111 protein-coding genes, 1 pseudogene and 1 riboswitch (2 of these 113 only partly in view) are annotated in these 111,799 nt (G+C 71.2%); of the genes and pseudogenes, 46 read left to right on the forward strand and 66 right to left on the reverse strand.

Translation table 11 applies throughout. The features are described 5' to 3' along the window. Both AC0680_RS12065 and AC0680_RS12070 read left to right on the forward strand, forming a co-directional pair. A protein-coding gene (locus AC0680_RS12065; RefSeq protein WP_478627238.1) for a gas vesicle protein K crosses the window boundary here: on the forward strand, positions 1-6 show its 3' portion. It extends 315 nt beyond the left edge of the window; the window shows 6 of its 321 coding nt (coding positions 316-321); its start codon lies beyond the left edge, outside the window; its stop codon occupies positions 4-6. Between the two features lie 83 nt (positions 7-89). Next, positions 90-260 (forward strand): hydrophobic protein, encoded by a 171-nt coding sequence (locus tag AC0680_RS12070; RefSeq protein WP_360944446.1) that lies wholly within the window; start codon positions 90-92, stop codon positions 258-260. A gap of 193 nt (positions 261-453) precedes the next feature. Here AC0680_RS12070 and AC0680_RS12075 read toward each other — a convergent pair whose 3' ends face one another. Then, entirely contained in the window at positions 454-1,380 is a 927-nt protein-coding gene (locus tag AC0680_RS12075; RefSeq protein WP_478627240.1) for an MBL fold metallo-hydrolase, read from the reverse strand. A gap of 82 nt (positions 1,381-1,462) precedes the next feature. Here AC0680_RS12075 and AC0680_RS12080 point away from each other — a divergent pair. From AC0680_RS12080 to AC0680_RS12105, 6 genes and pseudogenes are all read left to right on the forward strand, one after another. Continuing rightward, a pseudogene (locus AC0680_RS12080) lies at positions 1,463-2,318 on the forward strand (LysR family transcriptional regulator). Between the two features lie 300 nt (positions 2,319-2,618). Further along, a complete protein-coding gene (locus AC0680_RS12085; protein WP_478627243.1) occupies positions 2,619-2,870 on the forward strand; it encodes a hypothetical protein in 252 nt (83 codons plus the stop codon). Between the two features lie 212 nt (positions 2,871-3,082). Then, on the forward strand, positions 3,083-4,288 hold the full coding sequence (locus AC0680_RS12090) for an AI-2E family transporter (protein WP_478627244.1): 1,206 nt from the start codon (positions 3,083-3,085) through the stop codon (positions 4,286-4,288). 141 nt (positions 4,289-4,429) lie between these two features. Beyond that, positions 4,430-5,035, forward strand: a complete 606-nt coding sequence (locus AC0680_RS12095; RefSeq protein ID WP_478627246.1) for a lipoprotein — start codon at positions 4,430-4,432, stop codon at positions 5,033-5,035. A gap of 74 nt (positions 5,036-5,109) precedes the next feature. Next, positions 5,110-5,952: an alpha/beta fold hydrolase gene (locus AC0680_RS12100; RefSeq protein WP_478627248.1), complete on the forward strand. Its 843-nt coding sequence runs from the start codon at positions 5,110-5,112 to the stop codon at positions 5,950-5,952. A gap of 227 nt (positions 5,953-6,179) precedes the next feature. Continuing rightward, on the forward strand, positions 6,180-7,064 hold the full coding sequence (locus tag AC0680_RS12105; RefSeq protein ID WP_478627250.1) for a Rieske (2Fe-2S) protein: 885 nt from the start codon (positions 6,180-6,182) through the stop codon (positions 7,062-7,064). A gap of 36 nt (positions 7,065-7,100) precedes the next feature. On the opposite strand, the gene AC0680_RS12110 is transcribed toward AC0680_RS12105, so the two are convergent. After that, entirely contained in the window at positions 7,101-8,057 is a 957-nt protein-coding gene (locus AC0680_RS12110) for a TIGR03557 family F420-dependent LLM class oxidoreductase (RefSeq protein ID WP_478627253.1), read from the reverse strand. Between the two features lie 186 nt (positions 8,058-8,243). Beyond that, a complete protein-coding gene (locus tag AC0680_RS12115) occupies positions 8,244-8,804 on the reverse strand; it encodes a hemerythrin domain-containing protein (RefSeq protein ID WP_478627255.1) in 561 nt (186 codons plus the stop codon). Positions 8,805-9,170: 366 nt separating this feature from the next. On the opposite strand from AC0680_RS12115, the gene AC0680_RS12120 reads away from it, so the two are divergent. Both AC0680_RS12120 and AC0680_RS12125 read left to right on the forward strand, forming a co-directional pair. Beyond that, positions 9,171-9,701, forward strand: coding sequence for a hypothetical protein (locus AC0680_RS12120; RefSeq protein WP_478627258.1), 531 nt, complete (start codon positions 9,171-9,173; stop codon positions 9,699-9,701). 412 nt (positions 9,702-10,113) lie between these two features. Next, positions 10,114-11,298 (forward strand): zinc-dependent alcohol dehydrogenase, encoded by a 1,185-nt coding sequence (locus AC0680_RS12125; RefSeq protein ID WP_478627260.1) that lies wholly within the window; start codon positions 10,114-10,116, stop codon positions 11,296-11,298. A 73-nt stretch (positions 11,299-11,371) separates the two neighbouring features. On the opposite strand, the gene AC0680_RS12130 is transcribed toward AC0680_RS12125, so the two are convergent. The 5 genes from AC0680_RS12130 to AC0680_RS12150 form a co-directional block, all read right to left on the reverse strand. Further along, positions 11,372-11,698, reverse strand: a complete 327-nt coding sequence (locus AC0680_RS12130; protein WP_478627262.1) for a plasmid stabilization protein — start codon at positions 11,696-11,698, stop codon at positions 11,372-11,374. Between the two features lie 167 nt (positions 11,699-11,865). Continuing rightward, positions 11,866-12,405, reverse strand: coding sequence for a cysteine hydrolase family protein (locus AC0680_RS12135; protein ID WP_478627265.1), 540 nt, complete (start codon positions 12,403-12,405; stop codon positions 11,866-11,868). 304 nt (positions 12,406-12,709) lie between these two features. After that, positions 12,710-14,509 (reverse strand): thiamine pyrophosphate-requiring protein, encoded by a 1,800-nt coding sequence (locus tag AC0680_RS12140; protein ID WP_478627267.1) that lies wholly within the window; start codon positions 14,507-14,509, stop codon positions 12,710-12,712. A gap of 205 nt (positions 14,510-14,714) precedes the next feature. Continuing rightward, on the reverse strand, positions 14,715-15,263 hold the full coding sequence (locus AC0680_RS12145) for a type 1 glutamine amidotransferase domain-containing protein (protein WP_478627269.1): 549 nt from the start codon (positions 15,261-15,263) through the stop codon (positions 14,715-14,717). A 308-nt stretch (positions 15,264-15,571) separates the two neighbouring features. Next, complete coding sequence (locus AC0680_RS12150; protein ID WP_478627272.1) at positions 15,572-17,008, reverse strand: amidase; 1,437 nt, start codon at positions 17,006-17,008, stop codon at positions 15,572-15,574. Between the two features lie 93 nt (positions 17,009-17,101). Here AC0680_RS12150 and AC0680_RS12155 point away from each other — a divergent pair, with 93 nt between their 5' ends. After that, the gene (locus AC0680_RS12155; protein ID WP_478627274.1) at positions 17,102-17,770 is read left to right on the forward strand and encodes a TetR/AcrR family transcriptional regulator; all 669 of its coding nucleotides are present in this window, start codon (positions 17,102-17,104) and stop codon (positions 17,768-17,770) included. A gap of 67 nt (positions 17,771-17,837) precedes the next feature. Here the strand turns inward: AC0680_RS12155 and AC0680_RS12160 are convergent, their stop codons facing one another. After that, positions 17,838-18,602, reverse strand: a complete 765-nt coding sequence (locus tag AC0680_RS12160) for an NAD(P)-binding domain-containing protein (RefSeq protein ID WP_478627277.1) — start codon at positions 18,600-18,602, stop codon at positions 17,838-17,840. A 243-nt stretch (positions 18,603-18,845) separates the two neighbouring features. Between AC0680_RS12160 and AC0680_RS12165 the strand changes: the two genes are divergently transcribed. After that, positions 18,846-19,463, forward strand: coding sequence for a YdcF family protein (locus AC0680_RS12165; protein ID WP_478627278.1), 618 nt, complete (start codon positions 18,846-18,848; stop codon positions 19,461-19,463). Between the two features lie 7 nt (positions 19,464-19,470). Here AC0680_RS12165 and AC0680_RS12170 read toward each other — a convergent pair whose 3' ends face one another. From AC0680_RS12170 to glpK, 3 genes are all read right to left on the reverse strand, one after another. Next, positions 19,471-19,977: an ATP-binding protein gene (locus AC0680_RS12170; protein ID WP_478627280.1), complete on the reverse strand. Its 507-nt coding sequence runs from the start codon at positions 19,975-19,977 to the stop codon at positions 19,471-19,473. Positions 19,978-20,125: 148 nt separating this feature from the next. Then, positions 20,126-20,803: a TerB family tellurite resistance protein gene (locus AC0680_RS12175; protein WP_478627283.1), complete on the reverse strand. Its 678-nt coding sequence runs from the start codon at positions 20,801-20,803 to the stop codon at positions 20,126-20,128. Between the two features lie 63 nt (positions 20,804-20,866). Continuing rightward, complete coding sequence (gene glpK, locus AC0680_RS12180) at positions 20,867-22,390, reverse strand: glycerol kinase GlpK (protein ID WP_478627285.1); 1,524 nt, start codon at positions 22,388-22,390, stop codon at positions 20,867-20,869. A 329-nt stretch (positions 22,391-22,719) separates the two neighbouring features. Here glpK and AC0680_RS12185 point away from each other — a divergent pair, with 329 nt between their 5' ends. Beyond that, on the forward strand, positions 22,720-23,046 hold the full coding sequence (locus AC0680_RS12185; protein WP_478627287.1) for a hypothetical protein: 327 nt from the start codon (positions 22,720-22,722) through the stop codon (positions 23,044-23,046). A gap of 92 nt (positions 23,047-23,138) precedes the next feature. On the opposite strand, the gene AC0680_RS12190 is transcribed toward AC0680_RS12185, so the two are convergent. The 3 genes from AC0680_RS12190 to AC0680_RS12200 form a co-directional block, all read right to left on the reverse strand. Further along, complete coding sequence (locus AC0680_RS12190) at positions 23,139-25,526, reverse strand: hypothetical protein (RefSeq protein WP_478627289.1); 2,388 nt, start codon at positions 25,524-25,526, stop codon at positions 23,139-23,141. Between the two features lie 381 nt (positions 25,527-25,907). Next, positions 25,908-26,207 carry a hypothetical protein gene (locus AC0680_RS12195; RefSeq protein WP_478627292.1) on the reverse strand — a complete coding sequence of 100 codons (300 nt, stop codon included), beginning with the start codon at positions 26,205-26,207 and terminating at the stop codon, positions 25,908-25,910. A gap of 35 nt (positions 26,208-26,242) precedes the next feature. After that, positions 26,243-26,695, reverse strand: coding sequence for a YbhB/YbcL family Raf kinase inhibitor-like protein (locus tag AC0680_RS12200; protein ID WP_478627295.1), 453 nt, complete (start codon positions 26,693-26,695; stop codon positions 26,243-26,245). Positions 26,696-26,817: 122 nt separating this feature from the next. On the opposite strand from AC0680_RS12200, the gene AC0680_RS12205 reads away from it, so the two are divergent. Then, positions 26,818-27,351, forward strand: a complete 534-nt coding sequence (locus tag AC0680_RS12205) for an NTPase (RefSeq protein WP_478627298.1) — start codon at positions 26,818-26,820, stop codon at positions 27,349-27,351. A gap of 84 nt (positions 27,352-27,435) precedes the next feature. Here the strand turns inward: AC0680_RS12205 and AC0680_RS12210 are convergent, their stop codons facing one another. From AC0680_RS12210 to AC0680_RS12220, 3 genes are all read right to left on the reverse strand, one after another. After that, positions 27,436-27,993 (reverse strand): DinB family protein, encoded by a 558-nt coding sequence (locus tag AC0680_RS12210; protein WP_478627301.1) that lies wholly within the window; start codon positions 27,991-27,993, stop codon positions 27,436-27,438. A 48-nt stretch (positions 27,994-28,041) separates the two neighbouring features. Continuing rightward, positions 28,042-29,319, reverse strand: coding sequence for an MFS transporter (locus AC0680_RS12215; RefSeq protein ID WP_478627304.1), 1,278 nt, complete (start codon positions 29,317-29,319; stop codon positions 28,042-28,044). A 137-nt stretch (positions 29,320-29,456) separates the two neighbouring features. Next, positions 29,457-30,227 (reverse strand): DUF817 domain-containing protein, encoded by a 771-nt coding sequence (locus AC0680_RS12220; protein ID WP_478627306.1) that lies wholly within the window; start codon positions 30,225-30,227, stop codon positions 29,457-29,459. 454 nt (positions 30,228-30,681) lie between these two features. Here AC0680_RS12220 and aceA point away from each other — a divergent pair, with 454 nt between their 5' ends. The 5 genes from aceA (at position 30,682) to AC0680_RS12245 (ending at position 38,871) form a co-directional block, all read left to right on the forward strand. Next, complete coding sequence (aceA, locus tag AC0680_RS12225; protein WP_478627308.1) at positions 30,682-31,965, forward strand: isocitrate lyase; 1,284 nt, start codon at positions 30,682-30,684, stop codon at positions 31,963-31,965. 115 nt (positions 31,966-32,080) lie between these two features. Further along, positions 32,081-33,679, forward strand: a complete 1,599-nt coding sequence (aceB, locus tag AC0680_RS12230) for a malate synthase A (RefSeq protein ID WP_478627310.1) — start codon at positions 32,081-32,083, stop codon at positions 33,677-33,679. Then, positions 33,676-34,545 (forward strand): 3-hydroxybutyryl-CoA dehydrogenase, encoded by an 870-nt coding sequence (locus AC0680_RS12235; RefSeq protein WP_478627311.1) that lies wholly within the window; start codon positions 33,676-33,678, stop codon positions 34,543-34,545. Before aceB ends, AC0680_RS12235 begins: the two co-directional genes overlap by 4 nt. A 193-nt stretch (positions 34,546-34,738) precedes the next feature. Next, a riboswitch (cobalamin riboswitch) is annotated at positions 34,739-34,960 on the forward strand. A gap of 165 nt (positions 34,961-35,125) precedes the next feature. Next, positions 35,126-37,444, forward strand: a complete 2,319-nt coding sequence (gene metE, locus AC0680_RS12240) for a 5-methyltetrahydropteroyltriglutamate--homocysteine S-methyltransferase (protein WP_478627313.1) — start codon at positions 35,126-35,128, stop codon at positions 37,442-37,444. 182 nt (positions 37,445-37,626) lie between these two features. After that, the gene (locus tag AC0680_RS12245) at positions 37,627-38,871 is read left to right on the forward strand and encodes a hypothetical protein (protein ID WP_478627316.1); all 1,245 of its coding nucleotides are present in this window, start codon (positions 37,627-37,629) and stop codon (positions 38,869-38,871) included. A 17-nt stretch (positions 38,872-38,888) separates the two neighbouring features. Here the strand turns inward: AC0680_RS12245 and AC0680_RS12250 are convergent, their stop codons facing one another. Then, the gene (locus AC0680_RS12250; protein WP_478627317.1) at positions 38,889-39,908 is read right to left on the reverse strand and encodes an LPXTG cell wall anchor domain-containing protein; all 1,020 of its coding nucleotides are present in this window, start codon (positions 39,906-39,908) and stop codon (positions 38,889-38,891) included. Positions 39,909-40,463: 555 nt separating this feature from the next. Between AC0680_RS12250 and AC0680_RS12255 the strand changes: the two genes are divergently transcribed. Beyond that, positions 40,464-40,763 (forward strand): cupredoxin domain-containing protein, encoded by a 300-nt coding sequence (locus AC0680_RS12255; RefSeq protein WP_478627319.1) that lies wholly within the window; start codon positions 40,464-40,466, stop codon positions 40,761-40,763. Positions 40,764-41,020: 257 nt separating this feature from the next. Here AC0680_RS12255 and AC0680_RS12260 read toward each other — a convergent pair whose 3' ends face one another. Genes AC0680_RS12260 through AC0680_RS12275 form a run of 4 tightly spaced genes read right to left on the reverse strand, consistent with a single transcriptional unit; the run spans position 41,021 to position 45,891 of the window. Continuing rightward, positions 41,021-42,661: a glycoside hydrolase family 13 protein gene (locus tag AC0680_RS12260; RefSeq protein WP_478627321.1), complete on the reverse strand. Its 1,641-nt coding sequence runs from the start codon at positions 42,659-42,661 to the stop codon at positions 41,021-41,023. Between the two features lie 60 nt (positions 42,662-42,721). Beyond that, positions 42,722-43,555, reverse strand: coding sequence for a carbohydrate ABC transporter permease (locus AC0680_RS12265; RefSeq protein WP_478627323.1), 834 nt, complete (start codon positions 43,553-43,555; stop codon positions 42,722-42,724). Further along, positions 43,552-44,568 carry a carbohydrate ABC transporter permease gene (locus AC0680_RS12270; protein ID WP_478627325.1) on the reverse strand — a complete coding sequence of 339 codons (1,017 nt, stop codon included), beginning with the start codon at positions 44,566-44,568 and terminating at the stop codon, positions 43,552-43,554. Before AC0680_RS12270 ends, AC0680_RS12265 begins: the two co-directional genes overlap by 4 nt. Before the next feature lie 18 nt (positions 44,569-44,586). Beyond that, entirely contained in the window at positions 44,587-45,891 is a 1,305-nt protein-coding gene (locus AC0680_RS12275) for an ABC transporter substrate-binding protein (RefSeq protein ID WP_478627327.1), read from the reverse strand. A gap of 436 nt (positions 45,892-46,327) precedes the next feature. On the opposite strand from AC0680_RS12275, the gene AC0680_RS12280 reads away from it, so the two are divergent. Continuing rightward, positions 46,328-47,392, forward strand: coding sequence for a LacI family DNA-binding transcriptional regulator (locus tag AC0680_RS12280; RefSeq protein ID WP_478627329.1), 1,065 nt, complete (start codon positions 46,328-46,330; stop codon positions 47,390-47,392). An 87-nt stretch (positions 47,393-47,479) separates the two neighbouring features. Here AC0680_RS12280 and AC0680_RS12285 read toward each other — a convergent pair whose 3' ends face one another. After that, positions 47,480-48,142 (reverse strand): TetR/AcrR family transcriptional regulator, encoded by a 663-nt coding sequence (locus tag AC0680_RS12285; RefSeq protein WP_478627330.1) that lies wholly within the window; start codon positions 48,140-48,142, stop codon positions 47,480-47,482. Next, positions 48,139-48,570, reverse strand: coding sequence for a hypothetical protein (locus tag AC0680_RS12290; protein ID WP_478627332.1), 432 nt, complete (start codon positions 48,568-48,570; stop codon positions 48,139-48,141). Before AC0680_RS12290 ends, AC0680_RS12285 begins: the two co-directional genes overlap by 4 nt. Before the next feature lie 246 nt (positions 48,571-48,816). Between AC0680_RS12290 and AC0680_RS12295 the strand changes: the two genes are divergently transcribed. From AC0680_RS12295 to AC0680_RS12305, 3 genes are read left to right on the forward strand one after another with little or no spacing between them, the layout of a single operon-like run. Beyond that, a complete protein-coding gene (locus AC0680_RS12295; RefSeq protein ID WP_478627335.1) occupies positions 48,817-49,176 on the forward strand; it encodes a hypothetical protein in 360 nt (119 codons plus the stop codon). A 7-nt stretch (positions 49,177-49,183) separates the two neighbouring features. Further along, positions 49,184-50,521 carry an MFS transporter gene (locus tag AC0680_RS12300; RefSeq protein WP_478627337.1) on the forward strand — a complete coding sequence of 446 codons (1,338 nt, stop codon included), beginning with the start codon at positions 49,184-49,186 and terminating at the stop codon, positions 50,519-50,521. Continuing rightward, complete coding sequence (locus tag AC0680_RS12305; RefSeq protein WP_478627339.1) at positions 50,518-51,375, forward strand: tetratricopeptide repeat protein; 858 nt, start codon at positions 50,518-50,520, stop codon at positions 51,373-51,375. The genes AC0680_RS12300 and AC0680_RS12305 overlap by 4 nt, the downstream gene beginning before the upstream one ends. Before the next feature lie 53 nt (positions 51,376-51,428). Here the strand turns inward: AC0680_RS12305 and AC0680_RS12310 are convergent, their stop codons facing one another. From AC0680_RS12310 to AC0680_RS12350, 9 genes are all read right to left on the reverse strand, one after another. Continuing rightward, positions 51,429-52,310, reverse strand: coding sequence for an NmrA family NAD(P)-binding protein (locus tag AC0680_RS12310; RefSeq protein WP_478627340.1), 882 nt, complete (start codon positions 52,308-52,310; stop codon positions 51,429-51,431). A gap of 175 nt (positions 52,311-52,485) precedes the next feature. Continuing rightward, complete coding sequence (locus AC0680_RS12315; protein ID WP_384426405.1) at positions 52,486-52,641, reverse strand: DUF6131 family protein; 156 nt, start codon at positions 52,639-52,641, stop codon at positions 52,486-52,488. Positions 52,642-52,756: 115 nt separating this feature from the next. Next, positions 52,757-53,809 (reverse strand): cation diffusion facilitator family transporter, encoded by a 1,053-nt coding sequence (locus AC0680_RS12320; RefSeq protein ID WP_478627343.1) that lies wholly within the window; start codon positions 53,807-53,809, stop codon positions 52,757-52,759. A gap of 121 nt (positions 53,810-53,930) precedes the next feature. Continuing rightward, positions 53,931-55,736 carry a complex I subunit 5 family protein gene (locus tag AC0680_RS12325; RefSeq protein ID WP_478627344.1) on the reverse strand — a complete coding sequence of 602 codons (1,806 nt, stop codon included), beginning with the start codon at positions 55,734-55,736 and terminating at the stop codon, positions 53,931-53,933. After that, entirely contained in the window at positions 55,733-56,080 is a 348-nt protein-coding gene (locus AC0680_RS12330; RefSeq protein ID WP_478627347.1) for a sodium:proton antiporter, read from the reverse strand. Before AC0680_RS12330 ends, AC0680_RS12325 begins: the two co-directional genes overlap by 4 nt. After that, positions 56,077-56,835, reverse strand: a complete 759-nt coding sequence (locus AC0680_RS12335; protein WP_478627349.1) for an MnhB domain-containing protein — start codon at positions 56,833-56,835, stop codon at positions 56,077-56,079. The genes AC0680_RS12330 and AC0680_RS12335 overlap by 4 nt, the downstream gene beginning before the upstream one ends. Further along, positions 56,832-57,101: a hydrogenase subunit MbhD domain-containing protein gene (locus AC0680_RS12340; protein WP_384426397.1), complete on the reverse strand. Its 270-nt coding sequence runs from the start codon at positions 57,099-57,101 to the stop codon at positions 56,832-56,834. The genes AC0680_RS12335 and AC0680_RS12340 overlap by 4 nt, the downstream gene beginning before the upstream one ends. Further along, on the reverse strand, positions 57,094-57,582 hold the full coding sequence (locus AC0680_RS12345) for a monovalent cation/H+ antiporter complex subunit F (protein WP_478627351.1): 489 nt from the start codon (positions 57,580-57,582) through the stop codon (positions 57,094-57,096). The genes AC0680_RS12340 and AC0680_RS12345 overlap by 8 nt, the downstream gene beginning before the upstream one ends. Then, positions 57,579-57,755 carry a hypothetical protein gene (locus AC0680_RS12350; protein WP_384426393.1) on the reverse strand — a complete coding sequence of 59 codons (177 nt, stop codon included), beginning with the start codon at positions 57,753-57,755 and terminating at the stop codon, positions 57,579-57,581. Before AC0680_RS12350 ends, AC0680_RS12345 begins: the two co-directional genes overlap by 4 nt. A gap of 375 nt (positions 57,756-58,130) precedes the next feature. On the opposite strand from AC0680_RS12350, the gene AC0680_RS12355 reads away from it, so the two are divergent. The 9 genes from AC0680_RS12355 (at position 58,131) to AC0680_RS12395 (ending at position 62,290) form a co-directional block, all read left to right on the forward strand. Beyond that, the gene (locus AC0680_RS12355; RefSeq protein ID WP_478627352.1) at positions 58,131-58,544 is read left to right on the forward strand and encodes a gas vesicle protein GvpO; all 414 of its coding nucleotides are present in this window, start codon (positions 58,131-58,133) and stop codon (positions 58,542-58,544) included. Positions 58,545-58,634: 90 nt separating this feature from the next. Next, positions 58,635-59,117, forward strand: coding sequence for a gas vesicle structural protein GvpA (locus AC0680_RS12360; RefSeq protein ID WP_478627354.1), 483 nt, complete (start codon positions 58,635-58,637; stop codon positions 59,115-59,117). Between the two features lie 3 nt (positions 59,118-59,120). Then, positions 59,121-59,834 carry a GvpL/GvpF family gas vesicle protein gene (locus tag AC0680_RS12365; RefSeq protein WP_478627356.1) on the forward strand — a complete coding sequence of 238 codons (714 nt, stop codon included), beginning with the start codon at positions 59,121-59,123 and terminating at the stop codon, positions 59,832-59,834. A 9-nt stretch (positions 59,835-59,843) separates the two neighbouring features. Continuing rightward, complete coding sequence (locus tag AC0680_RS12370) at positions 59,844-60,125, forward strand: gas vesicle protein GvpG (RefSeq protein WP_478627357.1); 282 nt, start codon at positions 59,844-59,846, stop codon at positions 60,123-60,125. Next, positions 60,118-60,570, forward strand: coding sequence for a gas vesicle protein (locus AC0680_RS12375; protein ID WP_478627359.1), 453 nt, complete (start codon positions 60,118-60,120; stop codon positions 60,568-60,570). The genes AC0680_RS12370 and AC0680_RS12375 overlap by 8 nt, the downstream gene beginning before the upstream one ends. After that, the gene (locus AC0680_RS12380; protein ID WP_478627361.1) at positions 60,567-61,376 is read left to right on the forward strand and encodes a GvpL/GvpF family gas vesicle protein; all 810 of its coding nucleotides are present in this window, start codon (positions 60,567-60,569) and stop codon (positions 61,374-61,376) included. The genes AC0680_RS12375 and AC0680_RS12380 overlap by 4 nt, the downstream gene beginning before the upstream one ends. Further along, positions 61,373-61,645 (forward strand): gas vesicle protein, encoded by a 273-nt coding sequence (locus tag AC0680_RS12385; protein ID WP_478627363.1) that lies wholly within the window; start codon positions 61,373-61,375, stop codon positions 61,643-61,645. Before AC0680_RS12380 ends, AC0680_RS12385 begins: the two co-directional genes overlap by 4 nt. After that, positions 61,635-62,048 (forward strand): gas vesicle protein K, encoded by a 414-nt coding sequence (locus tag AC0680_RS12390; RefSeq protein WP_478627364.1) that lies wholly within the window; start codon positions 61,635-61,637, stop codon positions 62,046-62,048. Before AC0680_RS12385 ends, AC0680_RS12390 begins: the two co-directional genes overlap by 11 nt. Next, entirely contained in the window at positions 62,045-62,290 is a 246-nt protein-coding gene (locus AC0680_RS12395; RefSeq protein ID WP_478627365.1) for a CsbD family protein, read from the forward strand. Before AC0680_RS12390 ends, AC0680_RS12395 begins: the two co-directional genes overlap by 4 nt. A 158-nt stretch (positions 62,291-62,448) precedes the next feature. Here the strand turns inward: AC0680_RS12395 and AC0680_RS12400 are convergent, their stop codons facing one another. The 8 genes from AC0680_RS12400 to AC0680_RS12435 all read right to left on the reverse strand — a co-directional run bounded on the left by AC0680_RS12400 (position 62,449) and on the right by AC0680_RS12435 (position 68,988). Further along, positions 62,449-63,402 (reverse strand): SRPBCC family protein, encoded by a 954-nt coding sequence (locus AC0680_RS12400; RefSeq protein ID WP_478627367.1) that lies wholly within the window; start codon positions 63,400-63,402, stop codon positions 62,449-62,451. 6 nt (positions 63,403-63,408) lie between these two features. After that, on the reverse strand, positions 63,409-64,452 hold the full coding sequence (locus tag AC0680_RS12405) for a histone protein (protein WP_478627370.1): 1,044 nt from the start codon (positions 64,450-64,452) through the stop codon (positions 63,409-63,411). Positions 64,453-64,757: 305 nt separating this feature from the next. Beyond that, positions 64,758-64,985 carry a DUF6458 family protein gene (locus tag AC0680_RS12410; protein ID WP_384426372.1) on the reverse strand — a complete coding sequence of 76 codons (228 nt, stop codon included), beginning with the start codon at positions 64,983-64,985 and terminating at the stop codon, positions 64,758-64,760. A 68-nt stretch (positions 64,986-65,053) separates the two neighbouring features. After that, positions 65,054-65,716 (reverse strand): endonuclease, encoded by a 663-nt coding sequence (locus AC0680_RS12415; protein WP_478627374.1) that lies wholly within the window; start codon positions 65,714-65,716, stop codon positions 65,054-65,056. A 542-nt stretch (positions 65,717-66,258) separates the two neighbouring features. After that, complete coding sequence (locus AC0680_RS12420; protein WP_478627376.1) at positions 66,259-66,891, reverse strand: diguanylate cyclase; 633 nt, start codon at positions 66,889-66,891, stop codon at positions 66,259-66,261. Then, a complete protein-coding gene (locus AC0680_RS12425; protein WP_384484210.1) occupies positions 66,888-67,256 on the reverse strand; it encodes a low affinity iron permease family protein in 369 nt (122 codons plus the stop codon). The genes AC0680_RS12420 and AC0680_RS12425 overlap by 4 nt, the downstream gene beginning before the upstream one ends. Further along, the gene (locus AC0680_RS12430; RefSeq protein WP_478627379.1) at positions 67,234-67,557 is read right to left on the reverse strand and encodes a DUF6479 family protein; all 324 of its coding nucleotides are present in this window, start codon (positions 67,555-67,557) and stop codon (positions 67,234-67,236) included. The genes AC0680_RS12425 and AC0680_RS12430 overlap by 23 nt, the downstream gene beginning before the upstream one ends. Before the next feature lie 123 nt (positions 67,558-67,680). Further along, positions 67,681-68,988, reverse strand: coding sequence for an NAD(P)/FAD-dependent oxidoreductase (locus AC0680_RS12435; RefSeq protein WP_478627662.1), 1,308 nt, complete (start codon positions 68,986-68,988; stop codon positions 67,681-67,683). Positions 68,989-69,196: 208 nt separating this feature from the next. Here AC0680_RS12435 and ligD point away from each other — a divergent pair, with 208 nt between their 5' ends. Further along, complete coding sequence (gene ligD, locus AC0680_RS12440; protein WP_478627382.1) at positions 69,197-70,123, forward strand: non-homologous end-joining DNA ligase; 927 nt, start codon at positions 69,197-69,199, stop codon at positions 70,121-70,123. A gap of 58 nt (positions 70,124-70,181) precedes the next feature. Here ligD and AC0680_RS12445 read toward each other — a convergent pair whose 3' ends face one another. Further along, complete coding sequence (locus tag AC0680_RS12445; RefSeq protein WP_478627385.1) at positions 70,182-72,596, reverse strand: phosphoketolase family protein; 2,415 nt, start codon at positions 72,594-72,596, stop codon at positions 70,182-70,184. A 225-nt stretch (positions 72,597-72,821) separates the two neighbouring features. Next, positions 72,822-73,046: a hypothetical protein gene (locus tag AC0680_RS12450; protein WP_478627386.1), complete on the reverse strand. Its 225-nt coding sequence runs from the start codon at positions 73,044-73,046 to the stop codon at positions 72,822-72,824. 219 nt (positions 73,047-73,265) lie between these two features. On the opposite strand from AC0680_RS12450, the gene AC0680_RS12455 reads away from it, so the two are divergent. Further along, complete coding sequence (locus AC0680_RS12455) at positions 73,266-74,306, forward strand: magnesium transporter CorA family protein (protein WP_478627389.1); 1,041 nt, start codon at positions 73,266-73,268, stop codon at positions 74,304-74,306. Between the two features lie 10 nt (positions 74,307-74,316). On the opposite strand, the gene AC0680_RS12460 is transcribed toward AC0680_RS12455, so the two are convergent. The 8 genes from AC0680_RS12460 to AC0680_RS12495 form a co-directional block, all read right to left on the reverse strand. Further along, on the reverse strand, positions 74,317-75,897 hold the full coding sequence (locus AC0680_RS12460) for a GMC oxidoreductase (protein WP_478627392.1): 1,581 nt from the start codon (positions 75,895-75,897) through the stop codon (positions 74,317-74,319). A 121-nt stretch (positions 75,898-76,018) separates the two neighbouring features. Next, positions 76,019-76,987: a cyclase family protein gene (locus tag AC0680_RS12465; RefSeq protein ID WP_478627394.1), complete on the reverse strand. Its 969-nt coding sequence runs from the start codon at positions 76,985-76,987 to the stop codon at positions 76,019-76,021. 189 nt (positions 76,988-77,176) lie between these two features. Next, positions 77,177-78,394 carry an FAD-dependent monooxygenase gene (locus AC0680_RS12470; RefSeq protein WP_478627395.1) on the reverse strand — a complete coding sequence of 406 codons (1,218 nt, stop codon included), beginning with the start codon at positions 78,392-78,394 and terminating at the stop codon, positions 77,177-77,179. Positions 78,395-78,526: 132 nt separating this feature from the next. Next, on the reverse strand, positions 78,527-79,933 hold the full coding sequence (locus AC0680_RS12475) for a cellulase family glycosylhydrolase (protein ID WP_478627396.1): 1,407 nt from the start codon (positions 79,931-79,933) through the stop codon (positions 78,527-78,529). Between the two features lie 70 nt (positions 79,934-80,003). Then, positions 80,004-81,005, reverse strand: a complete 1,002-nt coding sequence (locus AC0680_RS12480; RefSeq protein ID WP_478627398.1) for an aldo/keto reductase — start codon at positions 81,003-81,005, stop codon at positions 80,004-80,006. Then, a complete protein-coding gene (locus AC0680_RS12485) occupies positions 81,002-82,234 on the reverse strand; it encodes an MAB_1171c family putative transporter (protein WP_478627399.1) in 1,233 nt (410 codons plus the stop codon). The genes AC0680_RS12480 and AC0680_RS12485 overlap by 4 nt, the downstream gene beginning before the upstream one ends. A gap of 48 nt (positions 82,235-82,282) precedes the next feature. Further along, complete coding sequence (locus AC0680_RS12490) at positions 82,283-82,855, reverse strand: toxin (RefSeq protein ID WP_478627400.1); 573 nt, start codon at positions 82,853-82,855, stop codon at positions 82,283-82,285. Between the two features lie 272 nt (positions 82,856-83,127). Continuing rightward, on the reverse strand, positions 83,128-83,358 hold the full coding sequence (locus AC0680_RS12495; protein WP_478627401.1) for a hypothetical protein: 231 nt from the start codon (positions 83,356-83,358) through the stop codon (positions 83,128-83,130). 311 nt (positions 83,359-83,669) lie between these two features. Between AC0680_RS12495 and AC0680_RS12500 the strand changes: the two genes are divergently transcribed. After that, the gene (locus AC0680_RS12500) at positions 83,670-84,545 is read left to right on the forward strand and encodes a universal stress protein (RefSeq protein WP_478627403.1); all 876 of its coding nucleotides are present in this window, start codon (positions 83,670-83,672) and stop codon (positions 84,543-84,545) included. Between the two features lie 75 nt (positions 84,546-84,620). Here the strand turns inward: AC0680_RS12500 and AC0680_RS12505 are convergent, their stop codons facing one another. From AC0680_RS12505 to AC0680_RS12515, 3 genes are all read right to left on the reverse strand, one after another. Next, positions 84,621-85,217 (reverse strand): CBS domain-containing protein, encoded by a 597-nt coding sequence (locus tag AC0680_RS12505; RefSeq protein ID WP_478627405.1) that lies wholly within the window; start codon positions 85,215-85,217, stop codon positions 84,621-84,623. A 152-nt stretch (positions 85,218-85,369) separates the two neighbouring features. Then, positions 85,370-86,266, reverse strand: coding sequence for a universal stress protein (locus AC0680_RS12510; RefSeq protein ID WP_478627407.1), 897 nt, complete (start codon positions 86,264-86,266; stop codon positions 85,370-85,372). Between the two features lie 160 nt (positions 86,267-86,426). Next, the gene (locus AC0680_RS12515; RefSeq protein ID WP_478627409.1) at positions 86,427-87,419 is read right to left on the reverse strand and encodes an Acg family FMN-binding oxidoreductase; all 993 of its coding nucleotides are present in this window, start codon (positions 87,417-87,419) and stop codon (positions 86,427-86,429) included. Positions 87,420-87,722: 303 nt separating this feature from the next. Between AC0680_RS12515 and AC0680_RS12520 the strand changes: the two genes are divergently transcribed. Continuing rightward, positions 87,723-89,432 (forward strand): sensor histidine kinase, encoded by a 1,710-nt coding sequence (locus tag AC0680_RS12520; RefSeq protein ID WP_478627412.1) that lies wholly within the window; start codon positions 87,723-87,725, stop codon positions 89,430-89,432. Positions 89,433-89,461: 29 nt separating this feature from the next. On the opposite strand, the gene AC0680_RS12525 is transcribed toward AC0680_RS12520, so the two are convergent. Continuing rightward, positions 89,462-90,169, reverse strand: a complete 708-nt coding sequence (locus AC0680_RS12525) for a response regulator (protein WP_478627413.1) — start codon at positions 90,167-90,169, stop codon at positions 89,462-89,464. Positions 90,170-90,385: 216 nt separating this feature from the next. Between AC0680_RS12525 and AC0680_RS12530 the strand changes: the two genes are divergently transcribed. After that, positions 90,386-90,961 (forward strand): Rv1733c family protein, encoded by a 576-nt coding sequence (locus tag AC0680_RS12530; protein WP_478627414.1) that lies wholly within the window; start codon positions 90,386-90,388, stop codon positions 90,959-90,961. A gap of 140 nt (positions 90,962-91,101) precedes the next feature. Here the strand turns inward: AC0680_RS12530 and AC0680_RS12535 are convergent, their stop codons facing one another. From AC0680_RS12535 to AC0680_RS12555, 5 genes are all read right to left on the reverse strand, one after another. Beyond that, a complete protein-coding gene (locus AC0680_RS12535) occupies positions 91,102-91,800 on the reverse strand; it encodes a CBS domain-containing protein (protein ID WP_478627416.1) in 699 nt (232 codons plus the stop codon). 47 nt (positions 91,801-91,847) lie between these two features. Then, positions 91,848-92,513: a CBS domain-containing protein gene (locus AC0680_RS12540; RefSeq protein ID WP_478627418.1), complete on the reverse strand. Its 666-nt coding sequence runs from the start codon at positions 92,511-92,513 to the stop codon at positions 91,848-91,850. Continuing rightward, a complete protein-coding gene (locus tag AC0680_RS12545) occupies positions 92,485-93,039 on the reverse strand; it encodes a hypothetical protein (RefSeq protein WP_478627420.1) in 555 nt (184 codons plus the stop codon). The genes AC0680_RS12540 and AC0680_RS12545 overlap by 29 nt, the downstream gene beginning before the upstream one ends. Before the next feature lie 222 nt (positions 93,040-93,261). Beyond that, the gene (locus AC0680_RS12550; protein ID WP_478627421.1) at positions 93,262-95,349 is read right to left on the reverse strand and encodes a SpoIIE family protein phosphatase; all 2,088 of its coding nucleotides are present in this window, start codon (positions 95,347-95,349) and stop codon (positions 93,262-93,264) included. A gap of 311 nt (positions 95,350-95,660) precedes the next feature. Next, positions 95,661-96,452 carry an SDR family NAD(P)-dependent oxidoreductase gene (locus tag AC0680_RS12555; RefSeq protein ID WP_478627423.1) on the reverse strand — a complete coding sequence of 264 codons (792 nt, stop codon included), beginning with the start codon at positions 96,450-96,452 and terminating at the stop codon, positions 95,661-95,663. A gap of 86 nt (positions 96,453-96,538) precedes the next feature. On the opposite strand from AC0680_RS12555, the gene AC0680_RS12560 reads away from it, so the two are divergent. From AC0680_RS12560 to AC0680_RS12585, 6 genes are all read left to right on the forward strand, one after another. Beyond that, complete coding sequence (locus tag AC0680_RS12560; protein ID WP_478627425.1) at positions 96,539-97,390, forward strand: helix-turn-helix transcriptional regulator; 852 nt, start codon at positions 96,539-96,541, stop codon at positions 97,388-97,390. A gap of 1,083 nt (positions 97,391-98,473) precedes the next feature. Further along, positions 98,474-100,330, forward strand: a complete 1,857-nt coding sequence (locus AC0680_RS12565; protein WP_478627427.1) for a hypothetical protein — start codon at positions 98,474-98,476, stop codon at positions 100,328-100,330. Beyond that, entirely contained in the window at positions 100,320-102,341 is a 2,022-nt protein-coding gene (locus AC0680_RS12570; protein WP_478627429.1) for a TOMM precursor leader peptide-binding protein, read from the forward strand. The genes AC0680_RS12565 and AC0680_RS12570 overlap by 11 nt, the downstream gene beginning before the upstream one ends. A gap of 39 nt (positions 102,342-102,380) precedes the next feature. Further along, the gene (locus tag AC0680_RS12575; protein WP_478627431.1) at positions 102,381-103,889 is read left to right on the forward strand and encodes a SagB family peptide dehydrogenase; all 1,509 of its coding nucleotides are present in this window, start codon (positions 102,381-102,383) and stop codon (positions 103,887-103,889) included. 260 nt (positions 103,890-104,149) lie between these two features. Continuing rightward, the gene (locus tag AC0680_RS12580; protein WP_478627432.1) at positions 104,150-104,350 is read left to right on the forward strand and encodes a hypothetical protein; all 201 of its coding nucleotides are present in this window, start codon (positions 104,150-104,152) and stop codon (positions 104,348-104,350) included. A 29-nt stretch (positions 104,351-104,379) separates the two neighbouring features. Further along, the gene (locus AC0680_RS12585; protein WP_478627434.1) at positions 104,380-105,246 is read left to right on the forward strand and encodes an SAM-dependent methyltransferase; all 867 of its coding nucleotides are present in this window, start codon (positions 104,380-104,382) and stop codon (positions 105,244-105,246) included. Between the two features lie 24 nt (positions 105,247-105,270). Here the strand turns inward: AC0680_RS12585 and AC0680_RS12590 are convergent, their stop codons facing one another. Beyond that, positions 105,271-106,485 (reverse strand): MFS transporter, encoded by a 1,215-nt coding sequence (locus tag AC0680_RS12590; RefSeq protein WP_478627665.1) that lies wholly within the window; start codon positions 106,483-106,485, stop codon positions 105,271-105,273. Between the two features lie 73 nt (positions 106,486-106,558). Here AC0680_RS12590 and AC0680_RS12595 point away from each other — a divergent pair, with 73 nt between their 5' ends. Next, a complete protein-coding gene (locus AC0680_RS12595) occupies positions 106,559-107,317 on the forward strand; it encodes a DeoR/GlpR family DNA-binding transcription regulator (protein WP_478627437.1) in 759 nt (252 codons plus the stop codon). A 36-nt stretch (positions 107,318-107,353) separates the two neighbouring features. Here AC0680_RS12595 and AC0680_RS12600 read toward each other — a convergent pair whose 3' ends face one another. The 4 genes from AC0680_RS12600 to AC0680_RS12615 form a co-directional block, all read right to left on the reverse strand. Beyond that, entirely contained in the window at positions 107,354-109,171 is a 1,818-nt protein-coding gene (locus AC0680_RS12600) for an alkaline phosphatase family protein (protein WP_478627440.1), read from the reverse strand. Positions 109,172-109,419: 248 nt separating this feature from the next. Beyond that, positions 109,420-110,094 carry a hypothetical protein gene (locus tag AC0680_RS12605; protein WP_478627443.1) on the reverse strand — a complete coding sequence of 225 codons (675 nt, stop codon included), beginning with the start codon at positions 110,092-110,094 and terminating at the stop codon, positions 109,420-109,422. Positions 110,095-110,258: 164 nt separating this feature from the next. Then, positions 110,259-110,804 (reverse strand): EF-hand domain-containing protein, encoded by a 546-nt coding sequence (locus AC0680_RS12610; protein WP_478627446.1) that lies wholly within the window; start codon positions 110,802-110,804, stop codon positions 110,259-110,261. Positions 110,805-110,997: 193 nt separating this feature from the next. Continuing rightward, positions 110,998-111,438, reverse strand: a complete 441-nt coding sequence (locus AC0680_RS12615; protein ID WP_478627448.1) for a hypothetical protein — start codon at positions 111,436-111,438, stop codon at positions 110,998-111,000. A 193-nt stretch (positions 111,439-111,631) separates the two neighbouring features. Here AC0680_RS12615 and AC0680_RS12620 point away from each other — a divergent pair, with 193 nt between their 5' ends. Further along, positions 111,632-111,799, forward strand: partial view of a sensor histidine kinase gene (locus tag AC0680_RS12620; RefSeq protein ID WP_478627451.1) — the beginning only. Its footprint extends 1,092 nt past the window's final position; only the first 168 of its 1,260 coding nucleotides appear in the window; its start codon is at positions 111,632-111,634; its stop codon lies beyond the right edge, outside the window.

A 111,799-nucleotide genomic window follows, 5' to 3' on the forward strand; every position in this document is an offset into this window, starting at 1 on the left:
CCCTGAACCGCCGGGGCTTCGACGAACCCCTCTCAACCCACCCCTAAAGGGGACCGGACATTTCACCCCATCCATGACAGGAGGAACCCATGGCACCCCTGCTACTCGTCCTGCTGCTCGCGCTGCTGCTGTTCGGGGCCGGCTTCGCACTCAAGGCGTTGTGGATCGCCGCCGTCGTCGTGCTCGTCTTCTGGCTGCTCGGCTTCCTGATGCGGTCGACCGGGGCCGGTGGCGGCCGCGCCCGCTGGTACCGCTGGTAGCCGTCGGGCGCGCGGCCGTCCGGACCAGGTCGGCCGCCGCCCGCTCCCAGCCCCCGAGCGGAGTCTGATGATCGACAGAACGCCGAAGAGGCCGAAGCCGACCGCGGTGCCTCCGCTGCCGCCCACCGCGGCGAGCGCCACCACGATGTTGGCGGGTGTTGGCAGTTACTGTCAGTAAGTGCCCTAATGCGCCTCACGGCTGGCGGCTTGCCTGCTCAGCCTCGCTGTGTGCGGCGGGCTCGGCGCACAGACAGCCGACGCCCCGTTCGATCCACTCCCGGCCGGCCCACTCTGGGTGCCGCTCGATCAGCAGCGCCCGGACCTCGGCCACGATCTCGCCCTCGCCCATCGCGGAGTCGCGCCGCCGCCAGGTCTCGTCCCGCAGCTCGCGCAGATAGGCGCGGACGTCGTCGAGCACCCGCGGCCCGCCGAGCGCGCCGTGGCCGGGCACCACCACCCGGGGGCGGGCGGCGGCCAGCCGGTCCATCACCGCCAGCCAGCGCACTCCTGAGACGTCCGTGTCGTACGGCGGGAACCACGGAAAGATGGCGAACTGGCCGGTCTCCGCCAGGTCGCCGGTGAACAGGACACCGGCGTCCGGCACTTCGACCACCTGGTCGCCCTTCGTGTGGCCCCGGCCGGTGGGCCGCAGTCGTACGGTCCGGCCGCCGAGGTCCAGGTCGTACCCGTCGTCGTAGACCACATCGGGCGTCGGCACCGGGACGCCGTCGAGACGCCGGGCGATCGCCCCGCCGAAGCCCCGGAACATCTCCAGATATCCCGGCCCCTTCGTCGTCAGGTCGTCCGCCTGAGCGCGGTTGACCAGGTACGTGGCCCGGTCGGCGAACACGTGGGCGCCGAAGGCGTGCTCAGGGTGGAAGTGGGTCGACGTCAGATACAGCCGGCGGCCGGCCGCCACCTCGGAGGCGAAGGCGAGCACCTCCTCGGCGTTGGCGGTGCCGATGCCGGTATCGACGACGAGCACGGCCCGTGTGCCGGCGACGACGCCGATGTTGGGCACCAGTTGGACTCGGTGGTTCGGGATCACCAGCAGGTCGGGGGCGATCTCCTGGGCGTCACAGACCCGCACGGCGAGGTCGGGCATCGGTTCGTCCGTCATGCCTCGATTCCACCGCCGCGGTTCCCGAGTCGTCCAAGACCGACTCGGCACCGCCGATACCGTACGGATATCGTCACTGGTCATGGAGCTACGCACGCTGCGCTATTTCGTGGCCGTCGCCGAGGAACTCCACTTCGGCCGGGCCGCCGCCCGGCTTCACATGAGCCAGCCACCACTGAGCCGGGCCGTCAAACAACTGGAGAGCGACCTCGGTTCGCCCCTGCTGCACCGCTCCGCCGCGGGCGTCACGCTCACCCCCGCCGGGGCGACGCTGCTCGATGAGGCACGCGCCCTGCTCGACCGGGCCGAGCGGGTGCGCGTTCGCGTGGCCGCCGCGGCCGGTGCCGCGACCCTCACCGTCGGCATGCTGGGCGACGGCGGCGGCCGGGGAGCCGCACGGCTGGCCGCCGCGTACCGTCGGCGGCATCCGGGCGTCGAGATCCGTATCCGCGAGACCGACCTGACCGACCCGACCTGCGGGCTGCGGGCTGCGGGCCGGTCTGGTCGACCTCGCCCTGACCCGCGCGCCGTTCGACGAGACCGGCCTGAAGGTGTACGAACTGCGCGCCGACCCGGTGGGCGCCGTCCTGCGCGCCGATGATCCGCTGGCCCGTCGCGACCGCCTGGTCCTCGCCGACCTGGCCGACCGGCGCTGGTTCCGGTTTCCGGACGGCACCGACCCGATCTGGCAGGCGTACTGGCACGGCGGCGAGCCCCGCGAGGGACCGGTGGTGCGCGCCGTCCAGGAGTGCGTGCAGGCCGTGCTCTGGAACGGCACGGTCGGCCTCGCCCCGCTCGGGCACGACCTGCCCCAGCTCGCGGCGGTGCCGCTGGCCGACATGGCTCCGAGCCGTGTGGTGGTGGCGGTGAACGAGGGCGATGCGAACCCGCTGGTCCGCTCCTTCGTCCGGGTCGCGACGGCCGCCTACCGCGGCTGACCGCCTACCCGCGTCCGGGCCGAGTACCGCCACGGGCAGCGCCTCCGCCCCCCCGATGCCAGCCGTCCAGGCCCCCGTGTCATCACGGATCACCGGAATTTCATCGTGATTCCAGCGGCGTCCGTCACGTTGGTGAGCCAGCGCGGGAACCGCGGGTGTCGCCGTGCCGTACGGGTGTCAGGTCCTGGTCGCCATCGACCTGCCCGGCCGGAACGCGGTGGTGCGCGCGGTCTTCCGATCACGCCGGATGGGAAGACCCGGCACGGGGTCCGGCCCGGCCGGACGACACGGAGGTACCCGATGACGAGCATGAAGCGGCGAGACCTGTGGGGCATGGCCCGCGAGGCCCGCAGGGCGAGGCAGGCGGGCGACGTGACGCACACGGTGCAGCTCTACCTCAATCGGCCGGTGTACGGAAAGCGGGCTGTCAGGAGGGCGGACCGCGGAGTCGACGAGACGATCCGGGCCATTGAGCGCGAGGGCTGGAAGTGCTGTTCGGTCGAGCCGTGGCTCGGCACCGGGGTGCTGCTCAGCTTCGTACGGGCCGGCTGACGCGCCGCGCCGGGCCGGCGCCCGCTGTCCGCAGGAGCGGTTCTGCGGCCGGCCACGCCCGTGGGCGAGTCCCGGCACCGCCCACGGATGGCGGTTGTTTCCCTCCGACCCTTCCGGGATAAATGATCATTTGATACCGCACATCGATCTGCCCGAGGCGGGCGTCTCTCCAGCAGCGCGAACCGCACTGGGACGCGGGAGGAAGTGCCCAGGTGAGCAACAGGTATGGCCGCCCCGCCCAGCGGCCCAACCGCCGGGGAACGGGACACGGCCGTCCACGGCATGTGGTGCTGGGCAGCCGGCCGGCGGGAGCGGTGGGGCGGGCCCGGTCGATGTCCGCCGCATCTGGCGTCCGGGCGCGCGCCGAGGGCGCTTCGGTCCCCTCCGGGCTGCGCATTGCCGCCGCGTATGCCTGGCGGCTGCTGGCGGTCGGGGTGGTGGTGTACGCGGCGTTCACGGTGCTGGGCCGCTTCCAGCTCGTCGCGGTCGCGGTGTTCCTCGCCTTGGTGATCACCTCGGTCCTGCGACCCCTGGTCGACCTGCTGTCCCGCCGACTTCCCCGAGCCTTGGCAGTGGTGGTGTCCGTGCTGGGCAGCATCGTGGCGCTACTGGCACTGCTGGCGCTGGTGGGCCACGCGGTGGCGGGGGAATGGGACCGGCTCGCGGGGGAACTGGGCGGGGGAATCGACCGGATCAAGCAATGGCTCGAAGGCCCCCCGTTCCACGTCAGCCACTCCGCGCTGGCGGACCTGCAGGGAAAGACCGCCTCCTTCCTGGCCTCGCACCGCTCCACGCTGATCAGCGGCGCGCTCAGCGGGGCCAGCCGGGCCATCGAGCTGGTCACCGGAGGTGTGCTGGCGCTGTTCTGCTCGGTCTTCTTCATCCACTCGGGCGAACGGCTGTGGCTGTGGACCTGTGCCCAGGTGCCGGAGGCCGCCCGTCTCCGGTGGCGCGGCGCCGGGCGGGCGGCGTGGCACACCTTCGCCGGCTACACCCGCGGCATCATCATCGTGGCCGGCACCAACGCCCTGCTCGTCGGACTCGCACTGTTCGTACTGCGGGTGCCGTTGGCCCTGCCACTGGCCCTGCTGGAGTTCGTCGCCGCCTTCGTCCCGCTGGTCGGCTCGCCCATCGCACTGGCGGTGGCCACCATGGTGGCTCTGGCGGGGCGGGGCCCGCTGGTCGCCCTGGTCGTGCTGTCACTCATCGTCGTCATCGGCCAGCTCGAAGGCCATGTGCTGCACCCGCTCGTGTTGAGCTGGGCGGTGCGGCTCCATCCGGTGGTCGTCGCCATCTGCGTCATCGCCGGCAGCATCGTCGCAGGAGTCATCGGCGCTGTCGTGGCCGTGCCCATGGTCTCGGTCGCCTGGTCCGTGATCCAGGCCCTCCGCGCCCCGGACGGCCGTTCACCAGCCTGACGCCTCCGGTGTTCCCCTTCCCGCCGGTCGGCGCGCACCGCACCCCTGCGCCCTCGGAAAAGCTCTGGTTCGAGATCAAACGTGTCGTATAGGCTGCGGCGATTTTTCAAAACTTCATGCTCGAGGGTGGGGGATTTCGGAATGCGCAAGGCATCGCAGGCCGTGGTGGGGGCGTTGGTCGCGATGAGCGTGCTCAGCGGCTGCTCGTTCGGCTGGGGCGGGGACGAGAAGAAGAAGGTCGCCGAGAAGAAGCTGGGCGACAAGGGCACGGCGTGCGAACTGCCGGTGCACTTCACCCTCGCGAAGTCCTGGAAGGCAGAGGCCATCACGCGGGCGACGGTGGACCGGATGGGCCCGCTCGGCCACCAGGGGCCGCTCACACCCGCCTGCGAACTCGACGCCAGGCCCACCGGGCACATCGGCTTCCTCACCGTGTGGTCCGGCACCAAGGGCGCCGCCGCGCCCGGCGGCACACCCCGCGCCCTGATGAAGCAGTTCGTCGCCGCCGAGCACTTCGAGAGCAACGTCAAGTTCCGTGAGTCCAAGGCCGGTGGCCTGTCCGCCACCGAAGCCGGCTACACCGTCACCGACCTGTCCGCCGGCGAGGTCAGGCCCGAACGCGCGCTGGCCGTGATGACCAGGCACGGTGGCGTGGTCATCCATCTCGGAGGGCTCAACGCCGCCGAGCACAAGGCCATGCTCCCGGCGTTCGAGCTGGCCAAGAAGTCCCTCGGCCTGACCTCCTGAGCGGCGCCGCCGCGCCCTCCTGGACGAGGGTGGCCGCACCGCACGACACCTCATCACCTGGGAAGGGTTCACTCATGCCGTACTTCGAAGGGTCCGGCGGGACCAGCCTGTTCTACACCGACTGGGGGCAGGGCAGGCCGGTGGTGTTCGTGACCGGGGCCTGGCTCGGGAGCAGCTCATGGGAGTTCCAGATGCTCCCGCTGTCCGAACAGGGCCTGCGGTGCGTGGCCTTCGACAAGCGGGGGCACGGCCGCTCGGACTGGGTCGGCCACGGCTTCGACTACGACACCCTCGCCGACGACCTCGCGGCGCTGCTCGAACATCTCGACCTGCGCGACGTGACCTTGGTGGCGCACTCGATGGGTGGTGGGGAGGTGATCCGCTACCTCTCCCGGCACGGATACGACCGGGTGAGCCGGGTGGCGCTGATCGCGGCGACCGCGCCGTTGATGGTCCGGGCGCCCGACAACCCGGAGGGGATCGACCCGAACATCTTCGATGCCGTGCAGGCGGACCGGACCAAGGACCGCCCGCGGTGGATGGCCCAGAACGGGCAGGCGTTCTTCGCGACGCACCTGGGCAACAAGATCTCCGCCGAGCTCATGGCGTGGACGGTGCAGAAGTGCCTCGACTGCTCCGCCAAGGCGGCCGTCGAGGTGATCAGGACGGGGTTCTGCACCGACCTGCGCCAGGAGGCCGGCGCGCTCCAGGTGCCGACCTTGATCATCCATGGGGACGCGGACGCCTCCGCTCTGATCGATCTCACCGGGCGGCGGCTGGCGAAGCTGGTGCCGGACAACATCTACAAGGAGTACCCCGGAGCGGGGCACGGCCTCTTCATCACCCACGCCGACGAAATCAACCGGGAGCTGCTCGACTTCATCGGGAACACCGTCATCAGGGACCCCGCATCCTGAAGATGCCGCCCTCGCACCCGCCCGCTCGGTCGCGACGCCGGGGCCGGCTGCCGGGCACCGCGTGAGCCGCTCGCGTCAGGGCCGGCGGCCGGACGGGTGATCAGGCGCCCGGCACAAGTCGCAGGGGGCATCACCTTCCTGGAGTCGATGGCGACGGCAGGAGGACGAGGATGCGAGTGTCGGCCGGTTCCCACGGTGGTTCTTCGCGGGGCCTGAGTGGGCATCAGATGAAGGACTTCGTCGCGCGTACCGAGGATTCGTTCCTGCGCGCGCTCGATGCGCTCGGCCGTCTGGAGAAGCTGGACGCCGTCATCGCCCCCGTGCAGCGGGTGGTGCAACGTCTGCCGCTGGGAAGTGCTCGCGATGTGCTGCACGGGCTGCCCATCGGTCACCCGCTGCATCCGGTGTTGGTGCAGGTTCCCATCGGGGCATGGCTGTCCTCCGCGGTGTTGGATGCCGTGCCCGGTACCGGCCGCGGCTCCCGGCTGCTGGTGGGAGTGGGCGTCCTCGCCGCCGCTCCGGCCGCGCTGGCGGGCTGGGTGGACTGGGCCGAACAGCACGAGGACCAGATGCGTACCGGCTTGGTGCACGCCGTGTCGATCGCGGTGGCTGTCGGCCTGTACACGGGGTCGTGGGTGCAACGCGGGCGGGGCCGTACGGTGTGGGGCAAGGCGTTGGGCCTGGCGGGGCTGTGCGCGGCGGGTGCCGGAGGAATGCTCGGTGGCCACCTCGCCTTCCGGCAGGCCGCCGGCCCGAACAAGGCGGAGCCCGTGCCCCGTCTGCTGGGGGACGAGTGGCAGTCCGTGGGAAGCGTGCAGGATTTCCCGGTCGGCCAGGCGGTGCGCCGACAGCTGGGCGAGGTACCGGTGCTCGTCGTCCACGAAGCGGGCGGACGGATCCACGTACTGGCCGACCGCTGCAGCCATCTGTCGGGGCCCTTGTCGAGCGGCGAGGTGACCGACGGTTGTGTGGAGTGCCCCTGGCACGGCAGCGTCTTCAGGCTCGCCGACGGCGCGAACGTCCGCGGGCCCGCGACGGCTCCACAGCCCTCGTTCCTGGTGCGTCTCGACGGGAGCGGAACCGTCCAGGTGCGGCTGCCGGGGGCGGGCTGATACGGGGAGGAACCCCCGCACCCGCTGCGGTGTCGCTCAGCCGGGAAGCCGAGGCAGCACTTCGGAGCGATAGAAATCGAAGAATCCGCGCTGGTCGGGGCCGATCTGGCTGATGTAGACGGCGTCGAAGCCCGCCTCGACGTATGCGGTGATCGCCTTCACGTATGCCTCGGCGTCAGGTCCGCAGGGCACGTTCTGAGCCACCCTCTCGCGAGTGACCAACTCATTGGCCTGCTCGAAGTGGCGCGGCGTGGGCAGGACCTGGGGCAGCTCTCCCGGCAGTTGTTCGTTGGCCCAGAGGCGATGGGCGGTCTTCACTGCCGCTTCTCGGTCCTGCGACCAGCACACCTTCAATCCGCCCATGGCGGGTTTCGTCGCACCACCGCCGCGCCGGAACCGCTCCACGGCATCGGCGTCGGGGGCCATCGTGACGAATCCGTCCCCGATTCGGCCGGCCACTTCGGTCGCGGCCGGCCCGAACCCGGAGACGTCGATGGGCACCGGCTCCTCGGGAACCGTGTAGAGGCGCGCGTTCTCGACCGTGTAGTACTTCCCGTGGTGGCTCACCTCCTCGCCTGTGAAGAGGCTGCGCATGACCTGTACGGCCTCTTCCAGCATCTCCAGACGGACAGCGGCCGGTGGCCATCGATCGCCGAGGATGTGCTCGTTGAGGGCTTCGCCGGAACCCACTCCGAGCCGGAACCTCCCGTTCGTCTGCACCGCTGCTGTCGCAGCCGCCTGAGCGGTGACCGCGGGGTGCAGGCGCATCGTCGGGCACGTCACGGCGGTCTCGACCGGGAGCGACGTCACCTGGGACAGCGCGCCGATCACCGACCAGACGAAGGGACTCTGGCCCTGCGCGTCGTGCCAGGGATGAAAGTGGTCGGAGATCCACAGTGAGGTGAAGCCGGCCTGTTCGGCCATCCGCGCCTGTTCCACCAGCGCCGCCGGGCCGTGCTCTTCGCAGGCCAGGAAGTACCCGTACTCAGCCATTGCTCCTCCGCGGGTGTGTCGGGCCTGCCGGGCACCTCCGACCGTACGGAGACGCGTGCCGCCGCGCACCTTGCGGCAGCGGCGACGAGAGCGCGGTCCGCACCCTGCGTCAGCGCCGCAAACCGCCTGTCGACGCGGCCTCGGCCGGGGCGCACCATGGCCGCCGGCCTTGTGCGACGTGGCTGATCAGGACTTCCCCCGGCCCGTGACGAAGTCCCGGACCCGGTCCACCAGCCCGGCCCCCGGCGCGAGGATCTTGTTCGCCGGCGGTGTGACGGGGGCGGCGGGGTGCGGACGGGTGGGAGCCATCTTCTTCGCCATACGGATCTTGTCGCCGAGAGTGTCCAGGGCCTCGTCCGAGCAGGCCATGCTCAGCTGGGGGAAGAGGTTGCTCTCCTCGTCCTGCACATGGCGGCCGACCGAATCCTTGAGGGTCATGAACAGCTGGTCCAGCTGCGGGTCGTCGGCGGAGCAGCCTTCGAGCCTCTTGAGGATCTTCTCCACCTCCCCGTGGTCCTTGAGCTCCCTGTCGGCCATCGCATCGCCGTTGGCCACGTGCTCGCGTACCGCCGGGTACAGGTACTGCTCCTCCGCGACGGAGTGCCGTACGAGCTCAATGGTGACCTCGTCGATGAGGCGCTTGCGGTCCTGGTGGCCGCTGGGCAGGGCCTCGATCCGCCCGAAGAGGTCCTCGACCTCGCGATGGTCCGTGGTCAGTTCCTCGATGATGTTTCCGCCATGCGCCATGGGCACCTCCTGAAGCGTTGGACCGGACCGCCCGCGCAGCGCGTGCCGGGCGTTCACCACGTGTTCCCGGGCACGGCGACTGCTAACGGGGGGAGGCGAGCCTTGGCTCTGGTTGGCTCCGCAGCGTCACCCGTGCTGTGGCATGTCGGGGCACGCCGGATGCCCCGGGAACGGCATCCGGGCCGGGAGCGCAGAGGTAAATGAGCATCTTTCGATGCTATGCGTGAGCTGCGCCATTTCGCCCGATAGCCCTGGCCTCTACGCTGCCCAGTGCTCAGTGCCCGGGATCTCGGGGCCGACTCCGAGGCGCCCGTGAGATCCACGAACTTGCGGATCTTCCGTGGCGCGCCAGAGAAGGGACGCCGTTTGTCCACCGATATCTCGCCGGTCATAGCCTCCACCGTGCAGTGGTTGCTGCGCTCTTACCCCGTGACCGGCGGCGCCGTCGACGCTGCCCTCGCGGAGGCCCAGGCCCGCCAGGCGGCCACGGTCTCGGCATGGCTGCGCTACCCGACGGCGGCGGATGTCGCCGTGGTCGCCCTCCTCGGCCCCGGGGGCTCGGCCCGGCTGGACTGGATCACCGGAGCCGACACGGCCGGGTCCGAGGCTCCCGAGGAGCCGTGGCGGAGCTGGGTCGACGAGGTCGTGGCGAGCTGGGCCGCGTGCCTGCTCACCACGCCCGAACTCGCCGAGGAGGCGGTGGCGGCCCTGGCGAGGGGTGAGCACGCCGCCGGGGTGAGCCTCGACTTCCGCCGGCTGACCCGGCCCGACGAACGCGACCGCCGGGCGACGGCACTGCTGCGCCATCCGGATCTCCTCGCTCCGGTCGCGGATCTGCACCGTGCCGCGCTCGTACGGCACCTGCAGGGCGACCAGCTCGACGCCGACCGTGTCTAGGCGCGTCGGACAGGTCGGCATCCGGAGAACCCGCGACGGGGCGGCCGCGCCGTCGACGTAAAGGGGAGCGCCCGGACGGTTGCCTCGCGCGCTCCGTCACCGGCGGCACCGAAGCGCGCCGCCGAGGTGGTCCGACGGGCGTTTGCGGCATGGCAGGCCCGGCCGGAGACTGGGCGGAGCGGCTCTCCGCGTCGCGCACTCCGTGTCCCGCCGCGTCCACGAGCGATCCTCATTCCCGTCCGGAGCGCGTCCGGCGACCGGCGTGGTGGTCGTCAGGTGGTCGCCGTGGCCGCCTGCCGAGGGACACCGATCGCCCGGAGGCGAATTCCGGGCCGGACGACACGGCACGCAGACGCACCGAGCGTCCGGCACGAACCGGCCTTCGCCGACGGGTACGGCCAAGGAGGACGAAGTGCGGGCACTGACATGGCACGGCAAGCGGGACGTACGGATCGACACGGTCCCCGACCCGAAGATCATCGATCCGACCGACGCGCTGATCAAGATCACGTCCACCGGCATCTGCGGGTCCGACCTCCACCTCTATGAGGTGCTCGGGCCGTTCCTGGAACCCGGCGACATCCTTGGCCATGAGCCGATGGGAGTCGTCGAAGAGGTGGGATCCGAGGTCACCGCGCTCGCCCCCGGTGACCGGGTGGTGGTGCCGTTCAACGTCTCCTGCGGCTCGTGCTGGATGTGCGACCGAGGCCTGCATTCGCAGTGCGAGACCACCCAGGTCGAGGAGCACGGCATGGGCGGGGCGCTGTTCGGCTACACCAAGCTCTACGGCCAGGTGCCGGGAGGGCAGGCGGAGTATCTACGGGTGCCCTTCGGCAACACCTTGCCCATCAAGGTCCCGCCCGGTCCCCCGGACGAACGGTTCGTCTACCTCTCCGATGTCCTGCCCACCGCCTGGCAGGCGGTCGCCTACGCGGACCCGCCGCCCGACGCCCGCATCGTGGTGCTCGGACTGGGCCCGATCGGTGACATGGCCGCCCGGATCGCCCTGCGTCGCGGGGCCCGCCAGGTGATCGGAGTGGACCTGGTGCCCGAGCGGCTGGCCCGCGCCCGGGCACGCGGCGTACACACCCTGAACGTGGACGAGCTCGGCCGGGACCTCGGTGACGAGGTCCGCCGGCTCACCGACGGGCGCGGCGCGGACGCGGTCATCGAGGCGGTCGGCATGGAGGCCCACGGGGCGCCCGTGGCGAAGGCCGCACAGCAGCTCGTCGGGCTGCTCCCGGATGCGCTCGCGGAGAAGCTCATGACACGCGCCGGGGTGGACCGGATGGTTGCCTTCCATGCCGCCGTCGACGTGGTCCGCCGGGGCGGGACGATCTCCGTGGTCGGCGTGTACGGGGGCGCGATGGACCCGCTTCCGCTGCTGACGATGTTCGACAAGCAGGTCCAGCTGCGGATGGGGCAGGCCAATGTCCGGCGCTGGGTGGACGACATCCTCCCGCTCCTCACCGACGAGGACCCGCTCGGTGTCGAGGGCTTCGCCACGCACCAGTTGCCGCTGGAGGACGGACCGCAGGCCTACAAGACGTTCCAGGCCAAGGAAGACGGCATGATCAAAACCCTGTTGCTGCCGTGATCACACGGGTTGCCGCCGCGAGCCACCCGGGCGCGCGGGTGGCTCGCGGCATCAGGGGGGCGAAGGGCGGCGTTCACCGGCCGAGGGCATTGCGGAGCTGCTGCTTGCTCATGTTGGAGCGGCCTTCGATGTTCTTCTTCTTGGCCTCCTCGTACAGTTGATCCTTGGTGGGGCCCTGGGATCCGCTGTGGGACCGTTCGCCGCCGCGTTGCGAAGCGGACTTCCTGTCCTGGGTGGAGACCCTGCTCGCGGTCTTCGACTCGCCGGAGCGGGCCCGTTCCTTGTTCACGGTCCGGGCGGCGATCTCCTTCGCCCGCTTGGTCGATTCGCCCCGCTGTTCGGCGCCCTCCTTGATGTGCTCGTATTGACGCTCGCGCTTCTTGCTCGAACCTGCAGGCATGGGCACTCCTAGTCCGTGGGCGTGTGGCGGCGTCCCGGCGGCGACCGCCGGTCACGCATCCATTTTCGCCCCTTTTCGAGGGTTGCGCCCGAGGCCAGGACAGCCGATCGGGCGAGGTCGAGAAGCGGAAGTCCTCCCATGCTCGGCAGCGGAGCCGGACCTCCCGTTCAGAAGAGTTCCTCGGCGGTGGAACTGACGATACGGGCCTGCATATTGCGTTCCATCATGCGCAGGGCGGCCTCCGCGAGGTCCTGGTGGATATGCGCACAGGCGTCCTCGACGACAGTGACACCGATGTGCCGGATATGGGCGTCGAGCGCCGAGTAGAGCACGCATTGTTCGGTGACCTGACCGCAGAGCACAATCCTGTCGATGCCGTGCTGACGCAGCAGATATTCCAGGGGCGTCTGGTAGAAGATCGAGTGTCGCGCCTTGACCACGAACAGTGCGGCATCGTCCGGGCGGACCGGCTCCACCAGGTCCGCGTGGGGGCCACTGAGCACGGTGTCGAGCAGTTCATCATGGTGTGAGCGCCACAGCCCGAAATTGTCGTTGACGTAAATGACCTCGATATCGCTCCGGCGAGCCCGTTCGATCAGCGAGGTGAGGTGCGGCAGGACCGTGCGCACCGAGGGCAGTAGCAGTTCGGCGTCCTCGTGCTCGTAGGAGTTGAGCATGTCGATCACGACGAGTGCGGTGGCGGACATGGCGAGGGGCCCTGTTCAGCTCGACCCCGGGCGTTCGCGGCGGCGAGCGTCGAGCAGGGCGCGGAGCCGGCGCGGGGTCCGCTCGTCGAAGCCTGTCCCGCCGGTCGTCACGGCCCCGCCTCCGGGAACCGCTCCGGGAGCCCTGTGCCTCGGTACGTCGTCGGTCCGTTCCTGCTCCCCACGGGTCCGCCCGCCTTTCTCCGGATGCCGCCTCTCTCACTGTGCCGCGCGGCGGACCGCCTCGCACCCGCGCCGGAGCCGGCCGGTCCATGCTGGGCCGGGGCCCCGGCGTTGTGCCGTGCCGTCAGTCCTGGTGGTGCTTCCGGCCCGGGAGGAACTCCTGGACCTTGGCCTTCAGGCCCTGCTTGACCATCGCCGCTCGGTCGCTGTCGCCCTTGAGGACCGCGGTGGCCGCGGCCTCGATCTGATCGAGGCCGGCATGCGGCGGAATCGGGGGCACGGCCGGGTCGGTGCGGAAGTCGATGACGAAGGGCCGGTCGGCGGCGAGCGCCTGACGCCAGGCGTCCTCGACCTCGCCGGGCTTGTCCACCCTGGTCCCGCCGAGCCCGATGGACCGGGCGAAATCGGCGTAGGGCACATCGGGGATCGCCTGCGAGGCGAGGAACTGCGGGGCGCCGGCCATCGCACGCATCTCCCACGTCACCTGGTTGAGGTCCTGGTTGTTCAGGACGGCGACGATGAGTCGCGGGTCGCTCCACTCCTGCCAGTACTTGGCCGCGGTGATGAGCTCGGCCATGCCGTTCATCTGCATGGCGCCGTCCCCGACGAGGGCCAGTGCCGGCCGGCCCGGATGGGCGAACTTCGCACCGATGGCATACGGCACTCCCGGCCCCATGGTGGCCAGCGTCCCGGACAGCGAACCTCGCATCGTGCCGCGCATCCGCAGATGCCGTGCGTACCAGTTGGCGGCCGAGCCGGAGTCCGCGGCCAGGATGACATCGTCCGGCAGCAGCGGATCCAGCGCGTGCACGACGTACTCCGGGTTGATCGGATCGGCTTCCACGGCGGCCCGCCGCTCCATCACCTCCCACCACCGTGCGGTGTCCTTCTCGATCTTCTTCCGCCAGTTGCCGTGCTTCTTGCGCTCGAGCTGAGGGATCAACCGCCGCAGCGTCGCCCGCGCGTCCCCGACGAGATTGACCTCGAAGGGATAGCGCATCCCGACCATGTGGGGGTCGATCTCGATCTGGACCGCCCGTGCCTGGTCGAGCTCCGGCATGAACTGGGTGTAGGGGAAGCTGGATCCGATGACCAGCAGGGTGTCGCAGCCCTGCATCAGCTCGTAGGAGGGACGGGTCCCCAGCAGGCCGATGGCGCCGGTGACGTACGGAAGGTCGTCGGGGAGCGCGTCCTTGCCCAGCAGTGCCTTGGCCACTCCCGCGCCGAGCACCTCGGCGGCCTGCTCCACCTCGGGGCGTGCCCCGCGGGCGCCCTGCCCGATCAGGATGGCGACCTTCTCCCCGGAGTTGAGCACCTCGGCCGCGCGGGCGAGGTCGTCCTCGGTCGGGACCGGCGCGTACGAGGCGATCCCGAGGCTGGAGGGGACCATCTTGAAGGCGTGCGTCGGCGGCGAGTAGTCCAGTTCCTGGACGTCCGCCGGGACGATCACCGCCGTCACCGTCCGCCGGCCGTAGGCGGTGCGGATCGCCCGGTCGATGGCGTTCGGCAGCTGCTCGGGGACGGTCACCATCTCGCAGAAGTCGGAGGCGACGTCCTTGTACAGGCTCTGCAGGTCGACTTCCTGCTGGTAGGAGCCGCCCATGGCGCTGCGGTCGGTCTGCCCGACGATCGCCACGACGGGTACGTGGTCGAGCTTTGCGTCGTAGAGGCCGTTGAGCAGATGGATCGCACCGGGCCCGGACGTGGCCGCGCAGACGCCGACCCTGCCGGAGAACTTGGCATACCCGACGGCCTGGAAGGCAGCCATCTCCTCGTGCCGCGCCTGAACGAACTTCGGCTTGTCGTCGGCGCGTTCCCAGGCGGCGAGCAGCCCGTTGATACCGTCCCCGGCGTAGCCGAAGACCTGCTCGACGTCCCATTCGCGCAGCCGCTGGAGTATGTGGTCGGAGACCTTGGTCGACACGCGTGATCCTCTTTCGTCGTCGGGGAACAGCTCGGGAGGGTCGCAGCGGAAGACGGCGCACCACGGTTCCGGTCCGACGACCGGCGTCCCGGCCTCGATCCGGGGCCGCAGCGCGGTAGCAGTTCGCTGCGGGAGCTCAGAGGAAGCGGCGGACGGTGTTGCGTCCGAGTGCGCTCGTCACTGTTCCTGCTGCTTGTGCGCTGCCTCAGGCGGCCCTTCCCGCCTGGGCGAATTCCGAGACGAAGGTCGCGCAGAAGGCCTTCAGGTCCCCCGGCTTCCGGCTGGTGATCAGCGTGTTGTGGCCCGCGGTGCACACCTTGACCTGCTCGTCCACCCAGGTTCCTCCAGCGTTGCGGATGTCGGTCTGCAGGCTGGGCCAGGAGGTCAGCGTGCGCCCTCGCACGACGTCGGCCTCGATCAGCGTCCACGGCGCGTGACAGATGGCCGCCACCGGCCTGCCCCGCTCGAAGAAGGCCCTGACGAAGGCGACCGCGTCCTTGTCCATGCGCAGGGCATCGGGGTTGGCGACGCCGCCGGGCAGAACCAGGCCGCCGTACTCCGTCACTTCCGTGGTGCCGACCGTACGGTCCACCGAGAAGGTATCGGCCTTGTCCAAGTGGTGGAACGCCTGAATCCGTCCGCTTCGGGTGGACACCAGTTGCGGAACGTCACCCGAGTTCAGGACCGCTTGCCAGGGTTCGGTCAGTTCGACCTGTTCCACACCTTCGGGCGCTACCAGAAAGGCGATCTGCATAGGATGTCGTTCCTTTCTTCTGTGGTGTCAAGGCCGGTCTTCCGTGGTGTCGGTGCCGGTCTTCTGTGTGTCGGTGCCGGCCGGACGTATGTGTCCGGCCGCACGGGAGGCGCGGCGGCGGGCCGCGGGCGCCCCCAGACCGATTCCCGCCGGGCGGAACCGCTCATGCCCGTTCGGGCCCGATTAGGCCGGATGCGCCCCGGGGTAACCGAACGGCTCACGGGCTCCGCGGCGCCGGTGAGGCCGCCCTCTTCGCCCGCGTGCCCGGAGGAGTGCCGACGAAACAGGCAGACGGACCGCGCGGCCGCCTACCTCTCCCCCGCGTCGCGACGGCGCGGACGTGGGTCGAGCGGGGTGAGTACGCCGAGGCGCTCCTCGATCCGCTGCGCCGCGTCCAGGCACAGGTCCTCGCGGTACATGCCTGCCATGACCTGGACGCCCTGCGGCAGCCCGGACGCGATTCCGGTGGGCACGGCCACGGCCGGCACCCCCACGTACGTCGACGCGGTCAGCAGCCGCATCGGGGTGAACGTCGCGTCGCGCTCCTCAGCGGTCCGCGGCACCACTGGCTCGGGTATCGGCTGCGTGGACACCGGTCCGAGCAACAGCGGACAGTGCTCGAAGAGGCGGGCCCACGCGCGCTGGACCCCCAGGCGCACGCCGGTCTGCCGGACGTACTCCTCCAGCCCCACAGCCGGGTGGCGTTGGATGTCCAGCTCGATGTGGCGGGCGCTGTCGTCGGTGAGCAGCCGCCTGAGCATCGGCCAGGCCAGGGAGAACTCGGTCCGCAGCAGTGCGTCGTAGCCGTCGAGGGCGTCCTGCAGCCGCGGTACCTCCACCTCCTCGACGGGGTGCCCGGCGTCCTCCAGGGCTGCTGCCGCCGCCTCGATCGCCGCGCGCACGTCCGGGTGGACGTCGCCCCGGCCGCCGGGGTCGGTCACCACGCCGACCCGCACCGGTGCGTTCGCCTCCGGCCCGTACAGCGGGGCCGGAACGGCTCGCGGGTCCTGCGGGTCCGTCCCTGCGAGCACCTCGTACGCCGCCCGCAGGTCCGCCACCGACCGGGCCAACGGCCCGTCCACCGGGAAGAGTTGGTGGCCCAGGACCGGCTCCTGGTCGCTCATCCGGTGGTCTGCCGGGAACCGCCCGTAGCTGGGCTTCAGCCCCGCGACACCGTTGAAGGTCGCCGGGTTGCGCACCGACCCGCCGGAGTCGTTGCCCAGCCCCAGCGCCGCCATGCCGGTCGCCACCGCGACCGCGTCGCCGCCGCTGGTGCCGCCGGGAGTGCGCTGCGGGTCCCACGGGTTGACGGTTTCCCCGAACAGCCGGCTGACCGTGTGCAGCCCGGCGATCGCCAGGTCGGGCATGTTGGTGCGTCCGATCGGAATCGCCCCGGCCGCGCGCAGTCGCCGTACCGGGGGCGCGTCCGCCTGCGCCACCCAGTCGCGGAAGTACGGCACGCCGTGCGTGGTCGCCGAGCCGGCGACGTGGATGTTCTCCTTCACCGTGAACGGCACGCCGGCCAACGGACCCAGCCGGTCGCCGGCGGCCCGGCGCCGGTCGGTCTCCCGCGCCGCCTGCCGGGCGCTGTCCTCCAGCAGCCGGGTCACCGCGTTCACCCGCGGGTTCACCTCGGCGATCCGCTCCAGGTGCGCCTCCACGGCCTCCGCCGCGGACACCTCCCCGGACGCCACCAGCTTCGCCAGCTCCGTCGCCTCCAGCGGCCACAGTTCGTTCGCCCCCATCGGGCCTCCCTTCGCTCCGAGCAGCAAAGATACAGAACTGTATCTGGATACAGAATTGAATATTTGGGCGCCGGTGGACCGTAGGATGCCGCCGTGACATCTGAACGCAAGCGCCTGACCCGCGAAGAGAGCCGACAGCAGACCCGGCACCGCCTGCTGGCCGCCGCCGCCGAGCTGTTCACCGAACGCGGCGTCAACGGCACCTCCGTCGAGCAGATCGCCGAGCGCGCCGGCTACACCCGCGGCGCCTTCTACGGGAACTTCGAGGACAAGAACGCCCTCGTCGCCGAGCTGCTCCACGACCGCACACGCCGCGAACTCGAGGAAGTCCGCTCCCTCACCCAGGACGCCGCCTCCGGCGCCGACGCCCTCGACGGACTCCGGGCCTGGAACCGCGACCGAGCCCGGCACCTGCCCCAATGGCTCGCGCTGCGCATGGAGCTCGTCCTGTACGCCCTGCGGAACGACGAACTGCGTCCGCTGCTCGGCGAACGCGAACTCCTCGCCCGCGACGCCCACACCACCGGTCTGGAGCAGGCGTTCGCCTCCCGCGGCGTCACCTCGCCCGCCGACCCCGCGTTCCTGGCCCTGATCGTCCACGCCCTGGAGGACGGCCTGCTCATCCAGCGTCTGCTGACCCCCGACGGCATCCCGGACGACGTCGTCGTCGACGCCTTCGACCTGCTCCTGCGCTCCTGGACCGCACTCGCCCGGCAACCGGCCCGGGAGACCGACGGCCAGGACCCCCCGTCACAGCGATAGCAGGGCCGGGCCCCGCCGCCGCAGCGACGGCAGCGGGGTGCCCGGCACCCGCCTTGCGTCGACGTGGCTAGGTGAGGTCGGCGAGGAGCGCGTCGAGCGCCTTGGTCAGGGCCTCGGAGTTGGCCGCGTCGAACCAGGTGGTGCGGATGCGCTCGTTGATCCCGTTCGGGGTCTCGTGGTCGCCCGCGAGCTGGTGAAGGGAGCGCCCCTCGTCACCCAGCGAACGCTCGACGCCCTGGAAGAGACCGCGGATGTACCGGTCCGCGTCCTTGGCGGGCACGCCCTGCCGGGAGGCCCAGTCGGTGAGCGTGGCCAGGTACCAGTAGTGGCTGGTCAGCGTGGCCGTCAGTGCGGAGAAGACGTTGAGGGCCGCTTCGTCCGCGACGGGGAGCGCCCCGCCGAGGCGGTCGAAGAGCGCGTCCACGACCGGATGGGAGGGGCACGTGACGGTGACGGACCGGCGTTCGCGCACGGCGGGCAGCGGGATGGCACGCACCAGCGGGGCGTCGGTGCCGAGCGTCTGGCGCAACTCGCTGATGCCGATGCCCGCCATGACGCTGACCACGACGCTGTCGCCGCCGATCCGGAGTCCGGCGAGTGCCTCGGAGCGGTCCTGGGGGCGGACGGCGATGAGCACCGTCTCGGAGCGGTTCACCACGTCCTGGTTGTCGGCGCAGACCCGCACGTTCGGATACTGCCGGGACAGCTCGGCGGCCGTACGGGACCCTCGTGGCGAGAGGTAGATCTCCGGCGGCTGCTGCACGCCGTCGCACAGGCCGTCCACGATGGCCCGGCCGATCTCGCCCACGCCGATGATCCCGATGCGTTCCACTGTGTCCGTGTCTCCCTGGTCGTCCCCGGCAGCGGCGGTTCGCACTGCGACGCCCGAGCCACCGCTGCTTGTACGTGCGCGATCCAACCACCTTGAAGATCATTTCGTGCGGAGTTCTCAGGAGTCCTCGGAACCCACCGCAGGTTGAGCCGTCTGCGGCGCGGCCGGTGCCCTCCTGACCTGCCGCCTCGGGGCTTGGGCCTTTTCGACCCTGACCCATCGGGCAGGGCCTAGGCTCGCCGCATGCGAACAGCGTGGGTGACAGCGGCAGGAGGGGCAGTTGCCGCCCTGGCCTGGGGCGAGTGGTTGAACTGGCGATGGTCTCGAACGCTCGTCGGGAGGGAACGTGACGGCGGTTCAGGGGCCGTCGTTGTGCTGGGCTACCGAAATCCGCACCCGTCGATCAACATCGTCAACCGGTGGCGAGTCCGCGCCGGGCTGCGATCCGCCGCCTCCGGCAGTGCGCATGACACCCAGGTGATCTTCAGCGGAGGTTCGGCGGGTGGCGGCCCTGCCGAAGCCCGGTTGATGGCCGACTACGCGAAGTCTGTGCTGGGGTTCGACGGCCGCGTGCTCATCGAGGACCAGAGCAGGACGACGTGGGAGAACATCGCGAAGGTGATTCCACTGCTCGAAGGAGCGGATCACATCAAGATCGTGTCCCAGCCGGCTCACGGGCTCAAGGCCCGCGCGTACCTGCGCCGCCAGCGCCCCGACCTCGCCGAGAGACTCGTGCCCGCGGACGACTACCGCCCCGGCGAGTGGGCGGTAGTCAAACCGCTGCTGGCCCTGTACGGGCTCAGGACGCTCCACGGTCTCCAAGCCGCCGACCGGAAGCCCTCGCGCGCGGACACCCGCTAGCCGGCCGTCACGCCGCCGCGCAGACCGGCAGCACGACGCGGAGACCGGCGCGGGCGCGCCAGCCGTGTCGCTGGTGCCGGGTGTCGGTCCAGTCGGCCAGATGACCGACGATGCCCAGGCCGCGGCCGCGTTCGTCCCGCGGCCTGGCGGAGTGCGGGCACGGCCAGGTCGGTGCGCCGGTGTCGTGGACGTCGACGCACACGTCCCGGCCGTCCAGAGACAGGTGCACCGTCATGTCGGCCCGTCCGTGGCGGGCCGCGTTGCCGGCCAGCTCCCCGACGATGAGCTCGATGCGGTCCCGGTCTTCTTCGGCCACACCCCAGCGGTTGAGATGAGCCAGGACGAAGCGGCGTACGGTGCGCACCCGGCTCTTCTCAGCGGGCAGGGTGATCACCGCGTGCCGGGCCGCCGGTCGGGGAAGCAGAAGTCGCGGCAGCGCCGATGCGCCAGGGGAGACCGGCCCGGGGCGCCTTACCGGGACGGTCACGGAGGGACCGGCGTGTGCGTGGTGCATGCGTGGAGCCCTTCTCCAGTCGCGGCGGCGTTGTGCTGCCCGACGCCGTCTGTCCTTTCGCTGCGCTGCTGTCGACTGCTGCCCGGTACCGCCAGTTCGCCTGCCCTCTGTCGTCTGTCGCCTCTCCGGACCGGGCCCGTTCGGCACCTCACGACGGCGTACGGGCCGCGGCAGCCAGCAGCCGTTCGGTGTCCTCACGGCTGAGGAGCAGTGCCCGGCCGACCGCGGCCAGGGCCCGGTGCTCCCCCGGGGTGTACGGCCCGTCGGCCAGGGCGATGCGGGCGCCCCGCAGCAGCAGCCCCTGACTCCCGACCCGGGCCAAGTGGGCGGCGATCGGGCCGAGGGCCTCGTGTACTTCGATGGTGAGCGCCGGGCCGCCGTCATCGGTGGCGTCCATGTGCCCGCTGCGCGGCCGCCCGGTGGCGACGGCTCGCGCCTTGAGGAGGCCGACCAGCTGCTCCTCGGTGCAGTCGGCGAAACCGGCGTCGCGCACCGCACCGACCGCGGCCTCACGCACCGCGGCATCCTCGAAGCCGCCGGCGGCGAGGACCGCGAGGGCGACGGTGTGCACGGCGTCGCGGAGCATCGCCGAAAGGCGGGTGCTGGTGGGGCGGTCGAGCACGTCGGTCCCGAAACAGGTCCGGCAGCCGGCGCACTCGACCGCGAGCCTGAGGTCGGTGCTCGGGAGGGGGATGCCCAGGAGGACGAGCCGAAGGCGGCCGGTGCGCCGGAGGTAGCTGCGGTCGCCGCCGCAACCGGGACAGAAGAACTCGCCGTCGCCAACCGTGCGCCAGGTCGTGCGGACTCCCCGTACGCGCCCGTTCATCGCCTCGGTCCTTCCGCACCGGCAGGCCGGGGGCCCTTGGAGGGGCGGGTGCCCATGGCGTCCTCAGCGCTCCTCGTCGATCCAGCCCGTGGTCCGCTCGACCGCCTTGAGCCAGCGCTTGTACTCGCGGTCGCGTTCGGCAGTGTCCATTCGGGGGGTCCACTCGGCGGCCCGGCGCCAATTGGCGCGCAGCGCGTCGGTGTCGGGCCAGAAGCCGACGGCCAGGCCGGCGGCGTAGGCGGCGCCGAGACACGTGGTCTCCGAGAGCATCGGGCGCACCACGGGCGCGTCCAGGAAGTCCGAGATCGTCTGCATCAGCAGGTTGTTGGAGGTCATACCGCCGTCGACCTTCAGTGCGGTCAGCGCGACGCCGGAGTCCTTGTGCATCGCGTCGACGATCTCGCGGGTCTGCCAGGCGGTGGCCTCCAGCACGGCGCGGGCGATGTGCGCCTTGGTGACGTAGCGGGTCAGACCCGCGATCATGCCGCGGGCGTCCGAGCGCCAGTAGGGGGCGAACAGGCCGGAGAAGGCCGGTACGAAGTAGGCGCCGCCGTTGCCGTCAACCGTGCTGGCGAGGGTCTCGATCTCGGCCGCGCTGTTGATGAGCCCCATCTGGTCGCGCATCCACTGCACCAGCGAACCGGTGACCGCGATGGAGCCCTCCAGGGCGTAGACCGGTGCCTGTCCGCCGATCCGGTAGCCGACCGTCGTCAGCAGCCCGCTGTGCGAGTTGACGGGCTGGTGGCCGGTGTTCATCAGCAGGAAGGTGCCCGTGCCGTATGTCGACTTGGCCTCGCCCTCGGCGAAGCAGGTCTGGCCGAAGAGCGCCGCCTGTTGATCGCCGATTGCGGCGGCGACCGGCACGCCGTACAGGAGTCCGCCGGCGATGCCGTACACCTCGGAGGAGGAGCGGATCTCCGGGAGGACGGCGGCCGGGATCCCCATGGAGGCGCAGATGTTCGCGTCCCACTCCATGGTGTGCAGATTCATCAGCATGGTGCGCGAGGCGTTGGTGACGTCGGTGACGTGGACGCCGCCGGACGGGCCGCCGGTGAGGTTCCAGATGAGCCAGGAATCCATGGTCCCGAAGAGGATGTCCCCGGCTTCCGCGCGTTCGCGCAGACCCTCGACGTTGTCCAGGAGCCAGCGGATCTTCGGGCCGGCGAAGTACGACGCCAGCGGCAGGCCGGTCTCCCGGCGGAAGCGGTCCTGGCCGACGTTGCGGCCGAGCTCCTTGCAGAGCGCGTCGGTGCGGGTGTCCTGCCAGACGAGGGCGTTGTGCACCGGCTCACCGGTGTGCCTGTCCCACAGGACGGTGGTCTCGCGCTGGTTGGTGATGCCGATCGCCCTGAGGCCGGCGCGGGTGATCCCGGCCTTGTCGAGGGCGCCGGTGACCACCTCCTGGACGTTGGCCCAGATCTCGCCGGCGTCGTGCTCCACCCAGCCCGGCCTGGGGAAGATCTGCTCGTGCTCCTTCTGGTCGACCGAGACGATCCGGCCGTCCCGGTCGAAGACGATGCAGCGACTGGAGGTGGTGCCCTGATCGATCGCGGCGATGAACGGGCCGGCGGTGTGCGCGTCGGTCACAGTGTGCTCCTGGAGCGGCTCAATACGGTGCGGGGGACGGCGGGGGCGTGCTGTGCATGCGGGCAAAAAAGCCGGCTGGTGCGGCGAAGCGCTGGTCCAGCCCGTCGACCGCACCCGGCCATGGCCCCGATCGGGGCGACGCTGCCCCGATTACCGTCCACTGTTCGACAATGTCGACCGTTGGGCGGCAGTCTTGCCGGGCCCGAGCATGACGTCAAGGGGTTGCCCGCCGGTAACCTCCGCGCCCCCTCAGGTCTGGAAGGGCGTAATCACCGCATCGATCCGAAAAATCGGTTTGCCGGAGTGGCACGATCGGCCAAGCTGGGACGATGCCTCGCAGAATCATGTTCGTGCAGCTCAAGACGGGCCACGGCACCGACCGCGGGCCCTCGTGGATCGGGTGGGTGGACTTCTCCAAGACCTGGAAGACGGCCTACTTCCAAGGGCGGACCCTGCGGCGTGGCACGGGACTCGGGTTGTCCGACGCGAACTTCTACGACGTCGAAACCCATGAGGATTTCTGGATATCCGGGCCCAAACGCGACCGGAGCGACACACGGTACGGACCGGACGGGCCGACCGTGGAGGATGACGCCGCGGACGCCTACCGGGCGTTCCTCCAGGGGGCGTCACTTCCCGGGCGGGAGAACGGCTAGGAGCCTGTCCGTGGTGGCGTGGCGATGCCCGGGCCGGCGACGCCCGCATGGAAGCCCCGGCGGGGGGCTGCCGCGGGCGTCGCCGTCCTCAGTCAGGTCCGCCCGCTACCCGAACCGTCGCTGCCGGCGATCCGTTGTTCCAGCTGCTGCACCCGCTCCACGACCCGTGGTTTGACCTGACGGTCCTGCAGGGTCTGGGCGAGCCGGCCGAGCAGTTGGGTGGCAGGCTCACGCCTGTCCTGTTCGTCCAGCGCGACCGCGATGGCCTCGACGTTCCGGGTGAGCCGGATATGACCGAAGGTCTCGGCCGCGGTGTCGAGGTCCTCGTACGCGTGCCGGGCCAGCTGCATACCGGCGTCCGTGTCCGTCCCCCGCGCCTCGATGCGCCGCGCGCCACCGTCGGACATGACCTTGCCCGGGATGGTGGCGGCCGTGCTCAGGCATGCGGCGGCGTGTTTGGCCACCAGTTCGTCGGGGATCCGGTCGGTCACCTCGCGCAGTACGTCGTTGGCGTCGTCCATCACCCGGCTGCCGCCCAGTGCCAGGACGCGTCCGACGGTGTCGGTGCAGACGTCGTCGGCGAGCCGCTCCTGTTCGCGGCTGGCCGGGCGCTCCACCCGGATGGGGAGCGGGGCGGCCAGGACCTGGCCGGTCGGGGCGGCGGACACGGCGGACGAAGCGTTCTCGGGGGCGGTGCGCAGGGCCGCGTAGACCTGGTACGCGCCCGGCTCCGCGATCTTCCAGCCGCCGACGCCGAAGGACAGCACCACCTGCTCGTACAGCGACTCCCCGGGCTGCACCATCACGGGCGCGGGCTGCTTGCAGTAGCGCAGATACGGCTGGAGGACGCTGGCCTCGGTGCCGTCCTCACGCCGGACGAAGACGCTGAGGTTGTCGCCCACCAACGTGTTGCGGTCCACCATCTTGGGGACGGTGGAGGTGTTGGTCAGCTTCAGCTCACCGATCACCGGCTCAAGCATGGCGAAGCGGTACGCCCCTTGCCGGTCGGCGTCGCGGTTGACCCGCAGGGTGAGTTGAAGCGCCCCGTCGGACCCGCTGCGCCGTGCCTGTTCGAAACCGTGGTGGTCGAACCACGGGATGTTGCCCTGCTCCACGAACCGCTCCGGTGCGTGCCGCAGGAAGCGCAGTTCGTCCTCGGAGAAGAAGTAGCGGAAGTCCGAGAAGAACGCCTGCGGTCCGCCGGTCACCAGGAACGGGTAGTTCATGAAGCTGCGCCCCTCGGGCTCGTCGGTCAGCGGCATCCAGGGGGTGCGCAGCGACTTCTGCCATGCGTGGGCGAGGTTGAAGCAGTGACCGATCTCGTGCACGGCGGTCCAGAAGCCCATCCTGCGGACGTAGGCCTCGGGCGCGGGGTCGTTCGGCGGGCGATCGGAGATGAAGGATTTGGAGAAGATCGCGCAGCCTTGCCGCTGGGCGGCGCCGATGTCGTCGAACATGATGCCGCCGAGGTCTTTCCCCTCGTCGTGCAGCCCGGCGAAGAGCGTCCACACCTGCCACTGGGCGATGCCCTCACCGGTGGGGCCGGGGCGCCATTGGGACCAGTGCTGCTGCATGGCGTCGTGCATCTCGATGTCGGACCAGCGGCCGTTGACGGCGGCCGACAGCGGAATCACGTTGCTGCCGCCGTTGCGGGTGACCTGAATGCCCTGGCGGGTGAACGCGTCCTCCACGGTGAGCGTGATGTCGGGGAGGTCCTGCGGCCGCACCGGATGGTCGTGCAGCGAGTAGGCGTCGATCTGCACGGCGTCCTCGACGCGGTCGTACTCGATACCGACCTCGCGGAAGTGCGGGGTCGCCTGGGTGTAGCCAACCATTTCGTCCGGTGTGCCCGGCTTCATGAAGGTCACCACGGCGCCGAACGGCTGGAGCGGTGGCTGGCCGGTGAGCTGCACCCGGATGCTGGTGCCGGGGCGCAGCGAAGCGTTGCCGTCCCGGTAGCTGATGGGGCCGACCAGAGAGCCGTCCGCCTGCCTGACGACTTCGGCGAGCCAGGTGGCCCCGCCGGTGGGAAGCCGCCAGACGGTACCGGACACGGTCATGGTGGGCGCCGGCCCGTCCACGTCCACGCGCAGTTCCTCGAACGAGCCCGCGGCGGCCCTGGACCGGACGGTCTCGGCCGGTGTCTGACCGGCCGTCGTCCACTGCTCGGCGGTGGGGCCGGCCTCCGGCACGGCCGCGGGTGAGGTCATGGGCCCGGCGGCCGACTGTGCCTCACCGGACGGGCCCGTACCCGGCATTGGCATGGCCTGGGCACCGCCCCGTTCCAACAGGTGGGAGATCGGCTGCTCGGTGCGGCGATAGACGCCGCTGCGCTGGCCCTGGGCACGGGCCTGTTCGACGTCCTGGCCCACTTGGGGCCTGATGCCGACGTCACCTCCGGTACGGTGTGCGATTTCGTCCACTACGGCACGGACGAGTGTGTCGAACTCGCTCCGCGAGCCGGATTCTTGCGTGGTCATGCCGCCTCCTGGACCCGGGCACGGCCGGGACATGGTGGGGCAGGGCGGGAAGAGTCCCGGCGACGGAAAACCCGGTGAGCCGGCCTGCCGGGCACATCGCGCCCTGGCGGATGAAAGTGGTGTGGCCGGGCGTCACGGGCGGCACGGGGCCGAACCGTCGGCGTCCGGCGTCTGTCGGTCTTGGTCCTGTGGCCTGAGAACCACACAGGGAGCCCAGGCTTTACGGGGAGGCCGTCGCGACGTTCCGACCGCCTCTACTGCCAGTGAAAACCCGACGGATGCCCGGTGCAACCGGCCCGACGGATGCCCGGTGCAACCGGCCCGGTCCGTCATCGTCCTTCATCCGTGATCGTGATCCGTCCCAGGGCCCGGCCGCGGCCATCACAGGTAGCGGGGGCGGTCCCGGCTGGTGACGGCGACGGGGCTGCCCTCGGCGGAGAGGCTGATCCGTACCGACTTGGTGACCGGCGCGTCGGCCTCGGTCCTCAGTGGCGGATTTCCCTCGACCCGGACCTCGACCGAGTGCCCTCCGTCCGGCACCTGGACCTCCACGGACCGGGCCAGGCCGATCTGCAGCCGGGTACGTACGTCGGTCTCGTCCAGCACGACCGTCCCGTCCACCGAGACCACGACGTGCTGCCCGCTGAAGCCTTCCTCCAACGCGATCTTCAGGACGTTCATTGCGTCAACCTCCCCGCGAGCGGCTACGACGACGGTCAGCGTTGGTATGTGCCCATGACGACGCCGCCGGCCAACTCCCGCCCCTTCACGGCGCGATGCACCGCGTCGACGGTCGGCTTCCCGTGCAGGGGAAGTGGCTCCGACACGGCCCACAGGCGGAAGAAGTAGCGATGCGTCCCGTGCCCCGGCGGAGGCATCGGGCCGCCCCAGCCCACCCGGCCGAATCCATTGGGCCACTCCTGACCACCGGGAGGCGCTTGCCCCTCCGCCGCACCGGAACTCAGCGGGTCGATACCGGTGACCAGCCAGTGCAGGAACGACCCACCCGGTGCGTCGGGATCCTCGCAGAGCAGGACCAGCTCCGACGTACCGTCAGGCACCGCCGACCAGCTCAGCGAGGGCGAGACGTCATCGCCCTCCCCGGTGTGGCGTCGAGGGATCTCTTCATGGTCGGCGAACGCGCCGCTCGTCAGCTCAATTCCCGTCATGCGCGCGGCTATACCCGAAGCGGGGCGGTCGGGACCGGCCCCGGCCCGCAGAACCCCCGATTGGCGGAGTACGCCGTCCGATGGAGCCGGGAACCGTAAGACGGACCGACAGGGAGCGCCGGATGTCGACGAGAATCCTGCTGGAGGGACGCCCCGGAGCGGGCAAGACGACCGTTGTCCGCCGCCTGGCCGCGCTCCTGCGCGCCCGCAGGGTCGTCGGCTTCACGACGGAGGAGATCCGGCAGGGCTCCAGCCGGTCCGGTTTCGCGCTGGAAGCACTGGCGGGCGGTCCGCGAGCCGTGCTCGCCCATGTCGACTTCCCGGGGCCGCCGCGGGTGGGCCGGTACGGCGTGGACCTGGACGTCATGGAGCGGGTAGCGCTGCCCACGCTCAGGTCGGCGGCGGCGAATCCGGTTCCCGGAGCGCTGGTGCTGATCGACGAGCTCGGGAGTATGGAGCTGGCGTGCACCGATTTCCAGGACACCGTCCGTCGCCTGTTCGAGTCCGACATCGACGTCGTCGCCACGGTCCATGCGAAGAACGCCCCGTTCACCGACGCACTCAAGCGGCGCGCCGACATCGAACTCATCCAGGTGACCCGGGCGAACCGGGACGCCCTCCCCGTGGATCTGGCAGCCCGGCTGGAGCGTCCGTGACGACCGTCACCGACCGCGCCTGCGCACAGCCGTGGCTTGCCCCTTGCCCCTCCCGCTCCCCCGCTGACCGTCCGCCGCGTGCGGTCAGCCCATGCTCTTGGCTCCGTCCAGGCACTCGCGGATGATGTCGGCGTGGCCGGAGTGCTGGGCGGTCTCGGAGATGACGTGCATCAGCACCCGGCGGGCCGACCAGCGCTCGTCGGACTCGAACCACGGTGCCTTGGGCAGCGGCTGGGTGGCGTCCAGATCGGACAGGGTGGCGACCAGTTCGTCGGTCCGGCGCGCCACTTCGGCGTAGCCGTCCAGCACGCCCGCCAACGTCTCGCCCGGCAGCATGCGGAACTCGTCGGCCCGACGGGCCCAGTCGGCCTCGGTCATGGCGGTGAAGTCGCCCATCGAGGCCGGGCCGTCCAGGATGAAGTCGACCCAGTTCCGCTCCACCGAGGTGACGTGCTTGATCAGTCCGCCCAGGCACAGCTCACTGGCGGTGGTGCGCAGCCCCACCTGCTCATCGGTGAGGTCACGGGTGGTGAATCGCAGCATGTGCCGCTGCTTGGCCAGCATCGCCAACAGGTCCGCGCGCTCGCCGGTGGCTGCCGACGCTCGGGCCGAAGTGTGGGTGGTCGGCTCAGTGCCAGTCATGGTCTCCGCCTTTTCGTGGGTGGTCCTGTTCCGTCTCGCAGGACCAAGCTAGTGAGCATGTAGGTCGGTTTCGGACCTACATTGGCGACCTTGCTTCCGCTGCGCACCTGGCAGAGGTTCGAAGTACGTCTGCCCGGGGTGCCGGCGGCGTTGTGCCCAATGGACAGCGGCCGGCGCCGCCAGGCCTGTCACGGCGAACAGGGTTCCCACGACATACCACCCGGGGCGGCCCCAGGTGATGCAGAGCGAGATGAGCAGTCCCGGTCCGAGGGCCTCGGCCAGTCCGGCACCGAGACCGAACACGCCCAGGTACTGGCCGGTGGCGTGCTGCGGGGCGAGGGCGAAGGACACCTCGAATCCGGCGGCGGAGTGCCATAGTTCGCCGACGGTGTGGATCACCACTGCGGTGATGAGCAGGGCTGCCGCGCCCCACGCCGGTATGCCTGCGGACAGCGAGATCATCGAGCACGAGAGGAGAAAGGCGACGCCTGCCCGTCGGTAGGCCTTTCCACCGGCGGCGGGAGAATCGACATGGCGACTTGCCCGCACTTGAAAGGCGACCACGATGATGGTGCCGGTGAGCATGGTGCCCGAGATGAGCCAGTGCGGGGCGGTGGTGGCACCGACCAGCCAGAGCGGGATGGCCACGGTGAGCACCTTGAACTGGATGGCCATGATGCCGTCGAGGACGGTCAGCAGCAGGTAGGGGCCGTCCCGAAGAGCGATCCAGCGACGGCCGCCGGTGCTGGGGAGGGGCGCGACCGGCGGGAGGAAGGCCAAGAACGCCCCGGAGACCACGAAGGCGATCGCGTTGCCGATGACCAGGAGCTGGTAGGCGGTGAGGGTGCCCACCTGAACGACCCATCCCGCTCCCACGGCACCGAGGGAGATGCCCACGTTGGTCACCGCGCGCAGGTAGGCCCGGAACTCCTGCGGGCGGCTCCCTCCGTAGTGCCTGATGAGCGGGCTGCGGGCGGCGATTCCGGCCGCCTTCGCCCCGGCGGCCGCGCAGACCACCAGTACGAACGGCCAGAAGCCGTCCGCCAGGACGAAACCGGCCGTGGCCAGGGCCTGGACCGCAAGGGTGGCCGCATAGACACCCCGTGCTCCGCGTCTGTCCGCCAGATGGCCGACGGCAACGCCCAGGGCCAGCGCGACCAGACCGGCGATACCCAGTCCGAGCCCCACTTGGTCCGCCGGAAGGTGAACCGCCTCGGTGAAATACAGGACCCCGGCGGTCAGATAGAGGCCACTGCCAACGGTGTAGACGAAGTTCGAGGCCGCGAGGACGCGTTGCGGCCCGGTGTCCGGTATCAGGCGGGGCATGACAAGGCTCCACGTCACGGGGAGGGCAGTAAGGACCCGTCAAGGTTGTTGCATATTACTTGCAAGAGCAAGAGATATGCATCAGACCGCATGCATCAGACCGCTCCGACCCTTCGTACGACGTGAGGCAACTCCCGCTACCCGGGGTCGCGTTCCCGGCGGGTGGCCGCCACAAGGACGACGGTGACGCTGATCAGAAGCGACCAGGCGCCGAACTTGTCGGCGGAGACCGGTTGCCAGCCTTGCAGCTGGTAGGGGTAGCGCCACGCGCCCAGATAGGTGGCGATGTTCTCGGCCAGCCAGAGGAAGAAGCCGATCAGCGCGAAGGAGAGCGCCAGCGGCATGCGATAGCGGGCGCTGCCCACGCTGAACCTCACCGACGTACCGACGGTGACGGCGACGAGCAGCGCGGCGAGCGGCCAGCGCAGATCGGGCAGCCAGTGGTGGCTGAAGAAGTTCACGTAGACCGCCGCGGCGACCGCCGCGGTCGCCCGGGGGCGGTAGCCGACGAGTTCCAGGTCCAGCAGCCGCCAGGCGCGGCAGACGTAGCTGCCGACCGCCGCGTAGAGGAAGCCCCCGTACAGGGGCACGCCCGCGACTTTGAGTACCGCGGATTCCGGATAGCTCCATGAGCCCAGGGCGACCTTCACCAACTCGAAGGCGAGCCCGATCGCGTGGCATACGGCGATGACGGCGACATCCCGCCCGGTCTCCCATCCGCTGAGGCGGAAGATCAGCGTGAGCAGCAGTCCATACCCGAGCAACAGGTCGTACCTGGCCACCGGCAACTCGGCCGGCAGGGACAGCAGCGCCATCCCCGAGAGTAGCGCGACGGCGAACGCGCAGCATCGGGTCTGAAGCCGGGCGAAGAGCAGCAGCTGCGTCAGGGGAGCGACGTTCGCGGACACAGCTGGGGAGACGAATCCGTGGCTGTGGTGGTTCCAGTGGCGATGACGGTTCCCGAGGCCGCGGTGGTTTCAGGGGCAGTGGTGGCTCCAGGGACCGCGGCGGTACCGCGGCCATGCGGCGGCTTCTGCGGACACCCTTCGCAAGATTGGCAAATGGTGGAGGGAAGATTCGCAGAAGTTGGCAGGCGTCCACGATTGATGGCACTCAGTGCCAGTGCCAGAGTCATGAGCGCGGCCCGCCGGACACCGGCGACCACCGCTCGGATCCGGGGCGCGATTGATGCCCTGACGTCGGAGATCCCGGCGACGGCGGGGTCGCGTACCGGCAGCGTTGCTCACCTCCGCCCACGGCATGACGGCGGGCCGCACCCCAGTCACAGGACACACAGTGCCATCTCCCTTTGCGCAGGTCGGAGATTGGCAGACGAGACAGACCGAGGAGACGGTGACAGTCATGGCAGAGGCGAGGACGCAGGCGGCCGAGGAACTCGCGCGGCGCTGGGCCACCGACCCCCGGTGGCGGGGCATCGAGCGCACCTACAGCGCCGACGACGTGATCCGGCTGTCCGGCAGTGTGCGCGAGGAGCACACCCTGGCCCGGCGCGGCGCCGAGCGACTGTGGCGGCAGCTGCACGAGCGGGACTACATCCACGCGCTCGGCGCGCTGACCGGCGGTCAGGCCGTCCAGCAGGTCAAGGCGGGCCTCCAGGCCATCTACCTGTCCGGCTGGCAGGTCGCCGCCGACGCCAACCAGGCCGGGCACACCTACCCGGACCAGAGCCTGTACCCGGCCAACTCCGTGCCCCAGGTGGTCCGCCGGATCAACAACGCGCTGCTGCGCGCCGACCAGATCGCCACCGCCGAGGGCGCGGGCGACACGACGGACTGGCTCGCGCCGATCGTCGCCGACGCGGAGGCCGGATTCGGCGGCCCGCTCAACGCCTTCGAGCTGACCAAGGCGATGATCGCGGCCGGTGCGGCCGGCATCCACTACGAGGACCAGCTCGCCTCCGAGAAGAAGTGCGGCCACCTCGGCGGGAAGGTGCTGGTGCCGACCTCCCAGCACATCCGGACCCTCAACGCGGCCCGCCTCGCGGCCGACATCGCCGACGTGCCGACCCTCGTCGTCGCCCGCACGGACGCCCTGGCGGCCAACCTGCTGACCAGCGACGTCGACGAGCGCGACGCGGAGTTCGTCACCGGCGAGCGCACGGCGGAGGGCTTCTACCGGGTCCGCAACGGCATGGCTCCGGTCATCGCCCGTGGCCTGGCCTACGCACCGTACGCCGACCTCATCTGGGTGGAGACCGGCACCCCGGACCTGGCGCAGGCCCGCGAGTTCGCCGAGGCGATCCACGCCGCGCACCCGGACCAGATGCTGGCCTACAACTGCTCGCCGTCGTTCAACTGGAAGGCCGCTCTCGACGACGACCAGATCGCCAAGTTCCAGCGGGAGCTGGGCGCGATGGGCTACCGCTTCCAGTTCATCACCCTGGCCGGCTTCCACTCCCTCAACCACGGCATGTTCGACCTGGCGCGCGGCTACGCCGAGCACGGCATGACCGCGTACGTCGATCTGCAGGAGCGGGAGTTCGCCGCGCAGACGCACGGCTTCACGGCGGTCAGGCACCAGCGCGAGGTCGGCACCGGCTACTTCGACCTGGTCTCCACCGCCGTCAACCCCGCCTCCTCCACCACGGCCCTGAGCGGCTCCACGGAGGAGGAGCAGTTCCACTAGGACACGCCTCGGGCCGCCCCGTCGGGGTGGCCGTCCGGTCCGTCCCCGGCCGAGCGGGGGTCGTACGACCGTCCCCGTCCGACCCCCGCTCCGCTCCCTCCCGCAGGAGAACCCGATGACCACCAGCGCCCTCGCCCACCGCGTCCGCGTCCTCGCCGCCCCGGGCGACCGTCACGACGAGATCCTCACCCCCGCCGCCCTGGACTTCCTCGGACAACTGGCCACCGCCTTCGCCGAGCGGCGGCAGGACCTGCTGAAGGAACGCCGTCGGCAGGCCCTGCGCCTGGCCGCCGGTTCCCCGCTCGACTTCCCGCTGGTCACCTCCGCCGTGCGCGCCGACCCGTCATGGCGGGTGGCCGCGCCGGCTCCGGGCCTGACCGACCGCCGCGTCGAGATCACCGGCCCGCCGGACCGGCGCATGACGGTCAACGCGCTCAACTCCGGCGCCCAGGTGTGGATGGCGGACTTCGCGGACGCCACCGCCCCCACCTGGGAGAACGTCATCGGCGGCCAGCTGAACCTGCTCGACGCCATCGACCGGCGCATCGACTTCACCAGTGCCGACGGCAAGGAGTACCGGCTCGCCGACCGCGACCGGCTCGCCACCATCGTCGTCCGACCGCGCGGCTGGCATCTCGACGAGGGGCACCTGGAGTTCGCCGGCGGACCGGTGCCCGCCGCGCTCGTCGACTTCGGCCTTTACTTCTTCCACTGCGCGCAGCGCCAGATCGACGCCGGCCACGGCCCGTACTTCTACCTGCCGAAGCTGGAGAACCGCTACGAGGCCCGGCTGTGGAACGACGTGTTCGTCCTCGCCCAGGAGCTGCTCGGCATCCCCCGCGGCACGATCCGCGCCACCGTGCTCATCGAGACGATCACCGCCGCCTTCGAGATGGAGGAGATCCTCCACGAGCTGCGCGAGCACAGCTCCGGCCTCAACGCCGGCCGCCGGGACTACCTGTTCAGCCTGATCAAGACCTTGGGGCACCGCACCGGCTTCCTGCTGCCGGACCGGGCGAAGGTGACCATGACCGCGCCCTTCCTTCGGGCGTACACCGAACTGCTGGTGCGCACCTGCCACAAGCGGGGCGCCCCTGCGATCGGAGGCATGGCGGCGCGGGTGCCGAGCAAAGACCCGGCCGCCGACGAGGCGACGCTGGCCAAGGTCCGGCTGGACAAGGAGCGCGAGGCCGAGGACGGCTTCGACGGCTCCTGGGTGGCCCACCCCGGCCTCGTCCCCCTGTGCCGCGAGGTGTTCGACGGCGTTCTCGGCGACCGGCCGCACCAGATCGACCGTACCCGCGACGACGTGGCGGTGAGCGCCGCGGACCTGCTCTCGGTGCGCCGCATCAGCGGTCCGCCCACGGCGGAGGGGATACGCGCCAACGTCGCCGTCGCCCTGCGCTACTTCGCCGCCTGGCTGCGCGGCCAGGGGGCGGTCGCCCTGTACGGCCTGATGGAGGACGCCGCCACCGCCGAGATCGCCCGCGTGCAGATCTGGCAGTGGCTGCGCCACCGGGTCGTCGACCGCGAGACGGTCCTGCGGCTGCTCGACGAGGAACTCGCCGCGCTCGGCGCCGAGTACCCGTGGGCAGACCTCGACGCGGTGCGGGATCTGTTCGAACGCAACGCGCTGGCCCGCGAGTTGCCGGGCTTCTTCACTCCGGACGCCTACTCCCGCCACCTCGTGCGGAATGGGGAGACCCGGTCATGAGCGCGGGCATCCGGCGCGTCGGGGTGGTCGGCGGCGGCCAGATGGGCGCGGGCATCGCCGAGGTGTGTGCGCGGGCCGGTCTCGACACCGTGGTCTGTGAGGCCGACGCCACGGCCGCCCGGGCCGCGCGGGAGCGGGTGGCCGCCTCGCTGGAACGCGCCGTCCAACGGGGGAAGCTGGAGCCGGCCGCGGCCCGACGGGCACTCGCCCGCCTGCGGTTCACCGGCAGCCTGGAGGACCTGGCCGACCGGCAGTTGGTCATCGAGGCCGTGGTCGAGAACGCCGACGCCAAGACGGAGGTGTTCGCCGCGCTGGACAAGATCGTCGAGGATCCCGGGGCGGTGCTGGCGACCAACACCTCCTCCCTCCCCGTCATGCGCCTGGGCATGGCCACCGGCCGCGCCGACCGGGTCGTGGGACTGCACTTCTTCAACCCCGTCCCGGTGCTGCCGCTGGTGGAGATCGTGACCTCCCTGCACACGGCCCCGGAAACGGTCACCCTCGTGGCGGAGTTCGCCACCGGCGTCCTGGGCAAAACGGTCGTGCGCTCCCAGGACCGGGCCGGCTTCGTCGTCAACGCGCTGCTCGTCCCGTATCTGCTCGCGGCGATCCGTATGGCGGAGTCGGGCTTCGCCACCGCAGCGGACATCGACACCGGCATGGAGCTGGGCTGCGCCCACCCCATGGGGCCGCTCAGACTCGCCGACCTGATCGGGCTGGACACCGTCGCCTCGATCGCCGAGTCGCTCTACGACGAGTTCAAGGAACCCCTCTACGCCCCTCCCCCGCTGCTCCAGCGGATGGTCGAGGCGGGGCTGCTGGGCCGCAAGGCCGGCCGGGGGTTCCACCAGTACGACCAGAACTGAGGGATCTGGTCCGGCCGGGCTGAGGGGCCCGGACCGCACCGCCGGTGGAGGGTTCCGGCGGCTGCTCACAGGAGGGCGGGAAACGCATGTGCGGCGTTTCCCGCCCTCGTCGTGCCTCACACCTGCCGACCGCGTGTCTCACCTCACCTTCCGAATGATCGACCTGGACGTACCGCATCACCGGACGGCCCTTAGGCTGACCAGTGCAGCTGGTTCGCCCCGTCCGCCAGGCGGGATGCGTCGCAAGAGGGAACCCGGTGGGAATCCGGGACTGCCCCGCAGCGGTGAGCGGGAACGACCGCCGTCATACGCACTGGGTCCGACGAGAGGGCCTGGGAAGCGACGGCCATTAGGTGTCCTCCCCCGTGAGGACGTGCCCGCGAGTCCGAAGACCTGCCATCTGCCCGGGTGCGAACGACTCGCATCCGGACATCCCGGTGACCTCGAGGGCGGGTCGGCGTACACACCAGGCGGAGCACCGCGCCATGCCGCGCGAGGTCGTACCGCCTGGTCTGCCACCCCTTCGCGCCTTCGTCCCGTCGCCGGGATCTCAGGGATTCGTCTCGCGAAGGAGATCTCCGTGAACACCAAGTCCGCGGCCGCGGCAGCACGGGCCACCGTGTACGGCTACCCGCGCCAGGGCCCCGACCGGGAACTGAAGAAGTCGATCGAGGGCTACTGGAAGGGCCGCGTCACCGCCGACGCCCTCCGCGCCACCGCCGCCGAACTGCGCCGCACCAGCTGGCAGCAGCTGGCCGGAGCCGGCCTCGACGAGGTTCCGACCGGCGACTTCTCGTACTACGACCACGTCCTGGACACCACCGTCATGGTCGGCGCGATCCCCGACCGCCACCGGGCCGCCGTCGCGGCCGATCCGCTCGACGGCTACTTCGCCATGGCGCGTGGCACGCAGGATGTCGCGCCACTGGAGATGACCAAGTGGTTCGACACCAACTACCACTACCTGGTGCCCGAGTTGGGCCCTGACACGACGTTCACCGCCGACTCCACCAAGCAGGTGACCGAGCTGACGGAGGCCCTGGCACTGGGTCTGACGGCCCGGCCGGTCCTGGTCGGTCCCGTCACCTATCTGCTGCTGGCCAAGCCCGCGCCCGGCGTGGCCGCCGGCTTCGACCCGCTGACCCTCCTGGACCGCCTGCTGCCCGTGTACGCCGAGGTCCTCGCCGATCTGCGCGCCGCCGGTGCCGAGTGGGTGCAGCTGGACGAGCCCGCCCTCGTCCAGGACCGCACCCCGGCCGAGCTCCACAGCGCCGCCCGCGCCTACCGCGAACTCGGCGCCCTCACCGACCGGCCCCAGCTGCTCGTCGCCTCCTACTTCGACCGCCTGGGCGATGCCCTGCCCGTACTGGCCAAGGCTCCGGTCGAGGGGCTCGCGCTGGACTTCACCGAAGCCGCCGCCGCCAACCTGGAGGCGCTTGCGGCCGTCGGCGGACTGCCGGGCAGGCGACTGGTCGCCGGCGTCGTCAACGGCCGCAACATCTGGGTCAACGACCTGGAGAAGTCCCTCGCCACGCTCGGCACCCTCCTCGGCCTGGCCGACCGGGTCGATGTGTCGGCCTCCTGCTCACTGCTGCACGTGCCCCTCGACGCGGCGGCCGAGCGGGACATCGAACCGCAGGTCCTGCGCTGGCTCGCGTTCGCCCGTCAGAAGACGGCCGAGATCGTCACCCTCGCCAAGGGCCTGACCCGCGGCACCGGCGCCATCACCGCCCAACTGGCCGCGAACCGGGCCGCCCTGGCTTCCCGGGCCCACTCCCCCATCACCCACGACCCGGCCGTCCGCACCCGGACCGCCGCGATCACCGAGAGCGACGCCCGCCGCTCGCAGCCCTACGCCGAACGGACCACGGCCCAACGCGCCCACCTGCGCCTGCCGTTGCTGCCGACCACGACCATCGGCTCCTTCCCGCAGACCGGCGAACTGCGCACCGCACGGGCCGACCTGCGCGCGGGCCGGATCGACACGGCCGGGTACGAGGAGCGGATCAAGGCCGAGATCCAGGAGGTGCTCGCCTTCCAGGAGAAGGCCGGTCTGGACGTCCTCGTCCACGGCGAGGCCGAACGCAACGACATGGTCCAGTACTTCGCCGAACAGCTCACCGGCTACCTCGCCACACAGCACGGCTGGGTCCAGTCCTACGGCACCCGCTACGTCCGCCCGCCGATCCTGGCCGGCGACATCTCCCGCCCCGAGCCGATGACGGTGCGTTGGACGGCCTACGCCCAGTCCCTCACCGACCGCCCGGTCAAGGGCATGCTGACCGGCCCGGTCACCATGCTCGCCTGGTCCTTCGTCCGCGACGACCAGCCCCTGGGCGACACCGCCCGCCAGGTCGCCCTGGCCCTGCGCGACGAGGTGGGCGACCTGGAGGCGGCCGGCACATCCGTCATCCAGGTGGACGAGCCGGCGCTGCGCGAGACCCTGCCGCTGCGCACCGGTGACCGCCCCGCCTACCTGGCCTGGGCCACGGAGGCGTTCCGGATCACCACCAGCGGCGTCCGCCCGGACACCCAGATCCACACCCACATGTGCTACGCCGAGTTCGGCGACATCGTCCAGGCCATCGACGACCTCGACGCCGACGTCATCAGCCTGGAGGCCGCCCGTTCCCACATGCAGGTCGCCCGCGAACTGGCCGCCCACGGCTATCCGCGCGAGGCCGGGCCCGGCGTGTACGACATCCACTCACCACGCGTGCCGAGTCCGCAGGAGGCGGCCGAACTGCTGCGCACCGGACTGAAGGCCATCCCCGCCGAGCGGCTGTGGGTGAACCCCGACTGCGGTCTGAAGACCCGGGGCTGGCCCGAGACCCGGGCTTCCCTGGAGAACCTGGTGGCCGCGGCCCGCACCGTCCGCGGTGAGCTGCCCGCGTCCTGACCGGACGGCTCCCGAGGGGCCGGGGCCACGGGTGCCCCGGCCCCGACACCGACGCCGAGGGGCAGTCCTCCTGCGCGGCGGGCCTCCCCGGCCGAGCACGGGAACTGCGATCCCCTCGACGCCCGCAACCGATCGGGCGCCGATCCCCTCTTTCCTGGAAAGGCCGTCAAGGGGGAAGCACCGTGGGTTGGTCACGTATCGCGATCGGCACCGCCGTCGCGGTGTGCGGCGGGATGGTGGTGTGCGCTGTCGGCGCGGCCGGCAGCGCAGCGGCCGACGACGGCAGTCGCGCCGGGAAGAAGACGCAGCTGCTGTTCCAGTCCGACGGCGAGCGGCCGGGTGAGCTCGTCGACCTCCAAGTGGTCGGCGTCGCCACGCGGCACGAGCAGGTCCTCGTGAAGTCCCCGGCCTTCGCGCACCCCGTCCGGCTCGCCTACCAGCGGGACGCGATGGCGGAGCCCTCGTGGGGTCTCGGCTACCAGGCACGGGGCCGGATCGCGATGACAGCCGAGCGCGGCAGATACCCGCTCACGGTCGAGATCGCCGGGCGCGTCGTGAACCGGGGCACGGTCCATGTGGTGGCTTCGCCGCGGCCGTCGTTCGAGGTGAGTGGTTCCCTGCAGGGTGCGCGCCCCGGCGAGTCGGTGGGGCTGTTCTTCGACGACCTGTATCCGGGGGAGACCGGCAGCTCCTTCACGGTGCGCTCGAAGGCGTTCAAGGGGCCGGTCCCGCTCCGGCACGACGACCACGGCGGGTACTGGAACAATCCCCGGATGTTCGAGGCGGTGCCGAGCGTGCTGCCAAACGCCGGGGACGGCACGTACAAGGTGGTGCTGACCGGCCCGGACGGGCGGCGGATCGCCGAGCGCCGGCTCACGGTACGGGCCGCCCGGCCCGGCGACTCCGACTACAAGGGCAAGGTGCGCGGCCCCGAGTTCTTCGGGAAGCACGGCGACCCCGACGAATCCACCCGCCGCTTCCGGGTCAGGGCCGGCGGCCGGATGCATGTGCTGTGGCGGGACGCTTCGCCCGACGCCGGGGAGGAGAGGCAACTGACCGCGACCTCCCCGGCGTTCGAGGAGCCGGTGCGGCTGGCGCGGGACGACAGCAAGTCCGGCGACGGCGACGACCCGCGCTTCTACGGTCTGGCCAGGATCCGGTCCGGGCTGGACGGCGGCAGCTATCCCGTGACCGTCGTCAGCCACCATGGGCGGGTCAAGCGGACCAGCCGGATCGTCGTCACGGCGGGGCCGGGGCGGCAGGGCGCCGAGCCGGGGCACGACGGCAACACGCCGGGGCGCCAACGCGATCGCGGGAGCTTCCCCGCCGTGGCGGTCATCGGCGGCGGCGCCGCGGCGCTGGCGGTGGGCACGGGTGGCGTGCTGCTGGTCCGGGCCCGTCGGACCCGGACCGGCGATTCCCGCTGATCCCGCTCGGCGCCCGACTACGCGCCGGAACTCTCCTTGCGCCGACGCACGACGAAGACCGCCCCGGCACCCGCGACGACCGCGGCGCCACCAAGGGCGGCGACGGTCGGCAGCGCGGAGGACGAACCGGTCGTGGCGAGCTTGCCGGTGGCCGGGACCGCGTCGTGAGTGCCGTGCGCCGCGGGCTTGTTCCCGGCGGTACTCGTGGCGCCCGGCGTCCCCGGCCTGTCCGTCATTCCCTGCTTACCCTGCTTACCCGGCTTACCCGGCTTACCCGGCTTCCCCTTGGCGTCCGCGACCTTGCCGGGCTTGCTGCCCGCGGGCAGCACCTTGAAGTCGAACTGGCTGATCTTGTCGAAGCCGCACTTGCCGTCCTCGCCGTACGAGTGGCCGGTCGTGAAGAAGTAGCCGGATCCCGCCTTGGCCTTCTTGCCGATCTTGATCCGCATCCTGGCGTCCGCGTGCTCCCCCGGCTCGAGGCGCTTGACGGTGGTGAAGTCGTCGTTGTCCTGGAACTTGGCGCCTTCGCCCTCGATGGGCTTCCACTTGCCGGTCGCCGGGTTGTACCACTGGACCGTGACCGCCAGTTCAGCGACGTCATCGAGCTTCGGGTCGGCGGTGCCGAGGGAGAGGGAGATGTCGGTCTCCATCACCGTGATCTTGGATACGTTGGTCACTCGGTAGGCGAACTCGTGCCAGCCCGACCCGGCGACGATCTTCCCCGGGAGGCCGCGCAGCCCCGTCTTGCCGCGATCCACGTCGAAGATCGGGGAGCAGAAGGTCGGGCGGGTCCAGGCGGGGGACGGCGTCTGGCTCGGCGCGGCCGGCTCGGCCGATGCGGAAGCACCCGGCGTGCCCGCCTCCGGAGCGCTCGGCTCGGCCGACTCGCCCCCCGGCGTGGCGGTGGCGGACGCGGCGGGGCCGCCGCCGGCCGCCGGCGCCTCCCCCGCCGCCCATGCGGCAGGGGCCGCGAGCAACGTCACGGGGCCGATGACGGCCGTGACGACTGCGGTCGCCAGAGTGCGGTGAAGCTTCATTGAGACCTTCCTCGGAAGTCGAAGCGGCCACCGCGAGGGGTTCTGCGCGGTAGGGCCGTACGCATACACGTACGTGACCTGCGCATTCCCCCGAAGGTTGCACACCGGACCCACACCCCCCGAGTGATCGTCCTCACAGTCACCCCTGCGCCGGGGGACGGCGACGAGGGCGACGGGGAGCAGAGGAGTACTCAACGGGGCCGACCCCGCACAGCGTGGTGAAGGGCGCCTCGCCGCCCAGGCGTTCAACAAGTTGACGCGCCAACAACCGCTGTACGGCTCATGGATGTGCGGAGTATTGTCGCTTATGTCTGGATGTGCGACCCGCATCCCGCGGGCGTGCATAGACCCGCACCAGAGTTAGATTGGGTCGACACCATGATTCGCAGGTCAGGTACGGATTCCCCGAAGCGGATGCACCGTCGTCGCGTCACGACCGCCCTGGTTGCCGTTGCCGCAGCCGCAGGCGTCGCATCAGTCGGCGCATGGAGCGGTGGCGCACCCGACGGACATGGCAGCCACATTGGTGAGCACAGAGCTTCTGCCGTGGTCGCGGTGGCACCCGCTTCGCTCGCAGCCCCCGCGACTTCGAGCGCACAGGCGGCGGAGACCCATGTGACGATCGGCGGCTTCGCGTTCTCACCGTCAACCTTGACCGTCAGCAAGGGCACCACGGTGACCTGGACCAACGACGATTCGGCTCCGCACACGGTGACCAGCAGTGGCTCGGGCCCGCTGAATTCGCCGACGCTCGACACCGACGGTTCCTACAGCTTCACGTTCAACTCCGCCGGCACGTTCAGCTACTACTGCGACATCCACCCGTTCATGCAGGGCACGGTCATAGTGAAGTGAGAGGAGACGCGGCGGGCAAGGAGTGCGGGCGCGCGGACGAAGTCTGACGCCGACACGGCCGCCGCCCCCGCACGGCGTGGCGGTTGGCCGCGCCCTGGGGACAGCTGCGCGACACAACCGTCGCCGGTCTGCGTGAGTGGGGCTTGCCGCCCGGGCGCATGCACGAACGGCGGCCGTCCGGCCTGGAGTTGGCCGGCCGGTCGCCCGTCCGCACGGTCGGCGCAGTGACGCCGACGCACCGTTACGTCGTCACACCGTCACAGCGCCAACCACACCGCCTCGTCCGTCCCCAGCCGGCCGTCCTCGATGTGCCCGCTCGCCAGCACCACCGCGTCATGCTCCGGGAGGGGGTACGGCTCGGAGGAGAGGTTGACGACACAGGCGAAGCCCGGCTCGCGGGTGAAGGCGAGGACTCCGGGCGGGGTGTCCAGCCAGGTCAGACCGGAGTCGCCGAGTGCGGCGTGCTCCCGGCGCAGGTGGAGGGCGCGGCGGTAGAGCTCCAGCATGGACGTCTCGTCGCCGGTCTGCGCCTCGACGCTGAGGGCGTGCCAGTCCGCCGGCTGGGGCAGCCAGGGCGCACCGGTGGCGTCGTCGGGGCTGAAGCCGAACGGTGCCTCGTGCCCGGCCCACGGGATCGGGACACGGCAGCCGTCGCGGCCGGGGTCGGTGTTCCCCGAGCGCTCCCAGATGGGGTCCTGGAGCACCTCCTGGGGCAGGTCCTCGACCTCGGGCAGGCCCAGTTCCTCGCCCTGGTAGACGTATGCGCCACCAGGAAGGGCGAGCATGAGCAGCGCGGCGGCGCGGGCGCGCCGGATGCCGAGTCCGAGGTCGAGGGGGCCTTCAGGCCGGTAGGGCACATTGGCGGTCCACTTCCTGACCACCTTGCGTCCGAAGCGGCTGGGGTGGCGTACGACGTCGTGGTTGGAGAGCACCCAGGTGGCGGGGGCACCGACGGCGCCGAGGCTGGCGAGCGAGCTGTCGATGACCTCGCGCAGCGCCTTGGCATCCCAACTGGTCATCAGGAAGTCGAAGTTGAAGGCGGCGTGCAGACCGTCCCGTCGTACGTAGCGGGCGAGCCGCTCGGGGTTGGGCGCCCATGCCTCGGCGACGAACTTGCGGTCGCCGGGGAACTCGTCGGCCACCCGGCGCCACGAGCGGTAGATCTCATGCACCTCGTCGCGGTCCCAGTGCGGGTGGTCGACCGGAGCCTGGTCCTGCGGGGAGACCGGGTCCTGGGGGACCGGCAGGTCGGGCAGTTCGGGGTGCTTGATCAGGCCGTGCGCCACATCGATACGGAAGCCGTCGACGCCGCGGCTGAACCAGAACCGCAGGATGTCCTCGAACTCGGCGCGTACTTCCGGGTTCTTCCAGTTGAGGTCCGGCTGCTCGGGCGCGAACAGATGCAGGTACCACTGCCCGTCGGGCAGCCGCGTCCAGGCCGGTCCGCCGAAGCAGGACTTCCAGTCGTTGGGCGGCTCGGCGCCGTCGGGGCCGCGCCCGTCCCGGAAGACATAGCGCTCGCGCTCCGGGCCGCCCGGCCCGGCGGCCAGCGCGGCCTGGAACCATGCGTGCTGGTCGGAGGTGTGGTTGGGCACGATGTCGGGGATGACGCGGATGCCGCAGCCATGCGCCTCCTCGATGAGCGCCTCGGCCTCCGCGACGCTGCCGAACAGCGGGTCGATCTCCCGGAAGTCCGCCACGTCGTATCCGTGGTCGGCCATCGGCGACTTGTACCACGGGTTGATCCAAATGGCGTCGATGCCAAGGGACTTGAGATAGGGAAGGCGTGAGCGGATGCCTGCGATGTCACCGATCCCGTCGCCGTTCCCGTCGGCGAAGCTGCGGATGTAGACCTGGTAGATGACGGCGCTGCGCCACCAGGGTGCGGTGCTGGGCATGGTCGGGCGTACTCCTTGGGGAAGGGTGTGCGGAAAGCGGTACGGGGAGCGGGACCGGCCCTACTTCGCCGCGCCTGCGGTGAGGCCGGCGACGATCCGGCGCTGGAAGATCAGCACCATGATCACGAGCGGGACGGTGACCAGGACTCCGGCAGCCATCTGGCTGCCGAACGGCGTCTCGAACTGGGTGGCCCCGGAGAACTTGGAGATCGCCACGGGTGCGGTCTGCATCTCCGCCTTGTTCGTCATCGACAGGGCGATCAGGAACTCGTTCCAGGACGCGATGAAGGTGATGATCGCGGTGGTGAAGATGCCGGGCGCGGCCAGCGGGACGATGACCTTGCGGAAGGCCTGGCCGCGGGTGCAGCCGTCGACCATGGCCGCGTGCTCCAGCTCGTCGGGCATCTGCCGGAAGAACGCGGTGAGGTTCCACACCGCGAGCGGCAGGGTGAAGGACATGCTGGGCACGATCATCGCCTGGTAGGTGTTGATCCAGCCGAAGTCGACGAACATCTTCAGCAGCGGGACCGTGATCGACACCACCGGGAACATCGAGGTGGCGATGATCAGGGTGAGCACCAGACGCTTGAGCCGGAACTCCAGCCGCGCCATCGCATAGGCGGTGAAGGTGGCGAGGAGCAGCGCGAGGACGGTGGTGATGCCGGCCACGACGATGCTGTTGAGCAGGGCGCGGGTGAAGGACTGGGAGGGGTCGAGGACCGCGAGGTAGTTCTCGAACGAGAAGCGGGTGGGGATCAGCGAGTTGTCGAAGATGTCCGACGTGCGCCGGAGGCTGGAGACCAGCATCCAGTAGAACGGTGCCAGGCAGTAGGCGACGACCAGGGCGACTCCCGCGTACAGCAGCCACTTGCGCCAGTTCAGCGAGTTCGTCATGCCGCCACCCCCGTACGCGGACGCAGGCGCCGCCGGCCGCGCTTGGGGGCCGCGTCGTCGTCCCCGACGACATTGGCGCCGAGCAGCCGGACGAAGGCCAGCGCGATCAGGAAGACATAGACGAAGAGGATCACCGCATAGGCCGCGGCGGGTCCGAACCGTACGTTCGCCGCCTGGTCCTGGGCGAGCATCGACAGCGTCTCCACGGAGCTCTTCTGCGCGCCGATGAGGATGTACGGCAGGTCGAACATGCGCAGCGCGTCGAGCGTCCGGAAGAGCACGGCCACCAGCAGGGCGGGCTTCACCAGGGGCAGGGTGATGTGCCAGAACTGGCGGAGCGCACTCGCGCCGTCCAGCTTGGCCGCCTCGTAGACCGCCTTGTCGATCACCTGGAGGCCGGCCAGGACCAGCAGCCCGATGAACGGCGCGGTCTTCCATACGTCGGCGATGATGACCGCGACCTTGGCGTGGAAGCCCTCGGTCGTCCACAGCACGTGCTGGCCGGTGACGGCGTTGGCGATGCCGTCGCTGTTGAAGATCCATCGCCACAGCAGTCCGCTGACGGCGGTGGGTACCGCCCACGGCACCAGGATGCTGGCCCGCACCAGGGCCCGGCCCTGGAACGCGCGGTGCATGACCAGCGCCATCGCCACTCCGATCACGGCCTCCAGCGCGACCGTGGTGACGGTGAGGAAGGTGGTGTTCCAGAACGCGTTCCAGAACCGGGCGCCCGCCTCGCCGAAGATCGCGGTGTAGTTCTCGGCTCCCACGAACGGATCGGTGTCCCGGACGAATCCGGTCTTCGGGTCGAGTCCGGGGGTGCCGAACAGTGAGTCCTTGAGGGCCACGATCGTCGGGTAGAGGACCACGATCGTCAGCACCAGGAGTGTCGGGGAAATCAGCAGGGCCGCGAGCCGTCCGGACCCGGAGGTCGCCCTGCGCTGTCGTCCCGGGGGTCTGGCCGGTACGGACAGCGGGGCCCGGGGCGCTGCCGTGGTGTGGGTGGTCGCCATGGCGTACTCCTCGTTTCCTCAGTCCGTCGCGGGCTGCTGGCGAAGGGCCTTCTGGAGGTCCTTCAGGGCCTGTGCGCTGCTCTTGGCGCCGGTCAGGGCGGCATAGCCCTCCCGCTGGACCGCCGCGGTGACATCGCCGTACTGGAACACCCGGGGCCGCGGCACGGCGCGCAGGACCGACTTCTTGAGGGTGGGGAGGTACGGGTACTGCTCGATCAGCTTCGGATCGTCGTAGAGCGCGTGGTAGGTCGGCGCTCCAGGCGCCCGGGACAGCGTGAAACGCTGGATCTCCTGGCTGGCGAAGAACTTCATGAAGTCGATCGCGGTGGCCTTGTTCTCCGCCGAGGCCGACAGGGCCAGGTTGTGGCCGCCGAGGCTGGAGGTGCCGGGGCCGTCGAGGCCGGGCAGCGGCGCGGCGCCGAACTTGCCGGCGACCTTGCTGGAGCCGTCCTTCTTGGACGTCAGGGAGTACATGTACGGCCAGTTCCTCAGGAAGACGAGCTTGCCGTTCTGGAAGGCGCGGCGGCCGTCCTCCTCCTGGTAGGTGAGGGCGTCCTTGGGGATCGTGCCGTCCCGGAAGGAGTCGACCAGGAAGTCCAGGCCCTTCTTCGCCTGCGGGCTGTCGACGTGCGGTCGGCCCTTGGAGTCGGTGACGACGCCGCCGGCGGAGTTCACCGCCTCGGCGAAGTTGACGGTCAGGCCCTCGTACTTCTGGAACTGCCCGGCGTAACACGAGGTGTCCCCCCCGGGCAGCTTCTTGACCTTGGCGCAGTCCGCCTTCAGCTGTGCCCAGGTGACCGGCGGCCGGGCGATCCCGGCCTTCTTGAGCAGGTCGGTGCGGTAGTAGAGCATCCCGCCGTCCGAACTCATCGGGACGGCGTACAGACCACCGCGGTACTCGCCGGTCGCCACGATCGGCTTGAGCATCTGCCGCAGCGGGAAACGGTCCTCCGGCAGCCGGTCGATCCACCGGTGCGCGGCGAACTCCGAGGTCCACACGGCGTCGAGGGACAGCACCGTGTAGGCATCGGACTTCGTCTGCGCGTTCTGGATCATCTGCTGACGCTGGGCGTCGGGGTCCGTCGGCAGCTGGACGAAGGTGACCTTCTCCTTCGGGTGCAGCTTGTTCCAGCGGTCGAGCACGGACTGGATGACACCGCTGGCGTCCTTGCCGGCGACGTAGGTGATGGGGCCGCGCCCTTCGAAGGAGGGCCTGCCGCCCGCCGCGGTGACGGCGCCGCTGCCGCCGCCGCAGGCCGCGACGGACGCCAGCCCGGCGAGGGCCGCACCCGCGCTCAGCGCTCTGGTGGTCCTGGTCTTCACTCTGTCTCTCCTGGTCGAGCGGTACGGAACGTCGCTCCTGGTCGAGCGGTGGGAAGCGACGAGCCGGTCACCACGGCAGCGGAGGGCCGGCGGGGCGACATCGATGGAAATGTGAGGGGAAGGCGAGAGAGGGCCATGAAAACACGGCAGATGCGCCGTGACTGCGCTGCCGCCCTCACTGAGCAAGATGAAACCGCAGGTCAAAGCGTCAGAGGTTCGCTCCGAACGAGTTGCTTCGACCACTGCGTGACAGCGCTTTCAAGCTAGGAGTCCACACAGGGGAAGTCAATGCGTTACGTCGCGGTAATCCGCAGGTCATTCGCATGCACTGTGCAGCTTTCACTAGGGGAGACTCGCATGAATGCCGCCGAGTACCGCAATGACAGCGCTGTCATCTCTCGACGTGCGCTTGTGCTCGCTGTGCTACCGTCCGCTCATGCCTCCAGCTCAACGGCACCCCACGATGGCCGACGTCGCCGAGCGGGCCGGGGTCTCCGCTTCCACCGTTTCGCGCACGCTGCGCGGCCTGTCGACGGTCTCGCCCGAAGTCCGCGCGCGCGTCGAACGGGCCGCCCGTGAACTGAACTTCGCGGTCTCCCGGCAGGCCGCCAGTCTCGTCACCGGCAAGACCGGGGTGGTGGCGGTGCTCACGCCCACGCTCAATTCCTGGTTCATCGGCTCGGCGGTCTCCACACTCGGGCCGCAACTGCGCGCGGCCGGCATGGACCTGCTGGTCTACGTCACCCCGGACATGACCGAGCGCGCCGACTTCTTCGAACGGCTGCCGGCCCGCCGGAACGCCGATGCGCTGCTGGTCTTCTCCTTCGACCTCACCGAGGAGGAGACCGCGCGGCTGGACGACCTCCAGATGCCGGTGATCTACGTCAGTCAGCACGCCGAGGGGTGCCCGAGCGTGTATGTCGACGATGTGGAGGGCGCGCGCCGCGGTACCCGGCATCTGCTCAATCTCGGGCACCGCCGTATCGCCTTCTTCCAGACGATCGGCGCCAGCGGATTCGCCTTCAGCTCCAACGAACGGCTCGTCGGCTACCAGCAGGCGCTCACCGAGGCGGGTGTCCCGCTGGACGACGATCTCGTGGTCGCGGCCCCCGTCGCCGACAAGCGCAGCATCGCGGAAGCCGTCGGTGAGCTGCTCAGCCTGCGGGACGCGCCCACGGCGATCTTCGCCGAGCAGGACGAGCTCGCCGCCTCCATCATCTGGACCCTGCGCAAGTCGCGTATGGATGTGCCGGAACGGCTCTCCGTCCTCGGCTTCGACGACCACCCGATCGCCGAATGGTCCGACCTCACCACGATCGCCCAGTCCCCCGAGGACATCGGCCGCGCCGCCGGCGAACTGGCCTGCTCCCTCGTCAACGACCCGGACACCGACCCGGCGCAGCACATCGTCCTGCCCACCCGGCTGATCCCCCGGGGCAGCACGATCCCGCTGCCGGACGGCGGGGAGAGGGCCGGCGGCGCGGGAGAGTCCGGGGCCTGACGACCGGCAAGGCCGCGTGCTCGCCCCGGATGTGCCGGGGCGAGTGGGCCACGCGCCGGCTTTCCTGCCGCTCCTCGTGGCCGGACGTCAGCCTCGCTGGATGCCGGTGAGCAGGATGTCCGCGAGTTTGTCGGCGTAGTCGTCGGGGTCGATGCGGGGATTGCTGCCGAGGTATCCGAGCATCATGTCGATCGCGCCTTGGTAGGTGATGGCCATCACGCGGGTGTCGAAGTCCCGGAGGGTTCCCTCGGCTTGGCCGCGCCGGAACAGCGACTCCTGCGCCTGGTAGGTCTCTTCATAGACGTCAAGGGTCAGGCGCGGCGTGCCGTCGGGGCGACGCAGGTTGTGCACGATGCGGTGGAGCGCGGTCAGTTCCACCCGGTGGGTGAGGTTCAGGGCCGCGGCCCGGCGCAGGGCCGCGCGAATGATGTCCGGGACGGGCCCGGTCAGGTCGAGCGAGTCCGCGATGCGGTCCCTGATGGTCGTCATCGTCGCTTTCGCGGTGGACTCCATCAGGTCGTCCTTGCCGGCGAAGTAGTGCCAGACCAGGCCCTTGGAAACGCCGGCCCGCTTGGCGACGCGGGTCAACGACAGGCCGTCGTAACCCTGGTCGGCGAGCTCGGCCACGGCCGCGGTGATGATCTGCGCCCGGCGCCGGTCCTCGTCGAGCCGCTGCCGGCGCGCACCCGGTCCCGAGGTGGCGGAGGACCGACCGGTCCCGCCGTCACCGCCGACCTCCGGCCCGGTCATCGGCGACCGGCCGGCGGATTCCGGCGAGCCCGGACCGACAGGGTCGCCAGGGTCAGCATCATCACGGCGACGACCAGCATCTCCACGCGCATCCATGGCGGGAAGACGCCGGGGAGCGCGGCCTCGACGAGATTCACCACCAGCAGCACACACCCGATGACGGTGACCGCGCGGAGAGCGGTGCGACTCCCCTTGAGTGCCGCGCGCGTCCGCAGCGGCAGCGCGACCGCGAACACGGCGACGACCACGGCATGCCCCCATGCCTCCGAGGTCGCCGAAGAGGGCGCCACCACGGCCATGACGGCCAGGGCCACCAACGTGCCGAGAGCCAGCGCCACGTAGGCGCCGACGAGTCGCCGCACCCTCGTGAGCGGCGCCAACCCCAGTGCCGGCTTCTTGAGTTCATCCACTTCCACACTATTGACCATGCGGTCAACAATACTGCAGTTGACCACATGGTCAATAGAACGGCATCGACGACGACGGCGCGGTCCGCATACGTGTGCTCACGGTTCGGTCCGTCCCGACCACCGGCCCTTATCGCGCTTCTCTGCTCAGTCAAGCCCCGATTTCCCGTGGCTTTCGGGGGCCGCGGCGGTCTTGGAATCTGAGGTCGGGACACAGCGACGAAGGCGTGGCCCGGAACCCGATTCCTCCACCTCAGGGAGATTCCGATGCAGATGAAGATCGCGCCGAGTGCGCAACCACTTCCCTCCTCCCACCACGACGAGACCGTCGTGCACACATGGCCGGCGCTCTTGGGCAAGAACCACAACGAGACCGTCGTGCGCCCATGGCCGGGGCTCATGGGCAACAACCACAACGAGACCGTCGTGCACGCACCGCTGGGTCTCGCCGGCTCCAACCACAACGAGACGGTGCTGACCACCTGCCGGGCATCGACCAGGAACCACAACGAAACCGCGCCCGTGACCCCGGCACCCGAAGGGGGCGGGGCTGCACAGCACCACGGGACCGTGCACGTTGCCCAGACGCGTGCGACGCATGAAGCGATGCGACGACGGGAGGTGTGACATCCGCATGCGCCCCTTCCTCCCCGACCTGCCGCGCAGCGCGTGGACGGTCCTTGCAGCGGACGCGTTCTCGGCGGTCGGCACGGGTCTGACGCTGCCGTTCCTCGTCGTGTACCTGCACACCGTGCACGGGTTCGCGTTGGGGCCGGTGGGCCTGGTCGCGGCGACGGTGGCACTGGCCGGTCTGGCGGGCAATCCCCTCGGAGGGTGGCTCGCCGACCGCGCCGGGCCGCGGACCGCGCTGATCACCGGGCTGGTGATCGCCGCGGCCGGTGCGCTCGCCCTGTCCGGCGTCGACCACCTGTGGCAGGCGTTCGCCGCGGCCGCGGTGTCGGGGCTCGGGGTCGCGGTGGCATGGCCGGCCCAGGACGCTCTGCTGGCGTCCCTGGTCCGGCCCGCCGCCCGGTCCGGCGCCTTCGCCGTACGCCATGCCACGCTCAACGTCGGCCTCGGCACCGGCGGGCTGCTGGCCGCCCTCATCGTCGACACGGCCGACCCCAGCAGCTTCACCACGCTCTATCTCCTCGACGCGGCCAGCTTCGTGCTGGCGATCCCGCTGCTGCTCGGCCGCTCGGCCGGCCGCACGGCCGAGGCGGAGACGGCAGCTCAGCAGGCTCCCGACGCGCCGACGGGCACCCGCGATGCGGACGGCGGGCCCGGCAGCCCCGGGGCCGGCTGTGCAACGGTGCTTCGCGACCGCTGTTTCCGTCGGTTGTGGCTGCTTGTCGCGCTGCTGATCACCGTGGGGTACGGCCAGTTCAACGAGGTGTTTGCGGCGTACGTCGCCCGACCCGGCGGCCCGGGGGCACGCATCGTGGCCGTGATGTTCCTCGCGAACACGGTCACTGTGGTGCTGGCACAGCTGGTCACCGCTCGACTGCTGACCGGGCACCGGCGAACCCGTGGCCTGATGCTGCTGTGCGGACTGTGGGCAGTGGGCTGGGCCGTGGTCGCGTTCCACGGTCTCGTCGCCGGTCCCGTCGCCGTATGCATGGTCGTGGGCGTGGCCGTGGTCTTCGCGATCGGCGAGACCCTGTTGACGACCACCGTGCCGGCCATCACCAACGACATCGCCCCGGAGGCCCTGCGCGGCCGGTACAACGGCGGGGTGACGCTGGCCTACACCTCCGGCTTCCTGGCCGGGCCGGCCGTGGGCGGGTTCGCCCTCAGCGCCCTGGGCGGCGGCTGGTTCGTTGTCATGGCCGCCCTCACCGGGGTGGGAGTGCTGGTTGCCCTGCGCCTGGAGCGCGGGCTGCCCCCCGCGGCCAACGGCCTCCCGGCCCCGGAAGCCCTCGCTGCCCCGGCCGCGCCGACCGGCGCGGTGCCCGCCCGGAGTTCCGCATGACGGGGGCGACGGCAGGCGGGCCGACCGCGGCCGACGACGTGCGGCAACAGGTCTACGAGGCCACCGAGTTCGGGGCCGGACACCGGACACAGGGCCGCTACGGTGTGGCCGAGCGAGTACTGCGTACCGCGATCTCCCTGGTCGAGAGCGCTCTTGGACCGTACGACCTCGCCGTCGTCGGACCGCTCAACGAGCTGGGCGTGACGCTCAAATACACGGGCGGCTTCGCCGAGGCGGAGGGGCTCTACCGGAGGGCCTTGGCGGTGGTCGAATCCGTCCTCGGGCCCGAGCATCCGGACGCGGCCACGCTCCACCACAATCTGGGCGGACTCGCGCACGCCCGGGGCGATTTCACCGCGGCCGAAGCGCCCGCCCGGCGTGCCGTGGAGATCCGGGAGAAGGCATGCGGCCCGGATCACCCGGATGTGGCCGCCGACCGTGCCGCGCTCGCCGCCGTCCTGGACGCCCTGGGCCGGCCCGGCGAGGCAGAGACCCTGCTGCACCAAGCCCTCGCGGTCTTCGAACGGACGCTGGGGCCCGTGCACCACGAAATCGCGGTCAGCCTGCACAACCTCGCGGCCATCGCCCTCCGGCAGGGTGACCTGACAGGAGCGGAGACGGGCTTCCGGAGAGCCTTGGCGATCAAGGAAACCGTGCTCGGACCTGTCCATCCCGAACTCGCACCGACCGTGCACAACCTGGCAGCGGTCCACCAGGCGCGCGGCGATACGGATGAGGCCGCGCACCTGTACGGACGCGCCGTCGCCCTGCTGGGGCCGGCCGTCGCCGCGGACCACCCGACCCTGACGGCCGGCCGAAGGAGCCTGGCCGCCCTCGAATCCGGCCGGTTCTGAAACGTCATGCGCCCGGCGGTACCGGTCGTGGACCTCTTCCAGGAACTCGCGTTTCAGGACGCGCCGACGATCTGGTGCCGGAGACGGTCGTAGGCCCAGGCGGCGAGGGTGGTCGGGGTGGTGGTCCGGACCGTGCGGCGCTGTTCGGGTACGAAGTCCTCGCGCAGGCCGGTCGACATTCCCAGTACTGCCTCGACCAGTCCATCGGCCATCCCGGCCCGGCGGAGCTGGGTGCGCATGGCGTCGTCGGTGATCCGTTCCACGCCGACCTGCCGGCCGGTCGCGGCGGTGAGGATTTCGGCGACCTGTCGCCAGGTGAGGTCGGTGGGGCCGTGGACCGCTTGTACGCAGCGTCCGGACCAGGCAGGCGAGAGGAGGCGGGTGGCGGCGACCTCGGCGATGTCGCGAGGTGCCACCCAGGCCATGGGTTGGTCGAGCGGAAGGATCACCTGGAGGGTGCCGGCGCGCAGGGCGGCGAGTTGGAGTTCGAGGTTGGTGAAGAAGTAGCCGCAGCGGAGGTGGGTGACGTCGATACCGAGGTCGTCCAAGGCGGTCTCCGTCTGTGCCAGGCCGTCGATCTCGCCGGCACCCCGACGCTTCTCGGCGCCGACGCTGCTTTGGAAGACGACGCGGCCGATGCGGTTGGCGGTGACGGCGCGGACCACGCTGCTGGTGGCGCGGGCGTAGTCGGCGAGCGGATCCCCTCCGGCGGAGGGCGGGTCCACCCAGAACAGTGCGTCGATGTCTTCGGTGGCAGCCACCACCGCGTCGGCATCGTATTGGTCGACCCGCACGGCATCCACCTCGTCCCGCACGTCAGGAGCGAGCCGGGCGGGCTCGCGCAGCAAGACGCGCGGGCGGACTCCGGCGCGGAGCAGGGTCGCAACGACGTGGCGTCCTACGTTGCCGGTCGGGGTGGTGACAGCGATGCGCATTGCTTCCTCTCCTTCGGCGACTCCACCGAAGGCTAGGGTCTGTCCGATGGGGCAGAAAAGCAGAAGCGGTCTGAAGCTGTCCGCCTCTCATCCCGGCTCGGATCCCGAAGACACCCGAACTCGGGGCTACCGCCGCTGACAGCGCGCGCAACCGGGCCGCACCAGAGTGAGGCCGCTACCAGTAATGTCGTCGACCACCGACCGCGTGCCCTATCGAGCCGAGAATCCACAGCACCGCGCCAATGACGAGCAGCACGATCCCGATGGTCCACAGGATGGCGATGCCGGTCAGGAAGCCGATGATCAACAAGATGACTCCGAGAACGATCACAGTGCTCTCCGATCTCGTATGTGTCTCCTTTCAGGTTGGTCCCGGCCTTTGGTAAGGGCAACCGCTGGCGAATCGACGCCGGCCCGGCCGGCACGCACCGTGGACAGCGGACGGTTCAGCCGTCCTGCGCCTGCCCCGCGTCGTGCGGTTCCTGCCCGGAGGTCACGGTCTCGTCGAGTTTCCGACGCTCGTGCCTGGCCCGTTCCCGGTCTTTCGGGGACGCCTCGGTGACATCGAGGAAGATCTGGTGGGCCGTCGGCCACTTCTCCCCCATCTCCCGCTTCACCCGCACCAGCACCTCCTCGACCTCCTCGCTGTCCAGGCCGCCGACCAGATCGATCCGGGCCGCGACCAGCATCGAGCGGGGGCCCAGCCGCATGGTCTGCAGCCCCGTCACCGTGTCGATCTCCGGCTGCCGGTCGAGGAAATGCCGCATCGCCCGACGCAGCGCCGGGTCGGCGGCCTCTCCGGTGATCGCCCCGCGCGACTCCGCGGCAAGCTGGTAGGCGACGAACATCAGCAGCACCCCGATGATCATCGATGCGCCGGCCTCCCACCCCACCTCTCCGGTGAGCATGTGCAGCCCCATGCCGGCCATGGCCACCAGCACACCGATGCAGGCGGTGGAGTCCTCGGCCAGCACGGTGCGCAGGGCGGGATCGTCGCCCGCCCGGATCATGCCCAGTGTGCTGCGCCCGGCCGCCCGGGCCTGGCCGCGCACCTGAACCAGGGCGCGGACAAGGGAAGCCCCCTCGGCGATCAGGGCAACGGCCAGGACGACGAGCCCGGCGACATAGCCCGCATGGCTCTCCGCACGGCCCGAGCGCAGCGCCTCGACGCCCTGGAAGAAGGAGAAGCAGCCGCCCATGACGAAGATTCCGACGGCGGCGAGCAGCGACCAGAAGTACCGCTCCTTCCCGTAGCCGAAAGGATGCCGACTGTCCGGGGCCCGCGTGCTGCGCTTGAGCGAGGCGAGCAGGAACAATTCGTTGAGGCTGTCGGCGAGAGAGTGCGCCGCCTCGGAGAGCAGGGCGGGGGAAGCCGCGAAGAGCCCACCGATCAGCTTGGCCACGGCGATGACCAGATTGGCGCCGAGGGCCACAAAGACCGTGACCGCGGTCTTGGCGTCCTTCTCACTCTTGTGGAGTTCCTGCCCGTCGTCCGTCAAGCGTCGCCTCCCGGTGGTCGATCGGACAGCCCATGTGAGCGTATGCACCCGTGGGCACAGCGGCGCAACACCCCGTGGCCGTGTTGCGCCGCTGTTCCGGCGCGACACGGAGAGGGGTCCGTCAGACGATGAGCAACCCCAGCAGGGTGATGCCCGCGAGGAACCAGGCCACGTAGTCGCCCACATGCCCGGAGTGCAGCCGCCGCAGTGCGGTGGACCAGCGAGCCGGTTCACCTGTCGGCCGCCGTACGGCCAGCCATGCGAGCGTCACGGCCAGGGCGGTGGCCAGCAGGTCCCACAGCACACCGGGCGTCGTCCAGTGCGGTGAGGGCGTGGGTGCGGGCTCCTCCGGCCGGTCGTACAGCACGGCCGCGAGGTAGCCGCCGTGGTCGGTGAAGGCGTCGGCACCCTGGCCCGCGCCGGCCCACAGGCCGGGGACCAGGCCGACCGCGAGCGCGCCGGCGAGCAGCAACACGGGTACCACGAGCATGCTGTCCGGGATCCGCGACAGCCGCCCGCCCCGGGTCTCCGGTTCCTCCGCCTTCCCGGTCGTCTCCTCCGGGGCATCGGGCGGACGGGTGCCCAGGCCGAGGAACACCCGGGCTCCGGCCCGTAGCACGGCGCCGCCGGTCACCGCCGATACCAGGACGAACAGCGCGGTCGCCCAGCTGCCGGCCGCTTCCTCCACGACCGCTTTGCCGAGGCCGGTGCCGAACGGCGGCAGCCCGGCCAGTGCCAGGCCGCCCGTCGCGAACATCACCGCCACCCAGGGCAGTTCGCGGCCCGCGCCGTGCAGCTGGTGCTCGTCGACGCTGCCGAACCGGTCCAGCAGGATCCCCACGCAGGCGAAGAGCGCGGCCTTCACACCGGCATGGGCGAGGACGTACAGGGCGACACCGCCGACGCCCTCCGGGGTCAGCATCGCCAGACCGATGAGGAACAGCCCCGTGTGCGCCACCGTGGAGTAGGCGAGCAGGCGCTTGAGATGACGCTGCTGCCAGCACAGCACCGCGCCCATCGCGGCCGTCAGCACCCCGAGGGTCAGCAGTGCCCGGTGCGCGTCGGGCGCCGGAAGACCTCCGGGACCGGCGAACACCGTCCAGTAGACCCGGGCCGTACCGTAGAGACCCAGCTCGACCATCACCCCCGACAGCAGCATGCACACCGGTGTGGGCGCGACCGCATGGGCATCGGCCAGCCAGAAGTGGAACGGCACCGCGGCGGCCTTGACCAGCAGCCCGGTGACGACGAGCACGAACGCGGCGGCCGTCGGCGCGTCCGGGCCGCCACCGGGGTGGGCGTCCAGCGCCGCACCGATCTGGGCCAGACCGAGTTCGCCGGTGTGGGCGTAGAGCAGTCCGATGCCCAGCAACGTGGCGTATCCGCCGAGGGAGTTGACCACGCCGAACACCAGGGCGCCCTGGACGGCACGGGCCTCCTCGACGCGGTAACCGGTCAGCGCGTAGGCGACGACGCCCATCAGCTCGAAGAAGACGAAGGCGTTGAAGAGGTCCCCGGTGAGCACGAAACCGCACATGCCCGCCTGGAAGAGCAGCACCAGCCCGGGGAAGGAACCGGCATGGCGGCGCGGCGGTTCGTCGAAGAACCGCCAGGCGTAGGCCAGGGCGGCCAGTACCAGCAGCGAGACCAGTGTGGCGAGCCCGAGCCCGATCCGGTCGCCGACCAGCACGATGCCCACGCTCGCCCCGCCGTGCGGCCGCCACCCGCCCACCCACTCCACGGGCCGCGCGGTGGACGAGGGGGTGGCGGCCGAGGCGTACAGGGCCAGCGCCGCGGTGGCCGCCGCGAAGAGACACCCCAGGGTCTCGGCGAGGTACCGCGGCAGCCGCCGACCGGCCCCGACCAGCACCGCCGCGCCGAACAGCGGGGTGGCGACGATCAGCGGCAGGACCTGTGCGACGGTCACCCCCGCAGCTCCGAGAGCTCGTCGGGGTCGACCGTCCGGTGCCGCTTGGCGACCTGGATGACCAGGGCGAGCAGCAGCGCGGTGACGGTCGCCCCGATGACGATGTCGGTGAGGGCGAGGGCCTGGACGACGGGGTCGACGACCGGACGGGAGCCGGGGGTGAGGTCGGAGAAGACCGGGGCGGTGCCGCCGCGCCGGTAGCCGACGGTGAGCAGCAGCACATACGTCGAGGACTGGCAGACCGCGAGACAACCCACCGCGTGCAGCAGATTGCGGCTGGTCACCAGCCCGTAACAGCCGATCAGGAACAGCCACCCCGCGATCAGGTAAGGCAACACGCTCATGTCCCGGCCTCCGCCCGGTCGTCGCCCTGCCCGTTCTCGATCTCCACCGCCTGGTCCAGGAAGCGGGCCAGCAGCACCACGACCCCGGCCGCGACCTCCACGCCGATGGCGGCGTTGAGGAGGGGGACGGTGCCGCCGGAGGCGAGCGTGTTGAAGGTGCCGAGCGGAAGGAAGTTGGCGAGGAAGGCCGCCCCCACCAGCAGCCCGGCGGCGCCCACGAGGACATAGGCGGCCTCGCCGGCCGCGTCCGCCACCTCGTACCGGCCCACCGGCCTGATCCGCTCCAGCGCCCGGTAGTCCACCGCGATGTAGAGCAGATGCAGCGCGGTCGCCGCCACCACCCCGCCCTGGAAGCCGCCGCCCGGGCTGAGCTGGCCGTGTGCGATGACGTACAGGCCGATGAGGAGGGTGACCGGCAGCGCGAGCAGGGCGTAGCGGCGCACGGGTGGGGCGACCCCGGCCGGTTCGGGCGGCAGGCGGTGTTCGTCACGGGTCTGGCGGAGCAGGACCACGGTGCCCACGACCGCGCCGAAGAGGATGGACTCCTCGCCGAGCGTGTCGAAGGCCCGCTGGTCGAAGTTGACCGAGGAGACGGTGTTGGCGGTGTGCCGGGCGAGCGCCGCCCGCACCGCCCGGTCGCCGTACGGATGCCAGCGCCCGCCGAACGGGGGCAGACCCCAGCAGGCGAGGGCGAAGAACACGGCCGTGCCCAGCCCGCCGAGGGCCATGACCCACAGCCGCAACCGCATGCTCATGCCCGTTCCTCCCGGCGCTCGCTGCGCGCCCTGCGCCGTACCTTCCGCACGGTCAGCAGCACCATCAGCGGCGTCAGCACCGAGCCGACCGCCAGCTGGGAGAGCGCGACATCGGGGGCCTGCAGCAGCAGGAAGAGGGTGGCCAGCGCCAGCCCGAGCAGCGACAACAGGAAGGACTGGCGTACCGGGTCGCGGACCAGCACGGTGCCGGTCCCGGCCGCGGCCACCAGCAGCAGCCCGAGCAGCACGGGCAGGTCGTCAGCCATCGGGCGCCCCCTCAGCGGGCGCGGGCCGCCCGTCGTCCGCGGCGACGGCGGTCAGCGCGTGCCTCGCCACCCTGCTGCCCAGCACCAACAGCGCGCCGATCACCAGCAGTTTCAGCAGCGCTCGGCCGGGGCCGGTGGCGATGCCCAACGGCACCACCACCGCCACCACCGCGCAGTAGTTCAGCCCGGTCGTCGCGAGCAGCGGGCGCGGCCGCGGCGGACCGGCGGCCAACCGGTCGGCGAGCAGCCGCACATAGAGCAGAGTGCCGGCCGGCCCCAGCACGCAGAGCACCAGCGCGGTGTCGACGTAGGCGGTGCGGCCGAAGCCCTGGGCCAGCAGCAGGAAGACCAGGGAGAGGAGCGTGGTCGCCAGGTTCTGCGCGGGAACCCGGCGCCCGACCGGCCCGGAGGCCGCGCCGTACGCGGCCGGGGTGACGCCGCACAGCAGCAGCGCCGTGCCCGCGGCGGTCCAGCCGTTCACCGGCCGCCGGCCGCGCGCCGCGCCCCGCGTGCCGCACCGGCGGCGATCAGCCCGGCCGCAGCGCCCACGATCCACTCCAGTGCGTCGACCGGGCCGATGAGCACGATCCACAGCAGTGTCAACGCCGCCCACCAGCCGATGAGTTCGGCGCTCGCCGCCAGCTGCCGGGTCACCGCGTACGCACCTCCTGCCGACCGGATCCCGGCCACAGGCTCACATGCGGGGCCGGGGCCGCCCCGTCACCGCGCCGCGCGTTACGCCGTCGGAGTGCGCGGCTCACGCGGTGGCCGGGGTCCGGTGCGGGCGCACACGCGGCTACCGGCAGTCGCCCGGAGTGATCCGGTGGGGTCCGGTGACGGTGCCGCCATGCGGCGACGCGGGGCGTCACGGGGGCGCCACGGACCGCAACGCTCCTCTGGGAACTCCGTAAGACCTCCCGAGACTCCCCCAGATTTGTCAAATATTCAAGCAAATGCACCATATACCATGTAATGGCGTCTTTTGATCTGGCGCGGGCAGCATGCCGTCTCCGACATCGGAGCAGGAATATGGCCGCAGGTGAAGAGGGCGGGACGGCGCCGGGTCGGCGTCCGTCCAGCCGGAGGACCGGCGACAAGACCGCTCGCAAGACCGCCGGGAAGAGCAGCGGTACACAGGGCGGCAGCCGGACGAGCGAGGACGGAACGAAGCGCGCGGCCCGCCGCGTTTCGGCATCGCAGGCCCTTCGGCGTGCGGCCCAGCAACTCCAGGAGCTGCTGGGCAAGGCGCCCGAATCCGTCTCCGCGGTGAAACCGACGGCGGACGGCTGGCAGGCGGACGTGGAAGTCATGGAACTGGAACGCGTCCCCGGGACCACCAGCGTGATGGCGAGCTACCGGGTGACGTTGGACGAGGAGGGCGAACTGATGGCGTACGAGCGCACCCGCCGCTACACCCGAGGGCAGATCGACCCCCGCAGATGAGGTGGCTCCGGGTACCGCTCCGCCGCCCCGTTCGCCGGACGAGGAACACGGCCGCTCCACGAGCGGGGTGAGCCGGTGAAGGGAGGCACCGTGACTTTGGTGCCGCAGGGAGAAGGAACCATCGCCAGGGGCGGCCAAGGCGGCTCCGGCAACCTCTACGACGTGCTCGACCTGATTCTGGACCGCGGTCTGGTCATCGACGTCTTCGCACGGGTGTCGCTGGTGGGCATCGAGCTGGTGAAGATCGACGCCCGCATCGTCGTGGCGAGCGTGGACACCTATCTGCGCTTCGCCGAAGCCTGCAACCGCCTCGACCTGGAGGCCGGGAACAAGAAGCCCAGCGAGCTGACGGACATCGTCGGCGAAGTGACCGAGGGCGGCTCCCACGGCAAGGCCAAGGGGGCGCTCAGCGGAGCCGCGGAAGCGGTGACCGACGCCCTCAAGGGCAGGAGCGGGGACGACGAGAGCGAGGAGGACGACGAAGGTCACGAGGAAGCCGAGGAGCGGCAGAAGGAGCCCGCCGGGAAGCGGGAGCGGCCGGCCCGTCGATCCGTGCGGCACCGGAAGGAATGAGCGATGCCCGTCTACGTCTACTCCATCGTCGCGACCACGCATCCACAACGCCTCGACGGCGTCGACGGCGTGGGCGATCCGCCGACCGTACTGCGCACCGTGGCGGCCGGCGAGCTGTCCGCCGTCGTCAGCGACGCCCCCGAAGAACTCCGGGCCAAACGACGCGACCTCGCCGCCCACCAGGCCGTCCAGGAACGGCTGATGTCCGACGGTACGGTCCTGCCCCTGCAGTTCGGCTTCACCACCACGGACGACGACGCGGTACGCGCGGTGCTGGAGGAGCGGGCCGAGCGCTTCACCGAACGGCTGCAGGCCCTTGAGCGCTGTGCCGAATACCACCTGAAGGCCGCCCAGGACGAGGACGCCCTGCTGCGCCAGATCCTCCTCGACTCCGAACAGGCACGCGACCTCAACGAGCAGATCATCAGCGGCCTCGCCGGGCCCGACGCATCGGTCGCTCTCGGTGAGATGGTCGCCCAGGAAGTACAGGCCCGCCAGGACCGGCTCGCCGCCTCGGTCGTCGAGGCGCTGCGCGGCCTCGCCCGCGAGGAGCGCGTGTCCGAGCCCACCGGCGACGACTTCCTGAACGTGTCGTTCCTGGTGGACGAGGACCACGCGGACCGCTTCCGTACCGCCGAGAAGGAGCTCGCCGACGAACTGGGCAGCGACTTCGAACTGCGGCTGCGCGGCCCGCTGCCCGCCTACAGCTTCGTCTAGGGAGTCCCCATGGGCCTGTTGACGCACCTCGCCACCCTTCCGCTGGCACCGGTACGGGGGGTGGCCTGGGTCATGGAACGGGTGGTCGAGGCCGCGGAGCGCGAGGCGTACGACCCCGGGCCCGTCGAGCGGGAACTCGCCGAGCTGGAGCGCCGGCTCCTGGCGGGCGAGATCGACGAGGAGACCTTCGACCGGCGCGAGGACGAACTGCTGGACCAGTTGGACGAGATCCGGGCCCACCTCCAGGGCACCGCGTCCGACCCGGGCATCGAGGGGAGCGACCGTGAGTGAACCCGTTGCCAGGAGGCTGGGCGACTACCCGTCCAGGGCGACCCCGTACGGCCAGGGCTCCTCGGCCAACCTCGCCGACATCCTGGAGCGGGTGCTGGACAAGGGCATCGTCATCGCCGGCGACATCCAGATCAACCTGCTGGACATCGAGCTGCTCACCATCAAGCTGCGGCTGCTGGTCGCCTCCGTCGACAAGGCCAAGGAGATGGGCATCGACTGGTGGGAGCACGACCCGGCACTCTCGTCCCGAGCCTCCGACGGCTACCACTCACTCGCCGAGGAGAACAAGCGGCTGCGCGCCGAGATCGCGGAGCTGCGCGAGGACGCCGAACTGCCGCCGGCCGAGGAGCGGCGGCAGACGTCGCGTGCCTCGAAGTCGTCGCGGACCACCGGCGGCAAGCGGACCGGCACCGACACCCGCAAGACGAAGCGGGACGAGCCGTGACCGGCACCGTCAGCTATGCGTACGCCGTGGCACGGGACCCCGACGGCTCGTTGGAGGACGCGCTCGCCGGACTCCCGGGGGTGGCCGACGCGCCGGTGCGGCTGGTGCGCACGGGGCAGGACGCCGACGTGGTCGTCGCGGTGAGCCCGGTGCCCGCGCAGGACTTCGAGGAGGACGCGCTGCGGGCCCACCTGGAGGACCTGGAATGGCTGGAGTCGGTCGCCCGCGCCCACCACAGGGTCATCGAGGCGCTGGCCGCCCGCACCACCGTCCTGCCGCTCCGGCTGGCCACCGTCTACCTCGACGACGAACGGGTGCGGCTGATGCTCGAGGACCGCCGGCCGGCGTTCACCGAACGGCTCTCGGCGCTGGACGCACATGTGGAGTGGGGCGTCAAGATCTACGTCGAGGCGGCGGCCGGACAGCCGGACGAGCCTCCACCGGACACCGGGCTGAGCCCCGGCCGGGCCTACCTCAGCCACCGCAGAGCACAGCGGCACGCGCGCGACGACGCCTACCGTGAAGCCGAGCAGGCCGCCCGGCGGGTGGAGGACGCCGCGCGTGCCTACGCGGTCGACCGGGTCCAGCACCGGCCGCAGCAGGGCGAACTGGCCCGCGGCCCCGGCGAGAACGTCGTCAACGACGCCTACCTCGTCCCACAGCGGCACGCGGAGGGATTCCGTACCGACGTGCTGCGGGTCGCCGAGGGGCTGACCGGCGTACGCGTCGAGGTCACCGGGCCCTGGGCCCCCTACTCCTTCGCCACCCCCGCCGAAGCCGGACCGCTGAAGAGAGCCGCGCCGTGAGGGCCGCGGGCGGTCCGCCGGCCGCACCCGGGACGACCGCGGACGAGCCGCTGCCGGACCGGCAGATCGCGCTGATCGACCTGCTGGACCGGCTGCTCAGCGGCGGTGTGGTGCTCACCGGGGACATCGTCTTGTCCATAGCCGACATTGACCTGGTACGCATCTCGCTGCGCGCACTCATCGTCGCCATCAGTGAGGAGAACCCCGGCCCCTGGTCCGCCGCCCTCGCACCCGCAGGCGCGGCCCTGCGAGGCGGCCATGACGAGTGACGGCGGCGACCCCCGGCACGGCACCCGCTTCGACGACGTCGCCGAGGCGGCGACCCGCGCCTTCCGGCTGCTGCCCGCGGCGCCGCAGGACACCCTGCCCCCGCCCGGCGCGGCGCGGCACCGGCCCGCACACCGGGTCAGCACCGACCCCGACACCGTGGAACGGGACCTGGTCAAGCTCGTCCTCACCCTCGTCGAACTGCTGCGGCAGCTCATGGAGCGCCAGGCCCTGCAACGCGTCGACGCCGGCGACCTCACCGAGGAGCAGGAGGAACGGCTGGGGGCGACGCTGATGATCCTGCACAGCCGGATGGTGGAGCTCTGTGCGCGGTACGACCTGACCATGCAGGACCTCAATCTGGACCTCGGTCCGCTGGGCACCTTGCTGCCACCGTCCGAATGACGACCGATGACCGCCACACGTCAATGCCAATGACCACCGAACGAAGACGGACTCGACTGGAGCACACCATGGGTATCGGAAAGAAGACCAAGAATCTCGGCGAAATGGCCGGAGGGAAGGTCAAGGAAGTCATCGGAAAGGTGCGCGGAGACACCCAAGTGGAACAGAAGGGAAAGGCCGAGCAGATCAAGGGGAAGATGAAGCAGGCCGTGGAAAGGGGCAAGCACCCGTTCAAGCACTGACCTTCGGGGCGGGGGAGGCGGAAGAGGTGGAGGAAGAGGTGGAAGAGGTGGAACTTCCCTCAGGGGGCCGCGGGCACGAGTGAACCGCGGGCGTCGGGCGGGAAAGCGGTCCCCAGGCACGGGGAGCGGGCTCTTGGGCGGGGCGGAGAGCGAGCCCTTCACTCCTCTTCGTCTTCCTCCTCGCCCTCGTCCTCCTCCTCTTCGTCTTCCTCTTCGTCGGCCTCCTCCTGCTCGCCGTCCCCGCCGTCTTCCTCCTCCTCGCCCTCCTCGTAACCCTCCTCGTCCTCGTTCCCCTCGCCCTCTTCCTCCTCCATGGCCTCTTCGTGGGTCCGTACGACCTCGCCGTCGCGCACCTCACCGCGCCAGCCCTCCGGCGCCTCGTCCGCGAACGTCACATAACGCTGGAAGTGCTTGAAGTCCAGCCGCAGCCGCCGGCCCTGGGCACGCCACAGATTGCCGGTCTTCTCGAAGAACCCCGACGGGTAGTACTCGACGACCAGCACGATGCGGGTGAGATTCGGCGCCAGCTCGTGGAAGCTGACCGCACCACGGGTCGACCCCTTGCTGCCTTCGGACGTCCAAACGATGCGGTCATCCGGTATCTGCTCCTGGACGGTCGCCTTCCAGCTCCGCGTCGACGGGCCGACCTTCACCTTCCAGTCACTGGCCGTCTCGTCGTTCATCGACACATTGCGGACGCCCTTGGTGAAGCTGCTGAACTTGTCGTACTGCGTCCAGTAGTCGTAGGCGGTGCGCAACGACACACCGACATCGAGCACTTCGACGATATTGGTGACCTTCTGGCTCCCCGAGCCGCTGCCCTTCCCACCGCCCAGGGCATCCTTCGCCTTCTCCAGCACCTTGTCCTTGACGTCCTTCGCCTTCCCGGTCAGCACGGCCTTGAGGGGGGAATCCCCCTGGAGCAGGCCGGCTCCGATGGAGGACAGTGACCCGCCGTTCTTGGCGACGTCGGTGAGCTGCTCCGTCACATCACCCAGCTTGTCGCCGGCACGTTCGGCCAGATTCCCGGCCCACGCCGTGAGGAAGTCACCGAGCTCCTCGCGGAGTCGCTCGACCCCCGAGTCCACGTTGCCCTGTTCGGTCTTGGCCATTCCTGGTCACCTCCGGCCCGTAGCGCGCGACGTCGTCTTCTTCGTGGTCTTCTTGGCGGACTTCTTGGCCGGCCGCTGAGCCGTTTTCTTCGTGGCTCGTCCGGTGGATTTCCTCGTGGTCGACTTGGCGGTCTTCTTCGCTGTCCGCTTCGTGCTCTTCTTCGCGGGAGCCTTCTTTGCCGCGGTCTTCTTCGCGGCGGCCTTCTTGGCCGGAGCCTTCTTCGCCGTGCTCTTCTTCGCGGCGGCCTTCTTCGCGGGAGCCTTCTTCGCGGCGGCCTTCTTGGCCGGCGCTTTCTTGGCCGGAGCCTTCTTCGCGGCGGTCTTCTTCGCGGCGGTCCTCTTGGCCGGGCGTTTCTTCGCGGCGGCCTTCTCGGGTTCGGCCTTCTTGGCCGGTTTCTTCTTTGCGGGAGCCTTCTTCCGCGCGGCGGGTTCGGCCGACGGCCGCCGCCGGGCCGCCTTCGCCGGCTCCGCCCGCTCTGTGCGCCGGCGGCCGCGGCGGCGCGGCCGCTCCTCGGCCTCTTCCTCCGGCTCTTCTTCCTCGGGCTCTTCCTCCTCGGGCTCTTCTTCCTCCGGCTCCTCGCCCTCCTCGTACTCCTCCTCGGGCTCCTCTTCCTCCTCCTCGGGCTCCTCTTCCTCCTCCTCGCCCTCCTCGTACTCCTCCTCAGGCCCGCCTTCCTCCTCGTACTCCCCCTCCTCCTCTTCCGCCTCTTCCCCCTCTTCCTCCTCCGGGGCCCCACCGCCTTCGAGCTGGCGGGTGCGGTCGTGCAGCGAATCGGCAAGGTCGGTCAGACGACGATTGGCGGCGGTCGCCAGGGCCTGCCGGCCGGCGTCCATGACCTCTCCGCGCAGCTGCTCCCCCAGCTCCGCGACCTGGGGGACCTCGCCGAGCCGCCGTACGCCCTCGGCCAGCAGCTGGCGCGGTTGCAGTCCGAACTGCCGCCCGGCGAGATAGGAGGCAGCCGTGAGGGCGAACCGGCCCTTCTTCGTTCGGCCCAGTACGTACCCACCCGCCAGTGCTGCGGCGAGCATGATCTTGGTTCCGTCGTTCATGGATGCGTTACCTTCTCCCGGCGGTGCTGCCGATCGGCGCCTCCCTTCCAGAGTGAGGCGTGTCGCGACCCGCGCATCTCGAACGGTCCGAAGGTGGAGATCCGGGGCGTTAGGCCAAATGAGTGAACGGCTCCGGGAAGGGCCCGACCAGGGCCTTCCCGGAGCCGTTCGCGTTTCCGAGGGATTTGGCATCGCGCTTCCGGACGGTGCCGTTGCCCTTCCGTCCTCGGCAGGCAACTGGGCAGCCAGGCCGCCCGGGTCGCGGTCACCGGTCCGACGACGGTCATCGGCCGGCGTTCACGCGGCTACTTGTAGTAGCGGTTGTCCTCGACGTCGACCACTGGTGCGCCAGGGGAGGGCGGCTGGGTACGCCGCCGCTTGAGGATGCTCACGTACGCCGCCAGGCCGATGACGCCGACGGCCATCAGAATGACGCCCACAAGGTCGAGGTTGACTCCGGCCATGTGCCAGTCCACCGCGAAGGTGAGGATGGCCCCCACCGCGAGCAGACCGATGCACCCGCCGATACCCATCGTGTCAGCCTCCGTAACTGGTGTGCCCATTGCTTCCGTTGCGAACCGCCTACCCTGAAGCAGGCGACTTACCCGGCTCCAGCGGCCTCCCGCACCTCCTCGGCGACCTCCCGGTCCAGCGCCGCGCGCACCAACGCCGAGGCGAACGCGGCCGCCTCGTCCGTCGTGACCAGCCGGGCGAGCCTCGTACGGTCGCCCGGTAGCCCCAGCCGCTCCGCGCCCTGCACCGCCTTCGGATCGAGAAACGGAGCGAACTCCGTCCAGACCCCTTGCACCTCGCGCAGGAAGATGGCGGATCCCGTAGGCCCGATGCCCGGCAGTTTCTGAAGCGCCCGGCGCAGCTCACCGGCATCGCCGCCGGCCGCCTCCCGCAGCCTCCTCAGATCGCCGCGGCATTCGCCCAGCAGCAGCTCGGCCCCCTTCCCCAGCCGGGTGGCGGTGCTCTCGTCATAGCGCCGGTAGCCGCCCTCGCCGAGCGCGTCCACGCGCTGCTGCCAGGTGGCGTCGAGCATCCGCCGCGGGTTTCTCATTCCTCCGTCGAACAGGGCCCTCGCCGACGCGACGGCCACCGAGGCGCGAATCCGCGTACTGAGCAGATCGGCCAGCACCAGGAGCTGGTAGAGCGGCTGCGGGGTGTTTCGCAGCCTGATGCCGCACTCTTCGGCATAGGTCTCGCCGTACCGGTCCAACAGGGCCCGGACCAGGGCTCGTCGCTTACCGTCCGCGCTCATGGCCGCCTCCTCGAAATGCGACGGTGCGGTCCGTGCCGCCGTCCCCGCCGTACCGAAACCACCCCTGCGCCTCTGGGAGGCCACCCGTGTCCCGCCCAAAGGGGTGCCTGCGCAGGCACGGACGTACGGGTGACTGCGTGCCGTGAGCCGACGGGACTTCCGGGCCCCGGCGCCGTCCGTCGTACGGTGGATGGAACGCTCTTCCCATCGGACGGAGGACGACATGACAGTGCCGCAACCCCCGGGGCCGGCCGGCCCCGCCCGCCCGGATCCGGTCCCGCCCACGCCGGGGCCGGAACCCGGCCCGCTGGGTCCGCAGCCGGGTCCCGGTCCCGGACCGGTCCCCGCACCCGGCCCCGACCCGGTGCCGCCGCCCCCGCCACGCCCCGAACCGGATCCGGTGCCGCCCAACCCGGCTCCCCCGACGCCAGGTCCCACGCCCGGCCCGGCCCCCGATCCGCGCCCCGCCCCGCACACCGGCCCGCCGGGCACCGCTCCGCCCGGCCCTCCGGCGCGCCCGCACGCCGCCCGGGCCCCCGACGTCATCCATGGCGACGGGCCGCCTTGAGGCAGCGGATCATTTCCTCGGCGTACGGCAGTGCCACACACAGGCCCACACCGAGCCCGAACCCGGCCAAGTACCGGGCGGGCAGCGGGGAAGACTTGGGCAGCAGCTTCCAGTCGTCGGCATCCCGGGCGCCGCGGAGGAGGCGACGGACCTGGTCGGCGTGGAGCGTTCCCAGGAACGCCAGGGCCGTGAGCGGCAGCACTTCGAGAAAGCTGTGAATGTGCTGCTCCAGGGGGCGGACCTCCCGCTCCTCGACGGCCGTTCTCACGTCCCACAACGCGGTGGCGCCGTGGGCCAGTGCCGCGCCGCCCATCACCGACAGCACCAGCGGATTGACCCTGGCCAGTAGCCCCAGCGCGACCGGCACCCCGGCCTCCGCCATCATCAGCGCATGGAGCGCCGACTCGCGCACTCCGGTGGTGGACTCGATACGGCTGCGCCGATGCATGGTCCAGTCGGCCACCGACGGTACGAACCACAGCGGCAGCACGCCGTACATCAGGAAGCGGCGGTTGGCGCTCTCCACGTCCACGGCCCCGGCCGGGACGGAGAGGTCGGGCGGCCGACGCCAGGTCCGCCAAACTCGGGCGATGCGGTGCCGCGTCATGTCTCGTCCTCCAGGCGGATGACCTTCTTGAGGTCCTCGGCGGCTTGGCCGTCCTTCTTCTCGTGCTCTTCCAGCAGGGCTGTGGCCAGGGCGTCCAGCTTGCGCTGGATGGCGTGTTCGGCGCGCAGTTCGGAGTTCTTCAGCAGCGCGAGGAGAAGGAGGGTGACCGCCGTCATGGCATCGCCCGCCAGCAGCTGCCACTCCACGGAGAGATGCGCGAGGTGGACGGCCACGTAGAGGGCGACCAGCGCCAGGCAGACGACGAAGAAGGCGGGGGAGCTGGTGAACAGCGATGCCTTCTCGGCCAGCTCGGCGAAGCGGCCCCGCCGCTCGCCGCCTCGGCTAGCGGGGTGACGAAGAGTCATGGGTACCGCCGTTGTCCTTCAGCTCGTGCGGGGTGAGCCGTTGCTCCGTTCGGGGGAACGCGTCGGGCTCCCGGCTCTGGACGACGTCGCCGACCGGGCCGCTCTCCGGCAGCCTCGGCTGCTCCTCGGGACGGGGCGGACCGGGTTCACGGGCCTTGAGGCGCCGTCCCCAGGCGAAGGCGGCAAGCAGCACGGCGACCAGGACGACACCCCCGACGACGAGGAGTACCTCACTCGCCCCGGCGGGAGCGGCCAGCTGTTCGGACAGGTCCGGATTCGATGCAGCCACAGTCGCAGTCACGGTCACAGTCTCCTTCCAGGGCGGCCGCCCCACGAGGCGAGCGCCACGCGTACAGGGCGGATCGGCCCTTGCCATGCGTCCTTCTGTGCGTCCTTGCCATGCGTCCTTGCAGCGCGGTCGCTGCTATGCGGTCCCCGTCGTGCCGCGTGGCAGTCGGGCCACCTCGGGCGACTCGGTGTCCAGGGGCACCGACCAGGGGGCGACCAGGCCGAGCCCGACGCCCTGGCGGGGCAGCACGGCGTCCAGGAGCCAGTCGGCGGCCACCCGGACGCGGTTGCCGGGCATCGCCAAGAGGTGGTAACCGCGCGTCACGGCGCCGGCCAGCGGGCCGGAGATCGGCAGGTGCAGGGGGTTGGCGGCGGCCTGGATCCCGCCGAGATCGACCATGAAGCCCAGGTCGTGGTGTTCGTAGGCGCGTGGGGCGCCCCTGCCGCAGGAGGCCGCGACGTTGCGGGCCGCGACCTTGCCCTGCCGCTGGGCGTGCTGGGCGGTCATCGGCGTCACCTCGCCCGGACGGGTCAGATCCGGTACGGCCGCGGCGTCACCGCAGGCGAACACCTCGGGTCGCCCCGGGACGTTCAGGTACTCGTCGACGCACAGCCGCCCCTTGTCCGTGGGCAGTCCCAGGGAGTCGACCAGCGGGTCGGGGCGTACGCCCACGCACCAGATCAGCGAGCGGCTGGCGACGAACCCACCGTCGTCGAGCAGCACCCCGTCCGCCGTCGCCTCCTTGACGGAGGTGCCGGTACGGACGTCCACCCCGCGGGCGCGCAGCACCCAGTCGGCGGTGCGGGACAGCCGCTCGTCGAGTCCCGGCAGCAGCCGGTCGGCGACGTCCAGCAGCAGCCAACGCGGCCGGGGTCCCTCCCGCAACCGGGCGTTCTGACGGGCCAGCGCTTCGGTGTACAGCACGCCGTGGGCGGCGACTTCGGTGCCGGTGTACCCGGCGCCGACCACCACGAAGGTGGACCTGGCCGCCCGTTCGTCCTCGTCGTCGGACGCACCGGCCAGCTCGATCTGGCGGGTCATGTGGTCGCGCAGGTACAGCGCCTCGGGCATCCCCCGGAAGCCGTGGGCGTGCTCGGCGACACCGGGGACGGGCAGCAGCTTGTTGACGCTGCCGACGGTCAGTACCAGCCGGTCGTACGACAGGGTCCCTTCCCGGTCCTCGGCGTCGGTGTAGGCCACCCGGCGGGCATCGAGGTCGACGTTGTGGGCCTGCCCGAGGACCAGGCGGACGTCCGGCAAGGTGCCGGTCAGCGACACCGACACCCGGCGCGGTTCGAGGATTCCGGCCGCCACCTCGGGCAGCAACGGGACGTACAGAAAGTAGTCGAGGGGGTTGAGCAGCACGATCTCGGCGGCTCCCTTGGCCAGCCGGGAGAGCGTACGGGCACAGTGGTAGCCAGCGAAACCGGCTCCGACGATCACGATCCGAGGGCGACGTCGCGTCACGTGGACTCCTGCGGTCGAGGGTGTGTCGAATCAGGAGCAGGGGCAGGGGCACTCCTCCCCACCTTGCTCCTGAAGGCGTCGCGTGCCCGTTGGCGGGCTCGTTACTCAACCAACCGGGCAAAGGGACGCACCGCCACCCGGACGCCGGAGCGTACGGCGCCGCCCAGCGGGTACGCCCGCCCGCATGGACACCACGGACAGCGACATGGACACGGTGCGCGCGGGCCGCCGGACCGTGCGCATCCACCGGCCGGACAAGGTGCTGTTCCCCGCCGACGACCTGACCAAGGCCGACGTCGTCGGCTACTACCGCCAGGTGGCCGCGGCGATGGTCCCGCAGCTCCGCGGCCGGCCGCTGATGCTGGAACGGCTTCCCGAGGGTCTGGACGGCCCGCACTTCATGCAGAAGGACACCCCCGACCACTACCCCGACTGGATCCGCCGGGCGGAGGTAGCCAAGGAAGGCGGCACCGTCACCCACCCGGTCTGCGACGACAAGGCCACCCTGCTCTTCCTCGCCGACCAGGCCTGCCTCACCCCGCACCGCTGGCTGTCCCGCGCCGGGCGGCCCCACCACCCCGACCGGCTGGTGTTCGACCTCGACCCGCCGGGCTCCGACTTCGAGCCGGTACGCGAGGCCGCGCGGGCGCTCGTCGGGCTGCTCGACGAACTCGGACTGCCGGCCGCGCTGATGACCACGGGGTCGAGAGGGCTGCACGTCATCGTTCCGCTGGACGGCAAGGGCGACTTCGACACGGTGCGCGGCTTCGCCCGGGACGCGGCGGAGGTGCTGGCGCAGCGGCACCCGGACCGGCTCACCACGGCCGTGCGCAAGAAGGCGCGCGGCGCGCGGCTCTACCTCGACGTGCAGCGCAACGGCTATGCGCAGACGGCCGTCGCCCCCTGGTCGCTGCGGGCGAAGCCGGGTGCACCGGTCGCCGCGCCGATCAGCCGTCGGCAGCTCGACGATCCCCAGCTCACCGCGCGGCGTTGGTCGTTGAGGGATGTGGCGGGCGTCCTGGAGCAGGCGCGGTCGAAGCCGTGGTCCGAGGTGTCGAGCCGCGGGCGGTCCCTGCGCACGGCCCGGATGCGGCTCGACGAGCTGCGCTGAACGGCGCCGCGTGGCGAGCGGAGCCGCCTCCCCCAGCGCCCGTGGCTCCTTCACGGACTCAGCCGGTCCAGGTCCAGTCGGCGACCTCCGGCAGATCGGTGCCGTGCTCGCGGATCCAGGCGTGGTGACGGTAGCGCAGGTCCGCCATCTCCTGGCGGAGTGCGACGGCGCGGACCCCGAGGCCCGGCACCCGGTCGACCACGTCCATCACCAGCCGGTACCGGTCGAGGTCGTTGCGGACGACCATGTCGAAGGGCGTGGTGGTGGTGCCCTCCTCCTTGTAGCCGCGGACGTGCAGATCGCGGTGGCCCGTGCGGCGGTAGCAGAGCCGATGGATCAGCCAGGGGTAGCCGTGGTAGGCGAAGATGACGGGCTTGTCGGGGGTGAACAGGGCGTCGTACTCGAAGTCCGGCATGCCGTGCGGGTGTTCCCCGGCCGGCAGCAGCCGGGCCATGTCGACGACGTTGACCACCCGCACCGCCAGCTCCGGCAGGTGCCGGCGCAGCAGACCGGCGGCGGCCAGCGTCTCCTGGGTGGGGACGTCCCCGGCGCAGGCCAACACCACGTCCGGGTCGTGGCTGCCGCCCTCGGTACCGGCCCACTCCCACACACCGGCGCCGCGTGCGCAGTGCGCCCGGGCCTCGTCGAGGGTGAGCCAGTCGAAGGTCGGCTGCTTGCCGGCCACGATCACATTGACGTAGTCGCGGCTGCGCAGCACGTGATCGGCCACCGACAGCAGGGTGTTGGCGTCCGGTGGCAGGTAGACCCGGACCACCTCGGGGCTCTTGTTGAGGACGTGGTCGACGAAGCCCGGGTCCTGGTGGGAGAAGCCGTTGTGGTCCTGCCGCCAGACGTGCGAGGTGAGCAGGTAGTTCAATGAGGCGATGGGGCGCCGCCAGGGCAGCCGGCGGGCGGTCCGCAGCCATTTGATGTGCTGGTTGACCATCGAGTCGACGATGTGGGCGAACGCCTCGTAACTGGAGAAGAGCCCGTGCCGGCCGGTCAGCAGGTAGCCCTCCAGCCATCCCTGGCACAGGTGCTCGGAGAGCACCTCCATGACCCGGCCGTCCCGTGCGAGATGCTCGTCGGTGGGGAGCGTCTCGGCCTGCCAGGCCTTGCCGGTGGCGTCGTAGAGCGCCTGCAGCCGGTTCGAGGCGGTCTCGTCGGGGCCCATGACCCGGAAGTCGCGGCGCTCGGCGGTGGCCGCCATGACCGCCTCCAGCAGCCCGCCGAGCACCCGGGTCGGCTCGTGCAGCACACTGCCGCGCTTGTCGACCTCCACCGCATGCCGCTCCAGCGGCGGCAGCGGCAGGTCACGCACCAGCAGGCCCCCGTTGGCGTGCGGCGAGGCACCCAGTCTCCGTGTCCCTTCGGGTACGCAGGCGAGCACGTCGGGCCGTGGCCGGCCCTCCGCGTCGAACAGCTCCTCCGGCCGGTACGAGCGCAGCCAGTCCTCCAGCTGCCGCAGATGTTCCGGGTCGTCGCGGACGCCGGCCAGTGGGACCTGATGCGATCGCCAGGTGCCCTCGACCGGCTGTCCGTCGACCTCGCGCGGCCCGGTCCAGCCCTTGGGCGTCCGCAGCACGATTATGGGCCAGCGGGGGCGCTCCGTCGCGCCGTCGGTACGCGCCCGGCGCTGGATGTCGACGATCCGGTCCACCGCGTGGTCCATGGCGGCGGCGAGCGCCTGGTGCACCGCGGCGGGGTCGTCGCCGGCGACGTGCAGCGGCTCATGGCCGTAGCCGCGCAGCAGGGCGCTCAGCTCGTCCTGCGGCAGCCGGGCGAGCACCGTCGGGTTGGCGATCTTGTAGCCGTTCAGGTGGAGGACGGGCAGCACCGCACCGTCGTGCACCGGGTCGAGGAACTTCGTGGCGTGCCAGGACGCGGCCAGCGGCCCGGTCTCCGCCTCCCCGTCGCCGACCACGCAGGCGACCAGCAGCCGCGGGTTGTCGAACGCCGCACCGTAGGCGTGCGCGAGCGAGTAGCCCAGCTCGCCGCCCTCGTGGATCGATCCCGGCGTCTCCGGCGCGACATGGCTGGGGATGCCGCCGGGGAACGAGAACTGCCGGAACAGCCGCGCCATGCCCGCCCCGTCCCGGCCGACGTCCGGGTACGTCTCGGAGTACGTGCCGTCCAGCCAGGAATTGGCCACCACCGCGGGCCCGCCGTGTCCCGGGCCCCACACGCACAGCGCGTCCAGCTCACGGGCCTTGATGACGCGGTTGAGGTGGGTGTGCACCAGGTTCAGGCCCGGCGAGGTGCCCCAGTGGCCCAGCAGTCGCGGCTTGATGTGCTTGGGGCGCAGGGGCTCCGTCAGCAGTGGATTGGCCATCAGATAGATCTGTCCGACGGACAGGTAGTTGGCCGCTCGCCAGTGCGCGTCCAGCCCTCGCAGCTCGTCCGCGTCGAGCGGCCCCGCCGCCGACGGGGCGGGGACGGTGCCCGCCGTGGTCCGTGGGTGGGCGTCGGGCATGCTCATCTCCTCACCGAGAGGGGTGTGCAGGTGCGATCACAGCTCGCGCGGCGCGGGCAGCGGTTCGGCTTCCGCCCTAGTGCGGGAACGGCGCTCGGCGGTCGCCACCGATCTGGAGGGGCGCGATCTCCGTGAGCCGGCGTCCACCTGGCGAACATGCGCCATTCCTCCCACCTTGCGATGACGGCGGAGCGCAGGCAACCGGTGTCGGCCGGTTCGCTCGCTTCAGTCCGGCGGCTCGGGGGACGGGTCCTCGTCGGGTCGGGCACCGGGCGGCTCCTCCCGGCCGGGACCCGGCACCCCGGGATCGGGCCCGGCGGGAACCGGGTCCCGCGGCAGTGGATCGGGCGCGCTGGGCACGGGGCCCGGGCCGTCCGGAACGGGCTCCGTGGCGAGGGCGACCAGGGCGCGGGGGGCAGTGATGGCAGTCATGGCAGTGAAGGCAGTCATGGCGCTCTCCTTCCTCGCCGTCGTGCTCGGTATTCCCCCCGAATTCCCCCCGACCTGTTCGATCCCCACGCCCGCGCAGGGGCGGACCGCACCGAGGAGCGTTCACTCTTCCGGGGCACCCGTGGCGGCGCTTGCGTGCCTGCGCGTGCGGAGCCCTCCGGAGCGTGCGCACCGTGGGAGCTGTGGGCCTTGCGGGCCTTGTGACGACGGTGAGGAGCGATGATCGTATCCGTGGTGTCGATGCCGGGAGGGATGGTCACTCGCACCGACATGCCCGAGGCGCGGCAACGTCTCGCCGAGTCCGACTTCCTGCTCGTCGACATCCAGCTCCCCGACGAGCCGACGCCCGAGGAACAGCCGATCGTCCACCAGCTCGGTCTGGAGCCCGAGCGGCTGACCTGGTTCGGCCGGGCGGGAGAACCGGCGCGGGCCGAGTTCCTCGGTGACCGGGCGGGTTTCGTCGTGCCCGTGATCGACGGCGACCAGGTCACCCATGTCCATGCCGTGGTGACCGAGCGGCAGCTGATCACCGTTCACCGAGGACCGGTCCGGGCATTGGCGGGCCTGACCGCACGGCTGGGGCAGGAACGGCCCCCCGACACCGCGGCCGTGCTCTTCCTGCTGCTGCAGGATGCTCTGGAGACCTTCCGCCGGGACGCCGTGCGGGCCCTCCTGGCGGTGGAGGACCTTGAGGACGAGATGTTCGAGCAACGAAGCCCCGAGCAGATCTACCGCCTGGCGAGGCTGCGACGGCGCGCCGCCCTGTTGCACCACTCCCTCCTGCCCTACCTCCAGGTCACGGACGAGTTGTTCACCCGGAGGATGTTGAGCCGCAGCTTCCCGGAGGAACGCCAACGGCTCGCCCGGGAGTTCCAGCACGCCAGCAGGCTGGTGCTCACCGAGATCGAGTCCCTGCAGGACGCCGCCCGGCGGGCGTTCGCCAGCCATGCCTCCCTCGTGTCCGGCGAGCAGAACGGCGTGATCAATCGACTCGCCATCGTGTCGACGATCTTCCTGCCGCTGACGTTCCTGACCGGGTTCTTCGGAATGAACTTCAGCTATCTGACGAACGAGTTGGAGAGCCGGGCCGTCTTCTGGCTGCTGGCCGTCGGGTTGCAGGCGTCCGTCCTGTTCGTCGCCCTCTATGTGCTGCACCGCACCCAGATCTGGCGGAGGCTGCATGACGAGGAGGGTCCGGAGGAACGACGGAGGCCCGCAGGGACGGTGGCTCCGCACGCGCGGCGGACGGGACGCCGGTGAGGTCGGTCGGTCAGCCGAGCCGGGCTATGAGGTGGTCGCCCACGCGAAGTGCGTTCGCCATGGCCGTCAGGGACGGATTGACCGCGCCGATGCTCGGGAAGAAGCTCGTGTCGACGACGTACAGGTTGTCCAGGTCGTGCGCCTTGCAGTTGACGTCCAGCGCCGAGGAGGCGGGGTCGTCGCCGAACCTCACCGTGCCGGCCTGGTGTGCGGTGGCACCGATCGGCATGCCCTTGTGCAGGTAGATGCTGTGGGACAGCAGGCGGTGTTCGTGCATGCCCAGGTGGCCGAGCAGGTGCTCGAGCTTGTACCGCAGACGCTTGAGGGCGGAGATGTTGTTGTTCTCGTCGAGCGTGAGGTGGATACGGCCGTCGCCGTCCAGCGTGACCCGGTTGTCGGGCTGTGGCAGGTCCTCTCCGCAGAGCCAGAAGTCGACGGCGTGACGGGCCAGGACCTCGAAGGGCATGTCCGGTGCCGCTGCCCCGGCCCAGCGCGGCGCCTCTCCGTGGATCTGCTCGGCGTCCGACTTGCCGAGCATCTGGATTCCGCCTAGGGGGTAGTCCCAGTCGTCCGCGCCCAGGTACCAGTCGTGCAGGGCGAGGGTCTTTTGGAACTGGGTGTCGTTGGGCTGGTGCGAAACGGCCATGAGGGCGAGGTTGTTGTGCCGCATGTAGTGCCGGCCGACCACGTCGGAGCCGTTGGCCAGTCCGCGGGGGTGCTGGTCGTTCGCCGAAGCCAGCAGCAGGGCAGCGGAGTTGACCGCCCCGCAGGCCACGACCACGATGTCCGCCGAGAACCGGACCTGCTCCTCGTCCGGGAGTTGGGCGACGACTGCCGTGACGCTGCACCCAGTGGGGTCGGTCTCCAGTCTCGTCACCCGGGCCCTGGTGATCATCTCGACGCCGGGGTGCCGCAGCGCCGGCTCCACGCAGATCACCTGGGCGTCGGACTTGCCGCGGACGAGGCACGGGAAGCCGTCGACCCGGTTGCAGCGGATGCAGACGCTGGAGTGGGTGGCCTGGCCGTTCTCGTCCTGAGTGAGGTCGACCCCGATGGGCAGGTGGAAGGGGTGCAGCCCCCGCTTTTCCAGATCGTCGCTCAACTGCTGGATGCGCGGCTCGTGTTCGACCGGAGGGTAGGCGTACTGTCCGCTGCACGGGCCTTCCCAAGGGTCCTCGCCGTGCCTGCCGTGCACCAGGTAGAGGTGTTCCGCCTGGGTGTAGTACGGCTCCAGCTCGTCGTAACCGATCGGCCAGGCCGGCGAGACACCGTCGTGGTGGCGCAGTTCGCCGAAGTCCTCGGGACGCAGCCGGAACAGCGCCGCACCGTAGAACTTGGTGTTGCCGCCGACGTAGTAGTTGACCTCGGGTGGGAACTCGTTGCCGTGCCTGTCGAGCCAGAACTCCTCGGCCCGGTACTTGCCCCTGACGAACACGGCGGTGGAGTCCCAGTTGTCGCGTTCGCGTCGCAGGTAGTCGCCGCGTTCGAGGATCAGCACCCGCTTGCCGGAGGGGGCGAGCCGGTGGGCGAGCGTGCCGCCGCCGGCGCCGGTACCGATGACGATGACGTCGTAGTGGGAGGAGTCGCCCATGGCGACCACCGTCCTTGCTTCTGCGGTCCCCAGCCGTTGCCGGAGCCTGCCATAGCCTTCCCTCTTCGAACGTATACGCCCGGCGGGCCCCCGGCACCCGGAGCGGTCCGCCCCGGCACGGTCACAGCACGGCGATCGGGTTCACCGGAGAGCCGGTGGCCGCCGGCAGCCGCAGGGGGGCGATCACGCACAGGAAGTGCCAGCGGCCCTGCCGCTCGCACGCCGGTGCCAGTTCCTCGAAGTCCAGGTAGTCCATCAGGTGCAGCCCCATGGCGTGCATGGCCAGCACATGTACCGGGAACGGGATCTCGGCCACCGCGCTGGGGGCGGTGTCGTTGTTGCCGTCCGACCCCAGCGCCGCCACGTGCCGCTCCGCCAGGAAGCGCATCGCCGTCGGATGGAGACCCGCCCGGGCCTGCGCCGCGTCCCACGCACCGCGGCTCCGGCGCCTACGGCGGTGCCCGACGCGCACGAAGAGCAGATCGCCCGGCCCGACGGTGACCTGCTGCGCGCTCTCGGCCGCCGTCAGGTCGTCGGTGGTGACATGGTCTCCTGGTTCGAGCCAGGGCACGCCCCGCAGGCGCGGGACGTCCAGCAGGACGCCGCGACCGACGATGCCGTCGCGCGCCAGGTCCACCGTGAGCGCGCCGGCACCGTCCGGTGTCACGGTGCTCGCCGGGACACCGCCGTAGAGTTCGCCGTCGAAGACGACGTGGCACAGCGCGTCGAGGTGGCTGTCGGCGTCCCCGTGCACGTTCATGGCGAACCGGTCGACGGCGAACCGCAGCCCGCGGGGCCCGTCCTTCCCGTCGTACGCCGGCACGGTCATCTGGTGGGACGCGGGCTGCGGGTTGTCGGGCCCCGGCCTGGTCTCGATGGGGGCGGCCAGCGACACGGTGCGGCCGCAGCGGACCTCGGCGGCAGCGGCCACCACATGCTCGGGCGTGAGCCGGCCCAGTGCGCCGCGCCGCTGGTCCAGGCCCTCCCGGGCCTGGTCGCGCAGCCGGCGGTACAGGGAGCGGAAGGCCGCCTCGGACATGGCGTGCGGCGCCCCGGAGTGCGACGTGGCCGGGTGCGACTGTCCGCTCATGGTGGCTTCGGCCCTGGTCAGGCGGGATGCCTCGGCTCACGGGGGCGGAACGGTGCGCGCCGCCGGTTCGGTCCCGCCAGTACGGTCGTCACGTGAGCTCCTCCTCGTCCGGCGCAGGGCTCATCTCCCACTGTCGTCCGGCCCCCGCCTCCGCGCATCCCGGGCCCCCCGTGCCTTGCCGTCGCGGGATCAGTAGTCCTTGAGCCGGAAGGCGACGATCTTCTTGAAGACCCTCGCGAAGTCCCCCTCCTCGTGCCGGGGGAGCACTTCGATCAGGTCCCTGTCCGCTGCGCGCTGTTGCTGCATGTGGGCTCGGGCGACCAGGGCGATTTCCTGGTTCGCGGCCACGAAGTCGCGCAACTCCCGTTCGTACGCGGCGAAGGCGGCATGGTGGTCGCCGGCCGCGTCCCGCAGCTCGCCCGCCAGGACATACGCGGCGGCCATGGCCATGGTGGTGCCCTGGCCCGAGGAGGGCGAGGCGCAGTAGCCCGCGTCGCCGAGGAGAGCGACCCGGCCACGGGACCAGGAATCCATGTGGATCTGCGCCACGGAGTCGAGATGGAAGTCCGGGGCGTCCCACATCTCCTTCAGCAGCTGCGGCAGCTCCCAACCGGCAGCCGAGTACTCGCGGGCCACCAGGCGCTTCTGCTCCATGACGTCGCGGGGGAGGAACCGCGCGGGCGGCTGGTCCGACTCGATGCCGATGAAGACGCGTGCCTCCGTGTTGTCCCGGACGCTCATCACCATGGCGCCCCACTGATCGCCGTCCCGCATGCGGTAGAGCACCTCCCAGCGGTCCAGGCCGAGGTGGTTGGGTGCCGACCACACGCCCAGGTAACTGCCCAGGTGCCGGAGGTAGTTCTCCTCCGCGCCGAAGACGAGCCGCCGGGTGTGGGAGTGCGCCCCGTCGGCACCGACGACCAGGTCGAAGGTGCGTGCGGTGCCACTGCGGAAGACCACCCGGACCTCGTCGTCGTCCTGCTCCAGGGTGGCGATGGAGTCGTCGAAGAGGTAATCGATCCCGTCGCCGCCCGCGGTGAACAGGATCCGCGCCAGGTCGTCACGCAGGATCTCGACGTCGGGGCTGTCTATCTGCCCACCGCTGGCGGTGTGCTCGGTGGTCCTGGCCAGTTCGTTGCCGTCGTCATCGACGACCGACATCCCGCGCAGCGCGGTGCTCCGGCGGCGTATCTCCTCCAGTACCCCCATCCGCTCGGCCACTTCCAGCGCCGGGCCTCGGACGTCGATCGCCTGTCCGCCGGGCCGCAGACCGGCGGCCCGCTCCACCACCGTGACGTGGAACCCGTACCGGTTCAGCCAGTACGCAAGAGTGGGGCCGCCGATGCTGGCGCCGGAGATCAGGACGCTCAGGCCCTCGGGGTGCTTCGTTTCGCGGCTTGTGGACACTGCCGGCTCCTCATCAGTCTGCGGATTTCGGTACGTCCGAGACTGGCCGACGACGCCGACGAGGCACCGACAGGGCGGTGACAGCGCCGACAGGGCGCTGACGAGTGCGGACAGCTGTCCAGGGGGACGGGCTCACCCCCGTGCCGCCACCGTCACGGTGACCCGCCCGGAGGCGCCCGGCTGCGTCCGCACCCGGACCGTGCCCCGCTCCCCCGCCGGCACCGTACGCGGCCAGGCCACCGCCGGGCCCCGTACCGACACCCGCCATCCCGCGGGAGCGGGCGGAGCGGACAGCTCACTGACGCCGGGGCGACCCGGGGAGTCGTAGACGAGGCGGAAGGTGCGCGCCGCGGGGTCGTAGCCCTGCTCGCGCACCGTGCCCGCGACGGCAGGGGCATAGGGACGCGCGGTCTGCTCCTTGTTGGCGTGGAAGCGGCCGTTCTCGCCGACGGCGCAGTACCCGCCTCCGTAGCACCACACATAGCCCGCCCAACCGGAGCTGTAGCGGTCGAGGGAGGAGAGGGCATCACCGTAGAAGCGCGCCATGTTGGGCAGCGCGCTGTCGCGGGGGCCCCACTCGCCGATGACGACCGGTATGTGCTGGGCGCTCGGGTAGCGGGTGACGGTGTTCTCGTAGGTCTCGATCCAGCGCGCCGAGGGGTCGTAGTCGCCGCCCGCTTCCATGGTGGCGTTGTAGAAGTGCGGTGCGTAGACGACCCTGGGGTCGTCGATCCGGCCGAGGCCCGTGGGCAGGCCCTCGCCGACGATCGGGGTCGGTTCGACGAACAGCCTGCTGCGGCGGTCGACCGTGCGGATGGCGTCCGCGATCCGGTCGTACATCGGGGTCAGTTGCTCGGACTCGATGCGGTGGGCGGCTGCCGGAAGGTCCTCGCCCGCGCGGAGGCGCCCCATGGGCTCGTTGATCAGGTCGTACCCGAACACGGCGGGGTGGTGGGCCAGGCGCCGGGCGAGCACCTGCCACATACGGGCCTGGGCCCGCCGGAGGTCCCGGTCCTCGTAGAGGTGCTCGAACGCCGCCTGCACGGCGGGTTCGAAGTACTCCGCGAACCAGTCCTCCGGGTGCGGGGTGAAGGGCAGGCCGTCGGTGCGGGTGGCCCACTCGGGAATGCCGCGATGGCCGAACTCGGGGCCGAAGACGTCCTGGTGGGCGTCGATGACGACCTGGATGCGCCAGCGGTGGGCCCAGTCCAGGATCCGCTCGATCTTCCGGAGGTAGCGCGCGCTGTAGTGGCCGGGGCGCGGCTCCAGGTCGTCCCAGAAGACCAGCAGGCGCGCGAAGTCGAGCCCCTGGTCGTGCATGTCGCGGAAGTGCCGTTCGGTGACGGCGCTGAGCGCGTCGGCGCCGCGGTGCGTCTTGTCCTCGACGTTCCAGCCGCGCAGGGTGAGCGTGCGCCCGCGGTCGTCGGTGAGCGGCGGCGGTGACGGCGATGCGTCGGCCCGTGCCGCGGCCGGAGCGAGCAGCGCGAAGACGGCGGCGAGGGCTGCTCCCGCCTTGAACGTGAACCCGCACCCGGCCATGGTCCCCCCACGCTGCACGCCGACACGCCCTGTCGAACGGATGTCCGCCGGCCCGTTCGCTGAAACCCGTTCAGTGCCCCAGCCGCTCCAGGGCCGATTCCGGGTAGCGCTCGCCCGCCACGGCCTCTTCGGGGACGGCCTGACGCAGCAGTTCGCGGTCGGCCTCGGACAGGGTCAGTGCCACGGCGGCGACGTTCTCCTGCAGATAGCGCCGGCGCTTGGTACCCGGGATGGGCACGATGTCCTCGCCCTGGGCGAGCAGCCAGGCCAGTGCGGCCTGCGCGGGCGAGCAGCCGATCCGCTCGGCGACGTCCCGTACGGCCTGGACGAGCGCCAGGTTGCGCTGGATGTTCTCGTCGGCGAACCGGGGCCAGCGCCGGCGGTTGTCCTGCGGCGCCAAGTCGCCGCGGGAGGACAGGGCACCGGTGAGCATGCCGCGCCCGAGCGGGGAGTAGCCCACTACGGCGATGCCCAGTTCCCGGCAGGTGGCGAGCAGTTCGCCCTCCACCACGCCACGGGTGAACAGGGAGTACTCCACCTGGACCGCGCTGACCGGGTGGACGGCGTGGGCCTTGCGCAGCGTCGCGGGGCTGACCTCGCTCAGTCCGATGTGGCGTACCAGCCCGTCCTCCACCAGCTTGGCCATGGCACCGACCGTCTCCTCGACGGGGGTGGCGGGGTCGCGGCGATGGGCGTAGTAGAGGTCGATGTGCTCGACGCCCAGGCGGCGCAGCGAGGCCCGGCAGGCGAGCGGGACGTAGTCGGCGGAGGTGTCGACGTCGCCGACCCGGCCCGTGGCCGCGTCATGGCGGAGCCCGAACTTGGTCGCGACGACGAGCCGGTCGCGCTCATGGGCGTGCCTGCGCAGCCAGCGGCCGACCAACTCCTCGTTGCTGCCCTGTCCGTAGGCGTCGGCGGTGTCCAGGAGGGTGATGCCGGCCTCGAGGGCGTGGTCCAGGGTGTGCTGGGACTCCTCCTCGTCCGGGACCCCGTAGGCGATCGACATGCCCATGCAGCCCAGGCCGATCGCGGACACCTCTGGGCCGTCGGCGCCCAGTCTGCGGTACTTCATCGAGTCTTCTCCTCAGTGGACCGGTCAGCGGCCCGGTCGGTGGACCGGACCGCGGTGTAGGCGCGGGCGACATGCAGCAGCCACCCGACTTCTTCTGCGTAGCCCCCGTCAGTGGCGGGCTCCGGGCCGACCGTCGCGGACTCCCGGACCGGCGGCCGGTCGTCGTGCTTCGCGCGCAGGGCCGACACCAGCGATCTGGCCTGGACCATGGCGTGCAGCCGGTCGCCCGACAGCCCCGCCTCCTCGGCCGACTGCCGGGCGCCGGCGGCCACGGCCGGAGCCATGTACGGGCGCAGCGCGAGCAGACCGTCCTGGATCTCGATGACCATGCGGTAGAGGCGGTAGCTGATGTCGCCGGGCAGGAAGCGGGCGAGGCGACCGGCGTGCTGCGGGTTGAGCGCGATGTCCGGCACGGCCGCGTACAGCGCCGCCCACAGCGGGTGCAGCCGCTGATAGGTGACGAAGTTGCGGACCAGCCGCCGCCACTCGGCGACCCGCGGTCCCCAGGAAGGCATGGTGAGTCCGGCTACCAGGAAGAGAATGCCGGTCCCGTTGGCCACCGGGGTCAGCAGTTCCCATTCCAGCGGGTCCAGTCCGCTCTGCACCGCGATCAGCGAGAGCAGGCGGTTGAGGCAGTAGACGAGGCAGGCGCCGGCGCCGATCGCCGTGCAGTACAGCCCCCTTCGCAACCATTGCCGTCCCGCCACCCGCCCATAGCGGCGGCACAGTCGGATGATCTCGATCATCCCGGCGCCGAACGCGGTGACGTAGAGCAGCAGATAGGCGCCGACCAAGGGGCGGTGCGCGTTCTGCAGCAGATAGTGCGCGCTGCGCTGTTGTGCGCCCGCGCCCGCCGCCGCCCACATGGTGACCATGGCGACGGCGCACAGGGCCGCGATGAGGAGCCGGACCAGAGCACGCCGCCGGGCGGCCTCGGGCGGGTACACCCAGTAGACGATCGCCGTGAGGAAGGCGGCACTGGAGGCGACGCCGCCGAAGAGATGGATGCCCAGCGCCCCGATGTCGGCCACCCCGAGGCGCGCGTCCACGGCCTGCGCGACGGAGGGCGTGGAGAGCGTGAACGAGATGCCCTTGCAGGCGAAGGCGATGAGCAGGGCGAGCAGCGCCGGATCGCGTCTGTGATGGCGCAGGTCGCGCAGTTTGTAGAGCAGCGCGAGGGCGCACAGGACGGCGCACGCGGGGAAGACGACGGCCTTCACGGCGGTCATGAGAACTCCTGACGGCCGACGGCCCGGCCATGACCCAGCGGACAGGCCCTAGTGGGCATGGGGCCCCGGGCCCGGATTGAGCGAGCTCTCGATACGTCCGACCGTCTCGGCGTCGGCGGACGGAACGCTCCACACCGACTCCACCGAAGGACGTGTGACGCGTTCGAGGATGAGGGAGGCCACGATCTCCGCCTCCTGCTCCTCCGCGGTGGAGTAGCTGGTGCGCGCCAGCATCTCCCGCACCCGCTGCGGATCCAGATTCGGCATCAGATCGCGCATCATCGCGGTGTTGAATCCCGCGGAGTCGCAGTGGTTGCACAGCATGTGCGCGAGCTCGTGGGCGATGATGTGGTCCCGGTGCAGACGGCTGGTGTCCGCCTCGACCACGATGACGTCGAAGGTGTCCGTCGCCAGCCACATCCCGCAGGGAGCCTTCGCTCCCAGGGGAAGCGATACCAACCGGATCGGGCGTCCTCTGTCCGCGCTGAGTCGTTCCACCAGCGTGGTGATATCGCATCCGTCGGACAGGTCCAGGCGTGCCAGTACGGCATCCGAGGCCCGTCGCAGGTGCTTGAGTTCCTTCTTGCGGGGCTGCTTGTGAGCCCTGGAGGTCAAGGCCACGGCCTGTGCCTTCTCCTTCCTCACCGCCGGTCTCGTCGTCTCGCCGAACGAAGGCACGCCCGCAGGAGCCGTGGCGCGCCGCACAAGACACCCGAGCACAGTAGCTCTTCTGATAGTGCGACGCATTTTCCGGGATGCCCGTCAACCGGCGTTCCCGGTGAATTCCGGCCCTCGGAGCGGTGGTTGGCCCGATCGGTACGGGGCAGGGGCGAGCGGGTCCGGATGCTCGCAGGTGAGGGGCCTTGGAGAAGGCAACCGCCAGGGGCGCAGGGCTACGGAGTGTGGGCGCAGCCGAGCTTTGCGTAGTACCACTCGTACTGGCCCATCACCCACGGATCCGCCGTGATGGTGAAGGTGCCGTGCGGGCGGGGACAGTCGAACGTCACGGTGGTCGTATCGGGACCCGGTGGGGGCCCGGGCGCCGGGGTGGCCGCGGAAGCGGTACCGGCGCCACCGACGGCGCACAATGCGGCGACGAACACTGTCGCGATGAGCTTCTTCATGGCTCCTCCCAGTTCCCACGCGTGCGCGAACTGCCTGAGGGGGCCGGGCACTCAACCGCTTCACCGCAGGCCGAGGCCCTACACCCCCATCACCACGCACTCAGGGCCGCAGCTTCACGGAGACGTACAGAGGACCCTACAAGCAACTGCCCAAAATCGGAACAATCGCAAGATTCTCCCCCCACTTCTTCCGTTGTGCCGATGTGCCCACCCGGTTGGGCCCGCTCGGCCCATGAGTCCACTCCCTGCTCTCGCGATGCTGGAAGCAGGAGGGGATGTGGTCTGTGGCCCCGGCTTCGCGGAGGTGCATCATGAGCGGCCCAGTCGTCAGCGGCTCAGTCGTCGTCGGCGTGGACGGCACCGGGAACAGCGTGCCGGCGGTGCGCTGGGGTGCCTCCGAGGCAGCGGCCCGCGACCTGCCGCTTCACCTCCTGCATTCACGGAGTTCCCAGCCGCCGGGCGTCCGCGACGCACATCGGGCCGGCGACCGGAAACGCTGCGGCACCGAGGTGCTGGACGCGGCCGAAGCGGCGGCGCGCACCGCCTGTCCGGACATCGTGGTGACGACCGAGCAGGTCCCCGAGGACGCCGTGGCCGCGTTGACGGAGCGTAGCGGGCGGGCGTCGATGCTGGTGCTCGGATCGCGCGGGCACAGCGCCATCAACGGCTTCCTGCTGGGCTCGGTCAGCCTGCATGTACTCGGAAGCGCAGGGTGCCCGGTGGTCACGGTGCGCGAGGAGCAGGCGGACGCGTACGCCGAGCCGGAGATCGTGGTCGGGGTGCGGAACACGGGCGTGGCGGGCGAGCCGGTACTGGACTTCGGGTTCACGGCCGCCGACACCCATCACACCGGGCTGCGGGCCGTGCGCGTACGGCAGCCGCCCGATCTCGGCGGTCTCGCCCCGGACGCCGCCGGCCTTCCCCCGGAGGACCCGGAGCTGGTACGCGGCGAGCAGAAGGCGCTCACCGACGCCCTGCGTTCGTGGCGGCGGAGGTTTCCCGAAGTGGAGGTGGTCGAGCACATGGAGAGCGGCAGAGTGGTGCCCGTACTGCTGGCGGCCGCCTCGCAGGCCGGTCTGCTGGTCATCGGACGCGGTGTGCGGCGCTCCCCCATGCTGCTCGGCCCCGTCGTCCTCGCCGTCCTGCACCACTCCCCCTGCCCCGTGGCGGTCGTTCCGGGCGTCTGAGCGTGTCACCGGCCCGGTCGTGCGCCCGCCGCGGTCCACCGCGCCGTGCCGGCCGGACGCCGCGGGCACGGCCGGCTATGCGTCGCCCTCCTCGGCGGTGAGCCGGTCGATCACCTCGACCACGCCGTCGACGCTCTCGCACAGGCGCACGGCGATGGGCACGAGGCTTCCGCGTTCCACGGTGCCGCTGAGCGTCACCGTGCCGTCGGCGACGTCCACCGTGACGGCGGAGGGCGCGATGCCCAGGGTGCGGGTCAGGATGTCCTCCAGGATCTCCTCCTGGATCGCCCGGTCCCGCCGCAGGAACAGCTGCACGAGATCGCTGCGGCTGATCACCCCGATGAGCCGGCCGGAGTCGTCGACCACCGGCAGGCGCTTGACCTTCCGCTCCTCCATCGTCCTGGCCGCCCGCACGGCGCTCCAATCGGGCCGCGCCACCACGGCGGGGCTGGTCATGATCGCACCGGCGGTGGTGCGGCCCCGCTCGTCGGACGGCCGGCGCAGCAGATCGGCCTCGGAGACGACTCCCACCGGCCGCTCGTCCTCATCGACGACCGGCACGGCGGTGATGTCGTACTCGTGGAGCAACCGCGCGATCTCCCGGAACGGGGTACCCGGTTGGGCGACGACGGCATGGGGCGTCATCAGGTCGGCAACGCTGCGATGCCGCATCTCGGGCTGGTCCCTTCTCGAGTGCCGTGCATACGAGGCTCACGTCCGGTGCGTACGAGCCTGCCGCGCCCCTGTGCCGGCCAGTATCCGTCCCTGGCGGTGCGGGACCGGGACGGCGATGCCGGGCTTGCCCCATACGGCCTCACGTGGCCTCACTCGTGCGGGACCACGGCCACCGGGCAGGTCGCATGGTGGATCGCGGCGTGGGCGACGGGTCCGACGCGCGGTGCGAGCAGCGGACGGTGGCGTCTGCGGCCGAGCGCCAGGAGTTCGGCCCCCGCGACCATCTGGATCACGGCCCGCGCCGGACTCTCCGGCAGTACGGTCAGCCGCACCGCCACGTCGGGGAAGCGCTCCGCCCAGGGGCCCACGCACTCTCGGAGCTCGGCGTCCGCTTCCTTGGTGATCTCCTCGGCCACCTCGGGGTCCACCCCCCAGGGCGCGTAGGCGTGCACGGGCAGGGACCGTCCGTGCACGGCCTGCAGCGGCAGTCCCCGGGTCGCCGCGGCGTCGAAGGCGAAGGCGAGCAGGGGGTCGCAGGGGCCGTTCAGGCCGACGCCGACGACGACTCTCGGCTCCTGGCCCGAGGGGGCCTGGTCCACGGCCCCGGAGCGCTGCGGTTCGGCGCACCAACTCCCCCGCACCAGAACGACCGGCCCCTCGGCCCGGCCCACGACATCAAGGCTCACATCGCCGAGCACATAGCTCTCCCACGCGGTGAGCGCCCGGGTCCCGAGCACGACCATCCGCGACTCGTCCGCCGCGCGCAGCAGCGCCGCATCGGCCTCGGCGCCCACCAGATCCTCGACGATCCGCACATCAGGATGGCGTTCGCGTACCTCGTCCAGGGCTTGGCGCACGATCCGGCGGGCGCCGGCGTTCTGGTCGCGGTCGGGCGGTGTGTCCGGTGCCTCGGCGGCGAGCAGTATCCAGGCGTGGAGGAGCCGCAACACGGCCTTCCGCCGGTCCGCTTCGTCGGCCGCCCAGCGGGCGGCTGCCAGGCTCTCCACCGATCCGTCGAGCCCCACCGTGATGATTTCCGGCTCCATGGCTGTCCTTCTTCCCGCGCGGTGCGAGCGTGGACCTCCCGGGTCGCCCGGGTGGCCGACCCGTGTTCCAAGCCTGCTGGACGCCCCGTATCCGCACCAATGAGTCGTTGGGCGCTGCCAGGGGGCCGAACGGCCCAGGTTCGGCCCGGCAGGCCGGTGGTCACGGCGTGATGGTCAGTACCTGGTCCACCGCTCGGCGCGGCGTGCGCGGCCCCTGGGGGCCGTAGCCCAGGCGCAGGATCATCTGCACGTTGCCGGTGCCGTGGAGCGGGTCGCGCAGCAGCCAGCGCAGGTCCGGCCATTCCAGGGCCTGGGAGGCGAAGGAGGCGGCGAGCCCTTCGCTGGTGGCGAGCAGCAGCACGCGTTCCAGGGCCTGGCCGGCGCGGAGCCAGTCGGCGGGGCGGTCGCGGGTGGTGGTGAGCGAGGCCAGTTGCGGCTGCTGTTCGAAGGCGGCGTAGCCGCGGCCGGGCAGCGAGCGCCGGCCCGCGAAGTTCCGTACGGGTGCCCCGCCCCCGTACTTCACGGGACCGAAGGCGTAGTCCGGAACGCCGTCGACGGGCGATTCGGCGGAGGTGTCGCGGGTCCAGCTCCGCTGTTCGGCCTCCCGGCCGTCGTCCATGCGGTCGTAGCCCTCGGCGTGCACGATCAGGTCGAGCACGGCCTCGCGGTGCCAGGTGGTCAGGAACTCCAGCCGGGCCCCTTCCCTGGTCGCGGCCTCGGCGAGGGCCGCGCGGACACTGTCCGGAATCCGCCGCTCGGCGAAGGGGCAGCGGCTGGTGTGCCGTTCGCGGATCGCGCGATGGAGGTCGCGGAGCCCGGCGTCGAGGGGTTCGTGCGGGGCGTCGAGGCGGACCGCGGCCAGGAGCGCGGGCGTGTGCGGGTCGGGCAACAGGGTCGTCCTCGTCCGGAGGCCGGCGTGTGCGGCGGCCGCCCGCAGGTTCAACAGGGCCGCGCCGCAACCGAGATGGAGACCGCGGGTGGTGGGGTCGGCCATCGGCATGGCGCGGTCGAAGTCCGCGGAGAGGGTGACGGTGCGATTCGTGCGGCAGTAGTCGAAGTGCCACGGCTGGGCGTTGTGCATCGAGGGAGCGGTGACGGCGTCGGCGACGAGGGTCCGCACGGCGGTGTCGTCGAGGGTGGTGTGCGTGAGCACGGAGGCCTCCCGGGCGGTTCGGACCGCGCCGACGCGGCACGGACGGTGGATCTGCCGGCTCCTTCAGCGTGGCGCCGTCGTCGTCGGTGCCGTCAGGAGCCACAGGGCCCTGGATGCGGACCGATCGGCTCGGGTCCGGAAGGCGGGCGGCCGGGGCCGAAGGGCTCATGTCGGCCGCAGCGACCTGCTGCCCGTCCTGCACCCGGCGGACGGGAGCCCTGGCCCACAAGGTGCCCGTCGGCTCGCCGCACTACCGTGGAGGGTGTGGCCGGGCCGTCGACGCCGGCCGCAGCGGAGGGTGTCGTGGACGAGGATCCCGGCCGGACGGACGGTGCGCGGCCACGCCTGGACGCGCTGCCCGACGACCTGCTGGAACGCCTCCGTACGGCCGAGCAGACCGCCGACCGGCCGCAACACCTGCTGCTCGAAGCGGTGCTGTCGGTGGGCACGGGGCTGAAGCTGCCGCAGGTGCTGCGCCGTATCGTCGAGGCCGCCGTCGTGCTGGCCGACGCGGAGTACGGAGCGCTCGGGGTGATCGGCGAGGACGGCCGGCTCAGCCAGTTCCTTCCCGTCGGGGTCACCGAGGAGCAGGTCAGGACCATCGGCCCGCTGCCGGCCGGCCACGGGATCCTCGGTGAGCTGATCCGTCACCCCGCTCCGCTGCGGCTGACCGAACTGGGCGAGCACCCCGCGTCCTACGGATTCCCGCCGCACCACCCGGCGATGCACTCGTTCCTCGGAGTGCCGGTCAAGGTCCGCGACGCGGTCTTCGGCAACCTGTACCTGACCGAGAAACGCGGCGGCGGGCACTTCACCGCCGAGGACGAGACCCTGCTGTCGACACTGGCGGTGGCGGCGGGGGTGGCCATCGAGCATGCCCGGCTCTACGAGGAGGCGCGCTACCGCCAGGAGTGGCTGGAGGCCAACAGCGAGATCGTCGCCGGGCTGCTGCCGGGCGCGGAGGCGGCCGATGTGCTCGCGACGATCGTGGATCACGCGGTGCGCATCCTCTCCGCCGACCTCGGCGTCCTGGCGGTGCCCGTCGAGGGTGACTGTCTGCGCGTCGAACTGGCCTCGGGTGTCGACGCCGAAGCGCACCGCGGTCTGGTCCTTCCCCGCCACGGGTCGTTCATGGGCGCGGCGTTCACCGCCAAGAGCCCCCTGACCAGCTACGACATCGAGCACGACCCCCGTATCACCGCCGGTCCGCCCCGCTGGTGGGGGCTGGGGCCCGCCGTCGCGGTCCCGATGGCCACCGGCGAACGGGTCCGCGGGGTGCTGCTGCTGGCCCGCCTCCACGGGCACGGCCCGTTCACCGAGCCGGAGACCGCACCGTTGCTGACGTTCGCCGGCCAGGCCGCACTGGCGATGGAGCTGTCCGAGCAACGCGTCGCCGCGGAGCAGGTGACCCTGCTCAAGGACCGCGACCGGATCGCCCGCGACCTGCATGATCTGGCGATCCAACGGCTCTTCGCCATCGGCATGACGCTGCAGAGCGTGGTCCGCTTCGTGGACCACCCGGAAGCCGGTGAACGGCTGCTGCGCGCGGTGGACGACCTGGACGAGACGATCAAGATCATCCGGTCCACCATCTTCGGGCTCCGCACCCGCGACGCCGCCCACGGCCGGCAGGGACTGCGGGTCCGCACGGTCACCGCGCTGGAAGAGGCCTCCCGCACCCTGCGGTTCACGCCGTCCCTGCACATGGAGGGCCTCATCGACACCGACGTACCGGACGGGCTGGCCGAGCATGTGCTGGCGGCTCTCGGGGAAGCGCTGAGCAACATCGCCCGCCACGCGCACGCGAGCGCGGCGGATGTCTCACTGATCGCCCGTGGCCGACGGATCACCTTGGCCGTCACGGACAACGGAGTAGGGATGTCCGAGGACGGCCGGCGCAGCGGTCTGCTGAATCTGGCCAAGCGGGCCGAGAGCGCGGGCGGCGAGATGGCCGTCGCGCCGGGGCCGAACGGCGGCACCCGGCTGCTGTGGTGGGCCCCGCTCCCCGAGTAGCACCGGCCGCGATCCGACCCAGCAGGCGCTCAGTTCCCGTGTCGCCCCATGTCCGCGCCGGGCACCGCGCCGCCCCGTGTGGCGAGCACCGCGGCCTGGATGCGTCGCTCGACGCCGAGTTTGGACAGCATGCGGGAGATGTGGTTCTTGATGGTCTTCTCCGACAGATAGAGCCGTGCGCCGATCTGACGGTTCGTCAACCCTTCGCCGATCAGGCCGAGGATCTCCCGCTCGCGCGGCGACAGCCCGGACAGCGCGTCCTCCTCGGGCTTCGCCTCGTCCTCCTCCCCCCGCAGGCGGCGCATCAGCCGGGCCGTGGTCGCCGGGTCGAGCATGGACCGCCCCGAGGCGACCGTGCGCACGGCGGCGACCAGATCCGCCCCCTTGATCTCCTTCAGCACATAGCCGGCCGCGCCGGCCATGATCGAGTCAAGCAGCGCGTCATCGTCGTCGAACGAGGTGAGGATCAGGCAGGCCAGCCCCGGCATCCGCGAGCGCAGCTCACGGCATACGGAGACGCCGTCGCCGTCCGGCAGACGGACATCGAGCACCGCGACATCCGGCCGCAACGCCGGGCCCCGGGCCAGCGCGTGGCCGGCCGTCCCTGCGTCACCGACCACTTCGATGTCGGGCTCGGCATCGAGCAGGTCCCGCACGCCGCGCCGTACGACCTCGTGGTCGTCGACCAGGAAGACCCGGACCGGCCGCTGCGGTGAGAACACGCCCGTCTTGCTCATGACGCCCTCCGGGGTACCCGCCCCCGATTTCCTCGTGGCGCTCCCTGATTTCATCGTGGCGCTCCCTGATTCATCGTGACGCTCCCCGCGGTGGTGCGCCAGGGCCGAACGGTCCCGGCCCGCTCCACGCGGACCGCCTGCCGACGGGGACGTTCGGCACTCGCCCCCGCCTGCCTGCGGTGAGACCCTCGATACAGCAGGTGAAGGGAGTGCGGGATGACTCCGTGGAAGCTTCACCCACCGTGGCGGCGCGAGCCGCTGCGGCGTGGCACGGACGTGGTGCAGTCCTGGATGGCTCTGGTCACCGGGCTGGCGATCGCCGTGGCGGCGCCGGCCGCCGGGATGGTGGCCGGTCAGGCGGTGCACACCACGTCCCAGCACCAGCGCGCCGGCCGGCACACCGTCACCGCGGTGGTGGCGAAGGAGCCGCCCGCCCGCGTCGGCGTCGACACCAGTGGCGGTTCGGCGGGCCGGGTGTATGCGTGGGTCCGGTGGACGGCCCCGGACCGCACGGTGCATACGGGAGAGACGACCGTGGTGCCCGGCGTGCGCGTCGGGGACCGGACCACTGTGTGGCTGGACCGGCATGGCGCGCTGGTACGGGACCCGGGCACCCCTGGGGACCCGTTGGCCTTGAGCATCGTGGCCGGCACCGTGGCCGCGTCCGGCACCGGATTGCTGCTCTTCGGCGCGGACAGGGCCGGCGTCCGCCTGCTGAACCGCAGGCGCTCCGCCCAGTGGGAGAAGGAGTGGGCGGAACTCGACGCGCAGGGGCGGCGCCACTGGCAGTGAAATGAACGCTCGCTGCCGGCTGCCGCTGGCATCCCGTCCGTGCCGTTCGCCACCGTCAGTCACCAGGCACCGTCAGTCACCAGGCACCGGAGTCATCAGGCAGCCGAAGTCATCGGGTCCCGGAATCATCGGGTCCGGAATCATTGGTTGCCGGCATCATCGCTTGCCGGACGCCCCTCATCCGCCCCCGGCTCCCCGTCCGCCGGAAGATCGAACGTCACATCCACCACGCCCTCGACCGCGCGCACCAGGCGGGCCACAACAGGCAGCAGCGCCCTGTCGCGGATCCGACCGTGCAGAGTCACCACGCCATCGACGACCGCGACCTGCACTTCCTTCGGGTCCTCGGCGAACAGCCGGTCGACGATCTCGGTACGCACCTCCGCCGCCAGGTCCTCGTCGGATCGCAGGAAGACCTTCAGCAGGTCGGAGCGGCTGACGATGCCCTGCAACATCCCTTGGGCGTCGACCACCGGCAACCGCTTGACGGACTTGTGCGCCATGGTCCGCGCCGCCTGGGCGATGGAGTCACCGGCGTGCACGGTCAGCGCGGGTGCACTCATCAGTTCACCCGCGGTCAGGGCGCCGGCCTTGCGCAGGGCCTCCAGCCGTTGCGACTGCTGCAGCAACCCCGGATCCTCGTCCCGGAACTCCTCCTTGGGCAGCAGGTCGGCTTCGGAGACCACACCGATCACCCGCCCCTCCCCCGCCAGCACCGGCAGAGCGCTGACCTGCCACTGCTCCATGGTCTCGACGATCTCCTTGAAGCGTGCGTCCTCGCCGACGGCGACCACCGTCTGGGTCATCACATCGCTGACGCTGTGCGGGGTGCGCGCCATGACGCCTCCTCCTACGGGCCGATCGTCGCCCTACCGCTGCGACACCTTCAGCCTGCTGGTGGCCGGACCGAAGCAGTGCCGGTCACATCGAAACTCACGTCGACCACGCCCTCGACGCCACGCACCAGACGCGCCACCACCGGAACGAGGGACCGGTCCCGCAGGTGGCCGCTGAGCGTGACCACCCCGTCCACGACCGTGACCTCCAGATCCCTGGCAGGTGACGCGAACAGCTGCGCCATGACATGACGTACCTCCTGCGCCAGGTCCTCGTCGGAGCGCAGGAAGACCTTCAGCAGGTCGGCACGGCTGACGATGCCCACCAGCACCCCGTCCCCGTTCACGACCGGCAGCCGTTTGACGGACTCACGCGCCATCGTCCGCGCGGCCTGGGCCAGCGTGGCGTCGGCGCGCACCGTCACCGCGGGGCTGGTCATCAGCTCCCCTGCCGTCACCGCTTCCGCCCGGCGTACGTCGTCCGACCGCCGCAACCGCTCCAGTCGCTCCGGGTCCCGCTCACGGAACCCTTCCTTGGGCAGCAGATCGGCCTCCGACACCACACCGATCACCCGCCCCTCCCCCGCCAGCACCGGCAGAGCGCTGACCTTCCGCTGCTCCATGGTCTCGACGATCTCCTTGAACCGGGCCCCGTGATCGACGGCGACCACGGGCCGGGTCATCACGTCACTGACGAAGTGCGGGACCTTCCCCATGATGGCGCCTCCTCGGAACCCGGCCGGCAGCACGCAGACCGTGGAGGTATGTCCAGGTCGACACCTCCAGCCTGAAGCCCGCCCGCGCCGACAAACAGGGCCGTCCGGCCCTCCCGGCGGGCACCAGCCCGAGAGTGCGCTTCAGCCACCCGACATAGGTATGACGGGCCGGCGCGCCCTCGCCCGCACCCCCACCCTCGTCCTCGACCGCGAGCAGGCAGAACAGCTCGCGCAGATCGCGGGCCGCTATGAACAGTTCGCCCTCGTCCCCGCAGAAAATCACCGGCACCGTGGCGAGATCCGCGTCGTCGTCGCACTTCCACAGGGCGTAGAACGATCCGGAGGCCGTCGCCTGGGCGAACGGAATGAGCCGGGCGCGCAGTTCGGCGGGCGGCTCGGGGCCGAGCGGGGAGAGGCGACCATACTCGAACAGCTCGAAGCCGTCGGAGAAGGACTCCCCGTCGAGGCCGTCCTCAAGTTCCTTGAGGAGGTTGAGCTCGGGAACGGGGGAATGCGTGCTGCTCACGGAACCTCCGATAGGCGGGCGGGCGGTGCCGATCTCGACCGTGTCGACGGTATCGCCGGGGTCTGACATCGGCTGGATCGGTGGAGGGCCGAACTCACCATCGGCATACGGGACTCCCTGAAGAGGCTCTGGCGTAGGCGGCGCGGCGGTGGCCGTTGCCGTGATCATGGACAGGGACGTGGGCGTGGGGCGTGGGCGTGACAGCTGTACGGATTCGCCGCGCTAGGCGCCAGGCCCGAACGGCCGTGTGCGGGCGATGAGGAGGGCGACGTCGTCCGGGTCGTCGGGGCGGCGGAGTTCGCGCAGGAGTCGGTCGCAGGTCTCTTCCAGGGTGCGGTCGGGGGCGTCGAGCAACTGGCGGAGGGTTTCGAGGCGTTCGTCGATGGCGTGGTGGCGGGTTTCCACCAGACCGTCGGTGTACAGGACCAGTTGGTCGCCCGGTCCGAGGCCGACGGTGGTGGTTTCGAAGGGGACGCCGCCGACTCCCAGCGGAGTGCCGGTGGGCAGGTCGAGGAACTCGGGGCGCCTACCGCTGCGTACGAGGGCAGGGGGAAGGTGGCCGGCGGTGGCGATATGGCACTCGGCGCGGTGCGGGTCGTAGGTGGCGTAGACGCACGTGGCGATGTAGTGCTCCAGCCCCGAGGTGATCTTGTCGAGGTGCTGGAGGACCTGGGCGGGGTCCAGGTCGAGGTCGGCGAAGGCGCTGGTGGCCGTGCGCAGTCGGCCCATGGTCGCGGCGGCGTCGATGCCGCTGCCCATGACGTCGCCGACGACCAGGGCGGTCTTGTCGCCGTCGAGCGGGAGGACGTCGTACCAGTCCCCGCCGATCTCGTAGGTGGCCAGTGCGGGCCGGTAGCGGGAGGCGACCTGCAGTCCGGGGCGGTGGGGCGGATGGTCGGGGAGCAGGCTGCGCTGCAGGGTCTCGGCGGCGGCGCGCACGCTCTGGTGGGTGCGGGCGTTGTCGATGCAGACGGCGGCTCGGGAGGCCAGCTCGGCGGCGAGGGCGAGGTCGTCCTCGCCGAAGGGCAGTGGGTTGCGGGCGCGGCTCAGGCCGAGGAAGCCGAGGATGTGGCCGCGGGCGGTGAGCGGGGCCAGCATGTAGGAGTGCACCCCGGCGCGGGCCAGCAGCGCGGCGGCGCGGTCGTCGCGGGCGATGCGCGCCAGGTCGGTGTCGTCGGTGTGGGAGATCAGGATCGGCCGGCCGGTCCGTACGCACTGGGTGGCCAGGCGGTCGGCGTCGAAGGCGGCGATCTCACCGGGGCGATCGACGGCGTCGACGGCCTCGTTGGGGTAGGCGGCCTTGACCGCGAGCGCGCGGAAGACCGCGGGGCCGTCCCTGCTCGCCGGGCGGTGCTCGTCCAGTACGGAGTCGAGCACGTCGACGGTGACCACGTCGGCGAGTTCGGGAACGGTGACCTCGGCCAGCTCGCGGGCGGTCTGGCCGACCTCCAGGGTGGTGCCGATACGGGCGGAGCCGTCGGCGATCAGGGCCAGGCGCCGTCGGGCCTCGGCGGCCTCCGTGGCCGCCTGATAGCGGTCGGTGACATCGACCACCAGGTCGGCGACCCCGAGCACGCGCCCCTGGGGGTCGTCCAGCCGGTACAGCGAGATCGACCAGGCGTGCTGATGCCCCGGGTCGGCCGGGGTGCGGCCGACGATGGTGGACTGGTCGACCATGGGAACCCCGGTCGCCAGGACCTTGCGCATCGCGGCCTCCGGGACCTCGAACTTCGCCGCGGTCATGATCTCGCGGTAGTGCCGGCCGAGGTGGTCCTTCGCGGGGATGCCGTGCATCCGTTCCAGGGCCGGGTTGACGGCGACGTACCGCAGATCGGTGTCGAGGATCGCCAGCCCGATGGGCGACTGGGAGATCAGCCGGGTGGACAGGGCGACGTCCCGCTCCACCTCGCGCAGCGTCGGTGAGTCGGTGCCGAGCCCGAGTGCGTAGAAGTCGCCGCGGTCGTCGAGCAGCCGCATGTTGCGCAGCTCCACCAGCCGCGCGGTGCCGTCCTTGTGCCGCACGGGGAACGTGCCGCCCCAGCTCTTGCCGGTCTCCATGACCTTGGCGAATTCCTTGAGGACCAGGTCCCAGTGCTGTTCCTTGACCAGCAGCTGGGCGGCGTACTGTCCGAGTGCCTCCTCGGCCGGGTAGCCGTACAGGTCCTCGGCCTGCGGACTCCACAGGACGATCCGCCCCTCGGCGTCCAGCAGCACCGCGGCGACGCCGAGGAGATCCAGCAGTCCGCTCGGCCGGGGCGGCCCCCCTTCCGGCTCGGCGGGGCCGGCCGGGAGGTCATCGGCTGCGCTCACCCGGGCCCTCCTTCCGTAGCCGGACCCGCCCGCACTCCCCTCGCTCCGGTCCGTGGCCTGCCGGCGGGTGTGGCCTCGCCGCGTCCCGTGAGTGCTCCGGCTTCCATGGTCCCCCCGGACCGGCCGGACGGACACCTCGTCCGGCCGCGGTCCCGCTCCCGCCGCACAGGGCGCTTCACCGGGCCCCACCGCCGGCCTCCGGCTCCCTCACGCCGGGTAACGCTTCGCGTCCCGGCGACTACCGCGGCCTCGTCACCGCGTGTCGCGGGCGGAGGCCGCGGAGTCACCACCGGCCACCGGGACCGGCCGGCTCAGGCGCGCATCCCCCCGTCCACCCGGAGGACGGTGCCGGTGACGTAGGAGGAGCGGTCGCTGAGGAGCCAGGCGGCGGCCTGGGCGATCTCGTCGGGATCGGCCGCGCGGCCCAGCGGGGTCTGGGCGTTGAGCTGATCGATGGTGCCGGGGGACTTCTCGTCCCACTCGTAGAGCATCTCGGTGAGCGTGGTGCCGGGGGCGATGGCGTTGACGCGGATGCCCTCGGGGCCGTAGGTGGTGGCGGCCGATGCGGTGAGGCTGTTGACCGCCCGCTTCGCCGCGCCGTAGGCGGGCAGCCAGGGGTTGCTCATCAGGCTGCCGACGCTGGAGGTGTTGACGATGGCGCCGCGCTTCGCGGTGTCGCGGATGGCGGCGATCTCGGCAGTCATGGCCAGCCACGGGCCCTTGAAGTCGACGGCGCAGACGTGGTCGAAGTCGGCCTCCGACAGCTGGTCCATCGGGCCGGGCGGGTGGCCCGTCGCGCCGTTGTTGAAGGCGACGTCGAGCCGGCCGTACAGCTCCACGGCCCGGTGGACGGCGGTCCGGACGCTGGCTGCGTCGGACAGGTCGCACAGCACGTAGTCCGCGCTGCCGCCGGCCGTCCGGATCTCCTCGGTCACCGCCTTGAGCTGGGACTCCGTGCGGGCCGCGAGCAGGACCCGGGCGCCCTCCCTGGCGAACAGCCGCGCTGCCGCCGCGCCGATGCCCCTGCCGGCACCGGTGATGAAGGCGACCTTGCCGGCGAGCAGGCCGGCGGTCGCGGTGGACGTGATCGGTGTGTGGTTCATGCCGACGATCCTGTGTCCGGCCGCCCCTGCCATCCAGGCACCGGCAGTACCTGGCTGAGCACTTCGGTGCCACGCACACTGGGGAGGTGAATCGAAGAGAATTGGCCGACTTCCTGCGCAGCAGGCGTGAGCGCATCACCCCCGCCGACGTGGGACTGCCCGCCGGGCCGCGCCGCCGCACCCCGGGACTGCGCCGCGAGGAGGTGGCGCAGCTGGCGTTCATCTCGACCGAGTACTACACGCGGCTGGAGCAGGCCCGCGCGCCGCACCCCTCCCGGGAGGTGCTGGCCCAACTCTCCCGCGCCCTGCGCCTGTCGGACGCCGAGCGCGACCACCTCCACCACCTCGCCGGTGCCCCGCCCGGGCCCCCGGCCGGGCCGTCACGAGAGGTGCGGCAGAGCGTCGTGGACCTGCTGCACCGGCTGCCGGAGGCCGCGGCGATCGTGATGTCGGCGACGTACGAGGTCATCGCCTGGAACCACCTGGCCACCGCCTTGATGGAGGACTTCTCCGCCCTGTCGCGCCGCGACCGGAACCTCATCCGGCGCGCCTTCCTCGGGCCCTACCGGGACGGCCGACGGCTGTACGGCGTCTCGGACGCGGACGAGTTCGCCCGGACCGCGGCCCAGCACCTGCGCGCCGCCGCGGCCCGCTATCCCGACGACCCCGAAGTGACCGGTCTGGTGGCCGAACTCCTCGCCGGGAGCGCGGAGTTCGCCCGGCTCTGGGCCGCCCATGAGGTGGTTGCCCGGCCCACTCTCTGCAAGACCTTCCAGCATCCACTGGTCGGCACCGTCGCCGTGGCCTGCGACGTCCTGGACATCACCGACCGGGACCAGCGAGTCGTCATCTACACCGCCACCCCCGGGTCGCCGTCCGCGGAGGCGATGCGGCTGCTGTCCGTCGTCGGCACGCAGCGCATGACCGTACCCGGCTAGCCGGTATTCGCTCGTACGCACGATGGCGGGTTAATTCGGCCTGGCAGTATTCCCGTGTGGCGCGTGCGAATTCACCCCGTGCGGAATTCACGGCGGGAGAAACTCCCCGACGGGACGGATACCTGGAAGGGTACGGGTACGGGTACGCGTGACGCAATCCCGGAAGGCGCGGTGACCGGAGGCAAGAGGAAGGCATGTACCGGTCACGGAATGCTCCGCGGTCGACGCCCGGGCAGGCGCGGGCGCACACCCGAATCACCGACGGGCCCTCGGCAAAGGCGCCGCCCGCCCTCTGATTTTCGACCTCCGTGCGACCCGCGCACCCGCGTGCCCCCTATAGGGCCCCCGCGCCCTATAGGGGGCCCTGCGCCCTACAGAGGTTCCCGGCGTTCCGGTTTCCCTCACGGACCCGACTGTCGCCGTAATCGACACCTCCCGTTCGAATAGCGTCGAAAAGAGCCGTCCGACGGGCTGCCCGCACACATGGTGAGGGTGGTGCGGGCAGCCCGCGGTATTCACATGGGAAGGCAGGTACACCGGCCGCAGGCACCGCAGCCACTGCAGGACGTCGAGCAGTCCGTACAGCCACAGGGGCTGCAGTCACACGGCGGGATCTGGGAATCCGCCGCGTCGTCCGACCTTCGCCCCTTGGGCGCCATGACGAGTTCTTCCGCCGCGAGGTCCGCCAAATCGGCGGCCAACGCCGTTGACACAGGAGGCATGCTCCCGCTCCTTTTCTCAGCAATGAGCCGAAGTCGACTCCGTACAACGCTATAGCGTCCCACCAATCCAGCGCCAGAAATTATTTCTTGACCTCGGAGAAGCGGTGACTTCTGGCCAGTCGAAACAGCTGCGCACCGGCAGCGGAAGGCATTTGGGTTTCGGCTGTGATGGGTATTTATTTGAGTGACTCACGTGATTCCTGAGGTCGGTGCGGCGACTTATCCACACCCATAAAAAAATTCCGCACGGGGATCAGCGAAGCCCATACACTGAGGACCGACAAGTCGAGTTCCCATCGATACGCCACTGTGGTGGAACGTCATCAAGGGAGAATGAATGCGACCGAGGTTGAATCCTGGCGTGCGCTACGTGCCGTGCCCCGACGGCGTCTATTTGTACGGGGATCGCGGCGCCCGGACGCTGCGGGGTTCACATGCGTACGAGTGGCTGAGGCGACTGAGCCCGTACTTGACCGGCGACCACACGATGGACGAGCTGACCGCGGCACTGCCGCCCCCGCAACGGGCGACCGTCGAGACCACGGTGCGGCTCCTGTGGGAACACGGGTTCGCCACCGACGTACAGGACGACACCCCGCACACCCTGACACCGGCGGAACGCACGACCTACGCACCGGAAATCGCCTTCATCGCCTGTGCGCTCGACTCCCCCGAGCACCGGTTCCAGCGCCACCGCGACACCCGGGTACTGCTGCTCGGCCGGCGAGCACCCGACCCGGTCCTGGCGGCCGTGGTCGACGCCGGGGTGCGCTCGGGGTGGACCGACATCCGGGTCGCCTCCGGTGGTACGGACACAGGTGGCACGGGCACGGGCGGCACGGGGACTTGGTTTCGGGCCGGGCAAGCAGCACGCCGGGACGAGCGGCAACGCATCGTCGCCACCGACGACACGGACTTCGCGGCCACCGACCTCGTCCTGCAGATCTCCGACCGCCCGCATGAGCTGATCGCCGTCGCGCGCGAGTGCGCCGGGGCGGACGTCGCACTCGCGCAGCTGCTGCTGGGCAGGGACGAGGCGTGGTTCTCCGGGGTCGGGCGAGCGACGGAGACCGCGGCGGAGTCCCTCTGGCACCGCCTCCGCGCCACCCACCGCGACAACGTCCCGCCGCCGGACGGCCCGTGGCTCTCCGGGCCGGTACCCGCTCTGCTCGCCGCGCACGCGGTCCTGGGCTGTTTCCGCCACCGCACCGGTCTGGACGAGTCGGCCGCCGAGAAACCGCACCCGACGCCGGCCACCCGCCTCGATCTGCGCACCTTGGACACGAGCACCCACACGGCGCTGCCGCACCCCCGTGCCGCCCGACCGAAGGCGGTCGCCACCGGCGATCCGGGCCCCCTGACCCGCAGCGGACTGCCGGCCACCCTGCCGAGACTGGTGGACGAGCACACCGGCGTCCTCATCGCCCTTGAGGCAGCCGAACTCCCGCAGTTTCCGCTGGCGATCCAACGCGCCGCCGTCTCCGACCCGCGCGGCGTCCTGCCCGCCTGGAGCCCGCCGCCGGAGGAGATCGGATGGGCGCCGGACCAGGAGACCGCCCGCCTGCGCGCCCTGCTCGCCGCGCTCTCGACCTACGGTTGGCTCGCCGCGCGCCCAGGTGGGGCGCAGGGCCTCGACCTGGTCACCGGCGAGTTCCGCGGGCTCCCCGAACGGTCCGTCCCGGCCCCGGCGCACGGGCCCTTCCGGGTGCCGGTGGGTGTCGCGGCCGGACTCAGCCGCTCCGACGCGCTCGCGTGGGCACTGCGGCAGCACTGCGAGGCGCTGCTCGTGGCACAGAGGGCGGCCGGCGCCTCCGGCCGGACGCTGGATCCGTGCGCGGCACCGGTGGACGAGGCGGGAGACTTTCTGCTGCACCAGCTCGAACTTGCCCGGCAGAAGGTGGCGGTTTGGGACCTCACCCCGCTGCTCGGCGCTCCGGCCTACGCGGTCCGGGCCGGTGACGGCGGCGAGGTGGTGGCCTGTGCGTCCACCCCACAGGACGCGTTGGCGGACGGGCTGGAGCGCGCCCTGCTCGCCTGGCAGGGGCGGCGGACGTGGCGCGGGGCACCGGTTTCGGACGAGTCCGGGGAGGCGGTCGAGGTACTGACCGAGGCCGTCCACAAGGCCGGTCACCACCCGGTGGCGGAAGTCCTCGACGGTGACGCCGCGTTGGCGGCCCTGGTGCCGCACATGCTCAGGGTGGTGCTGTGTGAGGGGTGACATCGCGGTCATCGGACAGGGGCTGCTCGCCGCAGCGGTGCGGCGGTCGCTCGAACCCACCCATCGCGTGGTGCGCACCATCGCCGACGGCGCCCACTGTGAGGCCGTCGTCGCCACCGACGACGGACCGGGTGCCGCGGCCCGGGCGACGGTCCACCCGTATGCCGTCGGCGAGCAGGTCCCCTGGCTTCCGGTCCGGGTCGAGGACGGTCGCGTCCTGATCGGCCCCGGCTGGCTGCCGGGCGTCCCCGGCTGCCCGACCTGTGCCCAGCGGCGCCGGGACCGCAACAGGCAGGACGCGACCGCGCACGCGGCGCTCCTCGAACGCTTCGGTGCGGAGCTCTCCGAGCGGCGCTCACCGCTGCTCACCCAGGTCACGGCGACGGGGGCGGCCGCGGTCGTGCAGGCGATGGTGAGCCGGCTCCGCGCCGGGACTCCCCAGCGCGAGCTGGTGTGCCTCTCCCTGGAAACCGGGCGGACGACGGCCCACCCGGTGCTGCCGGACCCGCTCTGCCCGGACTGTGCCCTGCTGCCCGACGACGCCCCGGAATCGGCGCGGCTCACGCTCCGCCGTGAGCCCAAACCGCACCCGGAGGCGTTCAGGGTGCGCGACCTGACGAAGGACCTGCCGGAGCTGCGCCGTCACTACGTCGACACCGAGACGGGGGTGGTGCGTTCGGTCAGCTCCTGGGCCACCGGCGGGTGCCAGGCGGCGATGGCCGTACTCGACTCGTCCGGAGGGCACACGAGCAACAACGGGTACGGCCGCGGCGCGGTCCCGGACACCACCCGGGCATCCGCGGTGGCCGAAGCGCTGGAACGCATCGGCGGGCAACGGCCGCGCGGACGCCGCACCGTCGTGCGAGCCGCCTACGCGGACATCGCCGACCGCGCCGTGGACCCGGGGAGCCTCGGCCTCTACCCGCCGGCGCGTTACGAGACGCCCGGATTCCGATTCCGTCCGTACCGTCCGGACGCGACGCTGTCCTGGGTGTGGGCCTATTCGTTCGCACGGGCACGACCGGTGCTCGTCCCCGAGACGGTGGCCTACTACGCGGCGTGTGCCCACGCGCACGGCGACGGGCAGGGCACCGTGGACGGGGACGGGCGGCGCAACGGACACCGGCACGGACAGCGCCACGGGCACACCGAGGGCGGGAGCCCTCACCACGGCAGCATCGCGTACGAGACGTCGAACGGATGCGCTCTGGGCGGCGCCCTGACCGAGGCGATCATGTACGGCCTGCTGGAGGTGGCCGAACGCGACGCCTTCCTGCTCACCTGGTACGGGCGGATTCCGGCGCCCCGGCTGGACCTGGACTCGGCGGTCGATCGACGCATCCCCCTCCTCGCCGCGCGCATCCGGCACGAGTTCGGCTACGAACTGACGGCCTTCGACTGCACGGTGGAGCAGGGCATTCCGGCGTTCTGGCTCATGGCGGTGGCCGCCGAGGACGACGGGGCCCGGCCGAAGGTCCTGTGCGGAGCCGCCGCGCACCTGCTGCCCGAACCCGCGCTGCTGGGAGGGATGCAGGAACTGGCCATCATGCTGGGCGCGGCGGTCAGGAGTTACGACCCGCGAGCGGCGGCACGGCTGCTGGCCGACAGCGGCCAGGTCCGGCAGATGGACGACCACGGCACGCTCTACGGCCATCCGGACGCGTTCGACCGGCTGGGCTTCCTGCCACTCGACGGGCCGACCCGGCCGATTCCGCAGCGGACCTGGCCGGTGCACCACGATCTGACCGAGGACCTCACGGAGTTGGTCGGCCGGTACCTCGCGTCCGGACTCGACGTGCTGGCCGTCGACCAGACCTCCCCCGAGCACCGGGTCGCGAACTTCTCCTGTGCCAAGGTCATCGTTCCCGGCACCCTGCCGATGACCTTCGGTCATGCGTACCGGCGCGACCACGGGCTGCCGCGGGTCCGGACCGTGCCGCGGCTACTCGGACACCGGCAGGACGACCTCCCGCTGGAGGAGGTGAATCCGTATCCGCACCCCTTCCCCTAACGGAGCCAACACCACGCGGATGACGACAGGGAGAAGCTCGTGACGCTCGAAGCCCGGTCGGCCCTGACCACTTATCTCCCCCACGGCCATGTTCCGGATCGCCGACCGCTCGACCTGCGGGAGGCGCCGGCCCGCCACAAGGTCTATCCCGGTGTGCCCCGGATCGGTCTGCCGTGGGAAAGGACCGTCGGCGACGCCCCGTTGTCGGTGCTCGGTGCATTCCTGCGGGACCTGTGCGGGCTGACCCGCATGGTGTGGATGCCGGGTGTCGACCTTCAGGGGAACCGGATCAGCGGCACGGTCAAGGCGCATCTGGGGCGCCCGGCGCCGTCCGGCGGCGGGCTGCACCCCATGGAGGCGTATCTGGCCGTGGGCGGCCCCGCCGTGGAGCCCGCGCTGCTCCACTACGACCCCGCCCACCACGCGCTGGAGCAGCTGCGCCGGGGTGACCATCGCAAGGCTCTGACCGGTCTGCTGCATGCGCCGCCCCCGAGGCCGCCGGCCCTCGTCCTGGTGTTGACGAGCCGGTTCTGGCGCAACGCCGTCAAGTACCGGGAGTTCGGATACCGGCTGCAGACCCAGGAAGCCGGTGTGCTGGCCGCGCAGGCTGTCACGGTCGCGGACCGGCTCGGCGTCCCGGCCGAGGTCCACCTGAACTTCGCTGACCGGCGGGTGAACGCGCTGCTCGGGCTCACCCCGTCCGCGGAAGCCGCCATGGTGGTGATCACGTTGCACGGGGCGGCGTCGGGCGGCCCGACGGGCGGTTCCGGGCCCGAGTACGACACCCTCGTCCAACAGGCCGTACCCGAGCCGCTGTTCGACGTGGCGCCGATCCGGGATCGACTGCCGGCCAGCGCCGCACTGCACGAGGCGAGCATGACGACCGGGTCCGGGACTTCTCCCGGACCACCCCGCCATCCCCACCCCTTGGGCGGATCGATCGCGTTGCCGCGGCTGCCCGTGCGGTGCGCCGACGGCATCGACCACCGGTGCTCGCCCCCCGACGGCTTCCTCCCCGACGGCATCGGCAACGAGCCTCTCGGCGGCGTGCTGGAGACGGCCGCCGCCGGCCTTCCGGGAGCAGTGTGCGCGACCGCGATGTACTGCCTGGCCCTGCGGGTCGACGGCATCCCCCCGGGCGCGTACCGCTACGACCCGGTCGAGCACGCACTGTGCGGTATCCGCGACGCGCCGCGGGAACTGGCCCCGGTGCTGTCGCACACACCGGTGGGCGAGGCGGCTGCCGTACTGCTGCCCGTCGGCGATCCGTTAGGGGGCCTGGTGCCGTTCGGTGCGCGCTGGTACCGACTGCTGCAGGCCGACGTGGGAATCGCCCTGCAGCGAGGCGCTCTGGCCGCCGCCTCGGTGGGCCTGGCGGCCCGGATCCACTCCGGCGAAGCCCCGGAACTCAGCGCGGGCCTGGGACTGGACGGAACCCAGGCCGTCCTCTCGGCCCTGCTGATCGGGGTCCCGCGAGCAGCCTCCACGTGGGATCAGCCCCTTGCCGCCTACGGGGCGCGGGAGGTGGGCCGGGGACAACACGCCTAGGCGGCTGACGAATCGGTGACACACCAGGCCGGATCGTGCGGAGCGGTGTGGGGCGGGGCGATCTCGCGGACATCGAATGGGCGCGGCGGGAGTCGTACTCGCCGCGGGTGGCCGTGGAGTCCTGCGCCGAACGAATGACGTCGGGCCCGGTCGGTGTTTCGCCGCTCCCGCGGCGCGTTAGGCATGGTAATGCCCGCGGGACCACGAGCACGGACTGGCAGCGGGCTCCGGCACCTTACCGATCATCCTGGAGGTACAGCATGAGATCCGTCCGCGTCACCGTCATCACCTCGGCGCTGCCCCTGGCCCTTGTCACCCTCGCCCTGGCCGGCACCCAGCCCGCCTCGGCGGCCCAGCACTCACCGGCCGCCCCCCTGTCGAAGGAGTCCGCCGCCAAGCCTGACGGTGGCGACGGCGGCCTTCCGCTCCTCAACGACGTGGTGGGCCTTCTGGGTGTCTGAAGCAGTCCGCGGTGGAGCCGGCACACGCCATGAGTCAGGTGATCTCCCCGCGCTCGCCGGGCACCACCGCCCTGTGGGTTGCCTGGGCCCGGGCGGTGGAGCACCGCCGCCCGGACCGACTGTTCGCAGACGACTACGCGGCCGCCTTCCTGGCCGCGGCCGGTGCGGAAGCCGGCACCCCTCCCCCCGAGTTCCGCGCAGCGCTGCCCGTGGCAGTGGCGACCCGGACGGCCTTCTTCGACGAGCACCTCAGGAGCGTGACCGTCGGCGGCGTCCGACAGGTGGTGCTGCTCGGCGCCGGACTGGACACCCGCGCCTTCCGCCTGCCGTGGCCGGCCGGAACCAGCCTCTACGAGCTCGACACACCCGAACTGCTGGCGTTCAAGGAGCCCGTGCTCGCCCGCCAGGGCGCGGCCGCGACCTGCCGCCGTACGCCGCTGGCCATTGACCTGACCGACGACTGGCCCGCCGCCTTGTGCGCTGCCGGCCTGGATCCCGCGCAACCGGTCGCCTGGCTCGCCGAAGGGCTCCTGCCGTATCTCGAGGTGGCGGCCGCCGACCGGCTGTTGACGGCGATCGGACGCCTGTCGGCGCCGGACAGCACGCTCGCCCTCACCTACAACCCGGAAGCCATGCGCGCGCTGGCGGACGCTCCCAGTGGCCGGCATCTGGCCGGCGTCGGCGTGGCCCACCCGGCGCTGCCCGGCCGACCCGAACCCTGGCTGGCACGCCACGGCTGGCGGGCACACGCCCACGACATCATCCAGCAGGCGGTGGCCCACCGTCGCGTCCCCGCCGCGGCGATGGCGCACACCAGCCCCGGGGCATCGGCGTCCTGGCTGGTCACCGCCACCATCCCCGACCAGCAGGCGCAGCACCGACCTGCACCGCGCTGACCCGAACGGCCCGGCGCGGGGGGCTCAGACGGCCTCCACCTCCTGGCGGACGGGAGCGGGACGCTCGGCGCGCAGGATGCCCGCCGCGCAGGCGGCGACGAGGCAGCATGCCACGGGCAGGAAGAAGGTGAGGTTGAGGGGGACGAGGCGGGTCATCGGGCCGATGAGGGCGGGCCCGGCGAGCATGCCGAGGTAGCCGAGGCCGGCGACGCGCGAGACATTGGCGCCGGCGGCGTCCGGGTCGGTGTGGCCCGCGGCGCTGAAGAGCTGGGGGATGCAACCGGACAGTCCGGCCCCGAACAGGGTCCAGCCGGCGAGGGCCAGGAGTGTCCACGGGGACAGCGCCGCCACCGTCAGTCCCAGTGCCGCCATGGACGCGCCGTAGCGGAGTATGGCCACCGGCCCGAAGCGCGCGGCCATCCGGTCGGTCAGCAGACGGCCGAGGGTCATGGCCGTGGCGAAGGCCCCATAGGCGAGTGCGGCGGTGGCGGCCGGAGCGTCCAGGACGTCCCGCAGATGGAGCACGCTCCAGTCGTTGGCGACGCCTTCACACAGCATCAGCATCAGCGCCAGCACGGCGAGCAGCCAGATGCGCCGGGGCGTACGAGACCGGGGCCGGGCCGCGGTGGGGTCGGGGACGTCGGGGTCTTGTCCCGTCGGCACGTTCGTGGGGCGAGCGGACTCGGGGCGCAGCAGCGCGGGTGCCGCCAGTACGGTCACGACGAGGCCGAGGAGCGCCGCCGCACCGAGCGTGACCGCCGGGCCCGCGCCGCCGTCGAGAGTGCGCGCGCCGACCAGCGCGGCCAGGACGCCGCCGATGGAGAAGGTGGCGTGGAAGGCCGACATGACGGGCCGTCGGTAGCCGCGCTCCACCTGGACGGCATGGGCGTTCATGCTGACGTCCAGGCAGCCGTTGCCGAAGCCGAGCACTAGCAGCGCGGTTCCCAGCAGCCAGCCGTTCGTGGCCAGTCCCGGCAGGACGAGCGCGGCGCTGCACAGCACCGCGCCGACCGGTACGACCCTGCGGGCACCGAGGCGGTCGGTGAGCCGGCCGGCGAGCTGCATGCCCGCGAAGGCTCCCGCGCCGAGCAGCAGCAGGAGCCAGCCGAGCACGGCGTGGCCGACGCCGGCACGGTGCTCGACAGCGGGGATGTGCACGACCCACATCCCCATGAGGAAGCCGTTCAGGGCGAAGTAGACGAAGGTGGCGAGCCGGCCGGCTCGTAGCGATCTCTCCATGCGAACGAACATATCGAACATGATCGATGTTCGAAAGATTGCTATTCACGCAAGCTCAATGTTCAATATGGGCATGGTGAGCACAGACCGACTCAGGCAGATCTCCGACGCCGTACGCGAGGCCGGCCGCGTCGGCGTCGCGGAGCTGGCGGCCCTCACCGGGGCCTCGGAGATGACCATTCGCCGCGACCTGGAGCTGCTGGCCGACCAGGGCGTGTTGGAGCGCTACCGCGGAGGGGCCAGAAGCCTGCTGCTGCGCGGTGACGAGCCCCCGTTCGCGCTGCGGGTGCAGGAGGGGCAGGAGACCAAACGGCGACTCGCCGCCGCGGTCGCCGAACTGATCGCCGACGGCGAGTCCGTCGTCCTCGACAGCGGAACCACCTGCCTGGAAGTCGCCCATGTGCTGGAACACCGCCGCCTGACGGTGATGCCGCTCTCCCTGCACGCCGCCAACGCACTGACCGGGGCCCCGCAGCTGACGCTGCTGGTGCCGGGCGGCCGGCCCCGGCCGGGGGAGCTGGCGCTGACCGGCCCGCTGACCGCGGCGTCCCTGGCCGCCGTGCGCTTCGACACCGCCGTCATCGGCTGCTGCGGCGTGACCGCGGCGGACGGCCTGACCGCGTACGACCTCGACGACGCCGCCGTCAAGCGCGCCGCGATCGCCTCGTCCCGCCGCGTCGTCGCCGTCGCGGAGGGCGGCAAACTCTCCCGCACCGCCCTCGCCTTCGTCGCTCCCGCCGCCGCCCTGCACACCCTCGTCACCGACGAGGCCGCCCCGGGCGAGGAGATCGACGCGCTGGCCGCCGCGGGCGTGACCGTGCGGACGGTGTGAGCGTCGGCGACGCCCGCCCGGCCGGTCATGCGCCGGTTACCGGGACGGGGCGGACGCGGCGGAGCCGGGACGCGGGCCGTAGGACGTCAGGAAGCGGTTGCGGAAGGCGTCCATGTGCCAGACGGGTGCCTTCGGGCCGGGCTTCAGGCCGCTCTGCCAGCCCCAGCCGGAGATCCGTTCCAGCACGGCCGGATCGTGGGCGACGATCGCGACCGGCACGTCCCGGCCGGCGTTCTCTCCGGTGACGGCCGGAACGGGCTGGTGGTCGCCGAGGAAGACCAGCACGGTGTTCTTGTTGCCGTACTTCTCCACGTAGGAGATGAGGCTGCGCAGCGAGTACTGGATGGCACGCCCGTATTCGCGGCGCACCTGAGCGGGGTCCCGCCACACCTCCGTGGGGTTCTTGCCCGCCCTCTCGATGGCGTTGTAGACCGAGCCGTCACCGACCTCGTTCCAGCCGATCATCTTGGGCAGCGGCGCCCAGGGGTTGTGACTGGACGTCAGGATGATCTCCGACATCAGGGGCTTGCCGCCCGGCCTGCCGTGCTGGAGGCGTTCGAAGGCCGACAGGCTGTACTGGTCGGGCATGGTCGACCAGCTGAACTTGGGACCCCGGTATCCGAGGTTGCGGGAGTCGTAGACGTGGTCGAGACCGTAGAACGTGCCCTCCGGCCAGGACCGGGTGACGCCCGGCATGATGCCGACGGTCCGCCAGGCCCCCGTGCGGCGGAAGGCACCCGTCAGGCTCAGGCGGTCGCTGGAGGTGACGGTGCGGTAGCGCTGCTGGTTGCTGATCCACAGGCCCGACATGAAGGTGGAGTGCGCCAGCCAGCTGCCCCCGCCAGCGGTCGGTGAGGTCAGCCAGGCACTCCGGGCGGAGAACCCCGCCCTGCTCAGTCGGCGGGTCCCGTCCGCGAGTGCCGCGTCGACCTCCGGAGCGATCCTCGGGTCCTCGACGGCGCTGCGCCCGTAGCTCTCGATGAAGGTGAAGATGACGTCCTTGCCGCGCAGCCCGGTCAGCAGTCGGCGCGGCGGAGTGTCTCGGAAGGCGTCGCCGGCCGCGGCCTCGGCGAACTCGCGCTCGTCCTTCAGGTCCGCACGCACCTGGTGCACACGGTCGCCGACCAGTTCGGCCACGTTCCTGGAGGAGACCGGGACACCGGCGACCTGCACGCCGAGCGCCGTGACGGCGACCCAGGACGTGCCCAGCAGCAGGGTCGTGGCCGTCGCGGCGGCGCCGTGCCGGGCGAGGACACGGCTCAGCCGGACGACCGCCAGCGTCATGAGGACCAGCAAGGCGAGGACGAGAACCACCACGCCGATCACGGCGCCTATGGCACCCGCCTCGCCCGCCGAATCCCTGAGGAACGACTCGGCGTCGCCGAACAGACCCCAGTCGAGCACCGGGTCGAAGGGCCGGGCCAGCACCGAATAGAAGCCCATGTCGAGGAGGTTGAGGACGGTCAGCAGGCCGAGGGCCACCCCGGCGAGCACCGCCGCCACGCGCCGCGCCTTCGGCGGCAGTACGAGCAACAGAGCGGCCCCGGCGATCCCCTCCACCGGGATCCGCGCGAACCGCCCCGGTGTGAGGCCGGAGAGCTGATCGGGCAGGAGCAGGGCGAAGAGCACAAGTACCGCGGACAGGACGGTGGTCGTCCGCGCCAGGACCCGCGCGGCGGCCGGGTGCCGGCCGCGCCGGCTCCCACCACCGGCGCCGGCCCCGCCCCGGTCCTCGGCCGGCCCGGCGCCGCCCTCCTCCGGTGTCCGGCCCTCCACCGGCTCCGTTGCCCCGTCCGGCGGCTCCGTTGCCCGGTCCGTCTCCGGCAGCTGAGGAGAGCGCGTCAAGTGCGGCACCCGATGGTCCTTCCCTACGAAGCCCGGCAGCGACACGGCGGGCGGCGCCCGGGAGGACGGAGCCGCCGTTGTCTGTATCTGTACGGCCCGCGGGCGGGCTGCGTTCAACCACCTGACCGGCGCTTCGGGCATTTTTCCGGGTGACGGCGCTGCCGGAGCGGACACCTCCCGCACACGCGCCTGGAGGCCGGACCGGGGGAACGGTCCGGCCTCCAGGGCGGTCGAGGTCGAGGGAAGGAAGGAAGAGGTCAGCGGGCCGGTGCGTCCAGCAGATCGGTGACGAACTTCCGCAGACGGCCCGCGTGGACGCCGGTGACGCCGTGGATGACCTGCGAGCCGTAGGCGACGGCGATACCGCTGCCCGCGCTGGTGGTCCACCGGGTCCGGTGTGCCGCGGCCAGCCACTCGGGTTCGCCTTCGTGCTGGTGGGTGTCGGGGCCGGGTGCGTGCGGAAGCCGGTGGGTCAGCGCCGTGCCGGGCAGGAAGCCCTCCGCCTCGCCGACCGTCCGACCGCTCCAGACGCTGCCGGCGGACGTGGTCTCGATGTAGAACTCGCCACCGCTGTCGGCCTCGTCGAGTACCACGCCGATCCGGCCCAGCCGGCGAGGGGCGACGGACGGGTCGGGAATGCCGTCGACATGCGTGGGCACCTGCTGCCCGGCGGTCAGTTCGGTGTAGCCCCAGGGCGCGGCCGCACGGATGGACGGCAGGGCCCGGCGGATCGCCGGCAGGGCGCGGCCGGTGGCGTGCTGGAGGATCTCCTCGGCCGGCGGTGGGGCGGCGAGCACCTCGGCCTGGAAGCGGGGCCTCCAGCCTGTGGTGCCGAGTTCGTCGTCCATGATCTTGCGGAGTTCGTCGAGCTCGTCCTCGGTCAGGAAGTCTTCGACGGTCTGCAGGGCGAGAGTCTCGCTGATATGGATCACGGTGCTCCTTCGCGGTCCGAGCGGCCGGAGGAAAATCTGCCCGTCCACTGTTCCGGGCCGCTCGCGCGCCGTCCATGCCCCGCCCTGGGCGCGTCGGGGCATCCACGGTCAGGTGTGCGCGCCCGGCAGAGTTCCGCGTACGCCCCTGCGCGCCTCCGCGACGCTCAGGCCCGCAGTCCCATGACCAGCTCCCCCGCACCGCCCCGCTCGACCGTGGTGTAGTACTCGACGACCGCCTGCTGCCACTCCTCGACCGTCAGCCGTCCGTCACCGTCCCGGTCCAGAGCCGCGAACGCCTCCCGCGCCTGCCCGGCCGGCATCCCGACGGCCTGTTGGCCGCGCAGGAACTCCTCGACGCTGACCGTTCCGTCCCCGTCGCCGTCCACCAGCGCCACATGCGCCTCGACCGACGGGCGCACCAGATCGCCGATCGTCCCCGATTCGTACGCCTGCACCAGGGCGGCCACGAACGCCGTCTCGGCGAGCTGCCCGTCCTCGGCCACCCCGGCGAGCTTCGCCAGGCCCCGCCAGTACTCCCGCGCACCGGCCAGCACCGCCGCGCCGCGCACGGACCGCACCGGCTCCCCCATACCGGCCAGCAGCATCTCGGCCCGCCGGACGAGGTCGCCCTCGTCGACGAAACCGTCGCCGTCCGTGTCCTGCACACGGAATCGGTGCGCGTACTTGTCCAGAAGGGCGGTCTCCGTCATGCCACCAGGTCCTTTCTCGGCGATGGAGGTGAGGGAGGCGAGGGCAGCGGTAAAGGCGGTGGAGCTGCCGACTTCGCGGTCCGCCCTGCACGGTAGACCGGAGGCCGCGGCCGGCCCTCCCGCCACGCGACACCAGCAGGGTGAACCCGCCGCTGCCCGCCTCGGACGGTGAGGCCGACGCGAGCGTGCGCGCTCAGCGTGTTTTACGGAAGGCGGCGCGCAGGGCGGATCCGTTGACGATGAAGGCGGCCGGGGCCAGGGCGATCGCACATGCGGTCTGCATCAAGACGAACCACGTCGGGAGGGCACCGGGGATCGTGTCGACAGCGATGATCACGGGCGGCATGATGATCGTGATCAGGCGTATGCGCAGATAGGCCCATCGCGCCCCGCGCGCGGCGAGGACGGTCAGCCAGTACGTCACCGCGGCGCTCGCGAGCACTCCGGCCGATCGGCCCCACATGAACGGGGTCACCGGCCGGTCGATGAGCGCGAGGACGACGACCGTGACGAGGACCGCGGCGCTCAGCGCGCCGTAGGCCGCGACGAGGATCCTCACCCCGCCGAAGGCCGGTTGGCTGCGCGGACGGTTCAGGTGGGTGGGCTCGACCGTGGTGCGCTGGGTGGTTTCCATGGTTCCTTCTTCCGTTGCGTTGCCCGGTGCGATCTCCGGTGCGATGTCGACGTTAGGAAGCGCATGGACGGCGCGGTATCGGCCTGGACGTACGGGTGGGTGGGGCTGGACCCACTCCCGAGCCGATCCGGGTGGAATCCGGCTCCGGGCGTCGCACAGTGGACTCACCGAGCCGAAGTGAGAAGGAAGATTCATGCGACAGCTGAAGTCGTGGGTGGCGAGCGCCTGCGTGGGTTTCGTGCGAGCGTGCGTGGTGGCGGTCGTCAGCATGCTGGTACCGGCCCTATGGGCCGCCGCCGTGGCCCTGGGGATCTGGTGGGGCGCGGCGAACCCCTGGTCGTGGGTGGCGCCCCTCGTGCTG

This window comes from Streptomyces sp. NPDC043738 (assembly GCF_056436545.1).

Bases quoted from the DNA above. Each gene is read 5' to 3' on its own strand.
- AC0680_RS12455 (WP_478627389.1), top strand. From the start codon at position 73,266: ATGATCGTATCCGTGGTGTCGATGCCGGGAGGGATGGTCACTCGCACC.
- AC0680_RS12505 (WP_478627405.1), bottom strand. From the start codon at position 85,217: ATGCGGCATCGCAGCGTTGCCGACCTGATGACGCCCCATGCCGTCGTC.
- aceB (WP_478627310.1), top strand. From the start codon at position 32,081: ATGACCACCAGCGCCCTCGCCCACCGCGTCCGCGTCCTCGCCGCCCCG.
- aceA (WP_478627308.1), top strand. From the start codon at position 30,682: ATGGCAGAGGCGAGGACGCAGGCGGCCGAGGAACTCGCGCGGCGCTGG.
- AC0680_RS12580 (WP_478627432.1), top strand. From the start codon at position 104,150: ATGAGATCCGTCCGCGTCACCGTCATCACCTCGGCGCTGCCCCTGGCC.
- AC0680_RS12145 (WP_478627269.1), bottom strand. From the start codon at position 15,263: ATGCAGATCGCCTTTCTGGTAGCGCCCGAAGGTGTGGAACAGGTCGAA.
- AC0680_RS12405 (WP_478627370.1), bottom strand. From the start codon at position 64,452: ATGAACGACGGAACCAAGATCATGCTCGCCGCAGCACTGGCGGGTGGG.
- AC0680_RS12595 (WP_478627437.1), top strand. From the start codon at position 106,559: ATGGTGAGCACAGACCGACTCAGGCAGATCTCCGACGCCGTACGCGAG.
- AC0680_RS12510 (WP_478627407.1), bottom strand. From the start codon at position 86,266: ATGGAGCCGGAAATCATCACGGTGGGGCTCGACGGATCGGTGGAGAGC.
- AC0680_RS12330 (WP_478627347.1), bottom strand. From the start codon at position 56,080: ATGAGCGTGTTGCCTTACCTGATCGCGGGGTGGCTGTTCCTGATCGGC.
- AC0680_RS12150 (WP_478627272.1), bottom strand. From the start codon at position 17,008: ATGGGGGCGAACGAACTGTGGCCGCTGGAGGCGACGGAGCTGGCGAAG.
- AC0680_RS12525 (WP_478627413.1), bottom strand. From the start codon at position 90,169: ATGAGCAAGACGGGCGTGTTCTCACCGCAGCGGCCGGTCCGGGTCTTC.
- AC0680_RS12295 (WP_478627335.1), top strand. From the start codon at position 48,817: ATGCAGATGAAGATCGCGCCGAGTGCGCAACCACTTCCCTCCTCCCAC.
- ligD (WP_478627382.1), top strand. From the start codon at position 69,197: ATGGACACCACGGACAGCGACATGGACACGGTGCGCGCGGGCCGCCGG.
- AC0680_RS12495 (WP_478627401.1), bottom strand. From the start codon at position 83,358: ATGAAGAAGCTCATCGCGACAGTGTTCGTCGCCGCATTGTGCGCCGTC.
- AC0680_RS12310 (WP_478627340.1), bottom strand. From the start codon at position 52,310: ATGCGCATCGCTGTCACCACCCCGACCGGCAACGTAGGACGCCACGTC.
- AC0680_RS12530 (WP_478627414.1), top strand. From the start codon at position 90,386: ATGACTCCGTGGAAGCTTCACCCACCGTGGCGGCGCGAGCCGCTGCGG.
- AC0680_RS12110 (WP_478627253.1), bottom strand. From the start codon at position 8,057: ATGGCTGAGTACGGGTACTTCCTGGCCTGCGAAGAGCACGGCCCGGCG.
- AC0680_RS12095 (WP_478627246.1), top strand. From the start codon at position 4,430: ATGCGCAAGGCATCGCAGGCCGTGGTGGGGGCGTTGGTCGCGATGAGC.
- AC0680_RS12270 (WP_478627325.1), bottom strand. From the start codon at position 44,568: ATGGCGACCACCCACACCACGGCAGCGCCCCGGGCCCCGCTGTCCGTA.
- AC0680_RS12075 (WP_478627240.1), bottom strand. From the start codon at position 1,380: ATGACGGACGAACCGATGCCCGACCTCGCCGTGCGGGTCTGTGACGCC.
- AC0680_RS12590 (WP_478627665.1), bottom strand. From the start codon at position 106,485: ATGGAGAGATCGCTACGAGCCGGCCGGCTCGCCACCTTCGTCTACTTC.
- AC0680_RS12205 (WP_478627298.1), top strand. From the start codon at position 26,818: ATGTCGACGAGAATCCTGCTGGAGGGACGCCCCGGAGCGGGCAAGACG.
- AC0680_RS12370 (WP_478627357.1), top strand. From the start codon at position 59,844: ATGGGCCTGTTGACGCACCTCGCCACCCTTCCGCTGGCACCGGTACGG.
- AC0680_RS12235 (WP_478627311.1), top strand. From the start codon at position 33,676: ATGAGCGCGGGCATCCGGCGCGTCGGGGTGGTCGGCGGCGGCCAGATG.
- AC0680_RS12500 (WP_478627403.1), top strand. From the start codon at position 83,670: ATGAGCGGCCCAGTCGTCAGCGGCTCAGTCGTCGTCGGCGTGGACGGC.
- AC0680_RS12340 (WP_384426397.1), bottom strand. From the start codon at position 57,101: ATGGCTGACGACCTGCCCGTGCTGCTCGGGCTGCTGCTGGTGGCCGCG.
- AC0680_RS12425 (WP_384484210.1), bottom strand. From the start codon at position 67,256: ATGACTCTTCGTCACCCCGCTAGCCGAGGCGGCGAGCGGCGGGGCCGC.
- AC0680_RS12615 (WP_478627448.1), bottom strand. From the start codon at position 111,438: ATGGAAACCACCCAGCGCACCACGGTCGAGCCCACCCACCTGAACCGT.
- AC0680_RS12260 (WP_478627321.1), bottom strand. From the start codon at position 42,661: ATGCCCAGCACCGCACCCTGGTGGCGCAGCGCCGTCATCTACCAGGTC.
- AC0680_RS12485 (WP_478627399.1), bottom strand. From the start codon at position 82,234: ATGACCGCCGTGAAGGCCGTCGTCTTCCCCGCGTGCGCCGTCCTGTGC.
- AC0680_RS12445 (WP_478627385.1), bottom strand. From the start codon at position 72,596: ATGCCCGACGCCCACCCACGGACCACGGCGGGCACCGTCCCCGCCCCG.
- AC0680_RS12185 (WP_478627287.1), top strand. From the start codon at position 22,720: ATGCCTCGCAGAATCATGTTCGTGCAGCTCAAGACGGGCCACGGCACC.
- AC0680_RS12070 (WP_360944446.1), top strand. From the start codon at position 90: ATGGCACCCCTGCTACTCGTCCTGCTGCTCGCGCTGCTGCTGTTCGGG.
- AC0680_RS12290 (WP_478627332.1), bottom strand. From the start codon at position 48,570: ATGGTCAATAGTGTGGAAGTGGATGAACTCAAGAAGCCGGCACTGGGG.
- AC0680_RS12190 (WP_478627289.1), bottom strand. From the start codon at position 25,526: ATGACCACGCAAGAATCCGGCTCGCGGAGCGAGTTCGACACACTCGTC.
- AC0680_RS12355 (WP_478627352.1), top strand. From the start codon at position 58,131: ATGGCCGCAGGTGAAGAGGGCGGGACGGCGCCGGGTCGGCGTCCGTCC.
- AC0680_RS12390 (WP_478627364.1), top strand. From the start codon at position 61,635: ATGACGAGTGACGGCGGCGACCCCCGGCACGGCACCCGCTTCGACGAC.
- AC0680_RS12200 (WP_478627295.1), bottom strand. From the start codon at position 26,695: ATGACGGGAATTGAGCTGACGAGCGGCGCGTTCGCCGACCATGAAGAG.
- AC0680_RS12165 (WP_478627278.1), top strand. From the start codon at position 18,846: ATGCGAACAGCGTGGGTGACAGCGGCAGGAGGGGCAGTTGCCGCCCTG.
- AC0680_RS12400 (WP_478627367.1), bottom strand. From the start codon at position 63,402: ATGGCCAAGACCGAACAGGGCAACGTGGACTCGGGGGTCGAGCGACTC.
- AC0680_RS12175 (WP_478627283.1), bottom strand. From the start codon at position 20,803: ATGAACGGGCGCGTACGGGGAGTCCGCACGACCTGGCGCACGGTTGGC.
- AC0680_RS12135 (WP_478627265.1), bottom strand. From the start codon at position 12,405: ATGTCCGCCACCGCACTCGTCGTGATCGACATGCTCAACTCCTACGAG.
- AC0680_RS12535 (WP_478627416.1), bottom strand. From the start codon at position 91,800: ATGGCGCGCACCCCGCACAGCGTCAGCGATGTGATGACCCAGACGGTG.
- AC0680_RS12540 (WP_478627418.1), bottom strand. From the start codon at position 92,513: ATGGGGAAGGTCCCGCACTTCGTCAGTGACGTGATGACCCGGCCCGTG.
- AC0680_RS12305 (WP_478627339.1), top strand. From the start codon at position 50,518: ATGACGGGGGCGACGGCAGGCGGGCCGACCGCGGCCGACGACGTGCGG.
- AC0680_RS12555 (WP_478627423.1), bottom strand. From the start codon at position 96,452: ATGAACCACACACCGATCACGTCCACCGCGACCGCCGGCCTGCTCGCC.
- AC0680_RS12480 (WP_478627398.1), bottom strand. From the start codon at position 81,005: ATGAAGTACCGCAGACTGGGCGCCGACGGCCCAGAGGTGTCCGCGATC.
- AC0680_RS12465 (WP_478627394.1), bottom strand. From the start codon at position 76,987: ATGAGCGGACAGTCGCACCCGGCCACGTCGCACTCCGGGGCGCCGCAC.
- AC0680_RS12395 (WP_478627365.1), top strand. From the start codon at position 62,045: ATGACGACCGATGACCGCCACACGTCAATGCCAATGACCACCGAACGA.
- AC0680_RS12460 (WP_478627392.1), bottom strand. From the start codon at position 75,897: ATGGGCGACTCCTCCCACTACGACGTCATCGTCATCGGTACCGGCGCC.
- AC0680_RS12585 (WP_478627434.1), top strand. From the start codon at position 104,380: ATGAGTCAGGTGATCTCCCCGCGCTCGCCGGGCACCACCGCCCTGTGG.
- AC0680_RS12250 (WP_478627317.1), bottom strand. From the start codon at position 39,908: ATGAAGCTTCACCGCACTCTGGCGACCGCAGTCGTCACGGCCGTCATC.
- AC0680_RS12195 (WP_478627292.1), bottom strand. From the start codon at position 26,207: ATGAACGTCCTGAAGATCGCGTTGGAGGAAGGCTTCAGCGGGCAGCAC.
- AC0680_RS12410 (WP_384426372.1), bottom strand. From the start codon at position 64,985: ATGGGTATCGGCGGGTGCATCGGTCTGCTCGCGGTGGGGGCCATCCTC.
- AC0680_RS12420 (WP_478627376.1), bottom strand. From the start codon at position 66,891: ATGACGCGGCACCGCATCGCCCGAGTTTGGCGGACCTGGCGTCGGCCG.
- AC0680_RS12450 (WP_478627386.1), bottom strand. From the start codon at position 73,046: ATGACTGCCTTCACTGCCATGACTGCCATCACTGCCCCCCGCGCCCTG.
- AC0680_RS12215 (WP_478627304.1), bottom strand. From the start codon at position 29,319: ATGCCCCGCCTGATACCGGACACCGGGCCGCAACGCGTCCTCGCGGCC.
- AC0680_RS12415 (WP_478627374.1), bottom strand. From the start codon at position 65,716: ATGAGCGCGGACGGTAAGCGACGAGCCCTGGTCCGGGCCCTGTTGGAC.
- AC0680_RS12130 (WP_478627262.1), bottom strand. From the start codon at position 11,698: ATGCCTGCAGGTTCGAGCAAGAAGCGCGAGCGTCAATACGAGCACATC.
- AC0680_RS12265 (WP_478627323.1), bottom strand. From the start codon at position 43,555: ATGACGAACTCGCTGAACTGGCGCAAGTGGCTGCTGTACGCGGGAGTC.
- AC0680_RS12365 (WP_478627356.1), top strand. From the start codon at position 59,121: ATGCCCGTCTACGTCTACTCCATCGTCGCGACCACGCATCCACAACGC.
- AC0680_RS12115 (WP_478627255.1), bottom strand. From the start codon at position 8,804: ATGGCGCATGGCGGAAACATCATCGAGGAACTGACCACGGACCATCGC.
- AC0680_RS12280 (WP_478627329.1), top strand. From the start codon at position 46,328: ATGCCTCCAGCTCAACGGCACCCCACGATGGCCGACGTCGCCGAGCGG.
- AC0680_RS12300 (WP_478627337.1), top strand. From the start codon at position 49,184: ATGCGCCCCTTCCTCCCCGACCTGCCGCGCAGCGCGTGGACGGTCCTT.
- AC0680_RS12170 (WP_478627280.1), bottom strand. From the start codon at position 19,977: ATGCACCACGCACACGCCGGTCCCTCCGTGACCGTCCCGGTAAGGCGC.
- AC0680_RS12285 (WP_478627330.1), bottom strand. From the start codon at position 48,142: ATGACCGGGCCGGAGGTCGGCGGTGACGGCGGGACCGGTCGGTCCTCC.
- AC0680_RS12085 (WP_478627243.1), top strand. From the start codon at position 2,619: ATGACGAGCATGAAGCGGCGAGACCTGTGGGGCATGGCCCGCGAGGCC.
- AC0680_RS12335 (WP_478627349.1), bottom strand. From the start codon at position 56,835: ATGAGCATGCGGTTGCGGCTGTGGGTCATGGCCCTCGGCGGGCTGGGC.
- AC0680_RS12105 (WP_478627250.1), top strand. From the start codon at position 6,180: ATGAAGGACTTCGTCGCGCGTACCGAGGATTCGTTCCTGCGCGCGCTC.
- AC0680_RS12210 (WP_478627301.1), bottom strand. From the start codon at position 27,993: ATGACTGGCACTGAGCCGACCACCCACACTTCGGCCCGAGCGTCGGCA.
- AC0680_RS12100 (WP_478627248.1), top strand. From the start codon at position 5,110: ATGCCGTACTTCGAAGGGTCCGGCGGGACCAGCCTGTTCTACACCGAC.
- AC0680_RS12610 (WP_478627446.1), bottom strand. From the start codon at position 110,804: ATGACGGAGACCGCCCTTCTGGACAAGTACGCGCACCGATTCCGTGTG.
- AC0680_RS12475 (WP_478627396.1), bottom strand. From the start codon at position 79,933: ATGGCCGGGTGCGGGTTCACGTTCAAGGCGGGAGCAGCCCTCGCCGCC.